We start from the raw sequence: 110329 nt of genomic DNA on the forward strand, positions 1-110329 counted from the left end.
CGGCTGGGTCGCCCACCAAGCCATTGTGGTCTCGTTTGTAGTCCGGTCCGGACGAGGCGTCAGCACGGCTTCGAACTCGCCAAGGCGCGTGCCATCGGCGGTGACGGCCACCGAGGCAAAGCTCAGCATGGAATTGTGCAGCGGCGTCGGACCATCCGACTCAATATCGGTGACGATGAAGACCGGCGTCGCCACTTTGTTGTAGAGGTCACGTCCCGCAGGCAGCACGGTGACCAGCCGGAAGGTCTCGCAGACGATCTCCATATCCGGCGCAAAGCCGCCATTGCGGGCGAAATAGGCCTCATGCCCCGCCCGCCATTCGGCATAGGAGCCTTCGCCTTCAAGATCGGTGAAGCTTGGGTCGATGTCGTCGAAGCGGTGCGTCTCGACCGAAAGGGTCTCAATCACGCAGGCATCCTCACCCGCGCCATTGAGCACCAGGTCGCGGCGCCCGACCACCGGCATGGCCTCGCCACCCGCGCCATAATCGCGCAGCGCCCCGCAGGTCGCGGTCTTCTTGCCCGCCAGCACCAGCGCGAGCAGGCGATCAGCCAGTTCGGGAGAATCCCCGAAGCTGAAGCGGATCGGCTCAGTGGTGGCGGTGGCGCTGGCCATCGGTTCCTAGCTCGAAAGCCCCCCGAACAGCGTCGGCAGATCCAGCGGCCTGAACCCATAATGATCCAGCCAGCGCTGGTCGGCGTCGAAGAAGGCGCGCAGGTCAGGCATGCCATATTTCAGCATGGCAATGCGGTCGATGCCGATGCCCCAGGCAAAGCCCTGATAGACATCGGGGTCGAGCCCGGCATTGCGGATGACATTGGGATGCACCATGCCGCAGCCAAGGATTTCGAGCCAGTCATTGCCCTCGCCGATCTTCACCTCGGAGCCGGAGCGGTCGCATTGCACGTCGACTTCCATCGAGGGCTCGGTGAAGGGGAAAAAGCTGGGACGGAAGCGCAACGTCACGCTCGGCACCTCGAAGAAGGCCTTCAAGAATTCTTCGAGCACCCAGCGCAACTGGCCGATATGGCTCGACTTGTCGATGACGAGACCCTCGACCTGATGGAACATCGGCGTGTGGGTCTGGTCACTGTCATTGCGATAGGTACGGCCGGGCATGACCACGCGGATCGGCGGGTCCATGGCCGGGGTGATATAGGCGGCGGCCGGCTTTTCATTGGTCTTTTGCATGACGCGCATCTGCACCGGCGAGGTATGGGTGCGCAAAACCTTCTTCACCCCGTCCGGGCCCGGCTTCATGAAGAACGTGTCGTGCATTTCCCGCGCCGGATGGCCTTCGGGGAAATTGAGCGCGGTGAAGTTGAAATAGTCGGTCTCGATATCAGGCCCTTCGGCGATGGAAAAACCCATATCGGAGAAAATGGCGGTGATTTCGTCGATGGTCTGGCTGATCGGGTGAATACGGCCCTTGGCCGTCGGCGCCGGTTGCAGCGGCAGGGTGACATCGACGGTCTCGGCGGCCAGGCGGGCTTCGAGAGCTGCCCCCTTGAGCTGGGTGCTGCGCGCGTCGATCAGCGCTGCAATGTCATTTTTGAGGCCGTTGATGGCGGGGCCGGCGAGCTTGCGCTCTTCGGGGTCCATGGCGCCGAGTGTGGCGAGCAGGGCCGAAACGCTGCCCTTCTTGCCCAGGGCGGAAACTCGCACGCTGTCGAGCGCGGCTTCGCTGTCGGCGCCGGCAATGGCGGCAGAAAGCTCGGTGCGCAGGGTTTCGATCTGGGCTTCCAGGGACATCTTGGTTCTCAACTCGGATAGTGTGGCGCGTTTAGAGCAAACAAAAACGCCCCGCGCCAGCCCTCTCGGGCGGCGCAAGGCGCGGATTTTGACCTCAGCGAAGTTCTGAAGTTAGGCGGTGACGCGGGCGTGGGTGGTGGCGTCCACGCCTTCCAGATACGCCAGCGCTGCCTTGGCCTTGACGACCAGGGCCGCGAACGCTTCGGGCTGGGTGATCGCGAGATCGCTCAGCACCTTGCGGTCGACCGCAACCTCAGCCTTGCTGAGGCCGTCGATAAATCGGCCATAGGTCAGGCCGTGATCGCGCACGGCGGCGTTGATGCGCTGGATCCAGAGGGCCCGGAAATTGCGCTTCTTGACGCGACGATCGCGATACGCGTACTGGCCGGCCTTTTCGACGGCCTGCTTGGCGATACGGATCGTGGATTTACGACGACCATAATAGCCCTCGGCGGCCTTCAAGACCTTCTTGTGACGAGCGTGGGCGGTTACGCCCCTTTTTACGCGTGCCATTCTTTAGTGTCCTTCCAGCTTAGCGGTTGTACGGCATGTACCACTTCACCAGACCTTCATCTCCCTTGGAGAGGATCTTGGTGCCGCGGTTGGTGCGGATGTACTTGGCGTTGTGGCTGATAAGGCGGTGGCGCTTGCCGGCAACGCCGGCCTTCACCTTGCCCGTGGCGGTGAAGCTGAAACGCTTCTTGGCACCGGACTTGGTCTTCATCTTGGGCATTTTGCGGGTCCTTTAGAGCAGTTCAGGATGGATTGAGGCCCATCGCATTCAAAGACCGCCACGGCATGCCTGTTGGCCGGGCGGTCCGGAGATGGCGCTCTATAGGAGGAAAAGCGCGGGGAGGCAAGACCTCCGGCGATGGCACGACCATCATTCGCGGCCCGACCTTTTGCCGCGCGAATGCCTATCGGGTCCAGGCATTCGGTGAAATCTGGATTGAAGCTGAAACCTTCCCGCCAAAAATCCGTAACTCACTCCACAAGTCGCTTTCATCAGGTCAGCGTCAAATTGAGGAATTTTACTATGAATATCATCAAGACCATCGCACTTTCCGCAGTCCTTCTTGGTGGCGTTTCGGCTGCCAATGCCAGCCCGTTCGACAACATGAACGCCTTCGACTCCCTGCTTGCCATTGATAGCGCATCGAGCGCCACGGTTCTGAGCGTGAGCGGCGGCGCGGCAAGCTCGCTCAAATATGACAACGATGTGAGCTCGGTTCAGCAGCGCATCATGAACAACAAGCGTTTGCTTGCGACAGTCGCCAATCAAGGTTTCGACATCGATCAGATCGTTGGCGTATCGGGCACGGAAAACGATTTGACCCTCTACGCGTATTGATCGCACAAGGCGATCCGATGAAAGGCGGCCGGTTCTGAAGGACCGGCCGCCTTTCATTTTAGCATCGGTTCCAGATGGTCCTCAAACAATAGTCCGGACCTGTCCGCCAACGCCGCGCCATAAGCCGCCTCGGCTTTGATCGAGGTGGCAAGAAAAGCCGCCAGTCCGGCGACGTCAGCCGCCTCCAGACTATAATGGCCGGTTTCGAGCCGCCGTAGGATTTCGCGCTTGCTGGCGGTCATGCCGGCAGCGACATCGCTGGAATTGCTCATCGAGCCGTCGCGTTTGATATAATCATGCAGCGGCGTACCAAGGTGATAACTTAGGCCATTCGTGCGGTAGAGTTGCAGCAGAAATTCCAGATCGGTCATGTTGCTCATACTGGGGTCGAACCGCCCGTCAGCGCGGCTCCGATCCCAGACCAGCATTGCGTCCATGGACAGGTTCACCCATTTGTGCTGGCCCGGCGTCAGTACGCGATCAGGCCCGGCGCCGACATGGCGGAGATGAGCGAAGGTATCGGTCATCACATCGAGCGCCGTGGTAACAATGCCATATTGGCCCAGCGCCGCGACAGCGCGTTCGAGCTTTTGCGGCTTCAACCGGTCATCAGCGTCGAGAAAGGCGGCAAAGGGCACATCGAGCTGGTCGAGCGCTACATTGCGGGTGACCGAGGCGCCCCGTCCCACTCCTCCGCTGGAGACGAAGACTTGCCGCGGGTCGCCAAGATCCTGGTCAGCCAGGAAACCGGCATAGTCAAAGCCGTCATCGGCAATGATCCAGTGCTGCCAGTCGCCATAGGTCTGCCCCAGCACGCTGCGCACGGTTTCCACCAGGGTCGGCTGCGCTCTATAGGCCGGGGTGATGACGGCGACGGTCTGGCGCATGACTTGAACCTTCAGGCTCTTCGACCCATATGTTTTGCAGGTCTTCGATGCCACTTCTATCGGGTCGAAGGCAAGGACGTTGCTTGATGCTCAAGGACGCTTTGTAACATGTCGCGTATTTCGGTGTTTTCCGCCCCCTTTCTCCTCGGCTTTGATAGCTTCGAGGAGCGCATTGATCGCCTGACCCGGTCGGCGGAGGGCTATCCTCCCTATAATATCGAGCGCTCCACGGGCGAGGACGGCACCGAGAGGTTCCTGATCTCCATCGCGGTGGCTGGCTTTGCCCAGGCCGACCTCGACGTCAGTGTGGAAGACAACCAGTTGATGGTCCGAGGCCGTCAGGTCGACGAGCCCGGACGCGACTTCCTGCACCGCGGTATTGCCGCCCGCCAGTTCCAGCGCAGCTTTCTCCTGGCTGATCGCATGGAAGTGAAGGATGCAACTTTAGGGCATGGTATGCTCGTTATTACTCTTGAGCGCCCCCGCGCGCCCAAAATCGCCCGACAGATCGACATTCGCTCCCTGTGAGGAAAGAGAAAAAGAAAGGGCCGAAAAATGATGGACAAGCGCAACAATGAAGATGCGATCGACGCCGCCAACCCCCTCAAGCACCTGACGCGCGCCCAGTTCGCTGCGCTGGGCGGGGACGCAGTGGCCTATGTGAAGCCCGTCTCGGGCCTCGTGCTCACGACCCTGATCGAGGATACCCAGTTCGACGGTCTGACCCAGTATCAGTTGGTGATGTCGGCTGACGGCACACCCCTGATGGTGGCCGATACGACCGAGGCGGTCACCGAATGGCTCACCGACCAGAACATCGGCGTCGCCACCCTGCACTGACCTCCATTTCCATGCCAATGAAAAACCCCCGCAGCGCTGGCCGCGGGGGTTTGTTTGCGCCGGACATCAAACTGTCAGGCGGCGTAGGTCGCTTCCAGCGGCGCCGTCAGTATGGCATGGAGCCGCTGCGGATCGGTCTCCGCGCGCAATTGGTCAGTCATCGCCTCGGTCCGCAGGAGTCGCGCCACCCGCGACAGGGCCTTGAGATGATCGGCCCCGGCGCCGACAGGCGCCAGCAGCATCACCACTAGGTCCACCGGCTGGTCGTCCACCGAATCAAAGTCGATGGGCTGGTCGAGCCGCGCGAAGACAGCGGTCACGCCCTTGAGGCCCTGAATCTTGCCATGGGGAATGGCAATGCCATTGCCCAGCCCGGTCGAGCCAAGCTCCTCGCGGCCCGTCAGGGTCGCAAGGATCTGTGCCTGCGGGAAGTCGGTGAGTTCTGCGGCCTTTTGCGCAAGAATTTCAAAGAGCTGGCGTTTATTGGACACGCCGGTGCAAGTCAGCACAGCATGCTCCGCCAAAATATCGGCCAATTCCATTAATCTGCCTTAGAATCAATCCAGGGAGTTGGCGTCGAGCCCGCCGTTCAATTGGCGCCCAGGGCTGGATCAATCCAGCCTATATTGCCATCTGCGCGGCGGTAAACCACATTCAGACCCCCATGTCCAGCATGGCGGAACATCACGACCTGTTGTCCCGAGAAATCGAGTTCCATCACCGCCTCGTCGACGCTCATCTGCCGAAGATTCTTGGTTGATTCGGCAATCACTGGCGGCGCGTAATCCTCGTCGAGCTCGTCGACCTCCTCCGAGGCGCCGAACACGGTGTACTGGGCGGTCAGCCCATCCACGCCATTGCCATTATTACCCTTGCGGTGCTGCTTGAGCTTGCGATTGTAGCGCCGGAGGCGCTTTTCAATATTGAGGGCCATGACCTCATAGGCGCTGGTGGCATCACCGCCCAGCGCGCTCGCCTGCAGGGTTGCGCCCGAATCGAGGTGGATAACGCAATCGGCACGAAAACCGATACCGTCCGGAGTCAGGGTGAGATGTCCGTCATATCCGCCGCCTTCGAAATATTTTCCGACAACTGCAGCGAAGTGCTCCTCAGCCTTGCCCCTCAGGGCATCGCCGACATCCATGTTCTTTCCCGAAACGCGTAGGGTCATGGCTCTTGTTCCTTTCGGTCGTTGGGCTCGACGCGAGAGTTCCGAAAAAGCCGCTCCCGGCTCAACGGGACCTGCGTCTGCCGACAATCCTGATGTGGGTTGTCGACGACAAGGATGCTAGTCCCGGCCATGGGGGCTGTCCATGCGCAACTGGGATGATCGGATCGAATAAGCAGATGACAGCCACAAGCTTGCCACTTACCGTTACCGCGCCATGAATCGCTGCAAGCGGCGGGCGCGGCCGGTCAGGCGGTGCGCAGCAGTTCCTTTTTCTGACGCCGACGGATCACCGAAGACGGGATGTTCATCCCCTCACGATATTTGGCGACGGTGCGGCGCGCCACGTCGATTCCCTGTTCCTTGCGCAGCATCTCGGCAATGGTGTCGTCCGAGAGAATGTCGCTGGCCGGCTCGGCATCGATCAACTGGCGGATACGGTGCCGCACCGCCTCGGCCGAATGGTCGACCCCGCCATCGGACGAGGAAATGGCCGTGGTGAAGAAATATTTCATCTCGTAGAGGCCGCGCGGCGTCGCCATATATTTGTTGGAGGTGACGCGGCTGACGGTCGATTCATGCATGTCGATGGCCTCGGCCACCGTCTTCAGCGTCATCGGCCGCAGATGGGCCACGCCATGGGTGAGAAACCCGTCTTGCTGCCGGACGATTTCGGCAGCAACCTTTGTAATGGTCTGGGCTCGCTGGTCGAGACTCTTGGTCAGCCAGTTGGCGGTGTTGAGGCAATCCGAAAGAAATGTCTTTTCGGCCGCGTCACGGGCCTTTCTGGTCACCGTGGCGTAATAGACCCGATTAACCAGCACCCGCGGCAGCACTTCGGTATTGAGCTCGATCTGCCAGCCGCCATCGGGGCCGTGGCGCACGAAGACATCGGGCACCACCGATTCCACCGGAGCGCTGTCAAAGGCTAGGCCGGGCTTGGGGTCAAGCAGGCGCAACTCGGCCAGCATATCAGCCAGGTCTTCGCGATCGCAGCCCACCGCCTTGAGCAGCGCAGGCATATTGTGTTCGGCCAGGAGGTGCAGATTGGCGATCAGCTTCTGCATGATCGGGTCGAGCCGGTCGCGTTCGCGCAACTGGATGGAGAGGCATTCGGCGACATTGCGGGCAAAGATGCCGGGCGGGTCGCAGGTCTGGAGGGCTTCGAGCACGGCTTCGACATCTTCCAGTTCAGCCCCCAGCAAGGCCGCCACGGCCTCCAGCTCGACCACCAGATAGCCGGCCTCGTTGAGGCCATCGATCAGGTGCAGGGCAATCAGCCGGTCCGCCGGGGTGCGCAGCAGCATATGCGACTGTGCCTCCAGATGGTCGGAAAGCCGCGGCCGGCTGGCGATGTACTGGTCCATATCGGGCGCTTCACCGCCCTCGAAGCTGCCATTGCGATCCGGTCCGGTCACATGGCCATGTTCGGACGGCCCTGCGTCTGGAAAGACATTCTCGACAGCTGTGTCATAACCTTCGGCAATCTGGTCGGCATCCTTGATGCGGTCGCCCTGGGTGACCGTATCCTCATAGGCGCTCATCTCGACGGCGCGTTCAGCCGGCTCGGCCGCATCCGCGTCGTCCGGGCCGCCTTCCTCGCGCTCCAGCAGCGGATTGCGCATCAGTTCGATATCGACGAAGTCGTTGAGCTCAAGATGGCTGAGCTGCAGCAGGCGGATCGACTGCATCAGCTGCGGTGTCAGGGTCAGGGTCTGTGACTGGCGAAATTCCAGCCGTGGCGTCATCGCCATGAATGTGCGGCCCTAATATGCAAATATACCGGCCGCAGGCGGCCGCTTCCCGCGCGGACCATGACTCAATTCCGGCCGCTCGGCAAGTTTCGTGCCAATTGCCGTAAAATTGCCGTTAGCGGCTTAGCCATCAATGGAGAAGCTGTCACCCAAATAGACGCGGCGCGCCTCGGGATCGGCGGAAATGGTCTCGGGCTTGCCCTGGATCATCACCTTGCCGCCATGGATGAGATAGGCACGGTCAACCAGGCCCAGCGTTTCGCGCACCGCGTGGTCGGTGATCAAAACGCCAATGCCGCGCTGCGTCAGCTGCCGCACCAGCCCCTTGACCTCTGCGACGGCGATCGGGTCGACGCCGGCAAAAGGCTCGTCGAGCAGCATGAAGCCGGGATTGGCGGCCAGGGCCCGCGCAATCTCGACGCGCCGTCGTTCGCCACCCGAAAGCGAGAGCGCATTGGAGCGGGCAAGATGGGCAATGGAAAACTCGTTGACCAGCGCCTCAAGGCGCTTCTCGCGCTGGCCGCGGTCACGGACGGTATTTTCCAGCACCGCCATGATATTGTCCTTCACCGACAATCCGCGAAAGATCGAGGGTTCCTGGGGCAGATAGCCCATGCCCAAGCGTCCGCGCTGGAACAGTGGCAACCTGGTAATATCCTGCCCGTCGAGCAGGATCTTGCCTGCATCGGGTTTGACGAGGCCCATGATCATGGTGAAGACCGTGGTTTTGCCCGCCCCATTGGGGCCCAGCAGCCCCACCGCCTCGCCCCGCCGTACGGCCAGCGATACGTCACGCACCACGGCCCGCTTGCCAAAGCTGCGCGCCAGGCCATGGGCGACCAGCCAGCCCGTCTGGTCGATGCGCGGGCGGGGCTCAGCACTCATTGCGAGGTGAACACCCCGGTGACCCGGCCGCCGCCCGAGCTGGTAAAGGTGGATACATTGGTTGCCAGATTGACCACCAGTTCAGTGGCATTGACCGTGCCGCTGGCATTGTTGACCGTGACATTGCCGGTCAGGCGCAGCAATTGGTCGGCGGGCGTATAGACCGCCTGCTCGCCGGTGGCATCCTGGTCCTTGGTCTTGAGCCGCACATTGCCGCCCGAAGCCACGAAAGTCTCGATATCGGTGGTGCCGCCCGCCCCATAAGTCGCGACCACCTTTGGCGCCCAGACGGTGACATTGGGATGGATGACCACGACATTGCCGGTGAATACGGCCTCGCGCACATCCTCATTCATAACGAACAGGTCCGAGGTGATCTCGACCGGGCTCTGTGCCTGCGTGGCGCCTGCCAGGCCCAGGGACAGCACGAGTGCCATTGCTAGCCAGGCGCGCCTCATTGTGTTTGGTCTCCAAAAGTGTCCGGGACGTCTTCGCCCGGCGTCGAGGGCAGGGTGACCACCGATCGCTCAAATGTCCAGACTACGCTGGCGGCGTCATAGACAAGGCCCTCGGCCCGAACCTTCGAGCCATCGGCATAGTCCACGTCCACCTTTCCCCGCGTCGTCAGAATCTGGCTGTGCCAGTCAAATATTGAATCGTTGAGCGTGCCGGTGGTTCCGGTCGAATCGGCCACGTCCGCGAGACCCGGCACCAGCGTCAGCTGGCTGGTGGTGTCGAGCTGCGCATATCGCGCCTCCATGGTCACCTGCACGCCGTCGATCCGATTGATGACCAGCTGCGCATTGGTGAGCTCGATCAGGTCCGTGCGCGCGGTGGCCGCGCGGGCCGTTTCGGCCCAGACGCGATAGGATGAGCCATCGGCCAACGTGCCGATATATTCGGGTGCCTCGATGTTGATCGCCTCCGGCGTCACACTGAGCTGATCGATGCCGAAGCGGCTCGTCAGGCTCGCCAGATAGACCTGCGCCATCAGGCTCCCCAGCACCAGCGCCCCGCACAGCGGCACTGCCAGGCGCAGCACCCCGATCCTCCGGTTGCGCCGGGCGAGGCGTTGATAGCTCTGGCGCCCCGCTTCCAGCGCTGGCATGGCCGGCCTCCGGACCTCAGCTATGGGCGAAGATGTCGGCTTCTTCCCAGCCCATCAGGTCAAGCGCACAGCGGGTCTTGAGGAAGTCAAAGCAGGACCGCGCCAGTTCCGTGCGGCCTTCGCGGGCCAGCATGCGATCGAGATGGCGCTTCAGGTCATGCAGGTAGAGCACGTCGGAGGCGGCGTAATCGAGCTGGGCATCGCTGAGCTTGTCCCCGCCCCAGTCCGAGCTCTGCTGCTGCTTGGAAAGGTCGACATTGAGCAGTTCACGCACCAGGTCCTTGAGCCCGTGCCGGTCAGTATAGGTGCGCACCAGCTTCGACGCGATCTTGGTGCAATAGACCGGCCCGGTGACCACGCCGAAGCGGTTCTGCAGCACGGCCACGTCGAAACGCGCATAGTGGAAGATCTTGGTCACGCCGGGATCGCTCAGCAGCGTGACCAGGTTTGGGGCCTCGCTGACATCCTGCGGAATCTGCACCACATCGGCGCTGCCATCGCCGGGAGATAGCTGCACCACGCAGAGCCGGTCGCGATGGGGATGCAGCCCCATGGTTTCGGTGTCGATCGCAACTTCGCGGCCGTAATTGGAAAGATTGGGCAAGTCGCCGCGATGCATTCGGATGGCCATTGAACCTGGTCCCGTTTTGAAACTGATTCTTCTCTGGCACAGAGCGATGGCCAAGGAAAGGCATGGCGGGCCCGGGCGCTGCGCCGGCCGATATAAAGCTTTCCTTATATGCATGTTGCTTTCCGCGCCCGGACCTGCGAGAAACACCACCGAAAGTAATGGGGAACGTGTCCCCTTACGCGCACTTCCGCGTGCGCCCTCGCCACTTGCAAAGAGGTTTAACGTGGCCCGATCTTCCTACCTGTTTACCTCGGAATCCGTTTCCGAGGGTCATCCCGACAAAGTCTGCGACCGGATTTCCGACGAAATCGTCGATCTGGTTTTCCGTGAGGCCAAGAAGGCCGGCATGGATGCGGGTGCTGTCCGCATTGCCTGCGAAACCCTTGCAACCACCAATCGCGTGGTCATTGCCGGTGAAGTGCGCGTGCCCGAAACGCTGCTGAAAAAGGGCAAGGACGGCAAGATCGTCACCGATGCTGCAGGCGCCCCGGTGGTCAATCCGTCCAAGTTCAAGTCGGCCGCCCGCAAGGCCATCCGCGCCATCGGCTACGAGCAGTCCGGCTTCCACTGGAAGACCTGCCGCATCGACGTATTGCTGCATGGCCAGTCAGCCGATATCGCCGTGGGCGTGGACGAGGCCGGCAACAAGGATGTGGGCGCTGGCGACCAGGGCATCATGTTCGGCTATGCCGCACGCGAAACCCCCGAATTGCTGCCTGCTCCGATCTATTATGCGCACAAGATTCTCGAAACCCTGACCGAAGCGCGCAAGGCCAATAACGGCCCAGCGGGCAAGCTCGGCCCTGATGCCAAGAGCCAGGTGACGGTAAAGTATCAGGATGGCAAGCCGGTTGGGGTAACCCAGATCGTGCTCTCGACCCAGCATCTGGACGAGACTCTGACCTCCGCCGATGTGCGCGGGATCGTCGAGCCCTATATTCGTGAAGCTCTGCCCGAGGGCTGGATCGGCGCCGACACCGTCTGGCACGTCAATCCCACCGGCAAGTTTGTCGTCGGCGGCCCCGATGGCGATGCGGGCCTGACCGGTCGCAAGATCATCGTCGACACTTATGGTGGCGCTGCGCCCCATGGTGGCGGTGCCTTCTCGGGCAAGGATCCCACCAAGGTGGACCGGTCCGCAGCCTACGCCGCGCGCTATCTCGCCAAGAATGTGGTTGCTGCTGGCCTCGCTGATCGCGCCACTATCCAGCTCTCTTATGCCATTGGCGTGGCCAAGCCGCTCTCGATCTATGTCGACCTGCACGGCACCGGCAAGGTGGACGAAGCGGTGCTGGAAAAGGCGCTGGCCGAGGTGATGGACCTGACTCCGCGCGGCATCCGCACCCATCTCGACCTGAACAAGCCCATCTATGCCAAGACTTCCGCCTACGGCCATTTCGGCCGCAAGGCCGGCCGCGATGGCAGCTTCTCCTGGGAGAAGACCGATCTGGTCAAGGCCCTCAAGGCCGCGGTCGCCTGAAACCGCATTCGTCATTGACCGGGGGCCTCTTTTCCGCAAAAGCGGCGGGAGGCCCCCTTTCTATTGCAGCAAGCCTGATGCCCGACCACGAACTGCCTAAGACCCGCTCCGGCGAACCGCGCGCTTTTTTTGGCCGGCGCTCGGGCAAGAAACTGCATGGCGGGCAGAAGGCGCAGGTGGCTGAACTCTTGCCCCAGGTCGAGATCGCTCTGTCGGACCGGCTTGATCCACGGGACCTGTTTCCCGGCGCAAAGCGGATCGTCACCGAGATCGGTTATGGTGGCGGTGAACACCTGGCCCGCAAGGCGGCTGAAGAACCCGAGACCGGCTTTATCGGCTGCGAGGTCTTTACCGGCGGCATTGGCAAGATGGTCCAGGCCATCGAGGCGCGGGGGCTGACCAATGTGCGGCTCTATACCGATGATGCGCTCAAACTGCTGGTGACCCTGCCCGAGGCTTCGGTGGACGCGGTCTACCTGCTCTATCCCGATCCCTGGCCCAAGACGCGCCACCATAAGCGCCGCTTTGTCTCGCCCACCACGCTTGGGGAACTGGCGCGGGTGATCCGGCCTGGTGGTCAGTTTCACTTCGCCACCGATATCGAGGATTATGCCAACTGGACGCTGGCCCATATCGTGCGCGAGCCGCTCTTTGCCTTCGCGCCCGAGGCGCCGGGCAGCTGGCACAATCCCTATCCGGGCTGGCTGCCGACCCGCTATGAGCAGAAGGCGCGGCGCGAGGGTCGCATGATCAGCTTCTATTTCAGCTTCACACGCGCCTGACTGTAACCATCCGGTCACCCTGACAAGCTTTCATGGCCGAGCGCTCTGGACCTTGGCGTCCCACGACCCATATCGGGGTCTTACGCCGCCGGAGACGTCCCCATGTCGCAGCCCCCCTCGCCCGATCACGCCAGCCAGGATCTGCTTGTGGTGCGGCCGAGCAAGTGGGCGCTGGTGGTGATTGTGCAATTGCGCAGCGGCACCATGCGGTTCAATGAACTGCGCCGCAATATGGGCGGGGTGCCGCAGAAATCACTGAGCCAGACCCTGCGGGAGCTGGAACGCGACGGCTTCGTCACCCGCACCGCCTTTGCCACCATCCCGCCGCGGGTCGACTACGAACTGACCGATCTGGGACAGGAATTGCTGGTGCTGGCCGACCAGTTCCAGCATTTCGCCCAGCGCAATCGCAATGCCGTGGAAGCGGCGCGGCGCCTGTTCGATGCCAGTGGTGACCGGGCCGGCTTCCAGGCGTAAAAGTTCGGGCGCCGCCATGTCTGGCGGCGCCGGGTGCGGATCAATCAGAGATTGACCACATCGAGCGTGACCGGGGTCAGATAAACCATGGTCTGCTTGCCGCCATCTTCAGTGACCAGCGCCACAAGATAGTCACCCCATTCCTCGACCGAAGAGGCGTCGATGCCCTTGTGCTGGAGCTGGGCCAGCACATAGTCCTGGTCAAAGCCATTGTCCGAGGGGGACGACGCCAGTGAGCCGGCGGCCATGGCGGGGGCTGCAATACCGGCAAGAGCAGCAATCGTAGCGAGAGCGATCACAGTGTTCTTGATCATGGGATGGAATATCCCTTCTGGTTTGAACGAACCGGAAATGATCACCCGCCCCGCGCCCTGCAAGCAGCCGGAATCGACTATTTTGCTCTTGAATCCGCGCGTGACGACCCGAGGGTTTGTCCGGGGAAATCAAGGGCTTTGAAGGAAACCCGGTTTCCTCAGGGAAACCAGGACGGGTCCTTGATACCTTGTGAAAGGCGCTGCCGGGCGAGCCCTGAATCGACCACTGGCACAGCATCAGGCGCCGATCTAGACGAAGCTCAGCTCCAGGCTGGCGGGACGGCGCTGGACGATCCGGGCGCTCCAATTGTGCCCGCTCGAAATCAGTTCGAGCGTGATGTCATCGGGCAGATCGCTGGTCGTGGCAATCTGAACCTCTGCGCCTTTATCCCACAGGGCCCGCACCGTGCAGTCGACCACCGAGCGCCGGTCATTGAACACCAGGCGTCCCGCCTTAAGCACACGGCGGCGCTCGATCGGTTCCACCAGCGTTGCCGTGGTGGTGCCGCGCCAACTCATCGTGGTGTTGCGCCCTGCGCCCTGGGCCTCGTAGAGTGCTTCATCGGCCTTGAGCAATACGCTGTCCAGATCGTCGCGTCCTGGATCGAGCGTGGCGACGCCAAAGCTGGCCGAGACCCGGATCGGCGGACGACTGCCGGGAAACTCCAAGACCCTCAGCGCATGTCGCAGCTTTTCGGCAACCGCCACAGCTGCCGGACCATCGGCGTCGGGCAGGATGGCGGCAAATTCCTCGCCGCCCAGCCGGCCCAAAATGTCGCTCTGCCGCAGGCCGGCCTGCGCTGCAGCAGCCACGGCTTTGAGCACCATGTCGCCACCGGCATGGCCGTAATTGTCATTGACCTTCTTGAAGTGGTCGATGTCGAAGGTGATGACCGAGAGCTGGCTGCGATGGCGGCGAGCCAGGGCCACATACTTGGCGGCATCGGCCTTGAAGGCGCGGCGCGTTGCAAGGCCGGTAAGGCCATCCATGGTCGCCAATTGGCGCAGTTCTAGTTCGCTCATCACCACCTGGGCCAATTCGTGCAGGATTTCTACCTCCCGTTCCGAGAAGGCGCGCGGACGGCTGTCGATGGCGCAGATCGTACCGATGATGTGGCCATCAGGGGTCACCAGCGGCATGCCGGCGTAAAAGCGCACGCCATTGTCAGCGGTCACGTGCGGATTGGCACGGAAGCGCGGATCCAGTGTCGCATCGTTGACAATGAGTGGGTCATGCGCCAACAGGGCGTGCTGGCAGAAACTGTCGCCGACGGGCACCTGGCTGTTGGGCGTGCCCAGGGCCGCCTTGTACCATTGCCGATGCCCATCGATCATGGTCACCAGTGCTGTCTCCACCCGGAACACCAGGCGCACCAGGTTGGCCACCCGGTCAAAGGCCGGTTCGGCAGGTGTGTCGAGTATGTCATAGCGGTCCAGCGCGTCGAGGCGCTCGGTGTCGCTGGCCGCGCTCAGTGTGGGCGATAGGGCTGGGAGGGTCATGGCCAGGCCTCCTGTTTCGAACCGGTTTTGCTGGCAAGCCTAGCGGCCAAACATGGCCTAAACTGAAACGGGCTGTTCCCGCCCTGGGCTTTTTCCGAACATTCTTTACGAGACCTTGCGCAGTGTCGAACACCTTGCCTTTCCCCCTATGGGGGTCTATAGGAGGGCCAACATCGTTGCTCTCATTCGAGAGTGGGTGCCGGAAGGCCCCCGCTCTTTTTGTTTATCTGCGGCCAGGTGCGCGCCATTTTGCGAGCAGCCGCCAAACCTGAACGACCTTCATGGCTTTCGATCTGAGCGAAAAGCGCTACATCAAGGAAAGCGGGCTCGAAGCCCGCGTTGCCTGCATTGTCGAGCCGGTGGCCAATGACCTCGGCTACGCGCTGGTGCGGATCAAGATCACCCCGGAAAACGGCTGCACCCTGCAGATCATGGCCGAGGACAAGAACGGCCGCTTCAACATCAATGATTGCGAGGCGCTCTCCAAGGATCTTTCGCCGGTGCTCGATGTGGAAGATCCCATCGACCGCGAATATCACCTGGAAGTCTCCTCCCCCGGTATCGATCGCCCGCTGGTGCGCAAGCGCGATTACGAGCGCTTCATCGGCCACGAGGCCAAGGTCGAGCTCTCCGACATGATCAATGGCCGGAAGCGCTTCCGCGGCGAAATCGGCCCGGTCGATGACGAAGGCGTCATCATCATCCTGCCCGATGCACCCGGCGGCACCGACCCCAATCACAAGCTCAGCTTCGCTTCCATTGCCGAAGCCAAGCTGGTCATGACCGACAAGCTCATGGACATGGCGCGCGCCGACCAGGAGCTGCACCCCATCGACGACGACGAGACCGAAACGGTCGAGTACGCCGACACTGAAGAAGTCTCTGAGGAGAAGAACTGAAATGGCCGTTAGCGCGAATCGCCTTGAGCTGTTGCAGATTGCCGATGCGGTCGCCCGCGAAAAGTCCATCGACCGCATGGTGGTGATCGAGGCGATGCAGGATGCCATGGAAAAGGCCGCCAAGGGCCGCTATGGCGCCGAGACCGAAATCAAGGTCGAGATTAACCCTAAGTCCGGCGAAACCCGGATGTGGCGCCTGCTCGAAATCGTCGAGGCCGTCGAAGAGCCGGGCCGCCAGGTCAATCTCAAGCTTGCCCAGGTCAAGAACCCGACCGCCAAGATCGGCGACTTCCTGACCGAGCCGCTGCCGCCCATGGAATTCGGCCGCATCGCCGCCCAGTCGGCCAAGCAGGTCATCGTCCAGAAGGTGCGCGACGCCGAGCGCGACCGCATGTTCGAGGAATATACCAACCGCGTCGGCGAGATCGTCAACGGCACCGTCAAGCGCGTCGAATATGGCAATGTGATCGTCGATCTGGGTCGTGGCGAAGCCATTATCCGGCGCGACGAACTGATCCCGCGCGAGCTGTTCCGTTATGGCGACCGCGTCCGCGCCTATATCTATGACGTGCGCCGCGAACAGCGCGGCCCGCAGATTTTTCTGTCGCGCACCCATCCCCAGTTCATGGCCAAGCTGTTCATGCAGGAAGTGCCGGAAATCTATGATGGCGTCATCACCATCCGCTCGATTGCCCGTGATCCTGGCAGCCGCGCCAAGATCGCCGTCACCTCCAATGATAGCTCCATCGACCCCGTTGGCGCCTGCGTTGGTATGCGCGGCTCCCGCGTTCAGGCTGTGGTTGCCGAATTGCAGGGCGAAAAGATCGACATCATTCCCTGGACCGATTCGATTGCCGACCTCGTGGTCTCGGCATTGCAGCCGGCCGATGTCGCCAAGGTGGTGCTCGACGAGCAGGCCGAGCGCATCGAGGTGGTTGTGCCCGACGAGCAACTGTCGCTCGCCATCGGCCGTCGGGGCCAGAATGTACGCCTTGCCAGCCAATTGATTGGTTGGGATATCGACATCCTGACCGAGCAGGAAGAGAGCGAACGGCGCCAGAAAGAATTCACTGAACGTTCGACCCTGTTCATGCAAGCCCTTGACGTTGACGAGATGGTTGCCCAGCTATTGGCTTCCGAAGGCTTTTCCTCGGTCGAGGAACTGGCCTATATCGAACCCAATGAGATCGCCTCGATTGAAGGGTTCGACGAGGAAACGGCCGGCGAAATCCAGAACCGCGCCACCGAATACCTGGCCGAGATCGACGCCAAGTTCGACGAAGAGCGCAAGGCGCTGGGCGTCCAGGACGAACTTTACGAGATCGCCGGTCTCAATGCCGCCATGCTGGTGTCATTGGGTAAGGAAGAGATCAAGTCGGTGGAAGATTTCGCTGGCTGCGCAGCCGACGATCTGGTCGGCTGGACGGAACGCAAGGATGGTGAGACCAAGCGCTTTGACGGCACCTTCAAGGACTTCCCCGTGTCGCGCGAGGAAGCCGAGGACATGATCATGCAGGCCCGCGTACGCGCCGGCTGGATCAGCGCCGAAGACCTTCCCGCCGAAGCTGGCGACGAAGGCGAAGGCTATGCCGAGGAGGAGGCGGTCTAAGGACCGCCTTCTGGGAGCACCCGGCCTTGGCCCGGAGCGCAGACATGGTTAGAACCTGTGCCTTGACCCGAGCAGAAATGCCGGTCGAGGCGCTGGTGCGTTTCGTGCTCGGGCCCGATGGGTCCATCGTGCCCGATGTCGATGCACGGGCCGAAGGTCGCGGAGTCTGGATCACGCTCAGCCACCAGGCGGTGGCCGAGGCGGTCAAGAAGAAAGCCTTCGCCAAGAGCCTCAAGGCACCGGTTACCGTGCCCGAGGACTTGGCGGATTTGACCCGGCTGCGGCTCGAACAGCGCCTGCTTTCAGCGCTGGGCATGACCAGGAAAGCCGGTCAGTTCATTTCCGGCGCCACCAAGGTCAAGTCCGCCATGCAGTCCGGCCAGGTGCTGGCGCTGCTAACCGCGACCGACGCGGCCGAGGACGGACGCAACAAGATGCTGGGAGCCCTCCGGGCTCTCAACCATGCGCGACACGAGGCGGGCCTCAGGGGTCCTGACGTGCCGCATTTTGAATCGCTCTCAAGTGTGCAAATGGGTTTGGCACTTGGGCTCGAAAATGTGATACATGCTGCCCTAACGACAGGGGCGGCAGCCCAATCGGCGGTGGACAAGGCCAATAGACTGGCCCGATACAACGCCCCAGCGATGGATGAACACACCGACCGCATTGCGGCGTCCGGTGTGCTTTTGCCCGCGGAACAGGACGAAAGACGATAGGAAGTATGGCTGATAACGACGACAAGCGTTCCGACGACACTGGCGCCAAGAAGACTCTGACCCTCAAGGGTGGCGCCGGGCTGGGCAATCGCCCCGGCGGGATGTCGCGTGGGCCTTCGCGCTCGACCGTGGTCGTGGAAAAACGCACGCGCATCGTGCCCAAGCCCGCTGGCGGCCCACCCGCTGGCAGCGGCCGCCCTGGTGCCCAGGGTGGCCGTCCGCAGGGCCGACCCATGCAGCAGCAGAACCGCGCACCCCTGGGGCTGAATGCCGCCGAAGCCGAGGCTCGCCGCCAGGCGCTGGCCATGGCCGGCGCCCGCCAGGCCGAAGACAGCGAGCGCTTTGCCGCCGAGGAAGCGCGCCGCATCGAGGATGACAATCGTCGCCGCCAGATTCGCGAGGAAGCTGCGCGCGCCGAACAAGAGCGCCGCCAGGCCGAAGAATCGCGCCAGGCCGAGCAGCCTGAAGCTCCGTCCTCCGAGCCCGAACAGGCGGCCCCGCGCGAGGAATTCGTGCCGGCCAGCCAGCGCAATCCCGGGCCCAGCGCAGTGCGTACGGTGGCCGGTCGTCCCGGCCAGCCGCCCCGCCCGTCGCGCGAACGTCCCCCTGCCGGGCGTCCGGGTGAAGGCGAACGACCCGCTTCGGCCCGTCCCTCCGGCAATACGCGCCCCGCAGGCACGGCCGGCCGCCCAGCTGGCGAACGTCGCCCTGCCGGCGCCGGCATGGCCCCGATTGGCAATGTGCCGCCAGCACCGCCCAGCGAAGCCGATGGCCGCAAGATCCGCACCGGCGCGCCGCAACAGCGTCCTACCACCGAAGCGGAAATGGAAAATGCCCGCCGGGCCTCGCGCGCTCAGCCCGAGCGCCCGACCCGTCGCGGCGCCAATGATTCCAATGCCCGTGGCCGCTTGACGGTCTCGAGCGCCACCACCGAAAGCGATCGCGACAAGGGGCCATCGCTGGCCGCCATGCGCCGCCGCCGCGACAAGAAAATGGGCCGCAACCAGCAGGATGCGCCCAAGCTCAGCCGCGAAGTGACCATCCCGGAAGCCATCACCGTCCAGGAACTGGCAAACCGCATGGCCGAGCGTTCGGTCACCGTCATCAAGATGCTGATGCAGCAGGGCACCATGGCAACGATCAACGATGTGATCGACGCCGACACCGCCGAACTGATCGCGTCCGAGCTCGGTCACACGGTCAAGCGCGTCTCCGAAGCCGACGTGGAGCAGGGGCTTTACGATCTGCCCTCCGACGACAATGTCGAGGACCTGGCCAATCGCGCGCCGGTCGTGACCATTATGGGCCACGTCGACCACGGCAAGACCAGCCTGCTCGACGCCATCCGCGAAGCCAATGTCGTGTCTGGCGAAGCCGGCGGAATCACCCAGCATATCGGCGCCTATCAGGTCGAAAAGAACGGCTCCAAGGTGACCTTCCTCGACACCCCGGGCCACGAGGCGTTCACCGCCATGCGTGCCCGCGGCGCCCAGGCGACCGACATTGCGGTCCTTGTCGTGGCTGCCGATGACGGCGTCATGCCCCAGACCATTGAATCCATTAAGCACGCCAAGGCAGCGGGCGTTCCGATTATCGTGGCCATCAACAAGATGGACAAGCCGGAAGCCAATCCCCAGCGCGTGCGCACCGAACTGCTCCAGCACGAGGTGTTCGTGGAATCCATGGGCGGCGACGTGCTCGACGTGGAGGTTTCGGCCAAGACCCAGGACGGTCTCGACAAGCTGGTCGAAACCATCCTGCTGCAGGCCGAGGTGCTCGAACTCCGGGCGCCTCATGATGGCCGTGCCGAAGGCCTGGTCATCGAAGCCAAGCTCGACAAGGGTCGCGGCGCCGTGGCCACCGTTCTGGTCCAGCGCGGCACGCTCAAGGTCGGCGACATTCTTGTTGCTGGCACTGAGTTTGCCCGTGTTCGTGCCCTGATCAACGACAAGGGCGAACAGGTCAAACTGGCCGGCCCCTCCATCCCGGTGGAAGTTCTGGGCTTTACCGGCGTCCCGAGTGCCGGCGACCGCTTCTCGGTGGTTGAAAACGAAGCGCGGGCCCGCGAAGTCACCGAATACCGTCAACGCGCCATCCGTGAGAAGACGGCCGGCGGCGGTGCGACGAGCCTTGAGCAGATGATGAACCAGCTCAAGATCGCTGGCATCTCCAAGTTCCCGCTGATCATCAAGGGTGACGTACAGGGTTCGGTGGAAGCCATCGTTGCCTCGCTCAACAAGCTCTCGACCGACGAAGTATCGGCTCAGATCCTGATGAGCGGCGTGGGCGGCATCACCGAAAGCGATGTTACCCTGGCCTCGGCCTCCAATGCCATTGTCATCGGCTTCAATGTCCGTGCCAACAAGCAGGCGCAGGAACTGGCCACCCGCGACGGCATCGAAATCCGCTACTACAACATCATCTACGACCTCGTGGATGACGTGAAGAATGCCATGAGCGGCCTGCTAGCTCCCGAACGGCGTGAAACCTTCATCGGTTACGCCAAGATCCTGGAAGTCTTCCAGATTACCAAGGTGGGCAAGGTCGCCGGCTGTCAGGTTACCGAGGGCCTCGTCGAACGCGGCGCCGGTGTGCGCCTCCTTCGCGACGATGTTGTCATCCACGAAGGCAAGCTCAAGACGCTCAAGCGCTTCAAGGACGAGGTTAAGGAAGTCCAGACCGGCCAGGAATGCGGCATGGCCTTCGAGAATTACGAAGACATCCGCGCCGGCGACGTCATCGAATGTTTCCGCGTCGAGACAGTGCAGCGCACGCTGTAGTCCGCATCTGTCGGATAGAGAATTGGAAAGGCGCGGTTTCGACCGCGCCTTTTTCATTCGTTCGGCCCGGACAGGAGCCGTTCGATATGCTGCACGATCTCGTCGCTCGTCATTCCGGCATCAATCGGTATGCCATAGGCAGGGTTCTTGCCGAGCAGGGCAGCGCACTCAGTGGACCGTCGCCGCTCGAAATCGGTCAGGCCTTCTCGCCCCTCTTCTTCCGCGCGTTGCAGGAGCCGTGATTGGATCACCTCAAGAGGCGCCACAAGGCAAAGGCGCTTGACCGGGGCGGTCGTGCGGAGGGCACCCGCAAACGTGTCGAGATAATCGAGATTGGTGAAAGTCATGGGTACGATGACGGTGCGTGCCCGCAAATGCACCAACCGGGCCTGGTGCACGATCAGCCGGCGCCAGAGCGCCATGTCCTGATAATCGCCGGGTTGCTGGCGGAGCCCAAGCGTCCATGGCGGGAGGCGACGCAGCACGAAGCCCACATGTTCCGGATCGGAAATGGCGGTACCGGGAATCTGCCGGGCGATCAGCCGCGCCGTGGTGGTCTTGCCGATGCCAAAGGACCCGTTGAGAAGAATGAACATGCGGGCCCCTGCCAGACTGAACTTCATTGTACACCGCATCCGGGCACACAAAAGGCCCGCTTCCTGTTGAGGAAACGGGCCTGGATATCGCCGGTGGCGGGTGACTACGGTGGGATCCGAACGCCGCCGGCAATTCTTGAATGAGGTCAGACCACCGGGGTAAAGCCCGGGGTGGCTACCGGACCCGTGCCCGGAGGTGCATTGATCACCGTCACCCGGGCGCCGACAGGCACGCGGGCATAGAGGTCGATAATATCCTGGTTCATCAGGCGCACGCAGCCCGACGAGACATTGGTACCGATCGTATAGGGCTCGATGGTGCCATGGATGCGAAACAGGGTGTCGCGGCCGCCCTTGTAGAGATAGAGCGCGCGCGGACCAAGCGGGTTTTCCGGACCCGGCTCCATGCCGCCGGCATAGGGGCCATAACGGTCGGGCTCGCGCTTGATCATCGACTGGGTTGGCGTCCAGCGCGGCCACTGTGCCTTGCGGCCAATGGTGGCATCGCCACGGAACACCAGGGCTTCGTCCTTGCCCACGCCGATGCCATAGCGCAGGGCGCGATTGTTCTCGAGGACCAGATAGAGGTAATGCGCCGGAGTATCGACAACCAGCGTGCCGGGGCGCTCTGAGGTGAAGTAGGGTACCTCCTGACGCCACCACTTCGGATCGACGCGCCTTAAATCCATGGCGGCGACCATGTAGGGCTCGCCCGTTACCGGCCCATACATGCGCTGGTAATAGGGATCGATCATGGGCTCCTGAACCACGGGCTGGCGGGTGGTGGAGCAGGCGGAAAGCGCGGTGGCGGAAAGACCGAGCAGGAACAGGCGGCGGGAAATCAAAACTAAAACCTCGGGCGGCAGGAGAACAGGTGGACGCCGTTGCGCGTCACGCTATTGAGTAACGCTTCATGGCCTTAACGTGACGCCAATGCGGCGGTTCCTCGCCGCAATGTGATGGAGGGGAGAGGTGTTGCGCGGATGTCACGCCTGCTGGTTGGTCATCTCAGCGATGACGCTGGCCAGGGCTGGTGCAGCGCCGGCGGCCTCGTGATCCACGCCGGGCAGCCGGCGGATGTCCGCCTTGGGAAGGAGTGCCTTGTAGAGATCCGGGTGATCGGCCGAGACAACATCGTCGGCCTCGCCCTGCAGCACGGCGAGCCGCCGCAATTGCTGCAGTGTTCCGATATCGGCCTCGGGAATGGCAAAATCTTGGAAATCCCAGCCCGCGACGCCCCAGAAGGGGCTGGCCAGCGTGATCACCCCAGAAGTTTTGCAGGCGGACCGAAACGACCGAGGGTTTGCAAGATGACCGACCACCCAGGGAATGGCCCACAAGCACCAGATCATCCTCGACAACGGCAATTTCCGCCTGGCAGGCGGCGATCCACGCCTCCGCATCGGGATTGTCCGGCTCGGGCATGATGGGCGCACGCAAACTCAAGGACCGTGAGAGTGCGGATTTCAGGCCTTCCAGCAGTTTGGAACTGCCTTCACCTGCCGATCGCGATCCTGCGCTGTGAACGAAAAGCACTGTCGTCATTGAAACCTCCCGACGGCCCCTGGCCGAATGGATATCGCCTTGGCGCGGAACGGTAGTGGACTAGCCGATCCATCCCGCTTTGATTGGCGACGAACCAGGGCTTTTGGTTTCGACATCGGATCGCAATCGGGATCGAACCAAAAGAAAAGGCCGGGCGAACCCGGCCTTTCCAACAAGTACAGTGGGAGCGTCAGCCTTACTCGGCAGCGTCTTCCTTGGCGCCGCCGGCGATTTCCTTGCCGGTTTCCTGGTCGACGATCTTCATCGACAGGCGGACCTTGCCACGTTCGTCAAAGCCGAGCAGCTTGACCCAGACCTTGTCGCCTTCCTTGACCACATCGGTGGTCTTGGCAACGCGCTGGTCCGCCAGTTGGCTGATGTGGACGAGGCCGTCCTTGGCACCGAAGAAGTTCACGAACGCGCCAAAATCTGCGGTCTTGACCACGGTGCCCTGGTAGATGGTGCCCACTTCCGGCTCGTCGGTGATCGAACGGATCCACTTGATGGCGGCTTCGATCTGCGAACCGTCCGAGGACGAGACCTTGACGGTGCCGTCGTCTTCAATGTTCACCTTGGCGCCGGTCTTTTCCACGATCTCGCGGATAACCTTGCCGCCGGTACCGATCACTTCACGGATCTTGTCGGTCGGGATCTTGAGCGTCTCGATGCGGGGCGCGAACTCGCCCACTTCGCCACGCGAGGCCGATAGGGCCTTGGCCATTTCACCCAGGATATGGATACGGCCGTCCTTGGCCTGGCCCAGGGCGATCTTCATGATCTCTTCGGTGATGCCGGCGATCTTGATGTCCATCTGGAGCGAGGTAACGCCCGCTTCCGTGCCGGCGACCTTGAAGTCCATATCACCCAGGTGATCTTCGTCACCCAGGATGTCGGAAAGGACGGCGAACTTTTCGCCCTCCAGGATCAGCCCCATGGCAATACCGGCCACCGGGCGCTTCATCGGCACGCCGGCATCCATCAGCGCCAGCGAGGTGCCGCAGACGGTTGCCATCGAGGACGAACCATTCGACTCGGTAATTTCCGAGACCACGCGCAGCGTGTAGGGGAACTCTTCCATCGACGGCCGGATCGGGTTGATGGCGCGCCAGGCGAGTTTGCCATGGCCGATCTCGCGACGGCCGGGCGAACCCATGCGGCCAGCTTCACCCACCGAATACGGAGGGAAGTTGTAGTGCAGGAGGAAGTTTTCCTTACGAGTGCCTTCGAGCGAGTCGATGAACTGCTCGTCATCGGCCGTGCCAAGGGTCGCAACCACCAGCGCCTGCGTTTCACCGCGGGTGAAGATGGCCGAGCCATGGGTGCGGGGCAGGACGCCCACTTCCGACACGATCGGGCGGACCGTGGTCAGGTCGCGGCCATCAATGCGCAGACCGGTGTCGAGCACGTTCCAGCGCACGACCTTGGCCTGCAGCGATTTGAACACCGCGCCGATGGTCTCGGCGGCATAGGTGCCATCCTCGATCTTTTCGGCGAACTTTTCCTTGACCTTGGCCTTGGCGGCGTCGACGGCGGCGTAGCGCTCTTCCTTCTTGGTCAGCTTGTAGGCCGCGCGCAGTTCGGTCTCGATAAAGCCGAGCATCTCGGCTTCCAGCGCCGAATTGTCTTCGGGTTCGAAATCGCGGGCGTCCTTGGCGGCCAGTTCGGCCAGCTGAATGATAGCGTCGATGACCTTGCGGCTCTCGCCATGGCCGAACATCACCGCGCCCAGCATCACTTCCTCGGAAAGCTCATGGGCTTCCGATTCAACCATCAGCACGGCGTCGGCAGTGCCGGCCATGACCAGGTCGAGCTTGCTGTCGCTGCGGCGGTCGACCGGGAGGTTGAGAACATATTCGCCATCCACATAACCGACGCGCGCGGCGCCGATCGGGCCCATGAAGGGCACGCCCGAAATGGTCAGCGCAGCCGAAGCGGCGACCATGGCCAACACGTCCGGATTGTTTTCCATGTCATGCTGGAGAACGGTGATGACCACCTGGGTCTCGTTCTTGTAGCCATCGGGGAACAGCGGGCGGATCGGGCGGTCGATGAGGCGCGAAGTCAGCGTCTCGTTTTCGGTCGGGCGGCCTTCGCGCTTGAAATAGCCGCCCGGGATCTTGCCGGCGGCGAAGTATTTTTCCTGGTAGTTCACGGTCAGCGGGAAGAAGTCGATGCCCGGCTTGGGCGACTTGGCGCTGACAACGGTGGCGAGCACGACGGTTTCGCCCAGCGTGGCGAACACAGCGCCATCGGCCTGGCGGGCCATCTTGCCCGTTTCGAGCGTCAGGGGCTGGCCGCCCCAGTTGAGCTCGACCTTGTGGTGATCAAACTTGATCGTCATGGAGTTCGTCTTTCCATTCTGCCCGGTTGCGCGGTAACGCGGGGCCAGGCTTTGCCCCACGAACGCCTCCGGTGTGCCCGCACTCGGCATCGCACCCTATGTGCGCGCCGGCTCAAAATCAGGCACGGGTTCATCTTTGGTGCGGACAGAACATGGACAAGACAATGAGCCTCTCCAGCGGCGGAAGAGGCCGATAATCCTGCCATGCTCCGGCGGCGCCGGCCTATGGCGCCGGGCTTGCGGCCCGGCCATGCCTTTGGGGGTATCCCAAACGGCGTTCCGGCGCGGAAGGCTTGCCCTCCGCGCCGGAAACGACTTGGTCTTAGCGACGCAGGCCTAGCTTTTCGATCAGCGTCCTGTAGCGGGCATCGTCCACCTTCTTGAGGTAGTCGAGCAGAGAGCGGCGGGTCGAAACCAGCTTCAGCAGGCCACGGCGGGAATGGTTATCCTTGTTGTGGCCCTTGAAGTGCTCGGTGAGGTTGGAGATGCGCTCGGACAGGATCGCAACCTGGACTTCCGGCGAACCGGTGTCATTGGTTGTGGTAGCGTATTCCTTGATGAGCGCAGTCTTGCGTTCCGCAGTAATCGACATCGGGCATATCCTTTCAAAAAGGGAGGATGTTGGCCGCCCCAGCCGGGATGTCGTCCAGGTGGGGCCGTGTAAACGCAGACCCTGGGCCAGAAGGCCCGGAAACCGGCTGGCGCTGCTATAGGGCAATCGGGGGTGAAAAGCCAGAATTTATTGGTCTGCGCGCGCCCTTGTACCATGAAGCGGATATTCCGGCGCCGGGTCGTGGACTCGCCCTACGCTCCGTCCGTTCGGCAGGGCCGAGTCTGCGTCAGGTTCCGGGGCCGGGCTCGTCCGGGCGGGCAGCGGCAAAATCCGGGTCAAGGGCAGTAAGTGGCACCTCGAACAGCCACTCGACGCCATCCTGATGGGTCACGCGATCGACCTGCGCCCCAAGCGCGCCGCCCACCATGGTGCGCAGCACGATAGTGCCGAAGCCCGAGCGCTCCCCCACGACCAGCGGACGCCCCAGATACTCGCGCCAGCGCATGGAGAGCATTTCGTCACTGGTTTTCCAGTGAAGCTCCAGCCGCCCTTCGGTCTCGGCAAAGGCACCATAGCGGGTGGCATTAGTGGCCAACTCATGCAGCGCCATGCCCAGGATTTGCGCGCCCTGCGGATTGATGCGCAGCGCCGGCCCGCCGATGTCCAGACGATCGGCTTCAGGCGGGCGGAACGGGGCGAGTTGCTGGTCGACGAGGTCGGCCAGCATCACCCCGGCGCGGCCATGGGCCAGCAGCAGGTCGGTAGAGCGCGCCAGGCCCATGATGCGTCGTTCCAGCGCCGTCACATAGGCAGGAATGTCGGTGGCGCCGCGCGCCGTCTGCTTGGCCATGGCGGCAATCACCGCCATCTGGTTCTTGGAGCGATGCGCCAGTTCGCGCATCAGGAAGCGGATGTCCCGGTCGGCAATCAGTCGCCGCTCGGATGCTTCGGCCAGCGCTTTGGAGACTTCGGCGATTTCCTTGACCGGATAGCTGCGCGGATAGACCGCCTCGCCTTGTCCCAGCCGGGTTGCATCCAGTTGCAATCCCTTGACCGAGCCGCCGATGCGACCGGCAATAAGGAAAGCGACCCCCGAAGCGCTGAAAGCGATCAGCAGGCCCCAGAGGGCCAGTTGCAGCAAGGATTGCTGCAGGGGTCGCTGCACCTGGCTGGCCGCAGCCCAGGCAACGATGCGCCAGCCCGTATAGCCGGAGCGCCATTCCGCGGTGACGACGCGCTCGCCATTGAACTGCTCCTGCACCCAGACATCCCCGGGGATGTCATCGGGAGACTGCCTGATCGGCAGCACGGTGCCAATTTCAAGTCCCGCACTCGAGGTGGCCGCAAGGACGGCATTATTGGTATCGACCAGCGCGGCATGCCAGCCTTCGGGCAACTGCCGCGATTGCAGGGCGGGAGCAAGATTCTGAGCGTTCTGGGTCAGGCTCAGGAGGCGGACGGGGGCGGCATCGGGAACTGGCAACCACACATTGAATACATAGGCCTGCGCGACCTGACCGAAGAACAGCGGCGAAATGGTCGCCACGCCACGTTCCATGGCGCGCTCCGCGGTTTCGGGGTCAGATGTCGGACCGAGAGGGGTACCGAAGGCGACGCGGGTGTTGAAAATTTGCATCCGATCATCATCGAACCCAATGAGATAGGATCCGGTCCCCGCCAATGCGGTGACACTGCGTTCGTGGAATGTGGCAAAGTCGCCTTCCTGCAGAGACTGGCTGGTGGAAAGCACCCGCAGCGTGGTCGCCATGCCGGTAATCTCGCGATCAACCGACTGTCCCATCGCCTGAACGGTGGTGTTGGTCAGCGCCGCTAAGACGCTCTGCTGGGCATCATTAGTGCTGTTGAGCAGCACCAGCGCCACGGCCAGCGCTGGGATGAGAATGGCAAGCACCAGAGCGATCAAATAAACCGCAATGGGTCGCCCACGCTCTCGCGATGCCTGCTTATTTGGGACGGTAGCGTCCACCATGCGCCCCAGCTTTCCTTGAAAGGGCCGCGGCGCGAGCCGTGGCCGGATACTCAATATTTGGCGCTTGAATCGCTGGCCGGAAAGCTTTCGTCCACCGCCTCGTCGGTCTTGTCCCACTTTTCAGGCTTGTCCGCCATCTCATCAGGTCCGGAATTGCGCACCTGAACGGGAGAATCTTTTGGGCCTGGCTTCTGGCCGTCGCGCAGGGCGGCCGCCTCGTCAGATTTTTGCTCTGTCTTGGTCATGATGGTCTTCCTTTGAACCTGTACAACACGCCAGAGCCAAGGCGGTTGCAGGGGCATGGCATCCAAATGCAGGCTCTGGTAAACAGCGCCCATGACCAAGACCGATACCGCACATCTGACCTCCCATAAGCGGGTGTTCATCAAGACTTATGGCTGTCAGATGAATGTCTATGACAGCGACCGCATGGCCGATGCCCTGGCCCCGCACGGGTATACGCCTACTCAGGAGGTCGCCGAGGCGGACCTGGTGCTGCTCAACACCTGTCACATTCGCGAGAAGGCGAGTGAGAAGGTGTTTTCCGAACTAGGCCGCCTGAAGGAAGTCCAGGGCGAGCGCCGCGCTGCCGGCGCCGACATGATGATCGGCGTGGCCGGTTGCGTGGCCCAGGCCGAAGGCGAGGAAATCGCCCGCCGTGCCCCCATGGTCGACTTGGTCTTCGGGCCGCAGGCCTATCATCGCCTGCCCGACATGCTGGCGCGGGCCGAAAGCCAGCGTCACCTGCACCCGAGCCTCAAGAAGGCTGTGGTCGATACCGACTTCCCCGAAGAAGACAAGTTCGCCCACCTGCCAGCGGCAAAAAAAGAAGTGACCATCAGGCGCGGACTAACAGCCTTCCTGACGGTTCAGGAAGGCTGCGACAAGTTCTGCTCGTTCTGCGTCGTGCCTTATACCCGCGGCGCCGAGGTTTCGCGTCCCGTGGCACAAGTTCTGGCCGAGGCGCGCGGCCTAGTCGATGCCGGGGTCAAGGAAATCACGCTGCTTGGCCAGAACGTCAACGCGTATCATGGTGCCGACGCAGCCGGGCGCAGCGTGGGGCTGGGCGAGTTGGCCTACCTTCTCGCCGAAATCCAGGGCCTTGAGCGCCTGCGCTATACCACCAGCCATCCGCGCGACATGGATGACGCGCTGATCGCCGCCCATCGCGACCTGCCGCTGCTGATGCCATACCTCCACCTGCCGGTGCAGTCCGGTTCGGATCGCATTCTCAAAGCGATGAACCGCAGGCATACTGCCGCCGAGTATCTGGCGTTGATCGAGAAGATTAAGGCCGCCCGGCCCGACATGGCCCTTTCGGGCGATTTCATCGTCGGCTTCCCTGGCGAAACCGACCAGGATTTCGAGGATACGCTGAGCATTATCCGCGAAACCGGCTATGCCTCAGCCTATTCCTTCAAGTACTCCACCCGTCCCGGAACGCCCGGTGCCAATTTGGGTGACCAGATTGCCGAGGAGGTGAAAACCGAGCGGCTCCATCGGCTGCAGGATCTGGTTACCCAGCAGACCAATGACTTCCATGCCTCCTGCGTGGGCAAGGTATTGCCGGTACTGATTGAGCGCCGCGGTCGCATGCCGGGCCAGGTCGGCGGTCGCTCACCCTATTTGCAGGCGGTGCATCTGGAGGGATCAGTCGATCTCATCGGCGCCATTCACGAAGTGGAAATCGTCGGCACCAGCACCAATTCGCTGGTGGGGCGGCTGAAGCGGGCCGTGGCGGCGTGATACCGTGCCCATGCGTGCGGGGCACTATTGGGGCCGGGTAAAATGGTCTTCAAGATGCTCCACGATTGGCGCGAAGCGGGGTTTCTCCGAGGCAGGAAAGGTGATCTCGAAAGCGGAAAAGCTTTCCTGGTTCTCCGAGAACATGACCTTGGTGTAAAAAATCGTCTGCTCGCCTGGTTCGGTTGGCACGTAAAAACCTGACAGGACGAACCAGGACCGGTCGCCGGCACGATAGGTAATCTCGCTGATGCCGGGTCCGGTGGCCAGCCGATCCTCAAGCGTCTCGCGATCAAGACCGACCGCCGGTCCTCCGTAAAGCCGCAGCGTCGCCGTTCCGTCGCGTTGCAGGAGCGTGGTCCCCGGCGTTTCGCTTTCGGGCTGTACGATGAACAGGCCCAGTGGCAATTGCGCTGAAAACTTGAATTCATGATCGGTATAGGTTCGCCAGCCCGCATCCAACTCTTGCGCGGAGGCCGGAACGGTCAAAAGCAACAGCATGGCGACGATGGCGCTGAGTTTTTTCGCGGGCATGGTTTTCTCCGGACGCAAATTGCTTGTGCCTTTGAGAAATGCACGATGGCGAACCACGTTCCGCTGACTTCCATTGCTGGGACCGCCGTCACAATATTGCTACAGACAGCGAACCCAAATCAGCCTAGCCTCGTTGTGGTCCGGGCGACGCGCTCCGCTTCGCCCCCTTCGGGAGCCGAGAAAGTTTGAGCAGGCACTTGCCACCCACCGCCGATAACGCCCTCGCATCGCAACTCGAACTCGCCTTTGAAGACAATCGCCTGGCTGCCCAGCTCTATGGCGATTTCGACCAGAACCTCGCCCTCATCGAACAGCGCCTTGCCGTGTCGGCCACGCCACGCGGCAATCATGTGCTTTTGAAGGGCGCGGCCAGCAAGGTCGATCAGGCGCGCCGGGTTCTGGAATCGCTCTATGCCGGCCTCGAAGAGGGCCGCACCATGGACATTGCCGACGTCGATGCTGTCATCCGCATGATCGAGACCGAGGACAGCCAGTTGACGCTCCCCACCCTGGAGCGCAAGGGCAAGGTCCGCATGGCCCAGATCGCCACGCGCAAATCCACCATTGTCGCCCGCACGCCCGCCCAGGACGCCTATATGCGCGCCATGGAGCGGAGCGAGCTGGTCTTCGGTATTGGTCCAGCCGGCACCGGCAAGACTTATCTGGCGGTGGCCCATGCGGCATCATTGCTCGAGCGCGGCGATATCAACCGCATCATCCTCTCCCGCCCCGCTGTCGAAGCGGGCGAGCGTCTCGGCTTCCTGCCCGGCGATTTGAAGGAAAAGGTCGATCCCTATCTGCGCCCGCTCTATGACGCGCTCTATGACATGATGAAGCCCGAAAATGTCGAGCGCTGCATCACCTCGGGCATTATCGAAGTGGCCCCGCTCGCCTTCATGCGCGGACGAACCCTCTCCAATGCCGTCGTCATTCTCGACGAGGCGCAGAACACCACATCCATGCAGATGAAGATGTTCCTGACCCGCCTTGGCGAGAACTCCAAGATGATCGTTACCGGCGACCCTACTCAGGTAGACCTGCCGCGCGGCGAGAGATCGGGCTTGGTCGAAGCCGTCAACCTGCTCGATGGCGTCGAGGGTGTGCACGTGTCGCGGTTCAACGACAAGGACGTGGTGCGCCATGCGCTTGTCGGGCGCATCGTCAGGGCCTATGAAGCCGACACCGCCCGGCGCCTCGCCGAAAAGGACGGGGACAAGGAAGGGCTGGCGCGGACACTGGGCGCCTTGCCCCGGAGCTGAGCCGAACGCCGATGCCGTCATTGCCGCCGCTGGAAATCGCCGTCATCCGCAATGCGGATGGCTGGCCCGAGCACTTTGACTTGCTTGCCGAGAAGGCGGTGCTGGCGGCCCTCGCCGGCGCCGGGGCCCGTGTGAAAGGCGCAGCAGAAATTTCCGTGCTTTTGACCAACGATGTAGAACAGCGCGAACTCAATGCGCAATGGCGCGGAAAAGACAGCGCCACCAATGTCTTGAGCTTCCCCCAGATCGAGCCCTTCGGCCCGGTCATGGGCCTTCTGGGTGACATCACCCTGGCACGCGAAACCCTGGAGCGCGAGGCCTTGGATTTGGGCAAGAGCCTTGATGATCATTTCACCCACCTTATGGTGCATGGATTTCTCCACATTTTAGGGTATGATCACATTGATGAGGATCAGGCCCTTCAAATGGAGGGGTTGGAGACCCAGATACTGGCGGGGCTTGGGATCGATGATCCCTATGCCGATTGACGCCGGGGTGCCTTGAAGAAAAGTGGACGTCACTTTTCGGGATTTAAGGCGTCACCAAGTGACCTGGAGGCTCTTGGGTCTCCAGCCAGGGAACCCCTGACGTTCAGGGGCATTTTCCGTCCCTACGAACTTTTAGAAGCCGTGATTGTTTGCGGCACGAGATGAATGAACGATAGCGATTCGATGGCCCTACGGGTGGCCGAAAACCCGGAACCTCCTTCTAGTCCCGCCTCCGCCGCAGTGCGGGGGCCGAGCCTGTGGAGCCGTATCAGGGGGCTGATGGCCCGCACCACGGTCTCCATTCGCGATGACCTGCAGGAAGCCCTGGACGACACCGGCAGCGCCGAACCCGGCGACTTTTCGGAAAGCGAACGGCTGATTCTGCAAAATGTCCTGAAGCTTTCCAAGGTGTCGATCGACGACGTCATGGTGGAGCGTTCCGACATCCAGGCGGTATCCTCCGACATCAATCTGGGTACGCTGCTCGCCCGCTTCCGCCAGGTCGGCCATTCGCGCCTGCCGGTCTATGAGGACGGGCTCGACAACATCCTGGGTTTCATCCACATTAAGGATGCCCTGTCGCGCATTACCGAGCCTGTGACGGACCCTGAAAAGGAAGTCCCGGTCAAACTGCTCTCCACGGTCCTGCGCCAGAAGATCGGCAAGCTCTCTATCCTCCGTCCAGCCATGTTCGTGCCCACCTTCATGCCGGCGGCGGATCTACTGCAATCCATGCGTGCCAGCCGCACCCATATGGCCATCGTGGTCGACGAATATGGCGGCACCGATGGTCTGGTGACCATCGAGGACCTGCTTGAAGCCGTGGTTGGCGAGATCGAGGACGAGCACGACGAGACCGAGGCCGCGCTGATCCGCAAGGTCAGCGAGGACACCTATGTAGCCAATGCCCGCGCCGAGCTCGAAGACGTGCAGGCCATGATCGGCCCCGATTTTGATCCGGGCGACCATGCCGAGGACGTCGACACCATTGGCGGGCTGGTTTTTGACCTTGCCGGCCACGTGCCCAAGCGCGGCGAGCGCATCAATGGGATCAAGGGGTTCGAGTTTGAGGTTCTGGCAGCTGACAGTCGCCGCGTCAAACGCCTGCGCATTCACCGTAAGCGCGATCAGATCGTCGCCATCGAGCCGCTGGCCATTACGGACCAGCGTCCGATCAGCGAGAAGCAGGCCGCCGAGTGAGGCAGCAAGCCCAGCCTGCCATGTAAAACCTTGTGTCACCCCCGCGAAAGCGGGGGTTTCTGTTCGGACATGGATTTCCGCTTTCGTGGGAATGGCACCGGAATGCTCACCGTCGACGGATGTGTAGGCGCTAGGCCCACCCTCAGCAGCCGGGGAAAGCAAACTCTACCGGCTCGCCCATTCCAAAAGGCTCGCCAGCCCCACAAACGGCACCCCGCTATGTTCGCTCAGCCCGGAGGCGCAGGTCGAAACCGTCGACACGCCAAGTTCGCACCCTTCGGGAATGTCATCGCCTGCCCGCCGCGTCGCATGGGCATTCAGTTCGGGTACGAACAGGCCCTTGTCCCCGGCATAGCCGCAGCAGGTGATCGAGGACAGCACGGCAAGCTTTTCGGCACAGGCCGCCACAATGGTTTCGGTCATCGGCTGCTCGAAGAGCCGCTGGGCCGAGCAATTGTGATGCACCGCCACGCTCTTGAGCCTCTGCGTGATTGTCAGCTTCGGCAGCACATGCTGGGCCAGGAACTGCGCTGAGTCCGCCACCATGGCATCGCCTGAAAATAGCTTGAGATGTTTGGCGCAGGTCGACGCATCGGTGACTACAGGCACTCTTCCGCCATTGGACAGCGCTGACAATTCCGCGCTCAGCGCGCCGCCCACCTGCGCCGCCTGCTCCGGAAACCCCTTGGATTGAAATGGCTGGCCGCAGCACTGGCCATTGAGATGCTCGGGCATGATGACATCGTAGCCCGCGCGCTCCAGCAGCGCGATCATCGCTGTCGGCGTATCGAGCAGGTGATGCGCGGTCCTGGGCGCCCCGAACATGCGGCTGGGGCAGGCGGGAAAATAGACGATCTGCGCTCGCCCGCTTTGGACAATTGGCACTGGAAAGCCGGTGCGGCGGGGGTCCTGCCGGTTGTCACGCGCTAGGGGCGCGCCCGGGCCACGATGGAGGGTCCGGGACACACGGGGAATACGTTTGCCGGTGAGCCGCCGCGCTGTTTCGGTGATCGCCTCCACGGCCGGGGCAGGGATGATGGTGCGGGCCACGTCGGCCACGGCCAATCCGCCGCGCATCATGGTTTCCACCGTGCTACGATGGTCAGCTGCAAAGCGGGCCAATGAATGGGCAGTGTCGCCTCGTCGCCGCGCCCGCTCGCCCAAGATCATCGTCCCGGTCTCGATCCCCACCGGACAGCGCAGGGAGCACAAATTACATGCCGCGCACGTGTCCATGCCGGCATACTGAAAATCGGCCTCGAAGCGGGCGAGCCGCGCCGGGTCCTCACCACTGGCGCGCAACCGGGCCCGCTCGCGGGTCACGGCAATACGCTGGCGCGGCGTCAGGGTCATGTGGTGGCTGGGGCAGGCGGGCTCGCAGAAGCCGCATTCGATGCAGAGGTCGACCAGCTCGTCACTGAGCGGCATGACCTTCAAATTCTTGATATGGACCTTGGCGTCGTCATTGAGCAGCACGCCGGGATTGAGCAGGTTTTCCGGATCGAAGATCGCCTTGATACGGCGCATGATGGCATAGGCCGCCTGGCCCCATTCGGCCTCGACAAAGGGAGCGATGGCTCTTCCCGTGCCATGCTCGGCCTTGAGCGATCCGCCATAGCGCACCGAGACCAGCCCCGACAGCGCAGCGGAAAACCGGTCGAACTTCTCGGCCATGCCGGGCAGCGAGAAATCGTCGCTCATCTGAAAATGCAGGTTTCCGGCCAGCGCGTGGCCGAAAATGATGGCATCCTTGTAGCCATAGTCGTCAAGCAGCCGGCGCATATCGACAACGAAATCTGCCAATTGCTCGATGGGTGCGGCCACATCTTCGGTGAGCATGATGGTGCCCTTGGCCCGAGCCGCGCCCCCCGAGGCAAAGAAGCCCTTGCGGATGTCCCACAGGGCGTGACTGCGATGCTCGTCGGTGGAGAAGTCGATATGGGTGGCACCATGCCGGGCCAGCAGGGCCTCGGCCTTGGCCACTTCGGCAGCCAGTGTCGCTGCATCGGGGGCTGTGACATCGATCAGCACCGCCGGGGATTGCTCGGTCAACCAGGGCAGCAGCGGGGCCATGGGGGCCAGGTGTTCAACCGTCGCCAGCGCCCTTCGCTCGATATATTCGGCAGCCGTGATGCCGGTGGTTACCTGCACACCGCCATTGGCCATTTCGATAATGGCGCGCCCCGCCGCTTGCGGATCGGGGAAGGGGATGAGGCCCGTGGCCTTGAATGGGTGCTCTGACACCGTATTGTAGGTCACTTCCGAGACAAAGCCCAAAGTGCCCTCGGACCCGACCATGAGATGAATCAGAATGTCGAGCGGATCGTGGAAATCGACCAGCGCATTGAGCGAATAGCCCACTGTGTTCTTGATCCGGTATTTCTTCCGGATAAGCGCGACGAGGTCTTCGTTCGCCATCACGTCACGATTCAATCGGTGCAGCTCTTCGAGCATCTGCGCATGGCTCATGCGGAACGCATCGCGACTGGATGCGTCGCCAGAATCGAGCATGGTGCCGTCCGTCAGAACGATCCTGAGGCGCGCCATGGTGTGATAGGTGTTCTGCGCTACCCCGCAGCACATGCCCGATGAATTATTGTTGACCACCCCGCCGATCTTGCAGGTGGCCTGGCTGGCCGGATCGGGACCGATCTTGCGGTCGAATGGCTTCAGCGCCCGATTGGCCTCCGCCACGATGATGGCAGGCCCCAGCGTCACCTGGTCGGCGCCGGGATGGATGTTGAGCCTGCGCCAGCCATCGCCCAGCACTACCAGCACGCCATCGGTCACCGCCTGACCCGACAGCGAGGTGCCGGCCGCCCGGAAGGTCACTGGCAGCCCCTCTTCCCGAGCCGCAATGAACACGGCCCGCACATCATCCTCGGAATTGACGAACACCACCACGGCCGGAATCAGCCGATAGGAACTGGCATCCCCGCTCCAGGCATAGGTCATCAGCGGATCGGTATGGATGGCACCCGGAATGCGGCCTCTGAGCCTTGCGGCAACGCGTTCGCCGGCGGCGAGGCGGTCCGGTTCCGGAGCATGGGGTTGAAGCGAGAAGGAGGAGGCTTGCTGCATGGATTACACTAACATGTTAGTTAGGGGCCGCGAAGGTGAAATATGTGGCGTTCATCCAGGTGCGTCCCGCGACAGCCTGGTGCCTGCCAGATACGCCCTGCCGATCAGGGCGCCGGATCCTTTCCCGTCACATTGGGCCGGAATGGCGGCAGGGCCGCATGAGCGGCCTGAGTGATGCGCACGATCAACTCTTCCACCCGCTCCTCGCCGCGCCGCTCCTTGAGCACATAGATGCCGGTGACAGCCCTTCGAGGCTCGTCGCGTTGCGCCACCTCAACCAGGCCGCGGCGGGCAAAGTCATTCCGCATCACATGGGTGTGGACCAGCACCGCATCGGTGGCTAGCGCATAATCAACGCAAGCGGCCAGGGAATTGGTGCGAAAGGCGACGCTGGTTCGGTCGAACACGGTCTCGACGCGGGTGCGCCGGCGCGACGGATCAAAAAAGCGTTCATGCCGACTTTCGGCCAGTGAACTGATGACGATGGGATAGGTATCGATCTCGGCCAGGCGGCGTTTCTGTCCCAGCAAGGGATGGCATTCGCGCACAAAGAAAGCGTTATAAACTCGGGTGAGCGGCACGAAATCGGTACCGATGGCCCCGCTCAGCCCATCGATCTCATGGGCCAGAAACATGGAAATATCGCCCGAGAGCATCTGGTCCATGAGCCGTAGCTGGTTCCCCAGGCTGATCTGCACCGGCGCCTTGGGAAATTCGCGCTGATAGGCGACCACCATGTCGCGCAGGAACATGGTCCACCACGAATAGCCTGAACCGATGCTGAGGCCTCGCTCGGTTCCGCGTTTCTGGTCGGCAATGGCGTTGAGCGTATTGTCATAGAGACGCTGCATCAGCCTGGCGTTCTCATAGAGCGTCTCGCCATAGCGAGTCAGCTGCATGCCGCGAGACGAGCGGTCGAACAGGGGTGCACCGACCGTCTGCTCAAGCTTGTTCATGTTGAAGCTCAGCGTCGGCTGGGTGATGAACAGGGCCGTGGCCGCGCCACTCAGCGACCCGGCGTCGGCCACGGCCAGGAACTGGGAGAGAAGTTTGTCCATGCGATATCTCCAGCCAAGACGACATATAGATTTTATCTATAGTGTTGCTGATATTTCGTAGTTTTCCAATCGACGTTTTTGCGCCAGTGTCCGGTCATGAGAGGAGACGGCAGCCGCCCGAGGAGATCGGCCCCAGCTGCGCCACCCGCCATTGCAATGGTCCGTGACCCCTTGGAGCAAGCACGCATTTTAGTAGCGGGTTAACTTCCATACAAGATTGTTGCGGCCGGCGCAGCTTGTATGGTATGGGCGTAACTGGCTGGTTATTTGTGCTGCGACACTGCTGTTATCGGCATAAAATCCGGGACCTAGGATGATTGACAACCGCATCAAAGGTCCTAACGTAGTAACCAGTTGGTGATTTAGCGACGGGGAGGTCGCTGACCACTCCATCGTTCCGCGAGGCGGAACGACAAATGTTCATGGGAGGAAAGACATGACAATTCGACTCGGACGCCGCCAGTTTCTGATGGGAACTTCCGCATTGCTCGCCGCCGGCGCGGCTGGCATCAACCCGGCCTGGGCCCAGAGCGCCCTGCGCCTGATCTTCTGGGGCGGCCAGGCCCGCGCCGACCGCACCTATGCAGTGACCGACCTCTATGAAGGCGCCGGCAATCCCGGCATCGAGGGTGAATACCTGAGCTGGAACGACTACTGGCCCAAGCTGGCCACCCAGACCGCCGGTGGCACTGCCCCCGACATCATCCAGATGGACTACCGGTTCATCGTCGAATACGCGTCGCGCAATGCTATTGCCCCGCTCGATGACGTGATTGGTGATCTGGGCGAATTCGATGCTGACCAGATCGAAGGGGGCAAGGTCGACGGCAAGCTCTATGGCATCTCGCTTGGCGCCAACTCGGTGGCTACCCTGGTCAACCAGTCGGCCTTTGAGGCTATTGGCGAAGCGGTTCCGGACAATTCTTGGACCTATGCCGATCTCGAACGTCTCGGCGAGGCCTTCAAGGCCTCCGGAAACGGCATGGCTGCTTTCGCTGATGCGTCCGGCACGGAACCCATGTTGGACAACTGGATCCGCCAGCGCGGCGGCCACCTCTACAGCGCCGAAGGCAAGCTCGGGCCCACCGCCGATGACATGACCGAATGGTTCGCCATGTGGCAGGGCTTCCGTGAGAAGGGCTATATCGTCGACGCCGAAACCCAGGCGCTCGATACCGGCGCGCCGGAAGTCAGTATGGTCGCCACGAAGAAGGCGGCAATGATGCCCTCAAATTCCAACCAGTTGGTGATTCACCAGTCGATCAACGACGACACGCTGACCATCACCTCCTATCCGCGCATTGCGCCAGGTGTCGGTGGCGGTCACTACCGCAAGCCCTCCATGTTCTTCTCGGTCGCCGGCTCGTCCGCCGACAAGGAAGCTGCGGCGGCCTTCATCAACTACTTTGTCACCAATCCCGAGGCTGGTGCAGTGCTCGGCGTCGAGCGCGGCATTCCATGCAACGCCGCCGTGCGTGAAGCCATTACCCCGACGTTGGACGAGCAGAGCCAGATCGCTCTGAATTTCGTGGCGAACCTGGGCGACCTCGTCGGCCCGCTGCCGGCATCCCCGCCGGCTGCTGCTGGCGAAATCGACCTCAACCTGCTCCGCGTCATCAGTCAAGAAGTGGCCTTCGGCGCCCGTTCCCCTGAAGATGCCGGCAAGTATTTCGTCGAAGAAGCCACCGCAATTCTCAACCGGGCGGCTTGACACTGAATGGCTGTGAATGCGGCAGAAGCGGCTCCGCAAGACGCCGCATCCGGCACAACGAAATGGTCGAGGGCGTGGCAAAACCACGCCCCCGGCTACCTCTTCCTGTTGCCGTGGTTTATCGGGTTTTTCGGTCTCACTATCGGGCCGATCATCTCTTCCTTCTATCTCAGCTTCACCGATTTCGATCTGCTGACCTCGCCCGACTGGGTGGGCTTTGCAAACTATGAGCGCATGTTCACCAATGACCGCTCATTTGCCGCCTCCATGCGGGTCACCTTCACCTTCGTACTGTTTTCCGTGCCGCTGAAGCTGGCCTTCGCGCTTATGGTCGCGATCCTGCTCAATCGCGGCATGAAGGGCCTGCCGCTTTATCGGGCGCTGTTTTACCTTCCGAGCCTGCTCGGCGCATCGGTGGCCATCGCCATCCTATGGCGCCAGATCTTTGCTGGCGACGGTCTGGTCAACCAGTTCCTGTCCATTTTCGGCATCCAGGGCCCGAGCTGGATTTCCAATCCCAATTACTCGCTCTGGACCCTGATCGTGCTCTCGGTCTGGCAGTTCGGCTCGCCCATGATCATCTTCCTGGCCGGTCTCCGTCAGATCCCGCAGGACATGTATGAGGCGGCGAGCCTTGATGGCGCCGGCAAATGGCGCCAGTTCTGGAAGATCACCCTGCCGCTGCTGACCCCGGTTATCTTCTTCAACGCCATCATCCAGACCATCGAGGCCTTCAAGAGCTTCACCCCCGCCTTCATCATCTCGGGCGGCACGGGCGCGCCGATCAATTCGACGCTGTTCTACACGCTCTATCTCTACAACGAGGCCTTCAGCTATTTCCGTATGGGCTACGCCTCGGCGCTGGCCTGGTTCCTGCTGCTGCTGATCGGCTGCTTTACCGCCTTCTCCTTCCTCACCAGCAAATACTGGGTGCACTATGACGATTGATGCACACAAGCTGACCGTGGTCACCGGGGCGGAAAACGACCCCAATGCCCGCCTGCGCAAGCGCATCCTTTCGATCCTGGCCCATGCCGTGCTGATCGGCGCCTCGATCCTGATGCTCTATCCGCTACTCTGGCTGCTCGCCGCCTCGATGAAGCCCGAGAATGAGATCTTCACCACTGGCATCTGGCCAAGCCTCTCCTGGGACATCGAATCCTACTTCCGTGGCTGGGACGCGATGCGGGTGAGCTTCACCGTGTTCTACATGAACTCGTTCGTGATCGCCTTTCTCTGCGTGGTAGGCAATCTCATCGCCTGCTCCATGGCGGCCTATGCCTTTGCGCGCCTGCAGTTCAGGGGCCGCAATTTTTGGTTCGCGATGATGTTGATGACGCTCATGCTGCCCGGGCAGGTGACGCTCATTCCCCAATATGTGCTGTTCCGCGATCTGGGCTGGGTCAACACTATCCTGCCCCTGGTCGTGCCCAAATTCCTTGCCGTCGACGCCTTCTTTATTTTCCTCATGGTGCAGTTCTTCCGCGGCATTCCGCGCGAACTGGACGAGGCGGCGATGATGGACGGCGCCGGGCCCTGGCGCATCTTCTGGAAGATCATGCTGCCGCTCTCCATCCCCGTGCTGGTCACGGCTGCCATCTTCACCTTCATCTGGACCTGGGACGATTTCTTCGCGCCGCTGATCTACCTCAACCGCATGCAGGACTATACCGTCATGCTCGGCCTTCGGACCTTCGTGGACTCCACCGGCGAGAGCGACTTTGGTGGCTTGTTCGCGATGAGCGTGCTCTCCATCGTGCCGATCTTCGTCTTCTTCCTCATCTTCCAGCGGCTGCTCATCGAGGGCATCGCTACGACCGGTATGAAACGCTAGAGACATGTCTGATATCAAATTCGCCGCCATCGGCATCAACCACGCCCATATCTATGGACAGGTGGAGTGCCTCAAGCGCGCCGGCGCCCAGTTCGTCGCCTTCCACGCAATAGAGGATGATCTTGCCAAGACTTTTGGCGAGAAATTCCCCGAGGCAAAGCGGGTCGCGGACCCGGCGGAAATTCTCGAGGACGGCTCCGTCCAGGTGGTCGTCACCGCGGCCATTCCCGGTGACCGCGCCGATATCTGTCTGGCCGCCATGCGCCACGGCAAGGATGTGCTGACCGACAAGCCAGGCATGACCACCTTCGCCCAGTTCGATGAGATCAAGCGCGTCCAGAAGGAAACCGGCCGCATCTTTTCGGTGCTCTATTCGGAACATTTTGAAGTGCGCTCGGCGGTCGAAGCGGGCAATCTCATCGCCCAAGGCGCCATCGGTCAGGTCGTCAACACGGTCGGCCTCGGGCCTCACTCGCTCCGCCTCAACAATCGGCCCGACTGGTTCTTTACGCGCAACCGCTATGGCGGCATCCTCTGCGACATTGCCAGCCACCAGTTCGAGCAGTTCCTGTTCTTCTCAGGCGCCATCGATGGCGAAGTGGTCTCGGCCAGCGTCGCCAATCGCGGCCACTCAGACAAGCCGGGCCTCCAGGATGTGGGCGACGCCCATGTGCGCACCACCAACACCTCGGGTTATATCCGAGTCGACTGGTTTACCCCCGAAGGCCTGCCCACCTGGGGCGACGGACGCCTGACCATTCTCGGCACCGAGGGCTATATCGAGCTCCGTAAATATGTCGATATCGCCGGCCGCCCGGGCGAAAACCACCTCTTCCTCGTCGACAAAAAGGGCGTGCAGCATATCGACTGCTCCAATGTCGACCTGCCCTTCGGCCGCCAATTCCTCGACGATGTGCGCAACCGCACCGAAACGGCCATGCCGCAGGCCCGGTGCTATAATGCGATGAAAATGGCGCTCACCGCCCAGCAGATGGCCGAACAGGGTACGGAGTGGGCGGTATGAGCCGGGTCTTGAACGTCGCCGTCGTCGGCTGCGGCATTGGCCGCTCCCATATCGTCGAGGGCTACCTGCCCAATGCCGACAAGTTCAAGGTCGTGGCGCTTTGCGATCTGAGCGAAGAGCGCCTCGACAAGATCGGCGAGGAATTCGGCATCGAGCGTCGCGTGGTCATTTTCGATGACCTGCTGGCCATGGACGATATCGACATCATCGATGTCTGTACCCCGCCGGGTGTGCACTTTTCCATGGTTTCGGCAGCCCTCGAGGCCGGCAAGCATGTCGTGTGCGAAAAGCCGCTGGTGGGCTCGCTTAAGGATGTCGACGCGATCATGGAGATCGAAAAGACCGCCAGGGGCAAGCTGATGCCGGTCTTTCAATATCGCTTCGGCAATGGCATCGAGCAGGCCAAGGCCATCATCGATGCCGGCATTGCCGGCAAGGCCTATTGCGGCACGGTGGAAACCATGTGGCGCCGCCAAGCCCCTTATTACGCCGTGCCTTGGCGCGGCAAGTGGAAGACCGAATTGGGCGGCGTGCTCATGGGACACGCCATCCACCCGCACGACATCTTCACCTATCTCATGGGCGACATTGCCAAGGTGTTCGGCCGCGTCGCCACCCGCGTGAATCCCATCGAGGTCGAGGACACCATCTCCGCTTCGCTCGAAATGAAGTCCGGGGCCCTGGCCAGCCTTACGGCCACGCTCGGCTCCGTGGACGAGATCACCCGCATCCGCCTGCAATTCGAGAACGTGACCTTCGAAAGCGACCACGCCCCCTATAATCCGGGCAAGGAACTCTGGAAGATCCTGCCGCGCAATGACGAGGTCAAGGCGCGGATCGACAAGGTCCTGGCCAATTGGCAGGACGTGCCCTCGCGCTTCCAGACCCAGATGGCCCGCTTCCACGATGCCATTTTCGGCGAGGGTGAATTGCCCGTGACCAGCACCGACAGCCGCCGCGCGCTCGAACTGGTGACGGCCTTCTATCACTCCTCTTCCACCCATACCGAAGTCGCGCTGCCGCTCGGACCCGACCACCCGCTCTACCAGAGCTGGGTGCCGGAAGCGTTTCGCTAAGGAGAACTGACCATGGCAACCTCCATCCAGTTGCGAAAGATAAAGAAGGCCTATGGCGATGTGCAGGTGATCCACGGGGTCGACCTCGACATCGAGCCGGGCGATTTCACGGTCTTTGTCGGTCCCTCGGGCTGCGGCAAGTCCACCCTGCTGCGCATGATCGCCGGGCTCGAACCGATCACCGGGGGCGACCTCCTGATCGACGGGCAGCGCATGAACGAGGTGCAGGCGGCCCGGCGCGGCATCGCCATGGTGTTCCAGTCCTATGCGCTCTATCCGCATATGTCGGTCTACAAGAACCTGGCTTTCGGACTCGAAACGGCAAAGATGCCCAAGGCCGAAATTGCCGAACGCGTGCAGCGCGCCGCCGAAATCCTCAAGATCGAGCCACTCTTGCAGCGCAAGCCCAAGCAGCTCTCGGGCGGCCAGCGTCAGCGCGTCGCCATTGGCCGCGCCATCGTGCGCGAGCCCAAGATATTCCTGTTCGACGAGCCGCTCTCCAATCTCGATGCCGAATTGCGCGTCGCCATGCGCGTCGAGATCGCCAAGCTGCACAAGGATCTTGGGAACACCATGATCTATGTGACCCACGACCAGGTCGAGGCCATGACCATGGCCGACAAGATCGTGGTGCTCCGCTCGGGCGTGATCGAACAGGCCGGCGCCCCGCTCGAGCTTTACAACAATCCGCGCAATCTCTTCGTCGCCGGTTTCATCGGCTCGCCCAAGATGAACTTCATGACCACCAGCGTCGAGGGCGGTGCCCTCAAGACCGGCGGTGTCAATCTTGATCTGGGCCGGAATGTCGCTGGCGCCACCACGCTGGGCATCCGCCCCGAACACATCACCATTGCCGATGGCTCGGGCATCAAATTCGCCGAGGTCAGCGTCGACCTCGTCGAAAATCTTGGCGGCCAGACCGTGGTCTACGCCACCACAGTCGACCGCCAGGCGCTCACCATTGTGCTCGAAGGCCAGCGCGACGTGGAGATCGGCTCGAAGGTCTCCGCCTATGTCGACCCGGCCAAGGCCCACGTCTTCGACGCCGAGGGCAATGCGATCAAATAGTTCAACCAGGATGCCTGCGTCACAGTCTCTGGGTTTAGCGCTTTGATATCGCGAAATCCTGCATCGCCTTTTCCACCCTCGGGCCCGATCCGAGGGTGTTTTACATTTGCCACGAACAACCGAAACAGCTGCAGCCCTTGCCTTTCCCAACGCGATAAAGGCCTGGGCAGGCGGTCTGCGATCTGCAGGACGTCAGCAAAAGCCAACAGGCCTTGTGGGAATGGCAGAAGCGCTCAGTCGGCTTGTCGTTGGAACGTTTCTCCTGATCGCCAGTTGCTTTTGCACAGCACTCCGAATTCTCAACAGGAGCCATCGCGATGGCCGAGTCGATTTCTATTCCCGATCAGACGCTTGTCGTGGTTGCCGATGGACACCAGGCGATACTCTTCCGCGCCCATGGCAGCAACGGAAAGCTGAGCCTGAGCGAGCAGATGCGCCTGACGCCCAAGAGCCTGGCCGACGATGGCCCGTCGGGTTCAAGGCCGGAGGAACAAACCTCGCGCCAGACAGACGAGGCCACGTTCGTCAAACAATTGGCGAATGACTTGTTTCGCCGCAGGGATGCGAACGAATTTCAACATCTGGTGGTGGCCGCCGACCCGCAAACCTTGGGCCAGCTACGCGACACGATGCACAAGATCGTCTCCGAGAGCATAATAATCTCTCTGGATAAGGAATTGACCAATCACAGTGTGAGCGACATCGCCACGATCATTGATCGCGCCGCGAACTAGTCGTGGGGCCGACGGTTAATGCGAAAGCGCGATGGCGTTGCTGCATGGCCGCAGCAGCATTTTTGCTTATGCCATCTGCCATCGTAGCCCAGCTTCCCCAGGCGGCCGACCCGGCCAGTGTCGAAGAAACCCCGCTGGCGCGGCAGGTGGAGGTCGTCCCAACGGCCTCCGATGATCAGATTGCTGCCCGGCTGACCAATATTTTGAGAGCCACGGACTGGTACGAGTCTCCTCGAGTCGCAGTCACGGACGGCGTTGCCTTTCTCGATGGCGCGACCGACAGCCAGCTTCGCCGTAACTGGGCCGGTGAACTCTCGGAGAAAACCGAAGGCGTCGTTGCGGTCGTCAACCGCATTGTCGTGGACGCTGATGTAAGTTCAACCTTCGGGCGTGCCTGGGAGGAGAGCGTTGGTCTGGCGCAGCAGGCTCTACGGGCCTGGCCATTGGTGGTTCTGGCTGCGGTCGTCATCGCAGCGGCCTGGTTGGTCTCCATGCTGGTTCTGCGCATCGCCAGACATGTGCTGACCGGCAGGATTAAATCAACGCTGCTACTCAACGTGGTGGCCCGGACCATTTCAGTTCCGGTCTTCCTGCTGGGCATATATTTCGTGCTGCGCGTCGCTGGGCTGACCCAACTGGCGCTCACCGTGTTAGGCGGCACAGGACTGATCGGTATCATTATCGGTTTCGCGTTTCGCGACATCGCCGAGAATTTCCTCGCGAGCCTGCTGCTGAGTATGCGCAACCCCTTTGCAGGTGGCGATCTAATCGAGGTGGCTGGATACACAGGTATTGTGCAAAATCTCAACACGCGCAGCACGGTGCTGCTGACGCTTGATGGCAATCACGTGCAGATCCCGAACGCTACCGTGTTCAAGAGCACCATCAAGAATTATAGCTCCATTCCCAGCCGGCGCGCTGAATTCATGGTGGGGATTGGCTACGATTCCTCAGTCTCGCTGGCGCAACGGTTAATTGGTGAGGTGCTCAAGAATCATCCCGCCGTGCTTGGTCAGCCAGAACCACTGGTTCTGGTCGACCAGTTGGGCGACGCCACGGTCAATCTTCGAATTTTCTACTGGTTCGACAGCGTTTCGTACTCACCGGCCAAAATCAATTCGGCGCTGTTGCGGCAAACCAAGAACGCCTTGCTCCAGGGCGGCATTGAAATGCCCGATCCTGCCCGCGAGGTGGTGTTTCCCAAGGGCGTCCCTATCACGCAGATGGACGGCGATGCCCACCGGATGGTGCAGGTCGTGGTGGACCAACCCGCGCCAACGCCTCACGAAGAGAGCAGCGACGCGACGGCGGAAGAGGGTGGCCTATCTAGTGAAACCAAGTCGATAGAACACACCGAAGGGCGGGTACCTGAAGCTGAGATCAACCTGCTCGATCGGAGCTAATCGCGCCGCCACAAGGCCCTTCCGCATACTGCGCGCCGCACGGAACGCTCTCTGCCAGTTCGGCCCTGATCCCGGTTCCCCAGTAATGCCGTCGAGCGCCGCAAATTCCTGTGAAGAGACATGTGAAAACAAAAAGGGTCCCGAAGGACCCTTTGTAACCAAGGCGTTGCCACACCTTGGAAATTGGAGCGGGCGATGGGATTCGAACCCACGACCCTAACCTTGGCAAGGTTATGCTCTACCCCTGAGCTACACCCGCACTCCAGTCCGCGGCCCTTGGCAGGGCGCCGACGCGGGCCTATATGCCCAATCGCCGATCCGATTGCAACCCGGTATTTTGCGAGATTGTCATCTTCGCTCCAGACTGTGGGACTCGGGGCTTGCCACAAGCGCCCCGCCGGGCGCAAAAAGACCGCCAATGCTGTGTTTACCTGAGCCGTTGAAGAGTAAAAGCCCATGACCCTGTCCTTTGATGGCGCACCCGGCGCCGCTCCGGTTCCCGCCGGCCTCATCCGTGACGGCAGCGATGCCGGCTTCAAGGCAGACGTGTTAGATGCCTCGCTGGAGGTGCCGGTACTGGTGGACTTCTGGGCGCCCTGGTGCGGTCCCTGCCGCCAGCTTGGCCCTGCCATCGAAAAGGTGGTGACCGAAAAGGCCGGCCAGATCAAACTGGTCAAGATCAATATCGATGAGCATCCGCATTTTGCCGGCCAGCTCGGCGTTCAGTCCATTCCGGCCGTCTTTGCCTTTGCCGGCGGCCGTCCGGTCGATGGCTTCATGGGCGCCATGCCCGAGGGTGAGGTGCGGCGCTTTGCCGAAAAGGTCATTGCCGGTGCTCCTGCAGGAGAGCCGGAAGGCGATTCTCTCGAAACCCAGATTGCCGAGGCGCTCAAGATCGCCGAAGCCGCTATTGAGGCCGGTGAACTGAGCCAGGCTGCGCAGATCTATGGGCAGATCCTGCAGCACATGCCCGAAAGTGCCGAGGCGCTGGTCGGGCTCGCGGGCCTCTACCTGGGCGCGGGCGAGATAGAGCAGGCCAAGGCCACTATCGACATGGTGCCCGAGGACAAGCGCACGGGCGATTCGTATGCCGCGTTGAGTAAGGCCATCCGCCTCAAGGAAGAGGCTTCGGGCCTCTCCGAAGCGGCAACACTGGAGGCGGCTATTGCCGGCGATCCGGACAATCACCAGGCCCGGCTTGATCTCGCTATGGTGCTCAATGCCGATGGCAAGCGGTTGGAGGCGGCCGAGGCGCTGATTGCCAGCTTCAAGCGCGACCGCACCTGGAATGAGGATGCGGCGCGCAAGAAGCTGATCGAATTCTTCGAAGCATGGGGTCCCAAGGACCCGGCGACGCTCAAGGGCCGCCGTATGCTCTCGACCGTGCTGTTCTCTTAACCGGAGCTTTGATGCCCAAGCGTCCCACCAGCCCAGCCGAGCTGCCAAAGTCCGTGCCGGTCTTCCCGCTCAGCGGCGCCCTGCTGCTGCCATTCGCCCATCGCCCGCTCAATGTCTTCGAGCCGCGCTATGTGGAAATGGTGGATGCGGCGCTGCGCGGCGACCGGCTGATCGGTCTGATCCAGCCAGAAGATACCAGCGAGGAAAGCCCCAGGGGGCGCGCCCCCTTGCAGAAAGTGGGGTGCTTGGGGCGCCTCACTCATTTCGAGGAAAGCGGGGACGGACGCTATTTCATCATCCTTGAAGGGGTGACGCGCTTCCGCCTCGTGCATGAACTGACCGTGCAGACGCCCTATCGGCAATGCATGATTGCTGCCGATGAGTTCCAGGCCGATTTTGCCCGCAACCATGGTGAGGAGGCAGTGGATCGTGCCCGCGTGGTCAAGATGATGCGCGACTATGCCGAATTCGCAAATTTCGAGCTCAACTGGGAAGAGATCGAATCCACCGGCACCGCGGACCTGGTCAATTTCTGCTGCATGGTCTCGCCCTATGGTGCCGCTGAAAAGCAGGTGCTGCTCGAGGCCACTACGCTGGAAGAGCGAGCCGAAACACTGATCGCCATGACTGAGTATGAAATGGCGCGCGGCGGTTCAGACGGCGCCGCGCCGCTCAACTGATGACCAGACCCTCGCCAGACCCGCGCCATGTCCTGGACAGGCAGACCCTTGAAATGCTGGTCTGCCCGCTCACCAAGACAAGGCTGACGCTTTCGGCGGACCGCACCGAGCTGATCTCTGTGGCCGGGCGCCTGGCATTCCCCATCGTCAAGGGTGTGCCGCTTCTCAGCCTCGATGAGGCCCGCAGTATCGACCCCGAGGAACTCCAACGCCACTCGCGATAGAGCGCTTCCAGAAAAGAGGGCACGAGGACCACTAGTCTTCCCCCACCCAATCAGGCGCGGCACAGTGCCAGACTGGGATTGAAAAAAGACTTTGAGGGGTTTTCAGATCGGCATGCCGCTCAGTAGCTTCGGCGCCCCGCCCCCAATGCCGGCAGCGGCGCGGATCAGCGTGGACTTTACCGGGCCGGCCCGCTCCACCAGTCCCAGGCCGAAATCGCGTAGGGCGCGAATGGGCGCAATGTCATTGGAGAACAGCCGGTTCATCCCGTCGGTCACTGCGGCCATCGCGGTGGTATCGATCCGCCGCCAGGCATGGTAGCGCTCCAGGACGTCCACGGAGCCATGGTCTAGGCCCAGCCGCATGGCGTCGACGATCACCTCGGCGAGCGCCGCGACATCCTTGAGCCCCAGATTGAGACCCTGCCCGGCAATGGGATGGACCACATGGGCGGCGTCGCCGATCAGGGCCATCCGCGGCCCGACAAAGCTTCTGGCCAGTTGCAGGCGCAGTGGAAAACCCATCAACTTGTCTTCAAGGGTCACCTCGCCCAGCGTCGAACCCATGACGGCTTCGATCTCAAGCGCCAGCGCCTCGGACGGCATGGCGAGGAAGCGTGGTGCGGCAGCGCTTGTCTCGGTCCATACCAGCGACGAGCGATTGCCCGGCAGCGGCAGGCTGGCAAAGGGGCCGGAGGGGCGGAAATGTTCATAGGCAACGCCCTCATGCGCCAGTTCATGGCTGATGGTGGCCACAAGTCCCGTCTGCCCGTAGTCATGGCCCAGCGTGTCGATTCCGGCGCGCTGACGCAGGCTCGATTGCGCGCCGTCTGCCGCCACGATCAGCGGCGCTTCGAGGACGCGACCATCGGCCAGGGTCAGGCTGCCATGGGTCTCATTTCCCGACCAGTCGGCGATCTCGGCGGGCGCAACGATCGTAATCTGGTTTTCGACCGCAGACATCAGCGTAGCGCTGCTGGCCTGATTGGGAACCATATGGGCGAAGGGCTCGCCGGGCGCGACGTCGCCGTCAAAGCGCAGGAACAAGGGCCGCGCCAGGTCGCCTGTGCCCGAATCGGTAACGTGCATGGCGGCGATCGGCTGGCTTTGCGCCACCATTGGCTCCCAGACCCCCAGTGCCTCGAACACGCGCCGCACCCCCGCGGCAATGGCCGAGGCCCGATTGTCGCGCGGCACGCTGAGGGGACGGCGGTCGACCAAGGCGACCCTGATGCCGGGGGCAGATCGCGCTAGCGCCAGCGCCAGGGTCAGTCCGACCGGGCCGCCGCCGACAATGATGACATCATGCTGTTCCAGGGCCGTATGGGTCATCGCCTGTCTCCTTTCCCGCATTGTCTGTCCAAGCCGCACGCGAGGCAAGTGTAGCATTGCCACGCGGGATGCGCCCAATAAATAGTCATTTACGGGGCTTTTCCCATTATGTGATCAAAAGATGGGCAATACGTGACCTGCCACAGACTTGCCACAAACTCACTCGCCGCTGAGGCCTATCGTTACAGGATTGATTATAAAGAGTTTTCTTCTTCATTTGTCAGGTTGGCACGGCTCTTGAGTCCTTGTTGTGCATCGAACACCCAAGGCAGAAAGGGGCAAGCATGAAACTGGTGGTTGCAATCATCAAACCATCACGGCTCGAGGAGGTGCGGCAGGCGCTCAACTCTCTCGACGTGCACGGCATGACCGTGACCGAGGTCAAGGGCTACGGCCGTCAGAAGGGTCATTCCGAGATCTATCGCGGCACCGAATATGCGGTCCACTTCCTGCCCAAGCTCAAGGTCGAGATCGCCGTCGATGACGGCATTGCTGACGCGGTCAGCACCGCCATCCGCGACGCGGCCCAGACCGGCCGTATCGGCGATGGCAAGATCTTCATCCTCGACCTGCTCGCCGTCACCCGCATCCGCACCGGTGAAACCGGCGCTTCCGCGCTCTGACGCCACCGACTTCAGGAGAAAAGCACAATGACAGGGTTCAAGAATCCCCTAAAGATCGCGGGCGGCGTGGCACTGGCCTCGCTTCTGCTCGCCCTTCCTGCCCTCGGGCAGGATGCTGCGCCTGCCGAGGCCACCGAAGCTGCCGCTACCCTCAGCGAGGGCGTATCGGCCGACGTGGTATTCATCCTCAACTCGTTCCTGATGATCCTGGGTGGCATCCTGGTGTTCTGGATGGCCGCCGGCTTCGCCATGGTCGAAGCGGGCATGGTGCGCACCAAGAATACCTCCATGCAGCTCTTGAAGAACATTGCGCTCTTCGGCATTGCCTGCTTGATGTATTATCTCATCGGCTACAATCTCATGTATCCGCTGGGCAATTGGTCCATTGGCGCTGACGATACCGGCGGCTATCTCGGGGCCTTCAGCATCGCTATACTCGAAGCCGTGGGTATCACGGCCGATACCGCTGATGATTTCTCCTACGCCGCCACTAGCTCGGACTTCTTCTTCCAGGTGATGTTCTGCGCCACCGCCGCCTCGATCGTTTCGGGCACGCTGGCCGAGCGCATCAAGCTGGTGCCTTTCCTGCTCTTCGTGGTCGTGCTGACCGGCCTCATCTATCCCATCCAGGCCTCCTGGAAGTGGGGCGGCGGTTTCCTCGACACGCAGTTCGGCTTCCTCGATTTCGCCGGCTCTACCGTGGTTCACTCCGTCGGTGGCTGGGCGGCTCTGGCCGGCGCCATCCTCCTCGGCGCCCGCAAGGGTAAGTATAATGCCGATGGCTCGGTCAATGCCATGCCCGGCTCGTCCATGCCGCTGGCAACCCTGGGCATGTTCATCCTCTGGCTCGGCTGGTTCGGCTTCAACGGTGCCTCCCAGCTCGCCATGGGTTCGGTGGGTGATGTGGCCGATGTTGGTCGCATCATGGCCAATACCAATGCTGGCGCCGTCGGTGGCGCGTTGGCTGCGCTGGTCCTCTCTGGCGCCATTTACAAAAAGTTCGACCTGACCTTCGTGATCAATGGCGCCCTGGCCGGTCTGGTTGCCGTCACGGCTGAACCGCTGACCCCAGGCCTAGGAACGGCGACGCTGATCGGCGCGGTGGGCGGCGTGATCGTCGTCTTCGCTGTGCCATTGCTGGATCGGCTCAGGATTGACGACGTGGTGGGCGCAATTCCCGTCCACCTGCTCGCTGGCATCTGGGGCACCATCGCGGTGATCTTCACCAATCCAGATGCGACCTTGGGCGGCCAGCTCATCTCGATCCTCATTGTTGGCATCTTCGTCTTCGCGGTGAGCTTCGTGGTTTGGTTCATTCTCAAGGCGACCATGGGTCTGCGCCCCAGCGCCGAGGATGAGGATTTGGGTCTCGACAAGGCCGAGATCGGTATCGAAGCCTATCCCGAGTTCAAGTAGTTCCAATCCGGATGGCCGGGCCTTCGGGTCCGGCCGTCCAGACTTGTCAGCGGCGTGCAGCCCGCGTTCCTCTTGGCCCGCCACAGAGGCTTCCCACTCGCAAACTGCGCGGACTGCACACCCCTGCCAAGGTGCTGAAAAATTAGGCATACAAGGGTAATTCTGCGCAATAGATGCGCATCTCTGTGCTCAATTCTGAGTCGCCTTGTGAAATCCAAGCTTAACTATCTGTATCCGTTAGGCAATTTCGTGCCGGTTCATTTGGCACGCAGTTTGACTGTTGTTTGACCGTTCCAGCACGCGCCGTCACGGCGTCAAAGGGGGTCAGATGAAACTGGTGGTTGCCATTATCAAGCCGTCGCGGCTCGAAGAGGTCCGACAAGCGCTCAACTCTCTCGATGTCCACGGCATGACCGTGACCGAGGTGAAAGGCTATGGCCGGCAGAAGGGGCATTCCGAGATCTATCGGGGCACCGAATATGCCGTGCATTTTTTGCCCAAGCTCAAGGTCGAGATCGCCGTCGATGATGGTCTTGCCGACCAGGTCAGCTTGGTCATCCGCGAAGCCGCCCAGACTGGCCGCATCGGCGATGGCAAAATCTTCGTGCTCGATCTGCTCGCTGTCACCCGCATTCGTACCGGTGAGACCGGCGCCTCGGCGCTGTGACCCGCTTCCCAATTCCGGAGACTATACCAATGAAACTGTCAAAAGTCCTGGGAGGCGCAACACTGGCCTCCCTCCTCATGGCGCTACCGGCCTTTGCCCAGGACGCCGCTGCCGGGGTCGCCGCAGCCGCTGAAGTGGTCGAAGAGACCGCCGCCATTGTCGACAAGGGCGACGTCGCCTGGATGCTGGTGTCCACAATGGTGGTCATTGTCATGACTATTCCGGGCCTGGCCCTGTTCTATGGTGGCCTGGTGCGCGCCAAGAACATCCTGAGCGTTCTCACCCAGGTGTTCCTCGGCTTCTCGATGATCGCCATTCTCTGGGTCGCCTATGGCTATTCGCTGGCCTTTGCCGGCCCCACAGAAGGCGGCCTCTCGGCCTTTGTTGGCGACTTCTCCAAGTTCTTCCTCTCGGGCGTCACGCTCGAATCCACCGCTGCGACCTTTTCGGCCGGGTTCGAGCTGCCCGAGATGGTCTTCGTGGTGTTCCAGCTCACCTTTGCCTGCATCACCTCTACCCTGATCGTGGGCGGCATTGCCGAGCGTATGAAGTTCGGCGCGTTGATGGCATTCCTGGCCATCTGGTTCACCTTCTCCTATGTGCCCATGGCCCATATGGTCTGGTCCGGTCCGGGCCTGTTGTTCGGCATGGGTGCCTATGACTTTGCCGGCGGCACGGTCGTGCACATCAATTCCGGTGTCGCCGCCCTCGTCGCCGCGCTCGTTCTCGGGCCGCGCATGGGCTACATGAAGGAGCCGATCCCGCCGCACAATCTGGTCCTGACCTATGTCGGTGCGGGTCTGCTGTGGTTCGGCTGGTTCGGCTTCAATGCCGGCTCCAATCTCGAGGCCAATGCCTTGACCGCCGTGGCCCTGATCAACACCGTTCTGGCGCCGGCCGCTGGAGCCCTTGCCTGGGCCCTGGGCGAAAAGATCACCCGCGGCCATTCCTCGACCCTGGGCGCTGTCTCGGGTGCCGTTGCTGGCCTCGTTGCCATCACCCCGGCCGCCGGCTTCTCCGGTGTCGGTGGCGCCATCGTGCTTGGCGGTGTTGCCGGCGTGGTCTGCCTCTGGGCCGTGGTCAACCTCAAGCCGCTGCTCAAATATGACGACAGCCTCGACGTGTTCGGCATCCATGGCGTCGGCGGCATTGTCGGCGCCCTGGGTACGGCCATCGTCGCCAACCCGTCCTTCGGCGGCTACCCGCTCGACGGCTACGACATGGGTGGTCAGTTCATGGTACAGCTTACCAGCGTCATCGTGGCCATTGTCTGGTCGGGTGTGGTGGCTTTGATTGCCATGTTGATCGTCAAAGCCCTGTTCGGTGGTGCCAAGGTGTCCGAGGCCGCCGAGAGCGATGGTCTCGACCTCTCGACGCACGGCGAACGCGCCTACAACTAGACTGCACGACTCGGTGGATTTCAGGGGCGGCGCCAAGGCGTCGCCCCAACTTTTCGGGGCAGCGCCGCGCGCAAAAAACCGATGGTTAGCACGCGATTAACCACACACCGCTAGCATGAGGCCATTACGGCCCATGTCGATGGTTTGCGGGCCGGCAACGAGTAATGCGTGTCCATGCCCAGCCATCCCGTCCCGACCCTCGACGAAGTTCGCAGCCTGCCGGCCCGTGCCGCCCGGAGCTCCTCTCGTTCGGCCAGTGCACCCATGCCGCCGCCGGCCATCGCAATCCGTATTCCGCTGCGCATTGCCGGGCTGCTGGTCCTGGGACTCTGCGCCGTGCTGCTGGCCTCGCTCGCCTCCTGGTCGGTGGATGACCCATCCTTGTCTCTGGCGACTGGCAAATCTGCCGCCAACTGGCTCGGCTTTCCCGGCGCGGTGATCGCTGACCTGGTCTTCCAGTTTCTCGGCTTGGCCGGCCTTGTCATGGTCGTGCCACTGGCACTCTGGGGCTGGGCCATGACCCGCCGTCACATCGTTACGCGCCCCGGGCTGCGTGTTCCCGCCTGGATTGGCGCCGTGCTGCTGTTCTCCGGCGTCTTCTCCTTCATCTCCATGCCCGATACCTGGCCGCTACCCACCGGGCTGGGTGGCCTCTCGGGCATGGTGTTCACCAATCTGGCAGGCATGATTGCCGGGTCCGACCCGCAGCCCGTCACTTCAATCCTCTTCGCCATTATCCTCGCCGCGCCGGCCCTGGCGTTGTTCTGGATCGCGATGGGCCTGGGCACCTCGATCCCCGCCCGGCCGCAAAAGGCCGGGGCCGCCCGCAAGGCCGCCGAAGCCGATGAGCGCGAGCCGAATCCGGTTGTTGAAGTGGCCATGGGCGCCGTAGTGCATCTGGGCTATTCGCTGCGTACCGCCTTCCGCCGTGCCAAGGCCGAACACGCTACACGCCGCGCCACCCAGGATGCGCCGGACTTCGGTCACGACACAGAACCCGCGATGAATGCCGCTGTTGCTCCCGATGTGCGATTCGACCGAGAGCCGGCTGCTGGCCATCCGCAGCGTCGCATTCATGCGCCAAGTCAGCATGTCGAGCCCAGCTTTAAGCCGACGGCACGCGTTCTGGCGCAGGCAGACTATGACGACACGGCCGTGGACTATCCCGACGAGTCCGAAGACGATATCCCCTTCGTGCCTGACGCGCCTATGCCGGCCCGCACCCAGCGCGGCGATTCGCGTTTTCACCCGGTCGATCCTGCCGCGCCCCGCGTGGCGGCTCCTGCCCCGCGCCCGTCCCAGGGCCAGCGCGTCTTCCGCGAGGCCCAGGGGTCGCTGCTCGATGAACCGACGGGGTTCGAACTGCCGGCGCTCAGCCTTCTGGCGGAGCCGCGCCGCATCGGCCCCTCGCCCGAGCACGCTCCCGAGCGGCTCGAGGCCATGGCCCGCCAGCTCGAAGCGGTCCTGGCCGATTTCGGCGTCAAGGGCGACATCATCAATGTCCGCCCCGGCCCCGTCGTCACCCTGTTTGAGCTCGAACCGGCCCCCGGCATCAAGTCGAGCCGCGTGATCTCGCTGGCTGACGATATCGCCCGCTCGATGAGTGCCATCTCGGCCCGCGTCGCGGTGGTGCCTGGTCGCAATGCCATCGGCATCGAACTGCCCAACCAGAGCCGCGAAACTGTGTTTTTCCGCGAGATGCTGGCCAGCTCCGACTTTGAGAAGATGAAGGGGAAGCTGCCCATCTGCCTGGGCAAGACCATTGGCGGCGAGCCCGTCATCGCCGACCTTGCCCGCATGCCCCACCTGCTGATCGCCGGCACCACCGGCTCGGGCAAGTCGGTGGGCATCAACACCTTCATTCTCTCGCTGCTCTACCAGATGACGCCCGAGCAGTGCCGCATGATCATGATCGATCCGAAAATGCTCGAACTCTCGATCTATGACGGCATCCCGCATCTGCTGACCCCCGTGGTCACCGACCCGCAAAAGGCGGTGGTGGCACTCAAGTGGGCCGTCCGGGAGATGGAAGACCGCTATCGCAAGATGAGCAAGATCGGTGTGCGCAACATCGACGGCTTCAACCAGCGCGTCACCGAGGCGGCCAATGAAGGCAAGACCATCACCCGCACGGTGCAGACCGGCTTTGACCGCGAGACCGGCGAGGCGATCTTCGAGAGCGAGGAATTCGATCTTGCGCCGCTGCCCTATATCGTAGTCATCGTCGACGAAATGGCCGATCTGATGATGGTCGCCGGCAAGGACATCGAAGGCGCTATCCAGCGCCTGGCGCAAATGGCCCGCGCCGCCGGCATCCACATCGTCACCGCCACCCAGCGCCCGTCCGTGGACGTCATCACCGGCACCATCAAGGCCAATTTCCCCACCCGCATCTCCTTCATGGTGACCTCCAAGATCGACAGCCGCACCATCCTGGGCGAACAGGGGGCCGAGCAGCTTCTGGGCAACGGCGACATGCTCTACATGGCCTCGGGCGGTCGCACCAAGCGCCTGCATGGTGCCTTCGTCTCCGATGCCGAGGTCGAGGCAGTGGTGGCCCATCTCAAGAGCCAGGGCTCGCCGGATTATCTCGACAACATCACTGAGGATGATGAAGAGGGCGGCTTTGGCGAAGACGGCGCCGGTGGCGACGACTATGCCGGTTCGGGCGACGAGCTCTACGACAAGGCCGTCCATATCGTCATGACCGACAAGAAAGCCTCTACCTCCTATATCCAGCGGCGCCTGGCCATCGGCTACAACAAGGCCGCAACCCTGATCGAACGCATGGAGCGCGAGGGCGTCATCAGCCCGGCGAACCACGCCGGCAAGCGAGAAATCCTCGTCGGCAACAATGCGGATGGCTACTGATCCACGCGCCTGATCGCGGGCAATGGTCGTGTCAAATCCCCGCCGGTGCCGCAAGGCGCCGGCGGTGTGTTTTGGACGTACCCCGAGGCGCGTGCGTCTCAGTAAAACTAAGTAAATAGAGACGTCGCCGCCCTAGCCATTCGCGCGTAGCGCTTATGGCCTTTTCACCTCAAATCTCTCCACCGGAGAGATTTGCCCTTCGGGACGGATCAAAGCACCGGTTTTTCGAAAAGGACTCCGGTCCCCATTGAACGCTCGTCGCAGGGTGACCGCTTCCTAGACGCGCAACTGGAGCGACCCAGCTACGCCCGGCTCCCCCCGCAAAGTTCGCTGCAGTCCGTCCGCGCGGGAGTGATAGGTGGAGTATGGAGGAAGTTTTGGAGGCGGGGATAAATTCCGGGCTGATTTCCTTTCCATCCTGGAGGGCAAGCCCATGCAAACCGCACGTCCATCCTTCGGCGCAATTCGTTCTCGACACTATTTCAGTTTGCGCTTATATAAGTGTAAACTGAAATAGAGATACGGAAACAGCCATGCCTTTTGACATTGCCGAGCATTTGGGCGCCGTTCATCGCGAAGTCCGCAACGTCGAGCACGATGGACAGTCCGCCAAGGACCTCATCGCCTCACGCATTTATGACACCGATATTAACGACCTCTGGGAGGCCCTCACCAATGCCGAGCGCATCAGACGCTGGTTCGCTCCGGTTTCCGGCAGCCTCCAGCTCGGTGGCCGCTATGCCGTGGAGGGCAACGCCTCCGGGACGATCACGGCCTGCGAGAAGGGGCGGCACTTTGCGGGAACCTGGGAATTCATGGGCCATGTGAGCTGGATCGAGGTCTATCTTGAACCGGCCGGCGAGGGCACGCGCCTTGAACTCCATCACATCGCGCCCCACCCGAACCCGCATTGGGACAGCTATGGTGCCGGCGCCGGCGGCGTAGGCTGGGAACTGGGCCTTCTGGGGCTGGCCGAGCATGTCAAACGCCCCAATGACGATGTCAGGGCCGAGGGCAGCAGCGGCTGGGAAACCTCCGAGGAGGCCAAGGAACTGGTGCGGGCCGCCAGCACGGATTGGGGACGGGCCTCCGTCGAAGGGGGCGACGAACCGGGCCAGGCCATGCGCGCGGCCGAGGCCACGCGGCGCTTTTATTCCGGCGAGCCTCCATTGGAGTCCTGATGCACGCCTTCGATGTCCTGGGCGACCCTGTCCGCCGCCGCATCCTCGAACTGCTTGCCGAGCGCGAGCACGCCTCGGGGGAAGTCGTTGCAGTCATTGCCGCCGAGTTCGGCATCAGCCAGGCTGGGGTCAGCCAGCATTTGAAAGTGTTGCGGGACAATGGCTTTGCCAGTGTGCGGCCGGAGGGGACGCGGCGGGTCTATCGGCTGGACACGAGCCCCTTGCGAGACATCGACGACTGGATGGAACGCTTCCGAGTGTTCTGGCCGGTGCGCATGGAAGCGCTGGCAACCGAAATCGCGCGCGGCAAGAAAGAGAGGACCAAGTAGCGCCGGCTTATTCGTCGCAGACCGGCGGGCCGGACTCGACAACAAGGCCGCCACCCTGATCGAGCGCATGGAGCGCGATGGGGTCATTTCACCCGCCAATCATGCCGGCAAACGCGAAATGCTCGTCGGCAACAATGCGGATGGGTACTGAGCCCGCGCTGAGGATCGAAACGTCAAGCGCCGACGTTCTGTGACAGGAAAACAGGAGGCGCTCAGTGTCGAACAACGATTCCGTTGCTTTTTTCGGCTATACCGGCCCCATAGAGCCCGGGGGCGTCGGACGTCTGGCGGGCGCACTCAATTCAGCAGTTAATGAGGGGGTGGAGCGGGTCACGCTCGCCTTCAGCTCCAACGGGGGCTATGTGGCCGACGGTGTCTATCTCTACAACCACATCCGCGCGCTGCCGCTGCACCTGGTGATCTATAATACTGGTTCGGTCGGGTCTATTGCCGTATCGGTTTTTCTTGCGGCAGCAGAGCGCTACTGTTCCACCCATTCCATGTTCATGATTCACCCCACGACCATGGGACATTCGGATGGCATGAGCGCGCGCCGCCTTCAATCAACGCTTGATGCGGCATTGGCGGACGATGATCGCACGGACGACATCTTGCGTGAGCGTAGCCGCATCCCGCCCGCCGTTTTGGCGACCCGGCGGCACAGCGAGGTCCATATTGCGCCCGCGCAGGCCTGCGACTACGGCTTTGTCGATGCCGTGCGCGAGTTCGCGCTGCCAAAGGGGCATCAGATCGTTCAAATCTAGCCGTGTCTCATCCATGGAGGTACTTTCGCTCACGCCAAGGCAGCGGCCTCGAGCCGCTGCCTTCATGCAGATCTTGGATTGTTCACCGGTCCTGATTGTTCTTGTCCTGGTCAAGACGATCGCGATTGAACTCGCCACCCTGCTGACCCTGCTGACCCTGCTGGCCCTGCTGGCCCTGCTGATCCTGTCCGGATTGCTGACCTTCGCTGCCACCCTGCCGATTCAGGTCATCGTCGCGGCGTTGGTCCTGCTGTCCGCCCTGCTGGCCCTGCTGGTTCTGGCCCGACTGCTGGCCACCCACGCCGCCCTGGCGGTTCTTGTCATTGCCGAAAGTGTTTTCGTTCTTGTCGTGGTCTTGCATTTGGAGTCTCCTCCTCCGTGCCGGACCCGATTGTCCGGCACCCTTACAACGGGGCGCTATTCAGCTCTGTTCCGCAAATGTGATCCAACCTGAAAAAGTGATCGTCCGGCCAACCGCCCGCGGACCGACCGAGCATCGGGAACTTTCCACCTGTTGCCGCAATTGCTGCCTAGGTTAGGCTCCAACAAAATCTTCCCGCGAGGAAATCCTGCCGATGATTCGCCGCACCGCCCTGATGCTTGGACTGGCCGCCATCCTGTCGCCCGCTTTGCCCACCTTCGCGCAAAGTCGCGCGCTGACCCCGGAGGAGCAGCAGCTGATCGAAGAGATCAATGCTCACAACTCGGCGATCCGAACCATGGTAGGGCGCTTCCTGCAGATCGACAGCCAGGGGGGGCGCACCGAAGGCACGTTCTTTCTCGAACGCCCCAACAAGATCGCCTTCCGCTATGCCCCGCCCAGCCGCGAGGAAATCGTCTCCATCGGGCGCGGCTTCTATGTCATCGACCGGCGCGAAGAGACCTATTACGCCTATCCGCAGGATTCGATTCCGCTCCGGCAATTCCTGGGCGAACAGATCAACCTGCTCAATGCCAATGTGATCGATGTCACCACCACCGATGGCTATCTCAGCATCACCGTGATCGACAATACCGTGGCCGGCACCGTGCAGGTCTCACTGATCTTTGATATTGAGACCAAGGATCTGGCGCAGTGGACGCTGATCGAGCCCAATGGCTCGGAACTGACCTTCTCGCTCTATGACGTGGAAAAGAACCGGGAAATTCCGCCCAACTTCTTCACCTTCCCCGCCACCTATACCGGCAAGGAACCGCCGCGCTGATCTGGCCTGGCCGCTTCGATGTGGAAAGCCCCGGACTGGTCCGGGGGCCCTTGTCTCAGAGCCCGAAGGCCAGGATGGCGATCAGTCCGGCCCCGCCCACCAGGATGCGCCACCAGGCAAAGGGCGCAAAGCCGTGACGCGAGACGAAGTCGAGCAGGTATTTGACCACCAGCGCGCCGACGACAAAGGATGCAGCAAACCCGATGGCGATATTGAGCCCCAGGCTCATGTCGATGAGGTCGCGGCTCTTGTAGAGATCATAGCCGAAGGCGCCCGCCATGATCGGCAGGGCGATGAAGAAGGTGAACTCCGCCGCCGCGCGCTTGGACGCCCCGAACAGCATTGCCCCCACCACGGTCGAGCCGGAGCGCGACACGCCGGGGACCAGGCTCAGCATTTGAAATAAGCCTACGATCAGCGCCAGATGCCAGGGAAACCGATAGATGTCGTCGTGACGCACCTGTTTGGGCATGCGGTCCACGATGAGCAGGACGATGCCGCCCACCAGCAGCGAGATGCAGATCACCAGCGGGGTCTCGTAGAGCACCTGCTGAATGTAATCACGCGCCAGAACCCCCACCACAACTGCGGGCAGGCACGCCAGCACCACGGCCAGGGCGAAGCGCCAGGCATAGGCTTTGCCGCTCAAGGCGTCACGGATCAGCACGCCAAGCTTGGCGAAATAGACGGTGATCACCGCCAGGATGGCCCCGAGCTGGATCAGCACGATAAAGGCGGCAGGTTGGGAAAGACCGAAGAAATGCCCGGCCAGCAACAGGTGGCCGGTGGAGCTGACCGGCAGGAATTCGGTAAGCCCTTCGAGAATTCCCAGGATCAGGGGCACAAAAAGACCTTGATCGGCGTTCATTTGATCCCCTAACTCGTTTCCAAGGGCCGCATTCAACCCGATTTCTCTTAGCCGTGTTCGCCAGGGGCGCCAAGGCGGGGAGAAGCAGGGCAGGTCCGCAACATTCTAGAGCGTCCATTTCATGCCGAGCCTTGTGCACCACCCGCTAGATCCAGCCTCCCGCCTCATCCGGCTGATGTGCGCCGAATATGGCGTGCCGCTGGACCTGGAGGAGACCAAGCCCTGGCTGCGCGAGGAGGCCCTGCTGGCCATCAACCCGGCTGCCACCCTGCCGATCCTGTTTACCGACGCCGAGCAGTCCGTGGTGGGCATCATGGCCACTATCCACGCCGTGGAGGATCTCTATGCCCCCCAGGCGGTGGAGGGGCTGATCCCGGCAGATCCGATGCAGCGGGCCGAGATGTGGCGGCTGGTCGAATGGGCCCTGCTCAAGCTCAATGACGAGGTGACGCGCTACCTGATCGAGGAAAAGATCGCCAAGCGTGACCTGCGGGGCGCCACGCCGGAGCCCTCCGTGCTGCGCGCCGCCAAGGCCAATTTTGTCGAGCACATGCTCTATTTCAACTGGCTCCTGGCCAGCCGCAACTGGGTCGGGGGCGACGAGCTGACCCTGGCCGATTTTGCCCTCGCCGCCCATATTTCCACGCTCGACTATATGGGAGATATCGACTGGGCCAAGGCGCCGCCGGAAACCCGCGACTGGTATTCGCGCATCAAGTCGCGCCCCGCCTTCAGGACCCTCCTCAATGACCGGGTCGTGGCCATGCAGCCCTCCAAGGGCTATGCGGATCTCGATTTTTAGGCCTATCTGCCGGCATGGCCGACGCCAGCACCGAAAAGCTCATTGCTGAACTGAGGGCCCGCGCCGAGGCGCTGGGCTTTGATGCCTTTGGCATTGCCCCGGCCGATGCCCGCCCCGACCTGCCCGAAAAGCTGCGCCTGGCCCTGGCGGAGGGCTGGCATGCCGACATGGACTGGATGGCCGAAACCGAAGAAAGACGCGGCGACCCGCGCCAGCTCTGGGACGAGGCACGCTCGGTGATCCTGCTTGGGGTCAATTACGGCCCCGAGAGCGACCCCATGGCGCTACTGGATGAAAAACAGGTCGGGATCATCTCCGCCTATGCCCGCAATCGCGATTACCACGACATCATCAAGGGACGGCTGAAGGAACTGGCGGGCCTCTTGGCGCGGCGCACCGGCGCCGATGTGAAGGTGTTTGTCGACACGGCCCCCCTGATGGAAAAGCCGCTGGCCGAGGCGGCGGGCCTGGGGTGGCAGGGCAAGCATTCGGTTCTGGTGAGCCGCGATTTCGGCTCCTGGCTGTTCCTCGGGGCCATCCTGACCAGCGCCGAACTGCCGGTGGATACCCCGCATGCCGAAAGCTGCGGCTCCTGTACCAAATGCCTCGACATCTGCCCCACCGATGCCTTCCCGGCCCCGTTCCGGCTCGATGCCCGCAAATGCCTCGCCTATTATTCGGTCGAGCACAAAGGCCCGATTCCGCGCCAGTTCCGCGCGCCCATGGCCAATCGTATCTATGGCTGCGACGATTGCCTGGCCGTCTGCCCCTGGAACAAGTTTGCCTCGATCAGCCGCGAGGCGCGGCTGCGCAGCCGGCCGGAACTGGAAAGACCGGCATTATCAGATCTGGTCGCGCTCGATGATGCTGGCTTCCGCGCCCTCTTCGCCGGCTCGCCGGTCAAACGCATCGGCCATGCCCGTTTCCTGCGCAATGTGCTGATCGGTATCGGCAATTCGGGTGATTTGGGCCTGGTGCCTGCCGTCAACGCCCGGCTCGACGATTCCTCGCCCCTGGTGCGCGGCGCTGCCATCTGGGCCCTGCGCCGGCTCGATCCGGCGCAGGCCGAGGCCATGCGGCTGGACAGGCAGGCGCGGGAAGGCGATAGCAGCGTGCGCGAGGAGTGGGACGGAGAGGTGTGATGCAGGCGTTCTTTTTCGGACTGGGATTTTCGTCCCTCCGGAGCGTAGCCTTCATGCAGGCGCAGGGCTTTGACCGGGTCGGCGGCACAGTGCGGGGACGCGACAAGGCGGAGCGCCTGCGCGCAGAGGGCCTTGATGCGGTCGTCTTCGATGGCACCACACCGGGGCCGGACATTGCCAATCGGCTGGCCACGGCAAGCCATGTCGTTCTCTCCATTGCCCCGGACGAGGAGGGCGACCCGGTGCTGCGCCATCACCGCGCCGATCTCGACGCGGCGCAGAATCTGAAATGGCTCTGCTATTATTCGACCGTCGGCGTCTATGGCGATTTCGGCGGCGACTGGATCGATGAGACCGCGCCGCTGGTGCCGCGCAATATGCGCTCGGACCGGCGGGTGCTGGCTGAACAGGCCTGGCGCGATTATGCCGCCGAACGCGGCCTGCCGCTCTGCATTCTCCGGCTGGCCGGCATCTATGGGCCGGGACGCTCGACCTTCGACAAATTGCGGGCCGGTACGGCGCGGCGGGTGATCAAGCCGGGCCAGGTGTTCAACCGCATTCATGTCGAGGACATTGCACGCGTCACTACGCTGGCGGCGCAGCAGCGATTGGCCGGGACCTTTAACCTGGCCGACGATGAACCGACCCCGCCCCAGGACGTGATCGAATATGCGGCAAGGATGATCGGCTTGCCCGTGCCGCCCGACCTGCCCTTTGAAACGGCCGAGATGACGCCGATGCAGAGGAGTTTTTATCGCGACAACAAGCGCGTCTCCAATGCGGCCATCAAGACGGCGCTGGGCATCGAAATGCTCTACCCAAGCTATCGCGAGGGCCTTGCCCAAATCCTCGGAACCGAAAAATGACCCCGTCACCTGCCAAGTCCGCACCCCAGCGCATCGTGCTCGAGGGCCATTATGTGCGGCTCGAACCCATCGACAGGCGCCACGCGGCCGACCTTCTGGCCGTATCCAACCTGCCGGGCGGCCCCGAGCGCTTCCGCTGGCTGTTCACCGAAGCGCCGCCTACCCTGACCGACATGGAGGCCTGGATCGACAAGGCCAATGCCGGGCCGGACCTCTATGTGGCCGTGGTCGAGAAAGCCAGCGGCAAGGCGCTGGGCCAGCACGCCTGGATGCGCATAAGGCCCGAGCACGGTTCCATAGAAATCGGCGGCGTCTATTGGGGCCTGCCCATGGCCCGCAGCCGCCTGTCGACCGAAGCGCTGTTCCTGTTCGCCCGCCATGCCTTCGACGACCTCGGCTATCGGCGTTTTGAATGGAAGTGCAACAATGCCAACGAACCCTCAAAGGCCGCCGCCAAGCGCTTCGGCTTCACCTTCGAGGGGATTTTCCGGCAGGACATGATCATCAAGGGCGAGAGCCGCGATACGGCCTGGTTCTCGATGATCGATGGCGAATGGCCCACCCTGAGGGCCGAATATGAACGCTGGCTGCACCCGGACAATTTTGATGGGGATGGGCAGCAGAAGACCAAGCTCGGGATACGGGGTTAGGCGCCGCTCAAACCATACCCAGGACCGCATCCCGCAACCGCGCCAAATCCTCCGCCCGGCTCAGCCTGTGGTCGCCATCGGGGATCAGGGTGAAGGTAACGGGGTCGTGCAGAATGTGGGCGAGCAGCTTCTGCGCATGGGCTGGCGGCACATCGGGGTCCCGCCCACCCTGCAGGATATGCACCGGGCAACCGGTCTCGATGACCTTGCCGAACAGAAGGTGATGCGCCCCATCCTCGAGCAGGCGGCGCGTATAGCGATAGAGCCCGTCGCCATAAGCGCTCACCCGCTCGTAATAACCCTTGAGGTCGAGATCGCGCTTCTGCTCGTCGCTCATGCGGGCCGCGATCCGCTCCGTGGCGTCCGTGGCCGGGGCGATGAGCACCAAGCCCTTGAGCGGCGCGCCCTTCGCCAATTGCCGTCGAGCCAGCAACAGCGCCAGCCAGCCGCCCATGGACGAGCCACAAACGATCTGCGGGCCCGAGGTGGTGGCAAAAACCGCCTCGGCCTCCTCCAGCCAGCGGCTGATCGTACCCTCGTCGAAATCCCCGCCCGAGGCGCCGTGGCCGGAATAGTCGAAGCGGGTGACGGCCAGCCCATGCTCGGCTCCCAATGCGTCGAGTGCCTCGGCCTTGGCCCCGGTCATCACCGACCGGAAACCATTGAGCCAGAAAAGTCCCGGTGCCGCGCCACTGCGCTGGAGAACGGCGATTTGGCGACTGTCATTGCCACTGCCGATGGTGATATGGAGGGGCTGGGTGGAACTCAAACGCATGAGCGACGCTTTCCTTTGGCTTGTGCCGGGCGTATCCATGGCGCAACAGCCTGAATTTCCGTACCTGCGCCAGTTGACTTTAGCTGCCGCTACCACGATTTTAGGGCCGATTTCAGCCCCTCCTACCAATAACACAAGGAACGCTTGCCATTCGCCGTCCCATGAGACCCGTTACGCCCCAGAAAGATGGGCCGCTTGCCAACGAGGATATCACCAGCCCCGACGTCCAGCTGATCGATGCAGAAGGTGAAAACCGCGGCATCGTGAGCACACGCGCCGCGATGGCCGAAGCCCAGGAACAAGGCTTGGACCTGGTCCTGATCGCCGCCAATTCGCAGCCTCCCGTCGCCAAGATGCTCGATCTCGGGCGCTATAAATACGCGGCACAGAAAAAGGCCGCCGAAGCGCGCAAGAAGCAGAAGGTGATCGAGGTCAAGGAAGTGCAGATGCGTCCCAACATCGACACTCATGACTATGAGACCAAGATGAAGGCCGTGCAGCGTTTCCTGGACGAAGGCGACCGCGTCAAGGTGACCATGCGCTTCCGCGGCCGTGAAATGGCTCACCAGGACCTTGGCATGCAATTGCTGCTCAAGGTGCGCGAGCAGACCGAGGCCGTAGCCAAGGTCGAAAGCCAGCCACGCTCCGAAGGCAGGCAGATGGTCATGGTGCTGGCGCCCAAATAAGGCGACGGCAGTGATGAAATGAAAAGGCGGGCCGCAGGGTCCGCTTTTTTGTTTTGGAATGATCGGAAGTTAACGAAAGGGATCAGGCCCACTTTCCCTGCCGCCCCACCGATGCAAGACTGCGCGTGCCTAAGGTCCAGGCACTGGGAGAGGTAAGAACCCTTGGGGGAGGGATGAGATTGTTCCGCATATTGGTGGGGCTGTTTTCCGCGCGGAGGAGGCCGGCACGGCGGATCGAGCCGGAACTGGTGCCGCAATTGCCGCGGGAAATGCGCCTGGTGGTGGTGCGCCCCGACCGGCCGGCGGTGCCGCGGGTCGAAAGGGTGGTGCGAGGGCCATGCTGGGTGGTCGATGGCGACACCATCATCATCGACAAGATACGAATTCGGATTGCCGGCATCGACGCGCCCGAACTCGACCACCCTTGGGGGAAGCAGGCTAAGTGGGCGCTTGTCAAACTGTGCAAGGGTCAGATGGTGACGGCGCACATCAGGCCCGAATTGTCCTATGACCGGATGGTCGCCCAATGCCTGCTGCCCGATGGGCGCGACCTTGCCGCAGAAATGGTGCGGGCCGGGATGGCGCTGGACTGGCCCAAATTCTCGGGCGGAAAATACCGGCACCTCGAAACCGCAGATGCACGCAAGGAGCTCTGGCGCGCTTCGGTGCGTCAGCGGGGCTTGATGGGGGCGGTCGATCGAACCCCGGACTGAGCAAAAAAGCGGGCCAATGGACCGCTTCGTGGCATTCGGCGCCGCCTAAAGATCCGGCCCCGCGACGAAGGGCATGATGTCCACCCCGTCGCCCGGAAACGTGTTGAAATGGGGATGGTCAAGGAAGAGCGCGGCAGCCGCTTCGGCCGTATCCGCCTTCACGATCACATAGCCGCAAATGTCATTGCTGGCCGGGGCAATGCCGGATGTGGTGACGCGGGTGGTCTTGCCAACCATGCCACCCTTGCTGACGATGGCATCGGCGCGCCGCTTTTCCCATTCGGCCCATTGCGGCAGGCCGGCTTCATCCACCGCGTCCTGCTCGGGTTTGGGCATGGCGCGGAAGCGGACGACATTGTCATTGTTCATCATGTAGACGGCAAGAAAGAGCGGCAAGGCGGCCTCCTTCAGATCGGGAATGCGCGGCGAGACTAGGGCCTCATCCCGGTGCTGTCAGCCGGCAATCGTGTCCACATCGGCCTTCATCGGAATGGCGGGCTGCGCCCCTGGCTTGAGGCAGGCAAGGCTCCCCGCAATGGCGGCGCGGCGCAGGGCCGCCTTGAGGTCATGGCCGGCATCGAGACCGGCGGCGAGGTAGCCGCAGAAGGTGTCCCCGGCGCCGACTGTGTCGACCGGCTTCACCTTGTGGGCGGGCACCGAAATCGGACCGTCCGGCGTCCGGGCGCGGGCGCCTTCGGGGCCGAGGGTCACGACAATGGTCCGGCCGGTGCGGTTGACCCAGTCCTGCATGGCGGCGTCGAGCTGGTCGATCGGGCGGCCGGTGAGCAGGGAAAACTCGGTTTCATTAGCGACCACGATATCGGCCACCGGCGCCAGCTTTGCCGTGTCGGGCAGGAAGGGCGCGGTATTGAGGATCGAGCGGGCGCCCTTTTCGCGAGCGATTTCGAGGGCACGTCGCGTGGCTGCCTGCGGCACTTCCTGTTGCACCAGCAAGGTGTCGCGGGCAGTGAGCCCCGCCAAGCCCGCTTCGGCATCCTGGGCGCTGACCGTGCCATTGGCGCCGGGCAGAATGGCGATGACATTCTCGCCGCTCGCATCGACAAAGATCATGGCGATGCCGGTGGCCGCCTCGGCCTTGCGCATGCGCGTGAGGTCAACCCCGCCCTGCCTGAGCAGGTCCAGCGCCAGATCGGCAAAGGCATCGTCGCCTACCGCCGAAACATGCAGCACGTCCGACCCCGCCCGGCGCGCCGCCAGCGCCTGGTTGGCGCCCTTGCCGCCCGGCGCCATGGAAAAGCTGCCCCCGGCCACGGTCTCGCCCGGCTTCGGGAGGCGGGTAACGGTGCCGATCTGGTCGAGATTGGTGGAGCCGAAGACGGTGATCATGAGAGCATCTTCTCGATGGTGTTCCAGTTGCGCATGGTGTCGAGACTGCCCTTGCCCAGCTTTGCATACAGCGGCTTGAGCACATCTTCCACATGCTCGGTATAGCGCCCATTGGGCTGGCGATAGGCGGCAATGTAAATCTCGCGTGGATCCACACGCAGGATTTCCGTATCGCCGGGGCGGCTGTCGAGCGCAATGCCCTGGGGCAGGTCCTGGTCGAACATCAGGACATGGCGGGTGAATTCGGCCTTGCGGTCGAGGCTGCCGAAAGGATGGTCGTCGAGCATCGCCTCGAACGCGTCGCGGGTCCGCAGCACCACGTCAACCTGGAACCCGAACTGGTTGGCAATGGCCTTTTCGAGACGCGCTTTGATGCTTGCCGCGTCCCCTGCACCGACGAGGCGCGCATTGCCGCTGGCAGCCACGGTCTTGATGTCGGAAAAGCCGGCGGCCTCGAGGCAGGTCTTGAGTTCGGCCATCTTCATCTGCCGATTGCCCAGATTAATGCCGCGCAGAAACGCGAACCAGGTGCTCATTTGGCCTTGGTCCCCTGCGGATAGATGGTTTCGCCGCGCTCCAGCATTTCGACAAAGCTGGCTATGCGCTTCTTTCGACCCGCCTGGGTCTTGAGGGCATTGGTGCGAAAAATCAGGGCAAAGCGGTTCTGTGCCGAAAGGCCGTCATAGGCCATCCGCGCGGCGGGGCTGGCCTTTATGGCGGCAGCGAGATCGGCGGGGGCCTCCTGCGTGGTCTTGTAGGCGGCATCCCATCGACCATCAGCCTTTGCCGCTTCCACATGGGCAAGGCCATGCCCGGTCATCAACCCCGCTTCCACCAGCCGCGCGACATTGTCACGATTGATCTGGCTCCACACCGACTTGGGCCGGCGCGGACAATAGCGCTGCACGAAGGAAACATCGTCCCAGCTCTTCCTGATAGCGTCGATCCAGCCCCAGCAGAGCACCGCGTCGATGGCCTCCACCGGTGAAATGGTCGCCAGACCCGATCCCTTCTTGAATATGCGGATCCAGATCTCGTCGGCGCTGTCGTGATGGGCAGCGAGCCAGGTATAGAAGGCCTGGAAATTGGCAAATTCGCGCAGCTTGTCCTTCGGGACGGTGACCGGCGCCATGGCCTACTCGGTTGGTTCTGCGGGGCTGGCCGGGGGCAGCAAGGCTGTCAGCACAGCTTCAAGCCGCTCGTGGACCGGCAAGGCAATGCCGAACTGCTCGGTCAGCACCGACCGCATCTCTTCAAGGCGAGTGATGGTGCGCTTTTCGGCTTCGCCCTCGACCGGCTGGCGGGTGAATTGTGCATTGTGCAGTTTCCGGCGTTCGCCGCTCGGCGCCAGGGCCACCCGTAATTCCCGGGTGAAGGGCGAGGTCGGGTCCGTCGCAATCCGCTGATTGATCGATGCGATGTCCTCCCCGCTCACCGCATCGAGGGTGAACATATAAACCGCCCGCCACTCCTCGCCGATCCTGATTTCCAACGTCCAGTCGGGGTCGCCGCCCACCAGGCGGAAGGTCTCGTGCGGCGTGGTTTGTTCGGTTTCTGGCCGCAGGCGCAGGGGCGTGGTCAGCGTCAGCCCGCCAAAGCCGACATCGGCTATGTGGTTCTGCCCGTTGATCTCGACCAGCAGCAGCAGGTGGCTGGGCGGTTGCGAGGCACCTTCGGGATTGGTCCAGACCACCCGCGCCAGAAGAGGGCGCACGGTAAATTCGAGGTCCTGGAGCATGCGCATGAACAACAGATTGTGTTCAAAGCAATAGCCGCCGCGTTTCTCAGTCAGCAGCTTGCGCTCAAGGCTGGGCTGGTCTAGCGGCACCGGTTCGCCCAGAAGCGGATTAAGGTTCTCGAAGGGGATGGCGGCAGGATGCAGCGCATGCAGCAGGTCCAGCGTCGCCAGGGTCGGCGCGATGGAGCCGGCAAAGCCGATTCGCTCGAAATAGGCTTTGGTATTGACCTTTTCGGGCATCAGCCACCTACGCCGCTGTTGAAACCGGGCACACTATGGTCAAGCCAGCCGGCTTTGTCACCTGCCGGAAAAATGCCGTCCTGGCGCATTGGAGAGATCAGGCTGGCGCCTTGCGCACGCGAATGACCACGTCGACATGGGCCACCTCCATGCCGAAGGGGGCCTTGGGCAGGGATTTGAACTCTACAGATTCTGCCGGAATGTCGATCATGCGCTGCTCGTCTTCGACGTAGAAGTGATGATGGTCCGACGTGTCGGTGTCGAAATAGGAGCGCGAGGCGTCGATGGCCACTTCACGCAACAGGCCAGCCTCATGGAACTGGTGCAGTGTGTTATAGACGGTGGCCAGCGAAACATTGACATGGGCCGAGCCGGCCTCGCCATGCAATTGCTCCGCACTGACATGGCGATGCGGGCCACCAAACAGCAATTCGGCCAGCGCCACGCGCTGGCGGGTCGGGCGAAGGCCGGCCATCCGCAGGACAGCGGTCAGGCAAGGCTTGCGGGACGGCAGCGGCCGGGCAGTGATGTCACGGTCGGGCATAGGGCCAGTAAGTCTCGTCGTTCGGGTCCGAATTTCAAAATTCTTATACTGACGCGGGCCCGTCTGCACAAGCGCAGCGCGAAGGCCGGCAGGGACGTGCACCCTTTGCTGGCTTGACCCTATTCCGGCTCGTCTATACGAAACGGGGCTTGAATGAGAGCGGGGAGCGTCCATGGCCGAGCGGCAACACGCATTTGACTACCAGGAATTGCTGGCGCATGGCCGCGGCGAACTTCCGGGCCAGGGCGACGCCCGCCTGCCAGCGCCGCCCATGCTGATGTTCGACCGTATCACCTCCATCACCGAGGACGGTGGCGCCAATGGGCGCGGCCAGGTGCGGGCCGAACTCGACGTCAATCCGAACCTGTGGTTTTTCAAGTGCCACTTTATCGGCGATCCGGTCATGCCCGGGTGCCTGGGGCTCGATGCCGTCTGGCAGATGACCGGCTTCTTCCTGTCCTGGATCGGCCAGCCGGGCCGAGGTCGCGCTTTGGGCGGCGAAATCAAGTTCACCGGCCAGGTGACCGATGACGTGAAACTTGTCGAATACGGCATCGACCTCAAGCGCGTCATGAAAGGACGTCTGACACTCGGCATCGCCGACGGCTGGGTGAAGGCTGACGGTAAATTGATCTACGAAGCCAAGGACCTGCGCGTTGGTCTGTTTACTGAGACGCAGCTTCACGAGCAAAAGACCGCCTGACCGGCCTTAATGCAGGCCACAACGACCCTATATAAAAGTGCGACGCAGCCCTAGCGAACGCACGGAACGACTAGAAGCGAGGATGAAATGAGACGAGTTGTCGTAACCGGCATGGGTATCATTTCCTCGATCGGCAACTCGCTCGACGAGGTGACGGCAAGCCTGCGCGCGGCAAAGCCGGGCATTGTATTTGCGGAGGATTATGCCGAACTGGGCTTCCGCAGCCAGGTCAAGGGCGACCCACGCCTCGATCCGTTCGAAATCCTCGACCGCCGCGTCACCCGCTTCATGGGCAAGGGCGCGGCCTGGAACTACCTCGCCATGCAGCAGGCCATTGCCGATGCGGGGCTGGAGGAAAGCGACATCTCCAACCCCATGACTGGCATTGTCATGGGTTCGGGCGGCGCCTCAACCCGCACCATCGTCGAGGCGGCAGACATCACCCGCAAGAACAACTCGCCCAAACGCATCGGGCCATTGGCCGTGCCCAAGGCCATGGGTTCGACCGCCTCGGCAACGCTGGCGACGCCCTTCGGCATCAAGGGCATCAACTATACCATCACGGCCGCTTGCGCGACGTCCAAGCATTGCATCGGCAATGCCATGGAACAGATCATGCTCGGCAAGCAGGACATCGTCTTTGCCGGCGGTCATGAGGATCTGGACTGGACCCTGTCGGACCTCTTTGACGCCATGGGCGCCATGAGCTCGGATTTCAACGACAATCCCGCCAAGGCCAGCCGCTGCTACGACGCCAATCGCGATGGCTTCGTCATCTCCGGTGGCGCTGGCGTACTGGTGCTCGAAGAATATGAACATGCCAAAGCGCGTGGCGCCAGGATATGGGCCGAACTGGTGGGCTATGGCGCCACCTCGGACGGCCTCGACATGGTCGCCCCCTCGGGCGAGGGCGCCGAACGCTGCATGCGCATGGCGCTGCAGAATATCAAGGCACCGATCGACTATATCAATCCGCACGCCACCTCGACCCCGGTGGGCGACCTCAGGGAAATCGAGGCACTGCGCGCTGTCTTCGGCAATGAAGACAAGTGCCCGCCCATCTCGGCCACCAAGTCGCTGACCGGGCACAGTCAGGGTGCCACGGGCGTTCATGAATCGATCTATTCAATCCTGATGATGAAGCACCGCTTCATCTCCGAAAGCGCCAATATTGAAACCCTCGACCCGGCTTTCGAGGACATGCCGATCCTGCGCGAGCGCCGCGACGATGTGGATCTGGGCTATGTCATCTCGAATTCGTTCGGCTTTGGCGGCACCAACGCGGCGCTGGTGTTCAAGCATCCCGAGGCCTAACCCCATTCTTCTCCCCGAGGGGGCGAGGAGTGAGGGGCAGCGCATCATCGCTAGAACGCAATCTCCGAAAAACTGGCGTCTCGCGCATCATAGACCAGCAGCCGCCCCAGCAGCGGCTTGCCCACGCCGGTAATCAGCTTGATCGCCTCCATGGCCATGAGCGTGCCGATGACTCCGGTGACCGGTCCCAATATGCCGTTGAGTTCGCAAGAGGGCAGGGCCTCGTCGCTGGCTTCATCGGGGTAGAGCGCCGCATGGGGTGGGCCGCCAAGATGGGGGGCAAAGACCGTCACCTGCCCTGAAAACATCGACACGGCACCAGAGACCAGGGGCTTTTCGAGCCGCTTGCAAGCGGCCGCGACGAGCCGGCGGGTCACGAGATTGTCGGTGCCATCGAGGACAAGATCGTACTTGCCGGTCAGGCTCTCCGCATTGGTTGCAGTGACCGCCTCGGGGTGAAGGTCAAGCGCCACATGCGGGTTGAGGGCAGCGGTAAAGCGGCCGGCGCTGTCCACCTTGCTGCTGCCGATGGCCGCGGTTGCATGTACCACCTGGCGTTGCAGATTGGAGAGCGACACTGTGTCCGGATCGACAATGCTGAGCCGCCCCACGCCTGCCGCCGCCAGATAGGCGATGGCGGGACTGCCCAATCCCCCGGCGCCCACCACCAGCACGCGGGCCGCTTTCAGCTTCTGCTGCCCGGCGCCACCAAACCCCTTGAGCACCAGATGGCGCGCATATCTCCTGGTTTCCTCGGGTGAAAGAGGTCCGTCAGAGGCCAAGGGGAACTGCCAGGAAACGCCGGTCCGGCCCTTCGAAGCCGCCCGGATAAACTGAGATGATGGCCACGGCATTGCTCAGCGTCGTGCCTCCGAAGGGCATGACCACGCTATGGAGGCGATAATCCATCGGGCAGCCACGCGAGCGCGGCAGGTTCTGGTCGCGGTGCACCAGCCTTGTCGTGCCACTATCGGCAATGCTGAGCTCATAGCCTCTCGGCTCGATGCCGAACCACTCACCGCAGGGACTGGTGGCGAGCGTGGCAAAGGTGCTGAGATTGAGGGTGTAGAGGCCCGAAACGGCGCCCGGCAGATAGCCCGGAGCGCCGAAGACCAGGCTGTTGGCCGATGTTTCCGGCACGCCGTCCCCAATCAGCGCGGCAATTTCCACCGGCACATCGATGCGAAATTCGCCCATATGGCCGGCAGCCTTGTCGGCAACGGTTTGGCGCACGGCCTTGAGGCTCGTTTCCTCGTTTTCCGCCTGGAACCGCACCGGCGTGCCGATGACCCAGCTGTCGGTATCCAGGTCGACAATGTAGAGGTTCGAATAGGCGAAGCCCGAGCCGTCCTGGATGCCGAATTCCTCAAAGGCGAAATAGCGGAAATCGCGCGAGAAGCCGACATAGTCAATTAGCGCCCGGTCACCGGCCAGCGCCGGCAGGACCATGGCCGGCGAGAGAATGGCGATCAGGGCCAGGAGACTAGCGGCCAGTCGATCCATGACCGCCTGTCCCACGCTCGGTTGCATCCAGTTCATCCACTTCCACCAGTTCCACGGCGCTGACGCGCGCCACCACCATTTGAGCGATCCGTTCGCCGCGCCGCACGACAAATGGTTCCTTACCATGGTTTATCAAAACAATTTTGACTTCCCCGCGATAGTCGGCATCGACCGTCCCGGGTGAGTTGAGGACGGTCACCCCGTGCTTTGCCGCGAGGCCCGAGCGCGGCCTGACCTGGGCCTCATAGCCCTCGGGCAGGGCAATGGCGAAGCCCGTCGGGATCATGACGAAATCGCCCGGCGCGATGGTCACGACGGTGTCGTCCCCGATAGCGGCAGCCAGATCGAGGCCTGCCGCTCCAGCACTCTGTTGGCGCGGCAGGGGCAGGCCCGCCCCGTGGGCGAGCCGCTTGAGGTCAATCCGAACGCTCAAGGCGCCCGTACCACCGCGAAGAGTTCATCGGGCAGGTCAGTCGCGCCATTGATGAGATCGAGCATGGGAATGACCTGCTCGGCACGCGTCCCGTCGCCCGTTAGCGTCATGTTTGTCTCGACGATCTGGGCGCCGGAGACGGCGATGGTCATGGTGCGCCCGGCAAAGAAGGCCTCGACCATCTGGCGAGTTTCTTCGTCCATGTCATCCTCGGCGCCCAACTCGGCCTTCATGTCGGTCGTGGGCAGGGCCACGCGGACCAGACCCGGACCGGCCTCGGTAAAGCTCATGCCGCCCTCATTCTGTCCCAGGTCTAGATCGGCAAATTTGCCTTCCTCGACTATGGTGCAGGTGGCGCTGCCATCGGCGTTCTCGACCAGATCGCCCTCCGCGCAAAAGCTGTCCTCACCAGGTTCCTCGCCCTCGGCGCCCATCTTGACCATGGCATAGACATCGGCGCCCATGACCTGGATCATCGTCGCCTTGGCGGTTGTCGGGCTGGTGATCGCGACCTCGATATCGACGTCGATGCAGCCGGCAAGGCCAGCCGCCAGCAGCACACTGGCTGCGAGCTTGCCCAGAAGGTTGACGCTCATTCCGGTTCTCCTCTGTGTGGACGGTCCGCTCCGCCGATGGCACTCTATGTTTGGATGCCTGCGCCGGACAAGCCGCCCCGTGGCCTCACTGGCATCAGGGCAGGACAAGCATCCGCCAGATGAGCGCGCCGATTAGCACCAGGCTGGCCCCGAGCACCGCCAGCAACAGGCCGCGCATGACCCCGTCGCGGGGGCGGTTGACCATGGCGCGGTGCTCGATCAAGGCCAGTTCGGCCTGGGCGATGAGATCGGGCACGCGGCCAGCCGCCTCGCCGAGACGCGTCAGGTGCCCGGCGAGGTCTTCGAGCCGGCCCAGGGGACCTTCCTCGCGGCGCAGCCACTCGCCCACCACCGGCTCGGCAACCGTCCAGATGTCGAGGTTCGGGTCGAGACTGCGCGCCACCCCTTCCACCAGCACCATGGACTTCTGCAGCAGCACCAGTTCGGGCCGGGTCTGCATGTCGAAAAGATCGGTGATCGTGAAGAGCTGGCCCAGCACCCGCGCCATGGAAATATCTGCCGCAGTGCGGCCGTGCAGCGGCTCGCCGATGGAGCGGATGGCGAGGGCGAAGTCCTCGACCGACTGGGATTTGGGCACGTAGCCGATATCGAAATGGCGCTGCGCCACCAGGCGATAATTACGGGTAATGAAGCCGAAAAGGATGTCGGCGAGGAAGCGGCGCTCGGCCTTGCCGATGCGGCCCATAATGCCGAAATCGACGGCGATGACATCGCCGGTCCTCGGGTCGGCAAAGAGATTTCCCGGATGCATGTCGGCGTGGAAATAACCGTCGCGGATTGCGTGACGCAGGAAGGATTGCAGTAGCTTGGCGGCCAGGGCCTTGCGGTCGACACCGGCGCTGTCGATGGCGGCATGGTCGCGAATGGGAATGCCGTCCATCCAGCTCGTCGTCAGCACATTCTGGGCCACATGGTCCCAATGCACCGCCGGGATGACGAAGCCCTGGTCGTCCTTGATGTTCTCCGCCATCTCGGAAATGGCGGCGGCCTCGAGGCGCAGGTCGAGTTCGAGCCGCATGGAATGATCGAGCGTGCGCACCACCTTGGTGGGTTGCAGCCGGCGGCTGGATGGGGACAGGATTTCGGCCAGCCTGGCCCCGGCATAAAGGGCATTGGTGTCGGCGTGAAAGCGCTCGGAAATGCCCGGACGCAGCATTTTGACCGCCACGGTATGTGGCACTTCGCCCGACACCCGCAGCCTTGCCTTGTGCACTTGGGCGATGGAGGCGGCGGCCACGGGTTCGCTGATCTCGGTAAGCTGCGCCGCCTTGGGGCCCAGCGCCGCATCGAGAAGGCCTGGCACCAGCTTTGGGTCGAAGGGCGGCATGCGATCCTGCAGGCCCGAGAGGTCAGCCGCCGCCTGCATCCCGACAATGTCAGGCCTTGTGGCCAGGGTCTGGCCGAATTTGACAAAGCTGGGGCCCAGCTTGTGGAGGGCCGCATTGAGCCGCTCGACGCTGCCGGTGCGGCGTACCGAGCGGCGCTCCACCAGCCGGGCCATGCCGATGCCGAACTTCATCGGAGGCGGCAGCGACTCGGCGGGGAGCACAGAGAAAGCGCCCTCACGCGCCAGCACCCAGCCGGCATGGATCAGGCGGAAATAGGAGCCGAGCGCCATGGGCTAGAGTTTCCAGCCCGAGAACAGCGTGGCGATATTGCCGGTATAGCTCTGGTGCTTGACCCGCTTGAACCCGGCCTTGGTCAGCATGGAGGAGAACAGCACCGGATCGGGGAATTTGCGGATCGATTCCACGAAATACTGATAGGGCTGCGCGTCGCCGGTCACCACGCGCCCCATGGGCGGGATCAGCCGGTCCGAATAGAGCTGGTAGAAGGCATCGAACCCCGGCACGTCGACCTGCGAGAATTCGAGCACCAGCATGCGACCGCCGCGCTTGAGCACCCGATGCGCCTCGTCCAGCGCCTTCTGGATGCGCGGCACATTGCGGATGCCGAAGGCGATCGTATAGGCGTCGAAGGAATTGCTCTCGAACGGCAGGTCCTCGGCATTGGCCTCGACAAAGCTCACCTGCGCCGGATAGCGCCAGGATTTCGCTCGCTCGGCCCCCACCCGCAGCATGTCGGCATTGATGTCCGAGACTACCACATCCGCATAGCCGAGCGAGGCATTGACGATCCGCTCGCCGATATCCCCGGTGCCGCCGGCCATGTCGAGCACCCGATAGGGGCGCGAGCCCGCCTTGGGCGGCGCCAGATCATTGACCATGGCGTCCTTCCAGAGCCGGTGAACCCCGCCGCTCATCAAATCGTTCATCAGATCGTAGCGGTCGGCCACGTCATGGAACACCTTGTTGACCAGCCCCTGCTTGTCGGTGAGGGGCACGGTCTGTTCGCCGAAATGGGTGGTTTCCGCTGGCTCGGTCATGGCCTTCGCCTCGTGCTTTGCATATGGGTCCATACGCCCTGTATTGACAGAACGATACATATTCAAAGCAAACCGCCATGACCATGGCACAAAGCCGCACAGGGTGAAGGAGTTTCAGCCCATGCCCGAACTGCCCGAGGTCGAGACCGTGCGCCGGGGCCTGGCTCCCTGGCTCGAAGGCGCACTGATCGAAAAGGTGACACTCAACCGCAAGGACTTGCGGTTTCCCTTCCCGGAAGGGCTTAAGGCCGCGCTCGAGGGAAAGCAGGTGACCCATGTGGGACGGCGGGCCAAATATCTGCTGATGACGCTGTCCAGCGGTAAGACGCTCCTCAGTCATCTTGGCATGACCGGCTCCTGGCGCTTTGCCGAGCATCCCATCGACAAGCCGCCGCGCTATTACGAGCCGGGTACTGAAGCCAAACATGACCACATGGTTTGGAGCCTCAGCCATCCCCGGCACGGGAAAAGCCACCTTATCTATGCCGATCCACGGCGCTTCGGTTTCATCGATCTTTATGATCATCCAGAGGACACCTCCTATCTGCAAGGACTGGGACCCGAACCGCTGGGCAATGATTTTCATGCCGTAGCGATGGCAAAGGTCTTTGCCGGCAAGAAGGCGCCGATCAAGGCGGCGCTGCTCGACCAGCGGGTGGTGGCGGGCCTGGGTAACATCTATGTCGCCGAGGCGCTGCACCGCGCCCATATCCTGCCCATGGTCGAGGCGCGGACGCTGGTGACCAAGGCCGGAAAGCCCAAAAAGGCGCTCGAAGACCTGGCTTTTTCAGTGCGAGAAGTGTTGATCGCCGCCATCGAGGTGGGGGGCTCCACCATCCGCGACTTTCGCAGCGTCGAGGGCGCAGGCTATTTCCAGCACAATTTTGCCGTCTATGACCGGGAAGGCGACCCCTGCCCGACGCCGCTCTGCAAGGGCGTGGTCAAGCGCATCGTGCAGTCCGGCCGCTCGACCTTTTACTGCCCCGTGTGTCAGAAAGCGCCTTAGGCACGACGCCCACTTCCGCCCCCGAACGGAAACCGATGATCACACGCCGGACAAGGCGAAGGCCGGATGCATGACAGGCGCGCTATGTCCTGAATCCAGTTGACGCTCGCCGCTGCTTCCCCTATAGACCGCCCAACTTGGCGGCAGTCGATAAGCCGCCGATTTCATTTCATGCCGGACGAGTGGTGCGCAGGGTGCGCGCAATCGGCCGGTTGGACGCCAAGAGGACCGCAATGGCCAATACGCCCTCAGCCAAGAAGGCTACCCGCAAGATCGAAGCCCGCACCGCGGTGAACAAGTCGCGCCGCAGCCGCGTGCGCACGTTCATCCGCAAGGTCGAGGAAGCGATCACCGCCGGTGATCACGCCGTGGCCTTCGCCGCGCTCAAGGCAGCCGAGCCCGAGATCCACCGCGCCGCCGGCAAGGGCATTGTCCATGCCAATCTGGCGGCCCGCAAGGTCTCGCGCCTCAACAGCCGCGTGAAGGCCCTCAACGCCTAATTCGCACCAGCGACGGCGCTTCTCGGAAAAGCTGCCAGGACGCTATAAATCGGGCTCCGCAAGGAGCCCTTTTTGTTGTATGGTAGCCGGGCATGGTTTTTCGCCATTGTTCTGTCATATGACTATTGAGTGACAGTAATGGCGGTGCAGGAACGAAGGGTGAAGCTTCGTTTTTTCAATGTGCCATCAGGGGGTTGTCTGTCCCTTGGCACGCTCGGGTTCCATTGCCCCGGCTTCCGTTTCAGGGCCCGGTGAAATAAAATTTTAACATAGCCGGACCGCTAAGTGTTCGAATCTGCCTTGAGTCACAGGCTCTTGCCGGGCCCTTGTTTTGGCAGCCAGCCGACCCCGAAAAACAGGCTCTGGAGTCAAGCCCCTTTTTCAGCGATTCACGTGTTGCGGGTCCAATTTCGTGCCTCTAATGTAATTTGGCCGGTGGGAAACAAGAGGGGTGGAACGACCCTCCCTATCCACCGGCTGGCTTCCTCCGGGAAGCCGGGTTTTGGGGCAACTCCAGCAGTCAGCTGGGGGTTTCAGCCAGTGATTTTTGTTTTGGCTGCCTTGGGGCAGTCGGTCAAATTTGAGTTGGCAGCGTTCATTCGACCGTCGGCTGGGGCAGGCCGGGTTCAAGTGAAAGGTCACGTGGGAAACGGCGACGAGCAAGGTCGCCGAACAATATCGGTGTGTCCGCATGGCGGATGCAGGGGCGAAGCCGTGTCTAGATAACCGGGCCAACAGCGACCGGGTGGGCACACAAACAGAACAGGGCCTTTCCAGACTATGCGGACTGGAAAGATGGCAACCAAATGGGGCAAAAAACGATGATGCAACAGGCGACCGCGGGACGAGACGATTGGGCTGCGGCCAATTCCTCTTCCACCACCAACTCAACCAAAGGCGGCACTCCTGTCATGTCCACTCCAGAGGCTTCTTCTCCCGATCACCGCGAACTCTGGGCCCGCGTGCGCGCGCTCCTGAAGGCGGCGGTGGGCGAAGATGTCTTCACCTCCTGGTTTGCCCGTCTGGAGCTTGAGGAAATCGTCGATGACCTGGTGCATCTGAGCGCCCCCACGCGGTTCCTCTGTTCCTGGGTCCAGTCCAATTATGCCGACCGCATCGTCGAGGCCTTCCGCAACGATATTCCCGAGGCGGCCCGCCTGCAGGTGACCATGCGCGTCAATGGCCAGGCCCGGCCGCGCCTGGCCCCCATTGCCGAGAGCGCGCCCGAGCCGAATGTCCGCCAGGATGCGCCCGCGCCGTCCGCTGCTCCGGCCATGCCCCGCCTGGTGCGCGACACTGCCAAGACCGGCGATGCCCTCAACGGCAGCACCATCGATCCGCGCATGACTTTCGAGAGCTTCGTTGCCGGGTCGGCCAATGAAATGGCCTTCGGCGTCGCCAAGCAGATCGCCAGCGCCGCCATCAACAATGCCGTGACCTTCAATCCGGTCTATATCCATTCCACCGTGGGCCTGGGCAAGTCGCATCTGCTCAACGGCATAGCCCACGCAGTCGGCCAGGCAGACCCGTCCAAGAATATCGTCTATCTGACCGCCGACCACTTCATGTATCATTTCATCACCGCCGTGCAGCGCCAGTCGGCGCTCGGCTTCAAGGAATGGCTGCGCCGTGTCGACCTGCTGCTGATCGATGACATGCAGTTCCTGCAGGGCAAGTCGGCCACCGAATTCGGCCATACCCTGGGCGCGCTGCTGACCGGCGCCAAGCAGGTGGTCGTGGCCGGCGATGCCCCACCGCGCGATCTCGAAATGCTCGACGAACGTGTCCGCTCGCGCCTTTCCGGCGGCCTGGTCGTGCCCATCTCCTCCTTTGACCACGATCTGCGCCGTAGCATCGTGCAACGCCGGGCCGACCACGCGGCCGCTCGCTTTGGCTTGCATTTTCCCGGTCCCGTGGTCGATTACATCGCCCGCTCGGTCATCAGCCATGGCCGTGATCTTGACGGCGCCGTCAATCGCCTGGTGGCCGCCTTTCAGCTGACCGGCGAACTGGTCACCGTGCCGCTGGCCGAGAAGACCCTGGCCGACCTGATCCGCGCCCGCGACGCCAAGCGCGTTCGCATTGAGGACATCCTCAAGATCGTCTCGCGCCACTACAAGGTGCCGCGCAACGAACTGCTCTCGGCCCGCCGCTCGCGCGACGTGGTGCGTCCGCGTCAGATCGCCATGTATCTGGCCAAGGCCCTGACCTCTCGCTCGCTGCCCGAAATCGGCCGGCGCTTCGGTGGCCGTGACCACACCACGGTGCTCCATTCGGTGCGCAAGGTGGAGCAGATGATCAAGGACGATCTGGAACTGGGCCAGGAAATCGAACTCCTGAAGCGCATGCTCGAAGAGTAGTTTCCGGCTGCGCCACGGCGCGGTCAAATCGGTCCGGTGGACCAATTTGAGAACTCTACGCTCGAAGAGCTACGCTCGCGGGGCACGAAGCCTCGATCTCGTGCCGGCCATGCTCCATCCCCGCGAAAGCGGGGGTCTGCGTCTTCAGTCCCAACTTACGCGAAGGCATCCTGCTCCCGCCATCATCCAGCCCAACCAGCGGGCCAATGCTTGCTCATGATGCACCTATTGTCCCGCCTCGTTGTTCTTTTCGCCCTTGTCTCCCCGGCCTTGGCCGAGGACGTCACCAGCGCTCCTCTCAGTCACGAGCAACGCGCCGCACAGAATCTGGCCATTGCTGGGGCCGTACAGGCCCAGTTGCTCGACTGCTGGAGCCTGCCTTCGGGCTATATGGGCAAGTCCATATCGGTCCGTCTGGCCTTCTTCGGTGACGGAACGCTTGATGGCGATCCCTACGTGGTGCCCGAGAGCCTGCGCACAGCCGGCCAATATCCGGTGCTGATGACCTCCATCGGACAGGCGGTCGAGCGGTGTCTTCCCTTTTCCGGCCTGGAAACGCTGGGGGCGAAGCCGGGGGAGCGCTTCGACATCACCGTGCATTTCCAGAGCTGAAGTCCACAGCTTGGATGCGGCCAAACGCCCTGCTGGCCTTGCCAATTTCTTATGAAACTGTAAACGTCCGAACCCCGGCCCGTGCCGGGTTTTGCTGTCGCGTATGCCCCAGGAAGAATAGTCCATGAAAGTCACGCTCGAACGCAATCATCTGCTCAAGTCGCTGAGCCATGTGCATCGGGTGGTTGAACGCCGCAACACCTACCCGATCCTGGCCAATGTGCTGTTCAAGGCCAGTGACGACCGGGTGGAGCTGCGCGCCACCGACCTCGATATCGAAGTGACCGAAAGTCTGCCGGCCATGGTCTCGACCCCCGGTTCGACAACCGTGCCGGCGCATACGCTCTACGAAATCGTCCGCAAGCTTTCCGATGGCGCCGAAGTGCGGCTCGAAACCGATGGCGGCGAGAACATGGTTCTCACCTCCGGACGCTCGCGCTTTAACCTGGCCTGCCTTTCGCCCGACAGCTTCCCCGATCTGAAGTCCGGCGCCTTCGCGCATGAATTCGACATCGCCTCCGCCTCCCTGCGCGAATTGATCGAGCGCACTCAGTTCGCCATCTCCAATGAAGAGACGCGCTACTATCTCAACGGCATCTATTTTCACGCCGTGGAAAGCTCCGCTGCCGGGTCGCTGTTCCGCGCCGTCGCCACCGATGGTCACCGCATGGCTCGCGCCGAAATCGCTTCGCCGACCGGGGCCGAAGGGATGGCCGGCATCATCGTGCCCAAAAAGACCGTTGGCGAAGTGCAGAAACTGCTCGATGGCAGCGATGGCGACGTCAAGGTGGAGGTCAGCGACACCAAGATCCGTTTTACCGTAGGCCCCGTCGTGCTGCTCTCAAAGCTTATCGAGGGCACTTTCCCCGATTACGACCGAGTGACGCCGAAGAACAATGACAAGCAGATGCTGGTCGACAAGGCTGGCTTTGCCATCGCCGTCGACCGCGTCTCCACCATTGCTTCCGATCGCGGCGGCAAGGCCGTCAAGCTGTCGGCCAAGGACGGGCTGCTGGAGCTTTCGGTGACCAATCCGGACCACGGTACGGCCAGCGAGGAAGTGGCGGTGGATTTCGACACCGACGGCTTTGAGATCGGCTTTAATGCACGATACCTGCTCGACATCATCACCCAGATCCGCAGTGAAAACGCCGTCTTCCTGTTCAACGACGCCAATTCGCCTACCCTCGTGAAGGAAGAAGGCGAATCCAGCGCGCTGTATGTGCTGATGCCGATGCGTGTGTGAGGTCTGGTGCAGCGCCCTCGTGGTCGAGGGTCGCGTTGCTCCCATCTCACCATGAGGGCTTGCGAGAACCCGACTCTACGAGAGCCCTTACGGGTGAGGTGTTTTGCGCATGCAAAGCCTCGAACCACGAGGGCGGTTAGCCAAATATGATCCGCCACATCTCCCGCCTGCGCCTCACGGCGTTTCGTAACTATGCCTCTGCCGCGCTCGATCTGGACGCGCGACATGTGGTGCTGACGGGGCCGAACGGCTCGGGCAAGACCAATCTGCTCGAGGCCATATCCGTACTCTCGCCCGGGCGCGGCCTGCGCGGGGCAGGTTTTGACAGCCTCCAGGCGCACGGCTCGGACCTCCCCTGGGCTGTGGCGGCCACCATCGAGGCCGATCATGGACCTTCTGACATCGGCACCGGCGCCCAGCCCGATGGCGGGCGGCGGGTGCGCATCAATGGCGCCAATGCCCGCTCGGTGGAGGCCATGAGCGATTATTTGCGCGTACTCTGGCTGACCCCGTCCATGGATGGCCTGTTCGCCGGCCCGGCGGGCGAGCGGCGGCGGTTTCTCGACCGGCTGGTGACCACGCTCATCCCCGGTCATTCCTCGACTGTTGCCGATTTCGAAAAGGCCATGCGCCAGCGCAACAAGCTGCTGGACGAGGAGGCGGACCCGCGCTGGCTCAGCGCCGTCGAGGCGCAGATGGCCGAACTGGGTTCCGCCATCCATCTCAGCCGCAGCGATAGCCTCGTTTCCCTGCAGGCGCTTATAGCCGAAAGCCTGGACCACGACAATTTCCCTGCCGCGACCCTGTCACTGACCCCATTGTTCGAGGACATGGTGGAGCCCGCTACGTCCTCGGAACTTGAAACTCTCCTCATGCAGCGCTGGCATGCCCTGCGCGGCCTTGATCGGGCCGCCGGCCGCACCACATCAGGTCCGCACCGGGTCGATCTCGACGTCATCCACGCGCAAAAATCCATGCCCGCGGCATTGGGATCGACCGGCGAGCAGAAGGCGCTGCTGATCGGCTTGATCCTGGCACATGCGCGGCTGGTGCGCCTGCGCACCGGAATCGTGCCGTTTCTGCTGCTCGACGAGATCGCGGCCCATCTCGATCCTGACCGCAGAAGGGCCCTGTTTGTGGCGCTTGATGGTCTTGAGACCCAGTGTTTCCTGACCGGTACCGATGCGATTTTGTTCGAGGCGCTGGAAGACCGGGCGCAGCGGATCGCAGTGCGCGAGGGGCGGGTTTCCGCGAGGGGGTGAAAATCCCCCGCAAATACCGCCGAAATGGCCAATTTCCTTGGGGTTTGACCCCCGTTCCGCTAGAACGAAAAGAACCTGAAATCGACTGATTCGGACCCCATGACCGATAGTGAAAACCCGATCCCCGAAGAGTATGGCGCCGACAGCATCAAGGTGCTCAAGGGCCTTGATGCCGTGCGCAAGCGTCCCGGCATGTATATCGGAGATACCGACGACGGCTCGGGCCTGCATCACATGGTCTATGAGGTGGTCGACAATTCCGTGGACGAGGCGTTGGCGGGCCATGCCGACCTCGTGACCGTGACACTCAATGCCGATGGTTCGGTAACCGTCACCGACAATGGTCGCGGCATTCCGGTGGGCATCCACAAGGAGGAGGGGGTTTCGGCGGCCGAGGTCATCATGACCCAGCTCCATGCCGGCGGCAAATTCGACCAGAACTCCTACAAGGTCTCGGGCGGCCTGCACGGTGTGGGCGTCTCGGTGGTCAACGCCCTCTCGGTCTGGCTCAAGCTGCGGATCAGGCGCGACAACAAGGTTCACGAGATCACCTTCACCCATGGCGTCGCCGATGCGCCGCTCGAAATCGTCGGGGATTATGAGGGGCGCTCGGGCACCGAAATCACCTTCATGCCCAGCGCCGAGACCTTCACCATGGTGGAGTTCGACTACAAGACGCTCGAGCATCGCCTGCGCGAACTGGCCTTTCTCAATTCCGGTGTCCACATCCTCCTGGCCGACCGCCGCCATCCCGAGCCGGTCGAAGTTGATCTCTATTACGAGGGTGGGCTCGAAGCCTTCGTGCAATATCTCGACAAGTCCAAGGCGCCAGTGGTGGATAAGCCCATCACCATGATCTCGGAAAAGGACGGCATCACCGTCGAGGTTGCGCTGCAATGGAACGACAGCTACCACGAAAACGTGCTGTGCTTCACCAACAACATCCCGCAGCGCGATGGCGGCACGCACCTGGCGGGCCTTCGCGGCGCGCTGACGCGCCAGGTCATCGGCTATGCCGATAGCTCGGGCATCGCCAAGAAGGAAAAGGTGACCATGACGGGTGACGACACCCGCGAAGGCCTCACCTGCGTCCTCTCGGTCAAGGTGCCGGATCCCAAATTCTCATCCCAGACCAAGGACAAGCTGGTTTCCTCCGAAGTCCGGCCCGTGGTCGAGAACATCGTCAACGAAAAGCTCGGCCAGTGGTTCGAGGAACATCCCACCGAAGCCCGGATCATCGTGGGCAAGGTGGCCGAGGCCGCTGCCGCCCGCGAGGCCGCCCGCAAGGCGCGTGAACTGACCCGCCGCAAGGGCGCTCTGGAAATTTCCTCGCTTCCCGGCAAGCTGGCCGACTGCCAGGAACGCGACCCGGCAAAGAGCGAAATCTTCATCGTAGAGGGCGACTCGGCCGGTGGTTCCGCCAAACAGGGGCGCGACCGCTCCAATCAGGCCGTGCTGCCGCTACGCGGCAAGATCCTCAATGTCGAGCGCGCCCGCTTTGACCGCATGATCTCGTCCGACCAGGTCGGCACGCTGATCACGGCGCTGGGCACCGGCATCGGCCGCGAGGAGTTCAACGCCGATAAGCTGCGCTATCACAAGATCATCATCATGACCGACGCGGACGTGGATGGCGCCCATATCCGCACGCTGTTGCTGACCTTCTTCTATCGCCAGACGCGCGAACTGATTGAGCGTGGCCATATCTACATCGCCCAGCCGCCGCTCTACAAAGCCACGCGTGGCCGCTCCGAACTCTATCTCAAGGACGAGGTGGCGCTGGAGGACTACCTGCTCGAAGGGGGTCTGGAAGACGCTGTGTTCAAGACCCGAGATGGGGCCGAACATGCCGGCGCCGACCTGATGAGCATCCTGCAACAGGCTCGCGACATCGTCAAAGCCATCAACAATCTCAACACCCGCTACAATCGTAACCTCGTGGAACAGGCGGCAATCGTCGGCGGGCTCGACCCCGATGGCATGTCGGACCCGGAAAAGAGCGCCGAGACTCTTCAGCGTGTCGCCAATCGGCTCGACCGCATTTCCGACGAGCTGGAACGGGGCTGGAGTGGCGAGATCAACGAAGACGAGGCTCTGGCCTTCTCGCGGACCGTGCGCGGCGTTACCGAAACGCATTATATCGATCGAGCCCTGCTGCAGAGCGCCGATGCCCGCAAGCTCCGGCAATTGGCCGCGCGTCTCGATGAACTTTTCGGCGGCGTGCCGACGCTGACCCGCAAGGGTGAGACCATCAATATTTTCGGGCCGGCGAGCCTCTTCAAGGCCGTCACCGATGCCGGCCGCAAGGGCGTTTCGTTGCAGCGCTACAAAGGCCTGGGCGAGATGAATGCCGAGCAGCTCTGGGAAACCACGCTCGACCCCAATGCCCGCACCCTGCTGCGCGTCGAAATCGACCAGACCGACGAAGCCGACGAAATCTTCACGGCCCTCATGGGCGACCTCGTCGAACCGCGCCGCGAATTCATCCAGAACAATGCGCTCAACGTGAGCAATCTGGACGTCTAAGTGGGTTGCATCTTGTCTGAATCATGCGGAGACTAATCACGAAGGCGCGTGACGTGCCATAAACCAACCATGGGTGAGGTTCGTCATGATCAATTTGCTGCGTGATAGCCGTGACATCGTGCGCCGACTCTCAGAAGACGGCTTTGTTCTTGTATCAATCCGCGGTTCGCACCATAAATATAGACATGCGGACGGCAGATTGGTGATCGTGACACATCCTCGCAAGGATATCCCCGTCGGCACCGTCCGGTCGATCTATCGACAGGCGGGATGGAGCACTCATGCGTGACGTCCATTACATCGCGTTGATCCACAAGGACGCCGATTCCGGCTATGGGGTGTCGTTCCCCGATGTCCCCGGCATTATTGCCGTGGCCGACACGCTCGACGAAGCGATATCCGAAGCTGCCGCTGTCCTGGCATTTGCATTTGAGGACTGGCATGGCGAACAGCCGGAGCCGCGCACGCTTGAAGCCTTGCGGCAGGATGCCGGCTTTCTGGCGGATGCAGCCGATGCCGTGGTGGCAGTCATCCGGCCTTCGGCGAAATATTATCAGGCAGCAGAATAGCGAACCGCCTTTCTGCGGAGGCTGCTGATCCCCCATCGTTCACCCATTGACGCCAGTCCGTTCCAGCGGGCTGGCTTTTCTGTGCGCGGCAAACCACATAGCCTGGAGCAAAGCATAGCGAGGCGCATTCGATGAAAAAGATCGGCTTTCTCTCATTCGGGCATTGGAGCCCCGCTCCCAATTCAGGCACGCGCACGGCGGGGGACGCGCTGCTGCAATCGATCGACCTAGCGGTGGCCGCCGAGGAACTGGGGGCCGATGGCGCCTATTTCCGGGTGCATCATTTTGCCCGGCAACTGGCCTCGCCCTTCCCGCTGCTGGCGGCCGTCGGTGCGAAAACCAGCAAGATCGAGATCGGCACGGCCGTCATCGACATGCGCTATGAAAACCCGCTCTACATGATCGAGGACGCCGGCGCCGCAGACCTCATTTCTGGTGGTCGGCTGCAACTGGGCATCAGCCGCGGTTCGCCCGAACAGGTGATCGATGGCTGGCGCTATTTCGGCTATGAGCCGGCTGACGGGCAGACCGATGCCGACATGGCCCGGCTCAATGCCGAAATTTTCCTCAAGGCGCTGGGCGGCCAGGGTTTTGCCCAGCCCAATCCGCGGCCCATGTTTCCCAATCCGCCGGGCATGCTGCGGCTTGAGCCGCATTCCGACGGGCTGCGCGAGCGCATCTGGTGGGGCGCTGCCAGCGACGCCACCGCCATCTGGGCGGCGCAGATGGGCATGAACCTGCAATCCTCGACGCTCAAATTCGACGAGTCGGGGAAGCCCTTCCATGTCCAGCAGGCCGAGCAGATCCGGGCCTATCGGGCGGCCTGGAAAGAGGCGGGACACCAGCGCGAGCCCCGCGTTTCGGTCAGCCGCTCGATCTTCGCACTCGTCAATGACATGGACCGCCTGTATTTCGGCGCTGGCCGGCCCGAGGAAGACCAATTCGGCTACATCGAGCCCGAAAAGCGCGCCGTGTTCGGCCGTGGCTATACGGCTGAGCCGGACAAGCTGATCGAAGAACTGAAACGCGACGAAGCCATTGCTGAGGCCGATACCCTGTTGCTGACGGTCCCCAATCAGCTCGGCGTCGACTACAATGCCCATGTGATAGAAAGCATTCTCAAGCACGTGGCCCCGGGCCTGGGTTGGCGCTAGGGCAGGCTGTAGGGCGACGCATCGCAGTCATTGGCCCGCCAGTATCGCTCGACCGGCGTGAAGCTGCCCGTGGCGAGCATTTCGACTTTCGCCGCGAAAGCCATGGCCCGACACTCGTCGGACCCGGCAACGATATGCACCATTTCGTGCAGCACGGTCAGGCGGCGCAGGGCATTTGTGCCCTCGGTGCGGAATTGTGGGCAAGTGACGAAGGTGACGACACCATTCTGTGGCGGTACCTGCACATAGGCGGCAAAGCGGGCGCAGGAGCCGCCGGCTTTGCGTGGATGCTCCAGAGCGAGTGCGACGATACCGCCCCAATAAGCGGATGAAAATTGTCCCAGGATCAGCGCGTCACCATAGGCTGGGACATCCACGCCAAAGGTCTCGGTGCTCAGTGCGGGCCTTGCCCGTTCAAAGGCGGCGATGGCGTCATTGAGCGCCGTGTCCAGCGCATCGGCGCGCGTTTGCGTCGCGCCCAGGAGCATCAACAGGATCACGCAGAGACCGCTTCGAATATTCATGCTGCCTAGGTGCCGGCAAATTCGGGCGCAAACAAGGGCTGTGATCGGACGGCCACACCCACGGGCCGCGGCGCAAATGCCCCATAAACCGGCCACATTTGGCGCGGAAAAGCTTTTCCACTGCGCTGCACGAGGCGAGGGGCGATCTGCCATGCCATTCGATTGGCTCTTAACCTCTCGCTTACCATTTGTTTCCCTTGATGGGCGAACATTGTAGAAGCAGCGTGATCCGTTTCACTGACAGGTTTGCCTGATGGATTTTCGCATTTCGGCCGATGACCGCGTTGGCGCCCCCAACGGACGCCAGAACAAGCCACAGGCTCGACCTGCGGCCAAGGGGCAGCGCGTCGAGCCGAGCATGGGCCAGACCATGTCTTTCTCCGTCGACCCCGAGCGCCCCGGCGGCGCTGGCGGTGGCGGCACGCCGCCGAAGGGCCCCAAGAAACAGCCACCCCGCAGGGGCAAGGCCCAGCCGGCCCGCCAGCGCAAGAAGAAGCGCTCCGGCGGTTTTCTCATGGGCCTGCTCTGGTGGAGCTTTGTGGCCTGCCTCTGGGGCGGCCTGGCCGCAATCGGCGTGGTCGTTTATTACGGCGCCCAGCTTCCCGCATCCAATACCTGGGCCATTCCCGAACGCCCGCCCAATATCCGCATCCTGGCGGCCGATGGGAGCCTCATCTCCAATCGCGGCCAGACTGGCGGCGAGGCAGTGACCTTCCGCGAATTGCCCCATTACGTCCCGGCAGCCTTCATCGCGTCGGAGGACCGGCGCTTCATGAGCCATTTCGGCGTCGATCCCATTGGTCTTCTGGCCGTTGCGGTGGAGTCGGTGCAGGCGCGCGAAGTGACCCGCGGCGCATCGACCCTCACCCAGCAGGTCGCCAAGAACCTCTTCCTCACCCCCGACCAGACCCTTGGGCGCAAGGTGCAGGAAGCCATTCTTGCCGTCTGGCTGGAACAGAATTTCACCAAGGAAGAAATCCTCGAACTCTACATGAACCGGGTCTATTTCGGCTCGGGTGCTACCGGTATCGAGGCGGCGGCGCAGACCTATTTCGGGGTCTCGGCGCGTAATCTGTCGCTGGGCCAGGCTGCCATGCTGGTCGGCATCCTGCCCGCGCCTTCGGCCTATAATCCCAAGAACAATCCCGAAGTCGCCAAGGACCGTCAGCGCCTGGTGCTCAATGCCATGGCCCAGCAAGGCTATATCACCGCCGAGGAGGCCAACGCCGCTCGAATCAATCCCGACCAGACCATCCGCACCGTAGTGGCGGGTTCTGAATCCTATGTCGCTGACTGGGTCGAAAGCCTGATGACAGCCTATATCGGTGAGATCGAAAGCGACGTCGTGGTGCAGACCACCATCGACTACAAGATGCAGAGGGACGCCGAGTTCATCGTCAAGGAAGCGGTGGCCGAGGAAGGGTCCAAGCGCGGCTTTTCGCAGGGCGCGTTGGTCGCCATGGATATTGACGGCACAGTGCGCGCCATGGTGGGCGGCGTCGACTATCAGCAGAGCCAGTACAATCGGGCGGTCACCGCGCGGCGCCAGCCTGGCTCGACCTTCAAACCCTTCGTCTATCTGGCAGCCTTGGAAAAGGGCTATACGCCCGAAACCCTGGCCGAGGATGCCCAGTTTGACTACAATGGCTGGAGCCCTCGCAACTCCACTGGCAAATATGCCGGCACGGTCACCTTGCGGCAGGGCCTCGCCTATTCGCTCAACACCATTGCCGCGCGCCTGGCCATCGACGTGACGCCTGAAAAGGTGGTTGAGGTGGCCATGCGCCTGGGCATTTCCTCCAATCTCACGCCCGTGCCCTCCATCGCGCTGGGCACACAGGAAGTGAACCTGCTCGAATTGACCAGCGCCTATGCGCCCTTTGCCAATGGCGGCAATGGTGTCATCCCCAATGTCATCACCAGGATCGCCGACGTCGAGGGCAATGTGCTTTATGAGGCCTCCGATGGTGGTCCCGGCCGGGTTGTCGATCCCAGCGTCCTGACTCAGATGAACGACATGCTCAAGACCGCAGTTGAGGTGGGCACAGGCCGCGGCGCCAATCTGGGCGGCTGGGATTTTGGCGGCAAGACGGGCACCAGTCAGAACGCCCGCGATGCACTGTTCGTGGGCTATACCTCGGCCATGGTCACCGGCGTTTGGCTGGGCAATGACAACGACACGGAAACCAGCCTCTCGGGCGGCAATGTGCCGGCTAATATCTGGTCGGAATTCATGACCAAGGCGCATGAAGGGCGTTCGCCTGCGCCCATCCCCGGCGGCTCCTATGCCGGCCAGTTGATCGCCCAGCAATTGCTCGACCCCAATACCGGCATGCCCATGATCGATCCCAATACCGGTCAGCCGCAAGTGCAATATGTCGATGGCGGCACGGGCGAACCAGTTCAGACGACCACCGACCCGACGACGGGACAGGTCGTGGCCATCGATCCGGCCACGGGACTGCCCATTGAGGGCCTGGCCCCCGCTGGGGGTCAGAGTGCCAATCCGCCTATCCAGACCGGCACCATGATCGACCCCGCCACCGGCCTGCCCGCTACGGGCGGCATCGATCCAGCTACGGGCATGCCGATTCAGCAGGTCGATCCCAATACCGGCCTGCCCATCGACCAGGGTCAGATCGTTCAATACGACGCCAATGGCCAGGCCATCGACCCGGTGACCGGCTTTCCGCTGCAGCAGCAATCCAATGGCTTCGGCCAGGCGCCCATCGATCCCGAAACGGGACTGCCCATGGTGCTGATTGTCGATCCGGCCACCGGCCAGCAGGTCTGGGTGCCCAGCGCCCCGGCCCAGAATGGCGGCCAGGTCGTCCCGCCGGGACAGGTCCAGCAGCCGCAGCCCGTCTATCAGCAGGAGCGTCCGCAGCGCACGCTGATGGATCTGATCTTCGGCAACTGATCGGTTGGGTCACGCACGACAAGGAAAAGCCCCGGGAGCGATCCCGGGGCTTTTTTTGTGATCGCGATGAGCGCGACCGGCCCTTACACGACGACGATTGGCGCGCCATTGGGCACGCGCTCATAGAGGTCGATAATGTCGTGGAACAGCAGCCGTACGCAGCCCGACGACACCGCCTTGCCGATGGTGGCGACATCCATGGTGCCATGCACGCGATAAAGCGTGTCGCGATTGCCCTGGTGGATATAGAGCGCCCTGGCGCCCAGGGCATTGAGCAGGCCCGGCGGTTGGCCATGCCGGTACATTTCCAGCTCTGGCTGCCGCTCGATCATCTCAGATGGCGGAGTCCAGACCGGCCATTTTCGCTTATAGGCAATATGACCCTTGCCGCTCCATTCGAACCCGGCACGGCCCAGGCCCACGCCATAGCGCATGGCGCGGCCCTCGGGCAGGGTGAAATAGAGGAAGTAATTGGCCGTGTCGACCACCACGCTGCCCGGCTTCTCGCCGGTGACGTTGTCCACCTCCTGTCGCCAATAGGCGGGGTGGAGACTAGAAATATCGGCGGCCGGGACCGGGTAGTCCTCGTCCGGGAGGGCGGCATATTTGGCCAGCACATCGGCCGGGATGAGCGGCCGGACCGGCTCGCTGGCAACGGCTGTACGCGAGGTGCCGGTGGTCGAACAGCCGGCAAGGGTGAGGGCGCCCAGGCTGGCAAACCCAGCCAGCAGGGCGCGGCGCGACAGGGTCGCGTCGGAAGCAGACGACATGATGATAATCCTTGGCCCTGAACGGGCCCTGAGCATTGCGGGAGGTTTTCTCTTAGACGCTCAGGCGGATATAGGCGGGCGCAACAATTGGCTGCCTGGCATGGTGGCAAGCAGGAGACACGCTCCAGGTTCGGGCCGCTCAGGCTCGGGCGCGCCCGGAATCAGCGGTGCGTTGACGCCAATGCCATGATGCTGCCCGCAGGGCATGACAAGGCCTGCACCCAAGTCGATCTGGCCGCGCTGGATCTGCACCACCACGGGTATAGAGCGATTGTCCTCGTCCACCATGTTGAGCACCACGATGGGGGTGCTCACATAGCGATGCGCATGCGCCACCGTCGCCCCGGCAAGGGACGCGAAGGCAAAGACCAGGACGATAAGGGCCACGAAGCGCTGCATGGAGATGGTGATAGGTCCGCGATTGCGGCACTATCGGGGCAGATCAGGCTTTTAGAAGGCCTTGTCGGGCGCCTGCCAGGCCATCAGGTTCCGACCGTGTGCTTTTAGCCACGCTCTGCCGCGCGCCATGTCGGGCAGGGTCCGAGTGACCGTGGCCCAGAAGGCCGGGGAATGGTTCATCTCGATCAGATGCGCCACCTCATGGGCGGCGACATAGTCCAGCACATACGGCGGCGCCAGGATGAGCCGCCAATTGTAATTGATGGTGCCGCTTGACGAGCATGATCCCCAGCGGCTGGATTGACTCCTCAGGCGTACCTGCTTGACGTCCACGCCCAGCCTTTCGGCATGGAAACTGCTCTGCGCATTGAGGTCGGCCAACGCCTCGGCTTTCAGCCAGTCGTAGAGCCGACGGGGCTGGTGGGCCGCATCGCCCGGTACACGCAATGTCGGGCCCTCGTCGGTTTCCCCCAGCTCGACCCGGCCGCGCAAGGCTCCGGTCGGAACCACCAGATGCGGTACACCGCGCAGTGGAATTTCGACACCGGCTATCAATCGCTGGATTTGCGCCGTGCGCGGCAGCCGAGCGGCCAGCCAGTGGCGGTGGCGATGCAGGAAGGCCTCGGCATCGGCCCAGCGCGCTTTTTCCGGCAGCGTCAGTAGCGGCCCGGATGCGGGCAGTGACAGACGAAAACTGCGGGCCCGCGCACTCACCTTGACGGCGATACTGACGTCGACGCCATCGAGCTCGATCTGGGTAGTATTGGGCGGCGCGGGGCGCTGGCGCAGGAAGGAGAACATGGGCTGCCGGGGGAATCGATGATGCAAGTGTAACTCAACGGCGGGGCGCCGACACGAAAAAGGCGCCCCTTGCGGGACGCCAGTTTGCCGTTGGAGGCAGGGAAGCTCAGGAAAGCGGCGGTCACTGACCGTTGTTATTGCCGCCCCAATTGTTGTTTTCCTCGGGATTGGGCTTGTCGCCGAAACCCTGGCGGGAGCCGCGGTGCTCGCCCATGAAACGGTCGAATTCCTCGCGGTCCTTGGCCTTGCGCAGATTGGCCATGTATTCGTGGAAGGCGTCGATCTCGGCATCGAGACGGGCACGTTCTTCTTCCAGGCGCCGAAGCTGCTCGGAACGGTATTCGTCAAAGGCGGCATTGCCGGACGAGGTGAAGTCGGAGCGGCCAAAGCCGTGCTGTTTGGAATTGTTGCGCATATAGCCACACCCCTTGTTCCAGTAATGCTGTGCCTTCTCGGCAGAGCCGCCGAATTTTTCACCCCAGAGGATGTAGCCCAGGACCGCAAGGCCCAGCGGCCAGAAGATCACGAAGCCCAGGACCATGAGGCCGATGGTCAGTGGGGACCATTGCGGTTTGATGATTGCAGTGTTCATTTCTTTCGTCTCCCAGTCATGATGAGACTCAAATGGTCCGCCCTGGGGCAGGATCAAGCATGTGCCCGTCGATTTTTTATGCTTGAAATGGGCAGGCAGCCTACCTATGCGCCACATTTGAACGCCTTCCGGCCTGGAAGCGTGACCAGACAAGAGGCCGGAACCCGGCATGAGCGAGCAGACCCTCTCCACACTGCCCCTGCCATCGAGCTGGCGACCCCTGCGCCTGCAGACCCTGGTGCTGTTGCGCTGGCTGGCGGTGATCGGCCAGACCATTGGCGTCCTCTTCGTTAACTGGGGCCTGGGTTTTCCGCTGCCGCTGCTTCAATGCCTGGCGCTGATTGGCCTCTCGGCGGCGCTCAATCTCGGTCTGGCGCTGCGCCTTGGCCCGCATTATCGCCTCTCGGCGCGTATCGCGGCCCTGCAACTGGCCTTCGACCTGTGCCAGCTGGGCGGCTTGCTGGCGCTGACCGGGGGCCTCCACAATCCGTTCTCGCTGCTGCTGCTGGCGCCGGTTTCGGTCTCGGCCACCTCCCTGCCGCAGCGGCAGGCCTTCCTGATCGCGCTTTTGGCGGCGGCTATTGCCTCGGTACTGGCGGTGCTGCATCTGCCGCTGCCTTGGGAGCCGGGTGAACGCATTGTTTTCAACCGCATCTATGTCATCGGCATCTGGGTCTCGATCGTATGTGGCGTGGTGTTCATCTCCGCCTATACCAATCGTGTTGCCCATGATTCCCGTCAGATCGCCGACGCACTGGCAGCCACCGAGCTGGCCCTGTCGCGGCGCGAGCAACTCTCTGCCCTCGACGGACTGGCGGCGGCGGCGGCGCACGAACTGGGCACGCCGCTTTCCACCATTGCGCTGGCCGCCAAGGAAATGCGCGCCGAGGTCGAGGAAGGCAGTTCGCTGGCCGAGGATGTCGAACTGATCATAGCGCAATCGGCCCGCTGCCGGGCAATCCTTTCCAAGCTCCGGAACCTGGGCAGCGAGCCAGCCGACCTGTTTGCCGAGGCACCCCTGACTGACATTCTCGATGAAGTGGCCCGTCCTCATGAAGGGCGCGGCAAGGTCATCCTGTTTGACGCCGCCGAGACCTCCGGTCCGCCGCCCGTCTTTCCGCGCAGCGTGGGGCTCCTTTACGGTCTGGGTAATCTCATTGAGAACGCGACCGATTTTGCCGCTCAGACGGTGCGCATCGAAAGCGGTTGGGACGAGGACCGGATCAGCGTCTCGATCACCGATGATGGCAAGGGCTTTGCCCCCGAACTGATTGCGCGGCTGGGCGAACCCTATCTCACCAGCCGCCCGCGCGACCCCGCCGGCAGCGACGCCCACCAGGCCGGTGGGCTCGGGCTGGGCATCTTCATTGCCAAGACGCTGCTGGAACGCACGGGCGCCCGGCTGACCTTCGACAATGCAAAGCCCAATGGCCATGCACGGGTGCGCATCACCTGGCACCGGAGCACGCTTTCGTGATCGGCAGGCTTGTTTTGACGTAGGGCAAGCAACAGAATATTGGAGAAGCCATGGACACGATTGAAGATCTTCTGGCTGCCGATCCGAGCCTTCTGCTTGTTGATGACGACGTAGCCTTTTTGAGCCGCCTTGAACGCGCCATGACGCGCCGTGGCTTTGAGGTGCGCATTGCCGGCTCCGTCGCGGCGGGTCTTGCCGCGGTGGCAGAACGGCCGCCTGCCTATGCGGTGGTGGATCTCAGGCTCGAGGACGGCAATGGGCTCGACGTGGTCTCGGCCCTGCACCAGAAGCGCGCCGACGCCCGCGCCGTGGTCCTGACCGGCTATGGCAATATCGCCACGGCGGTGACGGCGGTAAAACTTGGGGCGATGGATTATCTCAGTAAGCCCGCCGATGCCGATGATGTCATCAATGCTCTCTTGGCCACCGGCGAGGATAAGCCCGAACCGCCGGAAAACCCGATGTCGGCGGACCGGGTGCGTTGGGAACATATCCAGCGGGTCTATGAGTTGTGCGACCGCAATGTCTCCGAGACGGCGCGCCGGCTCAACATGCATCGGCGCACCCTGCAGCGGATTTTGGCGAAGCGCGCGCCGCGCTAGGAGCACCCCTCCCCGTCAAGGGAGGGTGCAGAATTGCGCGCGTTCAGCGATCATTTCACAAACAGCGTCTCGAAGCCGCCAAAGATCATCCGCCGTCCGTCGAAGGGCATTTCGCCGAATTCCTTCATCGCCTCAGGGGTCATCATCTTCTTCATGGCCGCGTCGCGAGTGGCCTTGTCGGGATATTCGATCCAGGAAAAGACAATCACCTCGTCGTCCTTGGCCTGCACGGCGCGCTGAAAATCGGTGTTTTCGCCGGTGGGCACATCGTCGCCCCAGTTCTCGACCACGCGGGTGGCGCCCCAGGATTTGAGCATGTCTGCCGCCTTGCTGGCATGCTCGATATAGGCCTTTCGATTTGCCTGGGGCACAGCCGTCACCATTCCATCGATATAGGTCATGTCTTCTCTCCTCTGATTGGGCACAAACGCCACCATGGCAATTTAGCGTGCCCGTCCCAGCCTAGACGAACGGGATGCACCAGCCTCGACACCCGGCAGCATAAAAACGAGAAACCGCCCCAGGGAGGCGCCGGAACGTGGTGGCTCGGCTATCATTGCACTTCCAATTCCTCCACCCTGTCCGCCAGCACCTTCACTGCCGCAACCAGCGGAGCGATGAACTGGTCATAGCGCAGGGCCTGCTGGCTCATTGGTTCATCGGGATCGGCCAGCACATGGCCGCCGAAATCGGCCCCCAGTTCCTGCGCCGCCTCGGCCACCTGCTGGGCGATGAGGCCATAATGGCTGCGCCCGTCCCCTCCCTTCCATTGAAAGCGCACCGGTTCGAGCAGGCGAATGAAATCGAGGCCCAGGTCACTGGGAACGATGTCGGACTTGTGGCGCCTGTCTGAAGTTTGAATCGTGCCCGTTGCCGACCATACCGCCGACCAGCGGGCGCCGCTGGCGCCGAGGGTCCGGCTGTTGTCGACAGCTGGGCGCAGCGTGCCGGCCAAGGTTACATCTGCGCTGGCGGCATTGATCGCCATGGCATCGGTCCAGCCTGACCCGTCGGGACTGACCTTGATGCGCCAGTGATTGTCGCCCATCAGCCCCATCTCGGCCCGGCCTGACCAGTTAGACTGGAACAAGAGGCTCGCCGTGTCGCCACTGGCCGCCTTGTTGAGCTTGAGCTGGTGTCCGGCCCCGTCATGGGTCATTAGCGTCGCGGCCGAGGCCACCGCCAGCCGATTGGTGCCATCGGCGCTGGTATTGATGCCCAGTTGCGGCAGGCCGGAACCGGTGGCGGCGATGACCACCCAGTCCGTGCCGGAAAAGACCCGCAGCGTGTCGCTGGCACGGTCGAACACCTGCCAGCCCTCTGCCGGGTCGTGAAAGGACCAGGCGCCATCCTGCCAGGCGGCGATTTCGGCAACATGCCCGGCCCAGGCGCCGCTTGCGCCCGAGGGGACGATCCAGGCTTCGCCCGGCAGCGGCGCGACCGGCGGCGCTGTGAGCGCGCTCGATTCCACTACCGGCTGCACCAGCGCATCGAGCCGGTTGAGCGCGTCATTGTGGGTGATGTGCTTGAGGGCCTGCCCGGCCATGATAAAGGGCAGGGAGAGGCGGGCCGTATCGTTCATGATTGGACTCCAGGGTCGAACTGGGCCCAGTGTGCGGCCGCTATGCCGCGCGGGGATAAGTGACCTTACACCACCGCCACGCTCTTTCGCTGCGTCACGAGGAACGCCACGATGAAGCTGGCGCTCATCAGCAGCACGATGGTCGGCGCCGGGGCGCTGTCGAGAAAGAAGCTGAGATAGACGCCAAGAAGGCTGCAGGTCATTGAGACGCCAAGGGCCATGATCAGCATTACCCCGAAACGCCTTGTGAGCAGAAAGGCAATGGCGCCCGGCGCGATGAGCAGGGCGATGACCAGGACGATGCCCACCGCCTGCAAGGCGCCGACAATGGTCAGCGAGATCATCGCCAGAAGGCCATAATGCAGCCAGCGCACCGGCAGGCCGATGGCCCCGGCCTGCTGCGGATCGAAGATGAACAGCATCAGGTCGCGCCACTTGGCGGCGACGACGCCGACCACGACAAGGCCAATGACCACGGCCAGAATAACGTCACCGCGGTCGACCCCCAGCATATTGCCGAAGAGGATGTGGTCGAGATGCACATCGGTGGTGATGGCGGTGTAGAGCACGATGCCAAGGCCAAAGAGGCCGGCAAACACCACGCCCATCACCGTGTCTTCCTTGATGCGGCTGTTTTCCTTTAGAAAGCCGACCGATAGCGCGCAGACCATGCCGGCGATGAAGGCCCCCAGACCCAGCGGCAGGCCAGCCATATAGGCCAGCACCACGCCGGGCAGCACCGCATGGGAAATGGCATCGCCCATCAGCGACCAGCCCTTGAGCACGAGAAAGCAGGAGAGCAGCGCGGTGGGGATCGCCACCAGCACCGAGATGACCATGGCCTGCACCATGAAGGGAAACTGGAACGGCAGCACGAGCCAGTCGAGAAGGGAAACCATCACGCGGTCTCCTTGGCGATACGGCGGCGGGCAGCCAGCCAGCCATGCCGGGGCGCAAAGACAAAGGCCAGGAGGAAGACCAGGGTCTGCAAGACCACGATGATGCCGCCGGTAGCGCCATCGAGGAAATAGCTGAGATAGGCGCCGATGGCCGAGGTCAGGACACCGAGGGTAATGGCGAGGACAACGAGGCGCTCGAAACGGTCGGTCAGCAAATAGGCGGTTGCCCCCGGGGTAACCACCATGGCGATGACGAGGAAGGCGCCCACGGTCTGCATGGCTGCCACGGTCGCCGCGCTGAGCAGGGTGAAGAAAATGGCCTTGAGCCAGGTGGTCCTCAGGCCAATGGAGCGCGCATGGCTTTCATCGAAGAAGGTGACCATGAGGTCCTTCCAGATCACCAGCATCACGATGAGCGTCACCACCGAGATCAGCACCAGTTGCAGCGTGTCCCCTGGGGTGATGGCGAGGATATTCCCGAGGACGATCGATTGCACATCCACCGATGTCGGCGAGATCGAGACCATGAACAGCCCGAGGCCAAAGAAGCCGGTAAAGATCAGGCCGATGACTGCGTCTTCCTTGAGCTTGGTGCGCTGACTGAGGAACAGCATGGCCCCGGCAGCGAGGCCACCCGAGATGAAGGCGCCGAGCGAAAAGGGCAGGCCCAGCATATAGGCGCCGGCGACGCCGGGCACGATGGAATGGGAGAGCGCGTCGCCGATGAGCGACCAGCCCTTGAGCATGAGATAGGCCGAGAGAAAGGCGCAGACCCCGCCCACCAGCGCCGAAACCCAGATGGCATTGACCATGTAATTATAGCCGAAGGGTTCGAAGAGGGTCTCAGTCATTGGCCGGGCTCGACTGCTGATGCGCCTCATTGCCCTTTTCGCCATAGAACACCAACGGCCGTTCATCATCGGTCAGCACCGAGAGATGGCGCGGATCGTCGTCATCATGCAGGCCCGGTCCGGAGAGCACAAAATGCCTGAGCACCCCGCCAAAGGCCTCTTCAAGCTTTTCGCGGGTGAAAACCTCGGCGGTCGGTCCGGCGGCCAGCACTGTGCCCTTGACGAGGACGGTCCGGTCACAGAATTCGGGCACCGAACCCAGATTGTGGGTGGAGACAAGGATTACCTTGCCCTCGTCGCGCAGCGCGCGCAGCAGGGCGATAATGGCGTCCTCGGTCTTCACGTCGACACCGGTAAACGGCTCGTCAAGAAGGATGACTTCGCCTTCCTGGGCGAGGGCGCGGGCGAGAAAAACGCGCTTCTTCTGTCCCCCCGAGAGCTCGCCGATCTGGCGTTTGGCATATTGAGTCATGTCGACGCGGGCGAGGGCCGAGGCGACCGTTTCGCGATCCACGGCGCGCGGGATACGCAACATGTTCATGTGCCCGAACCTGCCCATCATCACCACATCCTCGACCAGCACCGGAAAATTCCAGTCCACGTCTTCCGACTGCGGCACATAGGCAATTCTGTTCTGCCGCTGCGCCTGGCGCCCCTGCTGCCCAAGGATGGTGATGCTGCCACCGGTCAGCGGCACAAAACCCATGATGGCCTTGAAAATCGTGGACTTGCCGGCGCCATTAACCCCCACCAGCGCGGTGATCGAGCCGCGCGGCGCCACAAAGCTCGCATGCCTGAGAGCTGTGGTGCCATTACGATAGGCAACGGTAATGTCGTCTATCGTGAGGCCGGGAGTCTGGGTCATTGGGCGAGGCCTTGGGCAATGGTGCTGGTGGTGACAGCCAATAGGTCCAGATAGGTCGGCACCGGGCCGTCGGCTTCGGAGAGGGAATCCACATAGAGCACGCCGCCGTAATTGATGCCAGTTTCGCGCGCCACCTGCTCGGCCGGCTTGGAGGAAATGGTCGATTCCGAAAAGATCACAGGGATGTCGTGCTCGCGCACCGCGTCGATCACGTTGCGCACCTGCCGCGGCGTGCCCTGCTGGTCGGCATTGATCGGCCAGAGATAGAGCTCCCGGAGGCCGAAATCGCGGGCGAGGTAGGAAAAGGCCCCTTCCGAGGTCACGAGCCAGCGCTTTTCCTCGGGAATGGCCGCCAGCGCCTGCCGGATCGGCTCGACCGTGGCGGTGATCTCGGCGGCATAGGCTTCCGCATTGGCAGCGTAGATGTCGGCATTGGCCGGATCAGCCTCGGCAAAGGCGGCGCGGATGTTCTCGACATAGATCAGCGCGTCGCTGGGCGACATCCAGGCATGCGGATTGGGCTTGCCCTCATAAGGCCCTTCGCCAATGCCCATGGGCTCGATGCCTTCGGTGAGAACCACGCTGGGCACATCAGGCAGGTTGTCGAGGAACTGGGCGAACCATTGTTCGAGGTTCAGCCCGTTCCAAAGGATGAGGTCGGCGTCCTGCGCCGCGACGAGGTCGCCCGGGGTCGGCTGGTAATTGTGGATTTCGGCGCCCGGCTTGGTGATCGAGACCACATCGGCGGCATCGCCCGCCACATTGGCCGACATGTCTGCCAAGATGGTGAAGCTGGTCACCGCCTTGATGCGCTCCTGCGCCAGGGCGGGCAGGGAGAGCGCGAGGGCGAGCGGGGCGGCAAGGATGAGGCTGGCGGCGAAGCGGCGGCGCATGGAGAACTCCCGAGTTGATGCGCTAGAGATAATGCAATTGCAAATCATTCGCAAGTGGGCGGATGCGCACGCCGCGCGACGCTTGAGTGAGGAGTTGACGTTGGCGCTGGCGCCATGGAAAAGCGAAGGGGTCTGGCCCACGGGCCGCAAGCACCCGAGCCGGATCCACGCATGGCGCTGCACATTGCCCTGACTTTCGACGACAATTTCTGGGCACCCGCCTTTACGGTGATGCGTTCGGTGTGCCTGTTCAGCCATCGGCGCGACGAACTGATATTCCACCTCTGCCACCGGACTCTCAGCGCCAGTCATCGTGCTGATATCGAGAAAATCCGGAACGAGTTCGCGGTCGAGCTACGTTGGTTCGATCTCGACCAATCCGAGCTGTTTCGCGACATCGCCACCCGCATGCCCCAGAACAAGCGGCTCTCCAACATCGTCTATGCCCGCTTGATGATCGATCGCCTCGTAGGGCCGGAGGTCGAGCGCATCCTGTATCTCGACTGCGACATGCTGGTGCGTGACGATGTCGGCTTCTTGTTCGATCTCGACCTCGAGGGCAATGCCATCGCTGCGGTGCGCGACACCATCGGAGCTTTCATCACAGGCGGACGCGACCTGAGGAATAATCGTGATCTGTTTGACCCGGCTGACTATTATTTCAACGCCGGCATGGTCTTGATCGATGTTGCCCGATGGCGGCAGGCCGATATCCTTGGGCGCATGGAAGAGGCTTATGCCAGCGGGGTCATGCAGCGCATCTACTATGATCAGGACCTGCTCAACCTGATCTTTGCCAGTCAGTGGCTGAAATTGCCCTGGCGTTGGAACACCATCGATGCCCGCCATGCCCATGAAGGGCTCGATCCGGCGATCCTGCACTATACCGGCGAAAACAAACCCTGGGGGATATTCTCGGGCATGCTGCAGTCGGTGGCCTTTGCGCGGCACTATCGCCACGTCATGACCAATGAGCTGTTTTACCGCTTCGCCCGGCATCGCTGGAAGCGCTGGTGGCTGAAGACGCTGCGGCTTGGGCGCTAGCCGATTGAGGCCGGGGTGATGCCCTCTGCAGCGCATAGAGCAGCCAGCGCGCTCCCCGCCTCGGGCAGTGGCAGGCCGGCGCGGCCGCGATCGGTCAACTGGCTACGCCATAGGTGAATGCCCAGCGTTTCCGGCTTGATCGCGGTTTCGAGGCTGGAGCCGGATTTCATGAGCGCCGGGATCCCCTCATAAGGCACCGGATAGAAGGTGGCGGCGGGGCGCACCTGCGGAATGAGCCCGTGCCGTGCCACATAATGGGTCAGGGCCATCGGCCCGGTCGCGCCATATTGCATATGCTCGGGCGTCACCCGGTCGCCGACCAGGCGCCGGATCGCCACTTCGAAACGCCGCATGGGCGGCAAGTGGGGCTCGAACAGTGGACGCTTCGCTGTCTCGAAAATACTGATCAGATCGGCGAGCAGCGGCGCATCGGCCGAGATATGCAGTATCGCGCCATTGACCGAGCCGGGCCGCTCCCAGGCAAAGAGATAATCCGGGGGTCCTTCGATCGGTTTGACGCAATAGATGTCGAGATCGGCATAGACACCCAGGCCCATGCGGAGCACGGCATAGCGGAAATGGTCGGAAAAGACCCCCGGCGTGCCCTTGCCCTTGTAGAAGACCAGCTTCTCTTTTGGCAGCACGTCGGCGGCATCCCGCCACTCCGCGCCTTGGGGCAAGCTCCCTATGGGATCGTAGGAATAGACCAGCACCTGGTGCCCGCAACGGACAAAGGCGGTGATGCACAGCACTTCGAGCCAGCTCAGCGGACCATGCCAGAAGCTGATAATGGGGGGCAGGCTCATATTGCCTCGCGCGATACTCCCGTCGCCTCTAGCACGGTCACTCGCAAGAGAAAACCGCCGCATCCTTTGGAGATGCGGCGGTGAAGGTCTTGCATGGGATGGTCTTGTCAGTTGGCTGCCGCACGGCGGCGGACTTCGGAGGCGATGTACAGAGCGACCAGCGCGAAGACCGCGCCGAGACCTACCTGCAACCAGTCGAATTTCTGCAGGAAGTCGGTGATGAACAAGGTGGCGTTGAATGGCTCCTGGCCTTCGAACACCCGATCAAGATGGTCTGGCGATACCGGCAGGGTCGAGCGATAGGTGAGATAGGTCCAGGTATGGGTTGCGAAGGGGTGCAGCCCGCCAAGGGTCACCCATTCCAGCGCCGAGACGACTGTGGGCAGCAACAGCGCCAGCGGGATGGCCCAGCGGCCGACCACGCTGCCCATGGCGCCGACCAACGCCATATAGGGCAGGTACCAGAGCAGGCCACAGACCAGCACGACGAGGAAGACGAGCGACATCTGACCAAAAATGCCCACAATGACGCCCAGCAGCGCGACACTGCCCAGCCCCACGATCGAGGCCGTGACATAGGTGACGCCGAACAGGATCAGCAGGCTGACCAGCGCCACGCCAAAGACTGCGCCGGGCAGGATGGTGAGGGCGGCTGTGATCTTGCTCAGCAGGATCGTGAAATCCGAGACCGGCATGGATTTCCAGAACAGCATTGCATTGTTGCGCTTGTCGGCGGCAAAGCCATCGGCGCAGTAGAAGAACAGCACGAAGCCCAGATAGGCGAACCAGCCACTGGCCAGCCCGGCAAATCCGGCCTCGAAGACCCAGGTCGGGACGACGAAGGACAATTGGCCGGTCATCCTGGTGTCGAGCCTGTCGACGCTGAAGGCCAGCAAGGTCAGAGCAAAGACCACCCCAACCAGCACCAGCGGGGCGATGAAGAAGGCACCGCGATGTTCGATGAACTCGCGATGCACGAGGGCGAAGAAGGCCTTCATCGACGGGTCTCCGGATTGGCTGTGGGTCGCTGCATCAGCGCCACGAAGAGATCGGAAATGGTGGGCGTGGAGACCCGGCCAAGCGGTTCAAGTCTTTCGCGCTCGACCCCGTCGAAGATAAGGACAGTCTGGCCGAAGCGGGTTTCCTCATAAACCGGGTTAAAGGCGCGGGCTTTTGCCTGGGCCTCGGCATCATCAACCACCAGCTGGGTGAACTTCTCGCTGACGGTTTCCATCTGCATATGCAGGATCATCTCGCCATCGCGGATGAACATGAGGTCCGAGAGCATGAACTCGATCTCGTCCACCTGGTGGGTGGTTATTATGAGCGTGCGTTCCTCGGTCATGTAATCTTCGAGCAGCCGCCGGTAGAAGCGCTTGCGATAGGTGATGTCGAGACCAAGGGTGGGCTCGTCCAGAACCAGGAGCTTGGCATCTATCGCCATCACAACGGCCAGGTGCAACTGGGCGACCATGCCCTTGGACAAGGTCTTGATCTTCATCTCGGGCTTGATGTCTGTGCCCTCGAGGAATTGCCGCGCCTTGTCGGGGCTGAAATTGGGATGGATATTGGTGAGGAGCGCGAAGAGCTCCCGAACCCGCATGAAGCGCGGCAGGCTGGCCACGTCCGAGATGAAGGCGACATCTTCCATCAGCTTGGCCCGTCGGGCAAAGGGGTCTTCGCCCAGCACACGGATCGTGCCTTCATAGCTCGTCAGGCCCAGCATGGCATTGAGCGTGGTGGTCTTGCCCGCGCCATTGTGGCCGATCAGCCCATAGATGCGGCCGGCAGGAATGTCGAAATCGAGATTGTGCAGGATCTGCTTGCGGCCAAAGGACTTGGAAAGTCCGCGGGCGGAAACGATGGGTTCTGCATTGGCGGAAAGATCGGTCATTTCGTCTGCCCTTCGAGCGTGCTGTCTGCGCGAACCAGGTCCTTGAGGTCCAGGTCCAGTGCCCTGATCTGCGCGGCGATGCGCGGCCAGTCTTCCTTGAGGAATTTCTCGCGCTCGTGCGCCAGCAAGGCCGACCGCGCTCCCGTTGATACAAACATTCCCAGTCCCCTGCGTTTTTCAACCACACCGATATCGACGAGGGCCTCGAAGGCCTTGGTCACGGTCAACGGATTGACCGAGAGATCGGCGGCGATCTGGCGCACCGAGGGCAGTGCTTCGCTCTCGCTGACCTGACGCCGAAGGATCATCTCGATCAGCCGTTGCCGGATCTGTACGAAGATCGGCTGGCTGGCGTGAAAATCATCCATGTGTCTTGCCTATCTAGTGTGCTAGATATGTAGCACACTATGCGCGGGTGTCAATGGGGATGTTGGAGGCTGAATTCAGGCGTTGAAAAAACTCGATCGGACACCCTCCCCTTGACGGGGAGGGTTTGGGAGGGATGGTCACGCGCACCACGTCGTGGGCTGAGGCACCCCCTCCCATCCTCCCCCGTCAAGGGGGAGGTGCGGGCCGGTGGATGCCGAAACCTACGCCCTAGATCCCCAGCCGGTCTTTCAGAGCATACCACCAGGAGCCGAGCGTCGAATATTGCGCCCGGAACATCCGCCCGCCCGGAAAGGGGATCCAGGGCAGGCTGGCAAAGGTGTCGAACCGGGTCATGTCGCCGCGCACGGCTTCCGAAAGAATGCGTCCAAACAGGTGCGAGCCGGTAATGCCATGGCCCGAATAGCCATGGGCGAAATAGACATTCCTGCCCAGCCGCCCCAATTGCGGTACGCGGGAGAAGGACAGCGCGAAATTGCCGCTCCAAGCAAAATCAATCCGCACATCCTGCAAATGCGGAAAAACCTTGTCCAGGTTCGGCCGGAGCTTGGCGACAACATCGGCCGGGTCGGTGCCGCCATAGACAACGCCGCCGCCAAAGATCAGCCGGTGGTCGGCCGAGAGGCGGAAATAGTCGAGGATATAGCGCACATCCTCCACGCACATGCCGGTGGGCAAGAGGGCCTTGGCCCGCTCTTCGCCCAGCGGCTCGGTCGCCATCATCTGGGTCGAAACCGGCATGACCCGCGCCGTCAGCTCGGGCACGACATTGCCCAGATAGGCATTGCCACAGACGAGGACGGTTTTGGCTGAAACCCTGCCCGCCTCGGTGTGGACAATCGCGCCTTTTGCGTCCTGCTCGACCTTGGTGACCGGGGAGTGTTCGTAGATCACCCCGCCCAGGCCCTCGAAGGCCGCTGCCTCCCCAAGCGCCAGGTTGAGCGGATGCATATGCCCGCCGGAATGGTCGATCATGCCGCCTTCATAGACCTCCGAGCCGATATGCTGGCGGATCTGTTGGCGGTCTAGCAGTTCATGCTCGTCCATGCCGTGCTGGCGCCACAGCGCCTGCTTGGCCTTGAGTTCGTCCATATGCTTGGGAGTATAGGCCGCGTAGATATTGCCGCGTTTCAGGTCGCAGTCGATGCCGTAGCGCGCGATGCGGTCGTAGATGATGCCGGCGCCTTCCTGCAGCAGGCCGCCCACGAAATTGGCCGTGTCCTGCCCATAGCGCCGCTGGATGGTACCCAGGCTCGCATTGAGACCATTGACCACTTGGCCGCCATTGCGGCCCGAGGCGCCCCAGCCCACTTCCGCCGCTTCCACCATCATCACCTTGAAGCCGTGTTCGGCTAGGCTGATGGCCGCCGACAGGCCCGAATAGCCGGCGCCGACCACGCAGATATCGGCCTCGACCGGTCCTTCCAGTTTCACCGGCTGGCGGATGATATTGCGCGAGGCGGCGTAATAGCTCGGCGGATAGGGCGTGTTCGCGCTGGGCGTTTCAGCCATCACACGACCTCCAGATAGGCCGAGAATTCAAGGTCGGTGACCTGCGAGGCAAAACCGGCATTTTCCTGGCGCTTGCAGGCCACGAACATGCCTTGCAGCGCCGGATCGAAGACGCGCGGCACCATGTCGCCATCCTCGAAGGCATTGATGGCCGAGGCCCAGTCGGCCGGCAGCTTGGGCAGGCGCTCCGAATAGGCACGGCCCTTGAACGGCTTGGGGGGCTTGATCTGGTCCTCGATCCCCACCAGTGCCGCGCCGAGGATTCCCGCCAGCACCAGATAGGGATTGGCGTCGGCTCCAGCGACGCGATGCTCGATGCGGCGCGCCTTGGGATTGCCACCCGGAATGCGCAGGGCGGTGGTGCGGTTCTCATAGCCCCAGGACACAGCGCTGGGCGCATGGGTGTCAGGCCGCAAGCGCCGGTAGGAATTGAAATGCGGCGCGAACAGCAGCGTCGTCTCGGCCATGCCGGCGAGGAGCCCGCCCACTGCGTGGTGCATCACTTCCGAACCGCTTTCGGTGCCATCGTCGAACACATTGACGCCGGCCACGTCATTGAGGCTGAAATGCACGTGAAAGCCATTGCCCGACCGAGCGCCATAGGGCTTGGCCATGAAGGTGGCGACCAGGTTATGCTTGCGCGCCACACCCTTGACGATGCGCTTGAACAGGACTGCGTCATCGGCGGCCTTGAGCCCGTCGGTATGGAGCAGGTTGATCTCGAACTGCCCGATGCCGTTTTCCGCCACGGCGGTATCGGCCGGTACGTTCTGCTGCTCGCATTGGAGGTAAACGTCGCGGAAGAACTCGCCGAAATCCTCCAGCTCATCGAGCGATAAGATGGCATCCGAATCCAGCCGCTTGCCGGTATAGGGCGAAATCGGTGGCTGGGCGGAATCGGGGTTGGGATCGACCAGGTAGAATTCGAGTTCGGTGGCGACGACGGGCTTGAGCCCATGCTCGGCATAGCGCCTGAGCACATGCGCCAGCGCCTGGCGCGGATCGCCGAGAAATGGGGTGCGCGCATCCTGGAACAGCCAGAGCGGGATCATGGCGCTGGGGCGCGTTGTCCAGTTGATAGGCAAGGCGCCGCGCCCGGTCGGGCTGCAGATGCCGTCGGTGTCACCACTGGAAAAGACCATGGGATTGCCCACGATGTCCTCGCCCCAGACGTCCACGCCGACAATGGAAAGCGGCATGCGAATGCCGCTCTCGGCAACGCGCCGGGCCTGGTCAATGGGGATGCGTTTGCCACGCAGAATGCCATTGAGGTCACACACCGCTGTGTGCAGAACTTCAATTTGGGGATTGTCCGCCAGCCAGGTGACTATGTCTGCGTTTGCGATCGTTTCGGAACTCATGCCTGTGCGTCGCCCTTTGTGTATGTCATAGCATAAGCCTAGCAGGTGCCGGTGTGAAACGGGAAGCGGGAGCGGCAAGAATGCCCTATTCGGACGCGCAAAAGCTCCAGCATCGGCCGGTTATCGGGGTTATTGCCTGCGGCCGCACCGTCGAAGGCGAGCCGGCTCAGTCGGTCAAGCATCGCTATCTCGAAGCCGTCGAGCGCTATGCCAATGCCATCCCCCTCATTGTCCCATCCAACCAGTCTGCCGGCCATGTGGCCGATCTGGTGGCGCGCCTCGATGCGGTCATGCTGACCGGCAGCAATTCCAATATCGCCCCGCGCCATTATGGATCGAACAAGGCCGGGCAGCAGCCCGTTGACGATGGCCGCGACGGCCTGAGCCAGTCGCTCATTCTGGCTGCCATCACCGCGGCCAAGCCGGTCTTCGGCATCTGCCGTGGCCTGCAGGAGATCAATGTCGCCTTGGGCGGCACGTTGCGCGACTTGCGAGACACGGGTCTCGATGGCCCGCACCACGCGTCCGCCGATGTGTCGCTCGAAGCCATGTTCGCTTTCGATCACCCCGTCAACGTCTCTGCCAGCGGCACTCTGCATCGCTTTGCCGAGCAGTCCAACCTCGTTGTAAACAGTGTCCACTTTCAGGCCATCGATCGCCTCGCCACGGGGCTGGTGGTCAATGCCACCGGACCCGAGGGTGTCATCGAGGCGGTTTCGACCAGCCATACGCCGGCACCCGTTTTTGCCGTCCAATGGCACCCCGAATGGCGGCCCGAGACCCGGCCGCATGATCTGGCCTTCTGGCACTATCTGGGGGAGGCGGCGCGCTTGCGCTATATGCCGGCCCCAGGATCGGAGATGACTGCATGAACGCCTTTGCCACCAGCCTTTTCATCAATGGCAGATTTGTTGCCGGCGACGGGCCGGTCGAAACCGCCTTCGAACCGGCGCTGGGCAAGCCACTGGCGGAGGTGGCCTCGGCCAGCGCCGCGCAGGTCGACGAAGCCGTCCGGGCCGCCCATGGCGCCTATAAGGACTGGGCTGCCCGTCCCCCGCGCGAGCGCAGCGCCACGCTGTTTGCCATTGCGGCCGGTATCGAAGAGCGGGCCGGCCAATTGGCCGAAGTGGAATCGCGCAATGCCGGAAAACCCCTCCGTTACGTCAAGGCGGGGGAACTCGGCAATGTCGCCGATGTGTTCCGCTTCTTCGGCACCGCCGTTCGCAACATGCCGGCCCCGGCAGCGGGCAATTATCGCGGGCCGGGCCGCACCAGCCTCGTGCGCCGTGACCCCGTCGGCGTCATCGCCCAGATTGCACCCTGGAACTAT

Annotated in this window: 115 protein-coding genes, 1 tRNA gene and 1 pseudogene (2 of these 117 cut by a window edge); 59 read left to right on the forward strand and 58 right to left on the reverse strand. The window is 62.4% G+C overall.

The window, feature by feature from the left end; all coding sequences use genetic code 11:
* The 4 genes from ACXYMS_RS14525 to rpmI all read right to left on the reverse strand — a co-directional run.
* Positions 1 to 615, reverse strand: partial view of an ASCH domain-containing protein gene (locus ACXYMS_RS14525; RefSeq protein WP_458907407.1) — the 5' portion only. 426 nt of this gene lie to the left of the window's left edge; only the first 615 of its 1041 coding nucleotides appear in the window; its start codon is at positions 613 to 615; the stop codon falls past the left edge of the window.
* 6 nt (positions 616 to 621) lie between these two features.
* On the reverse strand, positions 622 to 1752 hold the full coding sequence (pheS, locus tag ACXYMS_RS14530) for a phenylalanine--tRNA ligase subunit alpha (protein WP_458907409.1): 1131 nt from the start codon (positions 1750 to 1752) through the stop codon (positions 622 to 624).
* 111 nt (positions 1753 to 1863) lie between these two features.
* Positions 1864 to 2265, reverse strand: a complete 402-nt coding sequence (gene rplT / locus ACXYMS_RS14535) for a 50S ribosomal protein L20 (RefSeq protein WP_458907411.1) — start codon at positions 2263 to 2265, stop codon at positions 1864 to 1866.
* Positions 2266 to 2284: 19 nt separating this feature from the next.
* The gene (rpmI, locus tag ACXYMS_RS14540) at positions 2285 to 2485 is read right to left on the reverse strand and encodes a 50S ribosomal protein L35 (protein ID WP_046105910.1); all 201 of its coding nucleotides are present in this window, start codon (positions 2483 to 2485) and stop codon (positions 2285 to 2287) included.
* Between the two features lie 303 nt (positions 2486 to 2788).
* Between rpmI and ACXYMS_RS14545 the strand changes: the two genes are divergently transcribed.
* Positions 2789 to 3103, forward strand: a complete 315-nt coding sequence (locus ACXYMS_RS14545; protein WP_458907412.1) for a hypothetical protein — start codon at positions 2789 to 2791, stop codon at positions 3101 to 3103.
* A gap of 53 nt (positions 3104 to 3156) precedes the next feature.
* Here ACXYMS_RS14545 and ACXYMS_RS14550 read toward each other — a convergent pair whose 3' ends face one another.
* A complete protein-coding gene (locus ACXYMS_RS14550) occupies positions 3157 to 3990 on the reverse strand; it encodes a glycosyltransferase family 2 protein (RefSeq protein ID WP_458907414.1) in 834 nt (277 codons plus the stop codon).
* Between the two features lie 108 nt (positions 3991 to 4098).
* On the opposite strand from ACXYMS_RS14550, the gene ACXYMS_RS14555 reads away from it, so the two are divergent.
* On the forward strand, positions 4099 to 4518 hold the full coding sequence (locus ACXYMS_RS14555; RefSeq protein WP_458907416.1) for an Hsp20 family protein: 420 nt from the start codon (positions 4099 to 4101) through the stop codon (positions 4516 to 4518).
* 27 nt (positions 4519 to 4545) lie between these two features.
* A complete protein-coding gene (locus tag ACXYMS_RS14560) occupies positions 4546 to 4830 on the forward strand; it encodes a DUF1150 family protein (protein ID WP_458907417.1) in 285 nt (94 codons plus the stop codon).
* A 74-nt stretch (positions 4831 to 4904) separates the two neighbouring features.
* Here the strand turns inward: ACXYMS_RS14560 and ACXYMS_RS14565 are convergent, their stop codons facing one another.
* The 7 genes from ACXYMS_RS14565 to ACXYMS_RS14595 form a co-directional block, all read right to left on the reverse strand.
* Complete coding sequence (locus ACXYMS_RS14565) at positions 4905 to 5372, reverse strand: PTS sugar transporter subunit IIA (RefSeq protein ID WP_458907419.1); 468 nt, start codon at positions 5370 to 5372, stop codon at positions 4905 to 4907.
* 47 nt (positions 5373 to 5419) lie between these two features.
* On the reverse strand, positions 5420 to 6001 hold the full coding sequence (locus ACXYMS_RS14570; RefSeq protein ID WP_458907421.1) for a ribosome hibernation promotion factor: 582 nt from the start codon (positions 5999 to 6001) through the stop codon (positions 5420 to 5422).
* Between the two features lie 245 nt (positions 6002 to 6246).
* The gene (gene rpoN, locus ACXYMS_RS14575; protein ID WP_458907423.1) at positions 6247 to 7752 is read right to left on the reverse strand and encodes an RNA polymerase factor sigma-54; all 1506 of its coding nucleotides are present in this window, start codon (positions 7750 to 7752) and stop codon (positions 6247 to 6249) included.
* A gap of 123 nt (positions 7753 to 7875) precedes the next feature.
* Positions 7876 to 8691: an LPS export ABC transporter ATP-binding protein gene (gene lptB / locus ACXYMS_RS14580; RefSeq protein WP_458907807.1), complete on the reverse strand. Its 816-nt coding sequence runs from the start codon at positions 8689 to 8691 to the stop codon at positions 7876 to 7878.
* Positions 8634 to 9095 carry an LptA/OstA family protein gene (locus ACXYMS_RS14585; protein WP_458907425.1) on the reverse strand — a complete coding sequence of 154 codons (462 nt, stop codon included), beginning with the start codon at positions 9093 to 9095 and terminating at the stop codon, positions 8634 to 8636. Before ACXYMS_RS14585 ends, lptB begins: the two co-directional genes overlap by 58 nt.
* Positions 9092 to 9745: a hypothetical protein gene (locus ACXYMS_RS14590; RefSeq protein ID WP_458907427.1), complete on the reverse strand. Its 654-nt coding sequence runs from the start codon at positions 9743 to 9745 to the stop codon at positions 9092 to 9094. Before ACXYMS_RS14590 ends, ACXYMS_RS14585 begins: the two co-directional genes overlap by 4 nt.
* 16 nt (positions 9746 to 9761) lie before the next feature.
* Positions 9762 to 10376, reverse strand: coding sequence for a ribonuclease D (locus ACXYMS_RS14595; protein WP_458907428.1), 615 nt, complete (start codon positions 10374 to 10376; stop codon positions 9762 to 9764).
* 223 nt (positions 10377 to 10599) lie between these two features.
* Between ACXYMS_RS14595 and metK the strand changes: the two genes are divergently transcribed.
* The 3 genes from metK (at position 10600) to ACXYMS_RS14610 (ending at position 13115) form a co-directional block, all read left to right on the forward strand.
* On the forward strand, positions 10600 to 11856 hold the full coding sequence (gene metK / locus ACXYMS_RS14600; RefSeq protein ID WP_458907430.1) for a methionine adenosyltransferase: 1257 nt from the start codon (positions 10600 to 10602) through the stop codon (positions 11854 to 11856).
* 77 nt (positions 11857 to 11933) lie between these two features.
* Positions 11934 to 12638: a tRNA (guanosine(46)-N7)-methyltransferase TrmB gene (gene trmB / locus ACXYMS_RS14605; RefSeq protein ID WP_458907432.1), complete on the forward strand. Its 705-nt coding sequence runs from the start codon at positions 11934 to 11936 to the stop codon at positions 12636 to 12638.
* A gap of 102 nt (positions 12639 to 12740) precedes the next feature.
* A complete protein-coding gene (locus ACXYMS_RS14610; protein WP_458907434.1) occupies positions 12741 to 13115 on the forward strand; it encodes a winged helix-turn-helix transcriptional regulator in 375 nt (124 codons plus the stop codon).
* 44 nt (positions 13116 to 13159) lie between these two features.
* Here ACXYMS_RS14610 and ACXYMS_RS14615 read toward each other — a convergent pair whose 3' ends face one another.
* Complete coding sequence (locus ACXYMS_RS14615; RefSeq protein WP_458907435.1) at positions 13160 to 13429, reverse strand: PepSY domain-containing protein; 270 nt, start codon at positions 13427 to 13429, stop codon at positions 13160 to 13162.
* 249 nt (positions 13430 to 13678) lie between these two features.
* On the reverse strand, positions 13679 to 14929 hold the full coding sequence (locus ACXYMS_RS14620; RefSeq protein WP_458907437.1) for a GGDEF domain-containing protein: 1251 nt from the start codon (positions 14927 to 14929) through the stop codon (positions 13679 to 13681).
* Between the two features lie 281 nt (positions 14930 to 15210).
* Here ACXYMS_RS14620 and rimP point away from each other — a divergent pair, with 281 nt between their 5' ends.
* The 4 genes from rimP to infB are packed head-to-tail and all read left to right on the forward strand — an operon-like array spanning position 15211 to position 20933.
* The gene (gene rimP / locus ACXYMS_RS14625; protein ID WP_458907439.1) at positions 15211 to 15828 is read left to right on the forward strand and encodes a ribosome maturation factor RimP; all 618 of its coding nucleotides are present in this window, start codon (positions 15211 to 15213) and stop codon (positions 15826 to 15828) included.
* A gap of 1 nt (position 15829) precedes the next feature.
* The gene (gene nusA, locus ACXYMS_RS14630) at positions 15830 to 17437 is read left to right on the forward strand and encodes a transcription termination factor NusA (RefSeq protein WP_458907441.1); all 1608 of its coding nucleotides are present in this window, start codon (positions 15830 to 15832) and stop codon (positions 17435 to 17437) included.
* A gap of 44 nt (positions 17438 to 17481) precedes the next feature.
* Positions 17482 to 18153, forward strand: a complete 672-nt coding sequence (locus tag ACXYMS_RS14635) for an RNA-binding protein (RefSeq protein ID WP_458907443.1) — start codon at positions 17482 to 17484, stop codon at positions 18151 to 18153.
* 5 nt (positions 18154 to 18158) lie between these two features.
* Positions 18159 to 20933: a translation initiation factor IF-2 gene (infB, locus tag ACXYMS_RS14640; protein WP_458907445.1), complete on the forward strand. Its 2775-nt coding sequence runs from the start codon at positions 18159 to 18161 to the stop codon at positions 20931 to 20933.
* A gap of 53 nt (positions 20934 to 20986) precedes the next feature.
* Here infB and ACXYMS_RS14645 read toward each other — a convergent pair whose 3' ends face one another.
* The 7 genes from ACXYMS_RS14645 to ACXYMS_RS14675 form a co-directional block, all read right to left on the reverse strand.
* On the reverse strand, positions 20987 to 21556 hold the full coding sequence (locus tag ACXYMS_RS14645; RefSeq protein WP_458907447.1) for an AAA family ATPase: 570 nt from the start codon (positions 21554 to 21556) through the stop codon (positions 20987 to 20989).
* A 119-nt stretch (positions 21557 to 21675) separates the two neighbouring features.
* Positions 21676 to 22374 (reverse strand): L,D-transpeptidase, encoded by a 699-nt coding sequence (locus ACXYMS_RS14650; RefSeq protein WP_458907448.1) that lies wholly within the window; start codon positions 22372 to 22374, stop codon positions 21676 to 21678.
* Positions 22375 to 22515: 141 nt separating this feature from the next.
* A complete protein-coding gene (locus tag ACXYMS_RS14655; protein ID WP_458907450.1) occupies positions 22516 to 22794 on the reverse strand; it encodes a hypothetical protein in 279 nt (92 codons plus the stop codon).
* A gap of 476 nt (positions 22795 to 23270) precedes the next feature.
* Positions 23271 to 25415 (reverse strand): polyribonucleotide nucleotidyltransferase, encoded by a 2145-nt coding sequence (gene pnp / locus ACXYMS_RS14660; RefSeq protein WP_458907452.1) that lies wholly within the window; start codon positions 25413 to 25415, stop codon positions 23271 to 23273.
* Between the two features lie 322 nt (positions 25416 to 25737).
* Positions 25738 to 26085 carry a 30S ribosomal protein S15 gene (gene rpsO, locus ACXYMS_RS14665; RefSeq protein WP_458907808.1) on the reverse strand — a complete coding sequence of 116 codons (348 nt, stop codon included), beginning with the start codon at positions 26083 to 26085 and terminating at the stop codon, positions 25738 to 25740.
* Between the two features lie 169 nt (positions 26086 to 26254).
* Positions 26255 to 27880: a sensor histidine kinase gene (locus ACXYMS_RS14670; protein ID WP_458907454.1), complete on the reverse strand. Its 1626-nt coding sequence runs from the start codon at positions 27878 to 27880 to the stop codon at positions 26255 to 26257.
* Positions 27881 to 28008: 128 nt separating this feature from the next.
* On the reverse strand, positions 28009 to 28296 hold the full coding sequence (locus tag ACXYMS_RS14675; RefSeq protein ID WP_458907455.1) for a hypothetical protein: 288 nt from the start codon (positions 28294 to 28296) through the stop codon (positions 28009 to 28011).
* On the opposite strand from ACXYMS_RS14675, the gene miaB reads away from it, so the two are divergent.
* Positions 28295 to 29704: a tRNA (N6-isopentenyl adenosine(37)-C2)-methylthiotransferase MiaB gene (gene miaB, locus ACXYMS_RS14680; protein WP_458907456.1), complete on the forward strand. Its 1410-nt coding sequence runs from the start codon at positions 28295 to 28297 to the stop codon at positions 29702 to 29704. The two genes, ACXYMS_RS14675 and miaB, sit on opposite strands and share 2 nt — an antisense overlap.
* A gap of 24 nt (positions 29705 to 29728) precedes the next feature.
* Here miaB and ACXYMS_RS14685 read toward each other — a convergent pair whose 3' ends face one another.
* The gene (locus ACXYMS_RS14685) at positions 29729 to 30235 is read right to left on the reverse strand and encodes a hypothetical protein (protein WP_458907458.1); all 507 of its coding nucleotides are present in this window, start codon (positions 30233 to 30235) and stop codon (positions 29729 to 29731) included.
* 197 nt (positions 30236 to 30432) lie between these two features.
* Between ACXYMS_RS14685 and ACXYMS_RS14690 the strand changes: the two genes are divergently transcribed.
* The 3 genes from ACXYMS_RS14690 to ACXYMS_RS14700 all read left to right on the forward strand — a co-directional run bounded on the left by ACXYMS_RS14690 (position 30433) and on the right by ACXYMS_RS14700 (position 33182).
* On the forward strand, positions 30433 to 31494 hold the full coding sequence (locus ACXYMS_RS14690) for a PhoH family protein (protein WP_458907460.1): 1062 nt from the start codon (positions 30433 to 30435) through the stop codon (positions 31492 to 31494).
* An 11-nt stretch (positions 31495 to 31505) separates the two neighbouring features.
* A complete protein-coding gene (ybeY, locus tag ACXYMS_RS14695; RefSeq protein ID WP_458907462.1) occupies positions 31506 to 31982 on the forward strand; it encodes an rRNA maturation RNase YbeY in 477 nt (158 codons plus the stop codon).
* A 165-nt stretch (positions 31983 to 32147) separates the two neighbouring features.
* A complete protein-coding gene (locus ACXYMS_RS14700; RefSeq protein WP_458907464.1) occupies positions 32148 to 33182 on the forward strand; it encodes a hemolysin family protein in 1035 nt (344 codons plus the stop codon).
* A gap of 165 nt (positions 33183 to 33347) precedes the next feature.
* Here ACXYMS_RS14700 and ACXYMS_RS14705 read toward each other — a convergent pair whose 3' ends face one another.
* Complete coding sequence (locus ACXYMS_RS14705; protein WP_458907466.1) at positions 33348 to 36263, reverse strand: FAD-binding and (Fe-S)-binding domain-containing protein; 2916 nt, start codon at positions 36261 to 36263, stop codon at positions 33348 to 33350.
* A gap of 104 nt (positions 36264 to 36367) precedes the next feature.
* A complete protein-coding gene (locus tag ACXYMS_RS14710; RefSeq protein ID WP_458907467.1) occupies positions 36368 to 37321 on the reverse strand; it encodes a LysR family transcriptional regulator in 954 nt (317 codons plus the stop codon).
* Positions 37322 to 37757: 436 nt separating this feature from the next.
* On the opposite strand from ACXYMS_RS14710, the gene ACXYMS_RS14715 reads away from it, so the two are divergent.
* The 8 genes from ACXYMS_RS14715 (at position 37758) to ACXYMS_RS14750 (ending at position 46171) form a co-directional block, all read left to right on the forward strand.
* Positions 37758 to 39032, forward strand: a complete 1275-nt coding sequence (locus tag ACXYMS_RS14715; RefSeq protein WP_458907469.1) for an ABC transporter substrate-binding protein — start codon at positions 37758 to 37760, stop codon at positions 39030 to 39032.
* A 6-nt stretch (positions 39033 to 39038) separates the two neighbouring features.
* The gene (locus ACXYMS_RS14720) at positions 39039 to 39980 is read left to right on the forward strand and encodes a carbohydrate ABC transporter permease (RefSeq protein WP_458907471.1); all 942 of its coding nucleotides are present in this window, start codon (positions 39039 to 39041) and stop codon (positions 39978 to 39980) included.
* 112 nt (positions 39981 to 40092) lie between these two features.
* Positions 40093 to 40866 (forward strand): carbohydrate ABC transporter permease, encoded by a 774-nt coding sequence (locus ACXYMS_RS14725; protein ID WP_458907809.1) that lies wholly within the window; start codon positions 40093 to 40095, stop codon positions 40864 to 40866.
* A 4-nt stretch (positions 40867 to 40870) separates the two neighbouring features.
* A complete protein-coding gene (locus tag ACXYMS_RS14730; protein WP_458907473.1) occupies positions 40871 to 41890 on the forward strand; it encodes a Gfo/Idh/MocA family protein in 1020 nt (339 codons plus the stop codon).
* Positions 41887 to 42966, forward strand: a complete 1080-nt coding sequence (locus ACXYMS_RS14735; protein WP_458907475.1) for a Gfo/Idh/MocA family protein — start codon at positions 41887 to 41889, stop codon at positions 42964 to 42966. The genes ACXYMS_RS14730 and ACXYMS_RS14735 overlap by 4 nt, the downstream gene beginning before the upstream one ends.
* Positions 42967 to 42978: 12 nt before the next feature.
* On the forward strand, positions 42979 to 44034 hold the full coding sequence (locus tag ACXYMS_RS14740) for an ABC transporter ATP-binding protein (protein ID WP_458907477.1): 1056 nt from the start codon (positions 42979 to 42981) through the stop codon (positions 44032 to 44034).
* A 317-nt stretch (positions 44035 to 44351) separates the two neighbouring features.
* The gene (locus tag ACXYMS_RS14745) at positions 44352 to 44768 is read left to right on the forward strand and encodes a host attachment family protein (protein WP_458907479.1); all 417 of its coding nucleotides are present in this window, start codon (positions 44352 to 44354) and stop codon (positions 44766 to 44768) included.
* Between the two features lie 44 nt (positions 44769 to 44812).
* Entirely contained in the window at positions 44813 to 46171 is a 1359-nt protein-coding gene (locus ACXYMS_RS14750) for a mechanosensitive ion channel family protein (RefSeq protein ID WP_458907480.1), read from the forward strand.
* 184 nt (positions 46172 to 46355) lie between these two features.
* Here the strand turns inward: ACXYMS_RS14750 and ACXYMS_RS14755 are convergent.
* Positions 46356 to 46430: transfer RNA gene (locus ACXYMS_RS14755), tRNA-Gly, on the reverse strand.
* A 197-nt stretch (positions 46431 to 46627) separates the two neighbouring features.
* Between ACXYMS_RS14755 and ACXYMS_RS14760 the strand changes: the two genes are divergently transcribed.
* Genes ACXYMS_RS14760 through ACXYMS_RS14770 form a run of 3 tightly spaced genes read left to right on the forward strand, consistent with a single transcriptional unit; the run spans position 46628 to position 48473 of the window.
* Positions 46628 to 47569 (forward strand): tetratricopeptide repeat protein, encoded by a 942-nt coding sequence (locus tag ACXYMS_RS14760; protein ID WP_458907482.1) that lies wholly within the window; start codon positions 46628 to 46630, stop codon positions 47567 to 47569.
* Between the two features lie 11 nt (positions 47570 to 47580).
* Positions 47581 to 48249: an LON peptidase substrate-binding domain-containing protein gene (locus ACXYMS_RS14765; RefSeq protein ID WP_458907484.1), complete on the forward strand. Its 669-nt coding sequence runs from the start codon at positions 47581 to 47583 to the stop codon at positions 48247 to 48249.
* A complete protein-coding gene (locus ACXYMS_RS14770) occupies positions 48249 to 48473 on the forward strand; it encodes a Trm112 family protein (protein WP_458907486.1) in 225 nt (74 codons plus the stop codon). Before ACXYMS_RS14765 ends, ACXYMS_RS14770 begins: the two co-directional genes overlap by 1 nt.
* Positions 48474 to 48575: 102 nt before the next feature.
* Here ACXYMS_RS14770 and ACXYMS_RS14775 read toward each other — a convergent pair whose 3' ends face one another.
* Entirely contained in the window at positions 48576 to 49802 is a 1227-nt protein-coding gene (locus tag ACXYMS_RS14775) for an FAD-dependent oxidoreductase (RefSeq protein WP_458907487.1), read from the reverse strand.
* Between the two features lie 284 nt (positions 49803 to 50086).
* Here ACXYMS_RS14775 and ACXYMS_RS14780 point away from each other — a divergent pair, with 284 nt between their 5' ends.
* The 9 genes and pseudogenes from ACXYMS_RS14780 (at position 50087) to ACXYMS_RS14820 (ending at position 59053) form a co-directional block, all read left to right on the forward strand.
* Positions 50087 to 50425: a P-II family nitrogen regulator gene (locus tag ACXYMS_RS14780; protein ID WP_458907489.1), complete on the forward strand. Its 339-nt coding sequence runs from the start codon at positions 50087 to 50089 to the stop codon at positions 50423 to 50425.
* A gap of 27 nt (positions 50426 to 50452) precedes the next feature.
* On the forward strand, positions 50453 to 51841 hold the full coding sequence (locus ACXYMS_RS14785; RefSeq protein ID WP_458907491.1) for an ammonium transporter family protein: 1389 nt from the start codon (positions 50453 to 50455) through the stop codon (positions 51839 to 51841).
* Between the two features lie 328 nt (positions 51842 to 52169).
* The gene (locus ACXYMS_RS14790; RefSeq protein WP_458907492.1) at positions 52170 to 52508 is read left to right on the forward strand and encodes a P-II family nitrogen regulator; all 339 of its coding nucleotides are present in this window, start codon (positions 52170 to 52172) and stop codon (positions 52506 to 52508) included.
* Between the two features lie 29 nt (positions 52509 to 52537).
* Positions 52538 to 53908: an ammonium transporter gene (locus tag ACXYMS_RS14795; RefSeq protein WP_458907494.1), complete on the forward strand. Its 1371-nt coding sequence runs from the start codon at positions 52538 to 52540 to the stop codon at positions 53906 to 53908.
* A 174-nt stretch (positions 53909 to 54082) separates the two neighbouring features.
* Positions 54083 to 56779 carry a DNA translocase FtsK gene (locus tag ACXYMS_RS14800; protein ID WP_458907810.1) on the forward strand — a complete coding sequence of 899 codons (2697 nt, stop codon included), beginning with the start codon at positions 54083 to 54085 and terminating at the stop codon, positions 56777 to 56779.
* 533 nt (positions 56780 to 57312) lie between these two features.
* The gene (locus ACXYMS_RS14805) at positions 57313 to 57960 is read left to right on the forward strand and encodes an SRPBCC family protein (RefSeq protein WP_458907496.1); all 648 of its coding nucleotides are present in this window, start codon (positions 57313 to 57315) and stop codon (positions 57958 to 57960) included.
* Positions 57960 to 58289 carry an ArsR/SmtB family transcription factor gene (locus ACXYMS_RS14810; protein WP_458907498.1) on the forward strand — a complete coding sequence of 110 codons (330 nt, stop codon included), beginning with the start codon at positions 57960 to 57962 and terminating at the stop codon, positions 58287 to 58289. The genes ACXYMS_RS14805 and ACXYMS_RS14810 overlap by 1 nt, the downstream gene beginning before the upstream one ends.
* 22 nt (positions 58290 to 58311) lie before the next feature.
* Positions 58312 to 58440 (forward strand): annotated as a pseudogene (locus ACXYMS_RS14815) (DNA translocase FtsK); the annotation flags it as partial.
* A gap of 64 nt (positions 58441 to 58504) precedes the next feature.
* On the forward strand, positions 58505 to 59053 hold the full coding sequence (locus ACXYMS_RS14820; protein ID WP_458907499.1) for an ATP-dependent Clp protease proteolytic subunit: 549 nt from the start codon (positions 58505 to 58507) through the stop codon (positions 59051 to 59053).
* Positions 59054 to 59135: 82 nt separating this feature from the next.
* Here ACXYMS_RS14820 and ACXYMS_RS14825 read toward each other — a convergent pair whose 3' ends face one another.
* Positions 59136 to 59414: a hypothetical protein gene (locus tag ACXYMS_RS14825; protein ID WP_458907501.1), complete on the reverse strand. Its 279-nt coding sequence runs from the start codon at positions 59412 to 59414 to the stop codon at positions 59136 to 59138.
* Between the two features lie 214 nt (positions 59415 to 59628).
* On the opposite strand from ACXYMS_RS14825, the gene ACXYMS_RS14830 reads away from it, so the two are divergent.
* Complete coding sequence (locus ACXYMS_RS14830) at positions 59629 to 60258, forward strand: LolA family protein (RefSeq protein WP_458907503.1); 630 nt, start codon at positions 59629 to 59631, stop codon at positions 60256 to 60258.
* A 55-nt stretch (positions 60259 to 60313) separates the two neighbouring features.
* Here ACXYMS_RS14830 and ACXYMS_RS14835 read toward each other — a convergent pair whose 3' ends face one another.
* Entirely contained in the window at positions 60314 to 61126 is an 813-nt protein-coding gene (locus ACXYMS_RS14835; protein WP_458907505.1) for an undecaprenyl-diphosphate phosphatase, read from the reverse strand.
* 121 nt (positions 61127 to 61247) lie between these two features.
* Here ACXYMS_RS14835 and ACXYMS_RS14840 point away from each other — a divergent pair, with 121 nt between their 5' ends.
* Genes ACXYMS_RS14840 through ACXYMS_RS14855 form a run of 4 tightly spaced genes read left to right on the forward strand, consistent with a single transcriptional unit; the run spans position 61248 to position 64586 of the window.
* The gene (locus ACXYMS_RS14840; RefSeq protein WP_458907506.1) at positions 61248 to 61928 is read left to right on the forward strand and encodes a glutathione S-transferase family protein; all 681 of its coding nucleotides are present in this window, start codon (positions 61248 to 61250) and stop codon (positions 61926 to 61928) included.
* Positions 61929 to 61942: 14 nt separating this feature from the next.
* The gene (gene queG, locus ACXYMS_RS14845; RefSeq protein WP_458907508.1) at positions 61943 to 63070 is read left to right on the forward strand and encodes a tRNA epoxyqueuosine(34) reductase QueG; all 1128 of its coding nucleotides are present in this window, start codon (positions 61943 to 61945) and stop codon (positions 63068 to 63070) included.
* A complete protein-coding gene (locus tag ACXYMS_RS14850; protein ID WP_458907509.1) occupies positions 63070 to 63936 on the forward strand; it encodes an SDR family oxidoreductase in 867 nt (288 codons plus the stop codon). Before queG ends, ACXYMS_RS14850 begins: the two co-directional genes overlap by 1 nt.
* Complete coding sequence (locus tag ACXYMS_RS14855; RefSeq protein WP_458907510.1) at positions 63933 to 64586, forward strand: GNAT family N-acetyltransferase; 654 nt, start codon at positions 63933 to 63935, stop codon at positions 64584 to 64586. The genes ACXYMS_RS14850 and ACXYMS_RS14855 overlap by 4 nt, the downstream gene beginning before the upstream one ends.
* Positions 64587 to 64593: 7 nt before the next feature.
* Here ACXYMS_RS14855 and ACXYMS_RS14860 read toward each other — a convergent pair whose 3' ends face one another.
* Positions 64594 to 65361 carry an alpha/beta hydrolase gene (locus ACXYMS_RS14860; RefSeq protein WP_458907512.1) on the reverse strand — a complete coding sequence of 256 codons (768 nt, stop codon included), beginning with the start codon at positions 65359 to 65361 and terminating at the stop codon, positions 64594 to 64596.
* 149 nt (positions 65362 to 65510) lie between these two features.
* On the opposite strand from ACXYMS_RS14860, the gene infC reads away from it, so the two are divergent.
* Together infC and ACXYMS_RS14870 are read left to right on the forward strand one after the other, a co-directional pair.
* Positions 65511 to 66047 (forward strand): translation initiation factor IF-3, encoded by a 537-nt coding sequence (gene infC / locus ACXYMS_RS14865; RefSeq protein ID WP_458907811.1) that lies wholly within the window; start codon positions 65511 to 65513, stop codon positions 66045 to 66047.
* A gap of 179 nt (positions 66048 to 66226) precedes the next feature.
* A complete protein-coding gene (locus tag ACXYMS_RS14870; RefSeq protein WP_458907514.1) occupies positions 66227 to 66760 on the forward strand; it encodes a thermonuclease family protein in 534 nt (177 codons plus the stop codon).
* A gap of 45 nt (positions 66761 to 66805) precedes the next feature.
* Here ACXYMS_RS14870 and ACXYMS_RS14875 read toward each other — a convergent pair whose 3' ends face one another.
* The 6 genes from ACXYMS_RS14875 to irrA form a co-directional block, all read right to left on the reverse strand.
* On the reverse strand, positions 66806 to 67156 hold the full coding sequence (locus ACXYMS_RS14875) for a hypothetical protein (protein ID WP_458907516.1): 351 nt from the start codon (positions 67154 to 67156) through the stop codon (positions 66806 to 66808).
* A gap of 57 nt (positions 67157 to 67213) precedes the next feature.
* Positions 67214 to 68107: a ribokinase gene (locus ACXYMS_RS14880; protein WP_458907518.1), complete on the reverse strand. Its 894-nt coding sequence runs from the start codon at positions 68105 to 68107 to the stop codon at positions 67214 to 67216.
* Positions 68104 to 68643 carry a DUF1697 domain-containing protein gene (locus tag ACXYMS_RS14885; protein ID WP_458907519.1) on the reverse strand — a complete coding sequence of 180 codons (540 nt, stop codon included), beginning with the start codon at positions 68641 to 68643 and terminating at the stop codon, positions 68104 to 68106. Before ACXYMS_RS14885 ends, ACXYMS_RS14880 begins: the two co-directional genes overlap by 4 nt.
* Positions 68640 to 69239 carry a YdeI/OmpD-associated family protein gene (locus tag ACXYMS_RS14890; protein ID WP_458907520.1) on the reverse strand — a complete coding sequence of 200 codons (600 nt, stop codon included), beginning with the start codon at positions 69237 to 69239 and terminating at the stop codon, positions 68640 to 68642. Before ACXYMS_RS14890 ends, ACXYMS_RS14885 begins: the two co-directional genes overlap by 4 nt.
* Positions 69240 to 69242: 3 nt before the next feature.
* Positions 69243 to 70085 carry an arylamine N-acetyltransferase family protein gene (locus tag ACXYMS_RS14895; RefSeq protein ID WP_458907522.1) on the reverse strand — a complete coding sequence of 281 codons (843 nt, stop codon included), beginning with the start codon at positions 70083 to 70085 and terminating at the stop codon, positions 69243 to 69245.
* 97 nt (positions 70086 to 70182) lie between these two features.
* On the reverse strand, positions 70183 to 70629 hold the full coding sequence (gene irrA / locus ACXYMS_RS14900) for an iron response transcriptional regulator IrrA (RefSeq protein WP_458907524.1): 447 nt from the start codon (positions 70627 to 70629) through the stop codon (positions 70183 to 70185).
* A gap of 172 nt (positions 70630 to 70801) precedes the next feature.
* On the opposite strand from irrA, the gene fabA reads away from it, so the two are divergent.
* Together fabA and fabB are read left to right on the forward strand one after the other, a co-directional pair.
* Positions 70802 to 71332, forward strand: coding sequence for a 3-hydroxyacyl-[acyl-carrier-protein] dehydratase FabA (gene fabA, locus ACXYMS_RS14905; protein WP_458907526.1), 531 nt, complete (start codon positions 70802 to 70804; stop codon positions 71330 to 71332).
* An 87-nt stretch (positions 71333 to 71419) separates the two neighbouring features.
* A complete protein-coding gene (gene fabB / locus ACXYMS_RS14910; RefSeq protein WP_458907528.1) occupies positions 71420 to 72646 on the forward strand; it encodes a beta-ketoacyl-ACP synthase I in 1227 nt (408 codons plus the stop codon).
* Positions 72647 to 72696: 50 nt separating this feature from the next.
* Here the strand turns inward: fabB and ACXYMS_RS14915 are convergent, their stop codons facing one another.
* The 6 genes from ACXYMS_RS14915 to ubiE all read right to left on the reverse strand — a co-directional run bounded on the left by ACXYMS_RS14915 (position 72697) and on the right by ubiE (position 77585).
* Positions 72697 to 73428 carry a HesA/MoeB/ThiF family protein gene (locus ACXYMS_RS14915; RefSeq protein WP_458907530.1) on the reverse strand — a complete coding sequence of 244 codons (732 nt, stop codon included), beginning with the start codon at positions 73426 to 73428 and terminating at the stop codon, positions 72697 to 72699.
* The gene (locus tag ACXYMS_RS14920) at positions 73418 to 74149 is read right to left on the reverse strand and encodes a DUF2259 domain-containing protein (protein WP_458907532.1); all 732 of its coding nucleotides are present in this window, start codon (positions 74147 to 74149) and stop codon (positions 73418 to 73420) included. The genes ACXYMS_RS14915 and ACXYMS_RS14920 overlap by 11 nt, the downstream gene beginning before the upstream one ends.
* Complete coding sequence (dut, locus tag ACXYMS_RS14925; RefSeq protein WP_458907534.1) at positions 74130 to 74582, reverse strand: dUTP diphosphatase; 453 nt, start codon at positions 74580 to 74582, stop codon at positions 74130 to 74132. Before dut ends, ACXYMS_RS14920 begins: the two co-directional genes overlap by 20 nt.
* Positions 74579 to 75178, reverse strand: coding sequence for a hypothetical protein (locus ACXYMS_RS14930; protein WP_458907536.1), 600 nt, complete (start codon positions 75176 to 75178; stop codon positions 74579 to 74581). Before ACXYMS_RS14930 ends, dut begins: the two co-directional genes overlap by 4 nt.
* Positions 75179 to 75272: 94 nt before the next feature.
* Positions 75273 to 76817, reverse strand: a complete 1545-nt coding sequence (gene ubiB, locus ACXYMS_RS14935) for a 2-polyprenylphenol 6-hydroxylase (protein ID WP_458907538.1) — start codon at positions 76815 to 76817, stop codon at positions 75273 to 75275.
* Between the two features lie 3 nt (positions 76818 to 76820).
* Positions 76821 to 77585 carry a bifunctional demethylmenaquinone methyltransferase/2-methoxy-6-polyprenyl-1,4-benzoquinol methylase UbiE gene (gene ubiE, locus ACXYMS_RS14940; RefSeq protein ID WP_458907540.1) on the reverse strand — a complete coding sequence of 255 codons (765 nt, stop codon included), beginning with the start codon at positions 77583 to 77585 and terminating at the stop codon, positions 76821 to 76823.
* Positions 77586 to 77706: 121 nt separating this feature from the next.
* Between ubiE and mutM the strand changes: the two genes are divergently transcribed.
* From mutM to ACXYMS_RS14990, 10 genes are all read left to right on the forward strand, one after another.
* Complete coding sequence (gene mutM, locus ACXYMS_RS14945; protein ID WP_458907542.1) at positions 77707 to 78591, forward strand: bifunctional DNA-formamidopyrimidine glycosylase/DNA-(apurinic or apyrimidinic site) lyase; 885 nt, start codon at positions 77707 to 77709, stop codon at positions 78589 to 78591.
* Between the two features lie 233 nt (positions 78592 to 78824).
* Positions 78825 to 79091 carry a 30S ribosomal protein S20 gene (gene rpsT / locus ACXYMS_RS14950; RefSeq protein ID WP_254673823.1) on the forward strand — a complete coding sequence of 89 codons (267 nt, stop codon included), beginning with the start codon at positions 78825 to 78827 and terminating at the stop codon, positions 79089 to 79091.
* Positions 79092 to 80002: 911 nt separating this feature from the next.
* Positions 80003 to 81451: a chromosomal replication initiator protein DnaA gene (dnaA, locus tag ACXYMS_RS14955; protein ID WP_458907544.1), complete on the forward strand. Its 1449-nt coding sequence runs from the start codon at positions 80003 to 80005 to the stop codon at positions 81449 to 81451.
* Between the two features lie 228 nt (positions 81452 to 81679).
* Positions 81680 to 82063 (forward strand): hypothetical protein, encoded by a 384-nt coding sequence (locus tag ACXYMS_RS14960; protein ID WP_458907546.1) that lies wholly within the window; start codon positions 81680 to 81682, stop codon positions 82061 to 82063.
* A gap of 124 nt (positions 82064 to 82187) precedes the next feature.
* Positions 82188 to 83309, forward strand: a complete 1122-nt coding sequence (gene dnaN / locus ACXYMS_RS14965; RefSeq protein WP_458907548.1) for a DNA polymerase III subunit beta — start codon at positions 82188 to 82190, stop codon at positions 83307 to 83309.
* 146 nt (positions 83310 to 83455) lie between these two features.
* Complete coding sequence (gene recF, locus ACXYMS_RS14970; protein WP_458907550.1) at positions 83456 to 84571, forward strand: DNA replication/repair protein RecF; 1116 nt, start codon at positions 83456 to 83458, stop codon at positions 84569 to 84571.
* Positions 84572 to 84670: 99 nt separating this feature from the next.
* Entirely contained in the window at positions 84671 to 87097 is a 2427-nt protein-coding gene (gyrB, locus tag ACXYMS_RS14975; RefSeq protein ID WP_458907552.1) for a DNA topoisomerase (ATP-hydrolyzing) subunit B, read from the forward strand.
* Between the two features lie 85 nt (positions 87098 to 87182).
* Positions 87183 to 87386 (forward strand): type II toxin-antitoxin system HicA family toxin, encoded by a 204-nt coding sequence (locus tag ACXYMS_RS14980; protein WP_458907554.1) that lies wholly within the window; start codon positions 87183 to 87185, stop codon positions 87384 to 87386.
* Positions 87379 to 87666, forward strand: coding sequence for a type II toxin-antitoxin system HicB family antitoxin (locus ACXYMS_RS14985; RefSeq protein WP_458907556.1), 288 nt, complete (start codon positions 87379 to 87381; stop codon positions 87664 to 87666). The genes ACXYMS_RS14980 and ACXYMS_RS14985 overlap by 8 nt, the downstream gene beginning before the upstream one ends.
* A 131-nt stretch (positions 87667 to 87797) precedes the next feature.
* A complete protein-coding gene (locus ACXYMS_RS14990; protein WP_458907557.1) occupies positions 87798 to 88820 on the forward strand; it encodes an LLM class flavin-dependent oxidoreductase in 1023 nt (340 codons plus the stop codon).
* Here the strand turns inward: ACXYMS_RS14990 and ACXYMS_RS14995 are convergent.
* The gene (locus ACXYMS_RS14995) at positions 88817 to 89344 is read right to left on the reverse strand and encodes a hypothetical protein (protein ID WP_458907559.1); all 528 of its coding nucleotides are present in this window, start codon (positions 89342 to 89344) and stop codon (positions 88817 to 88819) included. The genes ACXYMS_RS14990 and ACXYMS_RS14995 overlap by 4 nt on opposite strands.
* A gap of 253 nt (positions 89345 to 89597) precedes the next feature.
* Between ACXYMS_RS14995 and ACXYMS_RS15000 the strand changes: the two genes are divergently transcribed.
* Positions 89598 to 92264, forward strand: a complete 2667-nt coding sequence (locus ACXYMS_RS15000; RefSeq protein WP_458907561.1) for a transglycosylase domain-containing protein — start codon at positions 89598 to 89600, stop codon at positions 92262 to 92264.
* A gap of 83 nt (positions 92265 to 92347) precedes the next feature.
* On the opposite strand, the gene ACXYMS_RS15005 is transcribed toward ACXYMS_RS15000, so the two are convergent.
* From ACXYMS_RS15005 to ACXYMS_RS15020, 4 genes are all read right to left on the reverse strand, one after another.
* On the reverse strand, positions 92348 to 93034 hold the full coding sequence (locus ACXYMS_RS15005) for a L,D-transpeptidase (RefSeq protein WP_458907563.1): 687 nt from the start codon (positions 93032 to 93034) through the stop codon (positions 92348 to 92350).
* A 60-nt stretch (positions 93035 to 93094) separates the two neighbouring features.
* Positions 93095 to 93421 carry a hypothetical protein gene (locus ACXYMS_RS15010; protein WP_458907565.1) on the reverse strand — a complete coding sequence of 109 codons (327 nt, stop codon included), beginning with the start codon at positions 93419 to 93421 and terminating at the stop codon, positions 93095 to 93097.
* A gap of 63 nt (positions 93422 to 93484) precedes the next feature.
* Positions 93485 to 94261 (reverse strand): M48 family metallopeptidase, encoded by a 777-nt coding sequence (locus ACXYMS_RS15015; protein ID WP_458907567.1) that lies wholly within the window; start codon positions 94259 to 94261, stop codon positions 93485 to 93487.
* A 94-nt stretch (positions 94262 to 94355) separates the two neighbouring features.
* Entirely contained in the window at positions 94356 to 94826 is a 471-nt protein-coding gene (locus ACXYMS_RS15020; protein WP_458907569.1) for a DUF2852 domain-containing protein, read from the reverse strand.
* 169 nt (positions 94827 to 94995) lie between these two features.
* On the opposite strand from ACXYMS_RS15020, the gene ACXYMS_RS15025 reads away from it, so the two are divergent.
* Together ACXYMS_RS15025 and ACXYMS_RS15030 are read left to right on the forward strand one after the other, a co-directional pair.
* Entirely contained in the window at positions 94996 to 96303 is a 1308-nt protein-coding gene (locus ACXYMS_RS15025) for an ActS/PrrB/RegB family redox-sensitive histidine kinase (protein ID WP_458907570.1), read from the forward strand.
* A 50-nt stretch (positions 96304 to 96353) separates the two neighbouring features.
* A complete protein-coding gene (locus ACXYMS_RS15030) occupies positions 96354 to 96905 on the forward strand; it encodes an ActR/PrrA/RegA family redox response regulator transcription factor (protein WP_458907572.1) in 552 nt (183 codons plus the stop codon).
* Between the two features lie 50 nt (positions 96906 to 96955).
* Here the strand turns inward: ACXYMS_RS15030 and ACXYMS_RS15035 are convergent, their stop codons facing one another.
* From ACXYMS_RS15035 to ACXYMS_RS15060, 6 genes are all read right to left on the reverse strand, one after another.
* Positions 96956 to 97306 (reverse strand): DUF1428 domain-containing protein, encoded by a 351-nt coding sequence (locus tag ACXYMS_RS15035; RefSeq protein WP_458907574.1) that lies wholly within the window; start codon positions 97304 to 97306, stop codon positions 96956 to 96958.
* Between the two features lie 152 nt (positions 97307 to 97458).
* Positions 97459 to 98487, reverse strand: a complete 1029-nt coding sequence (locus tag ACXYMS_RS15040) for a DUF2793 domain-containing protein (protein ID WP_458907576.1) — start codon at positions 98485 to 98487, stop codon at positions 97459 to 97461.
* 65 nt (positions 98488 to 98552) lie between these two features.
* Positions 98553 to 99386 carry a metal ABC transporter permease gene (locus ACXYMS_RS15045; protein ID WP_458907812.1) on the reverse strand — a complete coding sequence of 278 codons (834 nt, stop codon included), beginning with the start codon at positions 99384 to 99386 and terminating at the stop codon, positions 98553 to 98555.
* Positions 99386 to 100237, reverse strand: a complete 852-nt coding sequence (locus ACXYMS_RS15050) for a metal ABC transporter permease (RefSeq protein ID WP_458907578.1) — start codon at positions 100235 to 100237, stop codon at positions 99386 to 99388. Before ACXYMS_RS15050 ends, ACXYMS_RS15045 begins: the two co-directional genes overlap by 1 nt.
* Positions 100230 to 101102, reverse strand: a complete 873-nt coding sequence (locus ACXYMS_RS15055) for a manganese/iron ABC transporter ATP-binding protein (protein ID WP_458907580.1) — start codon at positions 101100 to 101102, stop codon at positions 100230 to 100232. The genes ACXYMS_RS15050 and ACXYMS_RS15055 overlap by 8 nt, the downstream gene beginning before the upstream one ends.
* A complete protein-coding gene (locus tag ACXYMS_RS15060; RefSeq protein ID WP_458907582.1) occupies positions 101099 to 101995 on the reverse strand; it encodes a metal ABC transporter substrate-binding protein in 897 nt (298 codons plus the stop codon). The genes ACXYMS_RS15055 and ACXYMS_RS15060 overlap by 4 nt, the downstream gene beginning before the upstream one ends.
* Positions 101996 to 102166: 171 nt before the next feature.
* Between ACXYMS_RS15060 and ACXYMS_RS15065 the strand changes: the two genes are divergently transcribed.
* On the forward strand, positions 102167 to 103039 hold the full coding sequence (locus ACXYMS_RS15065) for a glycosyltransferase family 8 protein (protein WP_458907584.1): 873 nt from the start codon (positions 102167 to 102169) through the stop codon (positions 103037 to 103039).
* On the opposite strand, the gene ACXYMS_RS15070 is transcribed toward ACXYMS_RS15065, so the two are convergent.
* From ACXYMS_RS15070 to ACXYMS_RS15095, 6 genes are all read right to left on the reverse strand, one after another.
* On the reverse strand, positions 103036 to 103845 hold the full coding sequence (locus ACXYMS_RS15070) for a glycosyltransferase family 32 protein (RefSeq protein ID WP_458907586.1): 810 nt from the start codon (positions 103843 to 103845) through the stop codon (positions 103036 to 103038). The two genes, ACXYMS_RS15065 and ACXYMS_RS15070, sit on opposite strands and share 4 nt — an antisense overlap.
* Before the next feature lie 107 nt (positions 103846 to 103952).
* On the reverse strand, positions 103953 to 104843 hold the full coding sequence (locus ACXYMS_RS15075; RefSeq protein ID WP_458907588.1) for a hypothetical protein: 891 nt from the start codon (positions 104841 to 104843) through the stop codon (positions 103953 to 103955).
* Complete coding sequence (locus ACXYMS_RS15080; RefSeq protein WP_458907590.1) at positions 104840 to 105739, reverse strand: ABC transporter ATP-binding protein; 900 nt, start codon at positions 105737 to 105739, stop codon at positions 104840 to 104842. Before ACXYMS_RS15080 ends, ACXYMS_RS15075 begins: the two co-directional genes overlap by 4 nt.
* Positions 105736 to 106107, reverse strand: a complete 372-nt coding sequence (locus tag ACXYMS_RS15085) for a GntR family transcriptional regulator (RefSeq protein ID WP_458907592.1) — start codon at positions 106105 to 106107, stop codon at positions 105736 to 105738. The genes ACXYMS_RS15080 and ACXYMS_RS15085 overlap by 4 nt, the downstream gene beginning before the upstream one ends.
* Positions 106108 to 106336: 229 nt before the next feature.
* Entirely contained in the window at positions 106337 to 107638 is a 1302-nt protein-coding gene (locus ACXYMS_RS15090) for an NAD(P)/FAD-dependent oxidoreductase (protein WP_458907594.1), read from the reverse strand.
* Positions 107638 to 108999 (reverse strand): glutamine synthetase family protein, encoded by a 1362-nt coding sequence (locus tag ACXYMS_RS15095; protein ID WP_458907596.1) that lies wholly within the window; start codon positions 108997 to 108999, stop codon positions 107638 to 107640. Before ACXYMS_RS15095 ends, ACXYMS_RS15090 begins: the two co-directional genes overlap by 1 nt.
* Positions 109000 to 109079: 80 nt before the next feature.
* Here ACXYMS_RS15095 and ACXYMS_RS15100 point away from each other — a divergent pair, with 80 nt between their 5' ends.
* Positions 109080 to 109871 carry a gamma-glutamyl-gamma-aminobutyrate hydrolase family protein gene (locus ACXYMS_RS15100; protein WP_458907598.1) on the forward strand — a complete coding sequence of 264 codons (792 nt, stop codon included), beginning with the start codon at positions 109080 to 109082 and terminating at the stop codon, positions 109869 to 109871.
* Positions 109868 to 110329, forward strand: partial view of an aminobutyraldehyde dehydrogenase gene (locus tag ACXYMS_RS15105; protein ID WP_458907600.1) — the 5' portion only. It continues 966 nt past the right edge of the window; only the first 462 of its 1428 coding nucleotides appear in the window; its start codon is at positions 109868 to 109870; the stop codon falls past the right edge of the window. The genes ACXYMS_RS15100 and ACXYMS_RS15105 overlap by 4 nt, the downstream gene beginning before the upstream one ends.

The sequence above is a fragment of the Devosia sp. CAU 1758 genome, from assembly GCF_054482695.1.

Excerpts from the sequence above, each read along its gene's own strand:
- pheS (WP_458907409.1), bottom strand. The coding sequence starts at position 1,752 with ATGTCCCTGGAAGCCCAGATCGAAACCCTGCGCACCGAGCTTTCTGCC.
- rplT (WP_458907411.1), bottom strand. The coding sequence starts at position 2,265 with ATGGCACGCGTAAAAAGGGGCGTAACCGCCCACGCTCGTCACAAGAAG.
- rpmI (WP_046105910.1), bottom strand. The coding sequence starts at position 2,485 with ATGCCCAAGATGAAGACCAAGTCCGGTGCCAAGAAGCGTTTCAGCTTC.
- ACXYMS_RS14545 (WP_458907412.1), top strand. The coding sequence starts at position 2,789 with ATGAATATCATCAAGACCATCGCACTTTCCGCAGTCCTTCTTGGTGGC.
- ACXYMS_RS14550 (WP_458907414.1), bottom strand. The coding sequence starts at position 3,990 with ATGCGCCAGACCGTCGCCGTCATCACCCCGGCCTATAGAGCGCAGCCG.
- ACXYMS_RS14555 (WP_458907416.1), top strand. The coding sequence starts at position 4,099 with ATGTCGCGTATTTCGGTGTTTTCCGCCCCCTTTCTCCTCGGCTTTGAT.
- ACXYMS_RS14560 (WP_458907417.1), top strand. The coding sequence starts at position 4,546 with ATGATGGACAAGCGCAACAATGAAGATGCGATCGACGCCGCCAACCCC.
- ACXYMS_RS14565 (WP_458907419.1), bottom strand. The coding sequence starts at position 5,372 with ATGGAATTGGCCGATATTTTGGCGGAGCATGCTGTGCTGACTTGCACC.
- ACXYMS_RS14570 (WP_458907421.1), bottom strand. The coding sequence starts at position 6,001 with ATGACCCTACGCGTTTCGGGAAAGAACATGGATGTCGGCGATGCCCTG.
- rpoN (WP_458907423.1), bottom strand. The coding sequence starts at position 7,752 with ATGGCGATGACGCCACGGCTGGAATTTCGCCAGTCACAGACCCTGACC.
- ACXYMS_RS14585 (WP_458907425.1), bottom strand. The coding sequence starts at position 9,095 with ATGAGGCGCGCCTGGCTAGCAATGGCACTCGTGCTGTCCCTGGGCCTG.
- ACXYMS_RS14590 (WP_458907427.1), bottom strand. The coding sequence starts at position 9,745 with ATGCCAGCGCTGGAAGCGGGGCGCCAGAGCTATCAACGCCTCGCCCGG.
- ACXYMS_RS14595 (WP_458907428.1), bottom strand. The coding sequence starts at position 10,376 with ATGGCCATCCGAATGCATCGCGGCGACTTGCCCAATCTTTCCAATTAC.
- trmB (WP_458907432.1), top strand. The coding sequence starts at position 11,934 with ATGCCCGACCACGAACTGCCTAAGACCCGCTCCGGCGAACCGCGCGCT.
- ACXYMS_RS14610 (WP_458907434.1), top strand. The coding sequence starts at position 12,741 with ATGTCGCAGCCCCCCTCGCCCGATCACGCCAGCCAGGATCTGCTTGTG.
- ACXYMS_RS14615 (WP_458907435.1), bottom strand. The coding sequence starts at position 13,429 with ATGATCAAGAACACTGTGATCGCTCTCGCTACGATTGCTGCTCTTGCC.
- ACXYMS_RS14620 (WP_458907437.1), bottom strand. The coding sequence starts at position 14,929 with ATGACCCTCCCAGCCCTATCGCCCACACTGAGCGCGGCCAGCGACACC.
- rimP (WP_458907439.1), top strand. The coding sequence starts at position 15,211 with ATGGCTTTCGATCTGAGCGAAAAGCGCTACATCAAGGAAAGCGGGCTC.
- nusA (WP_458907441.1), top strand. The coding sequence starts at position 15,830 with ATGGCCGTTAGCGCGAATCGCCTTGAGCTGTTGCAGATTGCCGATGCG.
- ACXYMS_RS14635 (WP_458907443.1), top strand. The coding sequence starts at position 17,482 with ATGGTTAGAACCTGTGCCTTGACCCGAGCAGAAATGCCGGTCGAGGCG.
- infB (WP_458907445.1), top strand. The coding sequence starts at position 18,159 with ATGGCTGATAACGACGACAAGCGTTCCGACGACACTGGCGCCAAGAAG.
- ACXYMS_RS14645 (WP_458907447.1), bottom strand. The coding sequence starts at position 21,556 with ATGAAGTTCAGTCTGGCAGGGGCCCGCATGTTCATTCTTCTCAACGGG.
- pnp (WP_458907452.1), bottom strand. The coding sequence starts at position 25,415 with ATGACGATCAAGTTTGATCACCACAAGGTCGAGCTCAACTGGGGCGGC.
- miaB (WP_458907456.1), top strand. The coding sequence starts at position 28,295 with ATGACCAAGACCGATACCGCACATCTGACCTCCCATAAGCGGGTGTTC.
- ACXYMS_RS14675 (WP_458907455.1), bottom strand. The coding sequence starts at position 28,296 with ATGGGCGCTGTTTACCAGAGCCTGCATTTGGATGCCATGCCCCTGCAA.
- ACXYMS_RS14685 (WP_458907458.1), bottom strand. The coding sequence starts at position 30,235 with ATGCCCGCGAAAAAACTCAGCGCCATCGTCGCCATGCTGTTGCTTTTG.
- ybeY (WP_458907462.1), top strand. The coding sequence starts at position 31,506 with ATGCCGTCATTGCCGCCGCTGGAAATCGCCGTCATCCGCAATGCGGAT.
- ACXYMS_RS14700 (WP_458907464.1), top strand. The coding sequence starts at position 32,148 with ATGAACGATAGCGATTCGATGGCCCTACGGGTGGCCGAAAACCCGGAA.
- ACXYMS_RS14705 (WP_458907466.1), bottom strand. The coding sequence starts at position 36,263 with ATGCAGCAAGCCTCCTCCTTCTCGCTTCAACCCCATGCTCCGGAACCG.
- ACXYMS_RS14710 (WP_458907467.1), bottom strand. The coding sequence starts at position 37,321 with ATGGACAAACTTCTCTCCCAGTTCCTGGCCGTGGCCGACGCCGGGTCG.
- ACXYMS_RS14715 (WP_458907469.1), top strand. The coding sequence starts at position 37,758 with ATGACAATTCGACTCGGACGCCGCCAGTTTCTGATGGGAACTTCCGCA.
- ACXYMS_RS14720 (WP_458907471.1), top strand. The coding sequence starts at position 39,039 with ATGGCTGTGAATGCGGCAGAAGCGGCTCCGCAAGACGCCGCATCCGGC.
- ACXYMS_RS14725 (WP_458907809.1), top strand. The coding sequence starts at position 40,093 with ATGCTCTATCCGCTACTCTGGCTGCTCGCCGCCTCGATGAAGCCCGAG.
- ACXYMS_RS14730 (WP_458907473.1), top strand. The coding sequence starts at position 40,871 with ATGTCTGATATCAAATTCGCCGCCATCGGCATCAACCACGCCCATATC.
- ACXYMS_RS14735 (WP_458907475.1), top strand. The coding sequence starts at position 41,887 with ATGAGCCGGGTCTTGAACGTCGCCGTCGTCGGCTGCGGCATTGGCCGC.
- ACXYMS_RS14740 (WP_458907477.1), top strand. The coding sequence starts at position 42,979 with ATGGCAACCTCCATCCAGTTGCGAAAGATAAAGAAGGCCTATGGCGAT.
- ACXYMS_RS14745 (WP_458907479.1), top strand. The coding sequence starts at position 44,352 with ATGGCCGAGTCGATTTCTATTCCCGATCAGACGCTTGTCGTGGTTGCC.
- ACXYMS_RS14750 (WP_458907480.1), top strand. The coding sequence starts at position 44,813 with ATGGCCGCAGCAGCATTTTTGCTTATGCCATCTGCCATCGTAGCCCAG.
- ACXYMS_RS14760 (WP_458907482.1), top strand. The coding sequence starts at position 46,628 with ATGACCCTGTCCTTTGATGGCGCACCCGGCGCCGCTCCGGTTCCCGCC.
- ACXYMS_RS14765 (WP_458907484.1), top strand. The coding sequence starts at position 47,581 with ATGCCCAAGCGTCCCACCAGCCCAGCCGAGCTGCCAAAGTCCGTGCCG.
- ACXYMS_RS14770 (WP_458907486.1), top strand. The coding sequence starts at position 48,249 with ATGACCAGACCCTCGCCAGACCCGCGCCATGTCCTGGACAGGCAGACC.
- ACXYMS_RS14775 (WP_458907487.1), bottom strand. The coding sequence starts at position 49,802 with ATGACCCATACGGCCCTGGAACAGCATGATGTCATCATTGTCGGCGGC.
- ACXYMS_RS14780 (WP_458907489.1), top strand. The coding sequence starts at position 50,087 with ATGAAACTGGTGGTTGCAATCATCAAACCATCACGGCTCGAGGAGGTG.
- ACXYMS_RS14785 (WP_458907491.1), top strand. The coding sequence starts at position 50,453 with ATGACAGGGTTCAAGAATCCCCTAAAGATCGCGGGCGGCGTGGCACTG.
- ACXYMS_RS14790 (WP_458907492.1), top strand. The coding sequence starts at position 52,170 with ATGAAACTGGTGGTTGCCATTATCAAGCCGTCGCGGCTCGAAGAGGTC.
- ACXYMS_RS14795 (WP_458907494.1), top strand. The coding sequence starts at position 52,538 with ATGAAACTGTCAAAAGTCCTGGGAGGCGCAACACTGGCCTCCCTCCTC.
- ACXYMS_RS14800 (WP_458907810.1), top strand. The coding sequence starts at position 54,083 with ATGCCCAGCCATCCCGTCCCGACCCTCGACGAAGTTCGCAGCCTGCCG.
- ACXYMS_RS14805 (WP_458907496.1), top strand. The coding sequence starts at position 57,313 with ATGCCTTTTGACATTGCCGAGCATTTGGGCGCCGTTCATCGCGAAGTC.
- ACXYMS_RS14810 (WP_458907498.1), top strand. The coding sequence starts at position 57,960 with ATGCACGCCTTCGATGTCCTGGGCGACCCTGTCCGCCGCCGCATCCTC.
- ACXYMS_RS14825 (WP_458907501.1), bottom strand. The coding sequence starts at position 59,414 with ATGCAAGACCACGACAAGAACGAAAACACTTTCGGCAATGACAAGAAC.
- ACXYMS_RS14830 (WP_458907503.1), top strand. The coding sequence starts at position 59,629 with ATGATTCGCCGCACCGCCCTGATGCTTGGACTGGCCGCCATCCTGTCG.
- ACXYMS_RS14835 (WP_458907505.1), bottom strand. The coding sequence starts at position 61,126 with ATGAACGCCGATCAAGGTCTTTTTGTGCCCCTGATCCTGGGAATTCTC.
- ACXYMS_RS14840 (WP_458907506.1), top strand. The coding sequence starts at position 61,248 with ATGCCGAGCCTTGTGCACCACCCGCTAGATCCAGCCTCCCGCCTCATC.
- queG (WP_458907508.1), top strand. The coding sequence starts at position 61,943 with ATGGCCGACGCCAGCACCGAAAAGCTCATTGCTGAACTGAGGGCCCGC.
- ACXYMS_RS14850 (WP_458907509.1), top strand. The coding sequence starts at position 63,070 with ATGCAGGCGTTCTTTTTCGGACTGGGATTTTCGTCCCTCCGGAGCGTA.
- ACXYMS_RS14855 (WP_458907510.1), top strand. The coding sequence starts at position 63,933 with ATGACCCCGTCACCTGCCAAGTCCGCACCCCAGCGCATCGTGCTCGAG.
- ACXYMS_RS14860 (WP_458907512.1), bottom strand. The coding sequence starts at position 65,361 with ATGCGTTTGAGTTCCACCCAGCCCCTCCATATCACCATCGGCAGTGGC.
- ACXYMS_RS14880 (WP_458907518.1), bottom strand. The coding sequence starts at position 68,107 with ATGATCACCGTCTTCGGCTCCACCAATCTCGACCAGATCGGCACCGTT.
- ACXYMS_RS14885 (WP_458907519.1), bottom strand. The coding sequence starts at position 68,643 with ATGAGCACCTGGTTCGCGTTTCTGCGCGGCATTAATCTGGGCAATCGG.
- ACXYMS_RS14890 (WP_458907520.1), bottom strand. The coding sequence starts at position 69,239 with ATGGCGCCGGTCACCGTCCCGAAGGACAAGCTGCGCGAATTTGCCAAT.
- ACXYMS_RS14895 (WP_458907522.1), bottom strand. The coding sequence starts at position 70,085 with ATGCCCGAAAAGGTCAATACCAAAGCCTATTTCGAGCGAATCGGCTTT.
- irrA (WP_458907524.1), bottom strand. The coding sequence starts at position 70,629 with ATGCCCGACCGTGACATCACTGCCCGGCCGCTGCCGTCCCGCAAGCCT.
- fabA (WP_458907526.1), top strand. The coding sequence starts at position 70,802 with ATGGCCGAGCGGCAACACGCATTTGACTACCAGGAATTGCTGGCGCAT.
- fabB (WP_458907528.1), top strand. The coding sequence starts at position 71,420 with ATGAGACGAGTTGTCGTAACCGGCATGGGTATCATTTCCTCGATCGGC.
- ACXYMS_RS14920 (WP_458907532.1), bottom strand. The coding sequence starts at position 74,149 with ATGGATCGACTGGCCGCTAGTCTCCTGGCCCTGATCGCCATTCTCTCG.
- ACXYMS_RS14930 (WP_458907536.1), bottom strand. The coding sequence starts at position 75,178 with ATGAGCGTCAACCTTCTGGGCAAGCTCGCAGCCAGTGTGCTGCTGGCG.
- ubiB (WP_458907538.1), bottom strand. The coding sequence starts at position 76,817 with ATGGCGCTCGGCTCCTATTTCCGCCTGATCCATGCCGGCTGGGTGCTG.
- ubiE (WP_458907540.1), bottom strand. The coding sequence starts at position 77,585 with ATGACCGAGCCAGCGGAAACCACCCATTTCGGCGAACAGACCGTGCCC.
- mutM (WP_458907542.1), top strand. The coding sequence starts at position 77,707 with ATGCCCGAACTGCCCGAGGTCGAGACCGTGCGCCGGGGCCTGGCTCCC.
- rpsT (WP_254673823.1), top strand. The coding sequence starts at position 78,825 with ATGGCCAATACGCCCTCAGCCAAGAAGGCTACCCGCAAGATCGAAGCC.
- dnaA (WP_458907544.1), top strand. The coding sequence starts at position 80,003 with ATGTCCACTCCAGAGGCTTCTTCTCCCGATCACCGCGAACTCTGGGCC.
- dnaN (WP_458907548.1), top strand. The coding sequence starts at position 82,188 with ATGAAAGTCACGCTCGAACGCAATCATCTGCTCAAGTCGCTGAGCCAT.
- recF (WP_458907550.1), top strand. The coding sequence starts at position 83,456 with ATGATCCGCCACATCTCCCGCCTGCGCCTCACGGCGTTTCGTAACTAT.
- gyrB (WP_458907552.1), top strand. The coding sequence starts at position 84,671 with ATGACCGATAGTGAAAACCCGATCCCCGAAGAGTATGGCGCCGACAGC.
- ACXYMS_RS14980 (WP_458907554.1), top strand. The coding sequence starts at position 87,183 with ATGATCAATTTGCTGCGTGATAGCCGTGACATCGTGCGCCGACTCTCA.
- ACXYMS_RS14985 (WP_458907556.1), top strand. The coding sequence starts at position 87,379 with ATGCGTGACGTCCATTACATCGCGTTGATCCACAAGGACGCCGATTCC.
- ACXYMS_RS14990 (WP_458907557.1), top strand. The coding sequence starts at position 87,798 with ATGAAAAAGATCGGCTTTCTCTCATTCGGGCATTGGAGCCCCGCTCCC.
- ACXYMS_RS14995 (WP_458907559.1), bottom strand. The coding sequence starts at position 89,344 with ATGAATATTCGAAGCGGTCTCTGCGTGATCCTGTTGATGCTCCTGGGC.
- ACXYMS_RS15000 (WP_458907561.1), top strand. The coding sequence starts at position 89,598 with ATGGATTTTCGCATTTCGGCCGATGACCGCGTTGGCGCCCCCAACGGA.
- ACXYMS_RS15005 (WP_458907563.1), bottom strand. The coding sequence starts at position 93,034 with ATGTCGTCTGCTTCCGACGCGACCCTGTCGCGCCGCGCCCTGCTGGCT.
- ACXYMS_RS15020 (WP_458907569.1), bottom strand. The coding sequence starts at position 94,826 with ATGAACACTGCAATCATCAAACCGCAATGGTCCCCACTGACCATCGGC.
- ACXYMS_RS15025 (WP_458907570.1), top strand. The coding sequence starts at position 94,996 with ATGAGCGAGCAGACCCTCTCCACACTGCCCCTGCCATCGAGCTGGCGA.
- ACXYMS_RS15030 (WP_458907572.1), top strand. The coding sequence starts at position 96,354 with ATGGACACGATTGAAGATCTTCTGGCTGCCGATCCGAGCCTTCTGCTT.
- ACXYMS_RS15035 (WP_458907574.1), bottom strand. The coding sequence starts at position 97,306 with ATGACCTATATCGATGGAATGGTGACGGCTGTGCCCCAGGCAAATCGA.
- ACXYMS_RS15040 (WP_458907576.1), bottom strand. The coding sequence starts at position 98,487 with ATGAACGATACGGCCCGCCTCTCCCTGCCCTTTATCATGGCCGGGCAG.
- ACXYMS_RS15045 (WP_458907812.1), bottom strand. The coding sequence starts at position 99,386 with ATGGTTTCCCTTCTCGACTGGCTCGTGCTGCCGTTCCAGTTTCCCTTC.
- ACXYMS_RS15050 (WP_458907578.1), bottom strand. The coding sequence starts at position 100,237 with ATGACTGAGACCCTCTTCGAACCCTTCGGCTATAATTACATGGTCAAT.
- ACXYMS_RS15055 (WP_458907580.1), bottom strand. The coding sequence starts at position 101,102 with ATGACCCAGACTCCCGGCCTCACGATAGACGACATTACCGTTGCCTAT.
- ACXYMS_RS15060 (WP_458907582.1), bottom strand. The coding sequence starts at position 101,995 with ATGCGCCGCCGCTTCGCCGCCAGCCTCATCCTTGCCGCCCCGCTCGCC.
- ACXYMS_RS15065 (WP_458907584.1), top strand. The coding sequence starts at position 102,167 with ATGGCGCTGCACATTGCCCTGACTTTCGACGACAATTTCTGGGCACCC.
- ACXYMS_RS15070 (WP_458907586.1), bottom strand. The coding sequence starts at position 103,845 with ATGAGCCTGCCCCCCATTATCAGCTTCTGGCATGGTCCGCTGAGCTGG.
- ACXYMS_RS15075 (WP_458907588.1), bottom strand. The coding sequence starts at position 104,843 with ATGAAGGCCTTCTTCGCCCTCGTGCATCGCGAGTTCATCGAACATCGC.
- ACXYMS_RS15080 (WP_458907590.1), bottom strand. The coding sequence starts at position 105,739 with ATGACCGATCTTTCCGCCAATGCAGAACCCATCGTTTCCGCCCGCGGA.
- ACXYMS_RS15085 (WP_458907592.1), bottom strand. The coding sequence starts at position 106,107 with ATGGATGATTTTCACGCCAGCCAGCCGATCTTCGTACAGATCCGGCAA.
- ACXYMS_RS15090 (WP_458907594.1), bottom strand. The coding sequence starts at position 107,638 with ATGGCTGAAACGCCCAGCGCGAACACGCCCTATCCGCCGAGCTATTAC.
- ACXYMS_RS15095 (WP_458907596.1), bottom strand. The coding sequence starts at position 108,999 with ATGAGTTCCGAAACGATCGCAAACGCAGACATAGTCACCTGGCTGGCG.
- ACXYMS_RS15100 (WP_458907598.1), top strand. The coding sequence starts at position 109,080 with ATGCCCTATTCGGACGCGCAAAAGCTCCAGCATCGGCCGGTTATCGGG.